The 114,131-nt window shown below is 64.9% G+C and carries 98 protein-coding genes, 1 tRNA gene and 5 pseudogenes (1 of these 104 running past the window's edge); 47 read left to right on the forward strand and 57 right to left on the reverse strand.

The annotated features are described in order from the left end of the window. Positions 1-252: transposase (locus tag GGD61_RS32650; protein WP_183231075.1), on the forward strand; the 252-nt coding region annotated here is incomplete at its 5' end. 297 nt (positions 253-549) lie between these two features. Here the strand turns inward: GGD61_RS32650 and GGD61_RS32655 are convergent. The 3 genes from GGD61_RS32655 to GGD61_RS32665 form a co-directional block, all read right to left on the reverse strand. Next, positions 550-1,737: an alanine--glyoxylate aminotransferase family protein gene (locus GGD61_RS32655; protein ID WP_092261391.1), complete on the reverse strand. Its 1,188-nt coding sequence runs from the start codon at positions 1,735-1,737 to the stop codon at positions 550-552. Between the two features lie 106 nt (positions 1,738-1,843). Beyond that, a complete protein-coding gene (locus tag GGD61_RS32660; protein WP_092261390.1) occupies positions 1,844-2,569 on the reverse strand; it encodes a thermonuclease family protein in 726 nt (241 codons plus the stop codon). Between the two features lie 236 nt (positions 2,570-2,805). Further along, the gene (locus GGD61_RS32665; RefSeq protein WP_183231892.1) at positions 2,806-4,536 is read right to left on the reverse strand and encodes a hypothetical protein; all 1,731 of its coding nucleotides are present in this window, start codon (positions 4,534-4,536) and stop codon (positions 2,806-2,808) included. Between the two features lie 422 nt (positions 4,537-4,958). Here GGD61_RS32665 and GGD61_RS32670 point away from each other — a divergent pair, with 422 nt between their 5' ends. Continuing rightward, positions 4,959-5,807, forward strand: coding sequence for a caspase family protein (locus GGD61_RS32670; RefSeq protein WP_018321598.1), 849 nt, complete (start codon positions 4,959-4,961; stop codon positions 5,805-5,807). A 129-nt stretch (positions 5,808-5,936) separates the two neighbouring features. Here the strand turns inward: GGD61_RS32670 and GGD61_RS32675 are convergent, their stop codons facing one another. The 5 genes from GGD61_RS32675 to GGD61_RS32690 form a co-directional block, all read right to left on the reverse strand. After that, positions 5,937-6,827, reverse strand: a complete 891-nt coding sequence (locus GGD61_RS32675) for an efflux RND transporter periplasmic adaptor subunit (protein ID WP_177237382.1) — start codon at positions 6,825-6,827, stop codon at positions 5,937-5,939. A gap of 253 nt (positions 6,828-7,080) precedes the next feature. Beyond that, a complete protein-coding gene (locus tag GGD61_RS32680; RefSeq protein WP_018321596.1) occupies positions 7,081-7,251 on the reverse strand; it encodes a hypothetical protein in 171 nt (56 codons plus the stop codon). Between the two features lie 71 nt (positions 7,252-7,322). After that, positions 7,323-8,465, reverse strand: a complete 1,143-nt coding sequence (locus GGD61_RS32685; protein WP_177237381.1) for a lactonase family protein — start codon at positions 8,463-8,465, stop codon at positions 7,323-7,325. A 127-nt stretch (positions 8,466-8,592) separates the two neighbouring features. Beyond that, positions 8,593-8,724, reverse strand: a complete 132-nt coding sequence (locus tag GGD61_RS41310) for a hypothetical protein (RefSeq protein WP_256375113.1) — start codon at positions 8,722-8,724, stop codon at positions 8,593-8,595. An 81-nt stretch (positions 8,725-8,805) separates the two neighbouring features. Next, entirely contained in the window at positions 8,806-9,015 is a 210-nt protein-coding gene (locus GGD61_RS32690; protein WP_177237380.1) for a hypothetical protein, read from the reverse strand. Positions 9,016-9,146: 131 nt separating this feature from the next. Here GGD61_RS32690 and GGD61_RS41315 point away from each other — a divergent pair, with 131 nt between their 5' ends. After that, positions 9,147-9,269: a hypothetical protein gene (locus tag GGD61_RS41315; protein ID WP_283806130.1), complete on the forward strand. Its 123-nt coding sequence runs from the start codon at positions 9,147-9,149 to the stop codon at positions 9,267-9,269. 136 nt (positions 9,270-9,405) lie between these two features. Then, positions 9,406-9,978, forward strand: coding sequence for a hypothetical protein (locus GGD61_RS32695; RefSeq protein ID WP_092261386.1), 573 nt, complete (start codon positions 9,406-9,408; stop codon positions 9,976-9,978). A 64-nt stretch (positions 9,979-10,042) separates the two neighbouring features. On the opposite strand, the gene GGD61_RS32700 is transcribed toward GGD61_RS32695, so the two are convergent. Beyond that, positions 10,043-12,706 (reverse strand): EAL domain-containing protein, encoded by a 2,664-nt coding sequence (locus GGD61_RS32700; protein WP_092261385.1) that lies wholly within the window; start codon positions 12,704-12,706, stop codon positions 10,043-10,045. A gap of 231 nt (positions 12,707-12,937) precedes the next feature. Beyond that, positions 12,938-13,663, reverse strand: a complete 726-nt coding sequence (locus GGD61_RS32705; protein WP_409362480.1) for a hypothetical protein — start codon at positions 13,661-13,663, stop codon at positions 12,938-12,940. A 179-nt stretch (positions 13,664-13,842) separates the two neighbouring features. Here GGD61_RS32705 and GGD61_RS32710 point away from each other — a divergent pair, with 179 nt between their 5' ends. Together GGD61_RS32710 and GGD61_RS32715 are read left to right on the forward strand one after the other, a co-directional pair. Beyond that, positions 13,843-14,907, forward strand: a complete 1,065-nt coding sequence (locus GGD61_RS32710) for a LysM peptidoglycan-binding domain-containing protein (protein WP_092261384.1) — start codon at positions 13,843-13,845, stop codon at positions 14,905-14,907. A gap of 188 nt (positions 14,908-15,095) precedes the next feature. Next, positions 15,096-16,406 (forward strand): Spy/CpxP family protein refolding chaperone, encoded by a 1,311-nt coding sequence (locus GGD61_RS32715; RefSeq protein WP_092261383.1) that lies wholly within the window; start codon positions 15,096-15,098, stop codon positions 16,404-16,406. Here GGD61_RS32715 and GGD61_RS32720 read toward each other — a convergent pair whose 3' ends face one another. From GGD61_RS32720 to GGD61_RS32730, 3 genes are all read right to left on the reverse strand, one after another. Then, positions 16,407-17,234 carry a hypothetical protein gene (locus GGD61_RS32720; protein WP_210311273.1) on the reverse strand — a complete coding sequence of 276 codons (828 nt, stop codon included), beginning with the start codon at positions 17,232-17,234 and terminating at the stop codon, positions 16,407-16,409. It lies immediately after the preceding gene. Positions 17,235-18,317: 1,083 nt separating this feature from the next. Continuing rightward, positions 18,318-20,765 carry an adenylate/guanylate cyclase domain-containing protein gene (locus GGD61_RS32725; RefSeq protein ID WP_092261381.1) on the reverse strand — a complete coding sequence of 816 codons (2,448 nt, stop codon included), beginning with the start codon at positions 20,763-20,765 and terminating at the stop codon, positions 18,318-18,320. 251 nt (positions 20,766-21,016) lie between these two features. Beyond that, positions 21,017-23,083, reverse strand: a complete 2,067-nt coding sequence (locus GGD61_RS32730; protein ID WP_092261380.1) for an AsmA family protein — start codon at positions 23,081-23,083, stop codon at positions 21,017-21,019. Between the two features lie 245 nt (positions 23,084-23,328). Here GGD61_RS32730 and GGD61_RS32735 point away from each other — a divergent pair, with 245 nt between their 5' ends. Then, entirely contained in the window at positions 23,329-24,003 is a 675-nt protein-coding gene (locus tag GGD61_RS32735) for a Crp/Fnr family transcriptional regulator (RefSeq protein ID WP_018321583.1), read from the forward strand. 142 nt (positions 24,004-24,145) lie between these two features. On the opposite strand, the gene GGD61_RS32740 is transcribed toward GGD61_RS32735, so the two are convergent. From GGD61_RS32740 to GGD61_RS32760, 5 genes are all read right to left on the reverse strand, one after another. Beyond that, positions 24,146-27,280 (reverse strand): efflux RND transporter permease subunit, encoded by a 3,135-nt coding sequence (locus GGD61_RS32740; RefSeq protein ID WP_092261379.1) that lies wholly within the window; start codon positions 27,278-27,280, stop codon positions 24,146-24,148. Beyond that, complete coding sequence (locus GGD61_RS32745; RefSeq protein ID WP_018321581.1) at positions 27,280-28,209, reverse strand: efflux RND transporter periplasmic adaptor subunit; 930 nt, start codon at positions 28,207-28,209, stop codon at positions 27,280-27,282. The genes GGD61_RS32740 and GGD61_RS32745 overlap by 1 nt, the downstream gene beginning before the upstream one ends. A gap of 158 nt (positions 28,210-28,367) precedes the next feature. Further along, positions 28,368-29,039 carry an OmpA family protein gene (locus tag GGD61_RS32750; protein WP_177237379.1) on the reverse strand — a complete coding sequence of 224 codons (672 nt, stop codon included), beginning with the start codon at positions 29,037-29,039 and terminating at the stop codon, positions 28,368-28,370. Between the two features lie 158 nt (positions 29,040-29,197). Then, a complete protein-coding gene (locus GGD61_RS32755) occupies positions 29,198-30,739 on the reverse strand; it encodes a caspase family protein (protein WP_183231893.1) in 1,542 nt (513 codons plus the stop codon). 97 nt (positions 30,740-30,836) lie between these two features. Continuing rightward, on the reverse strand, positions 30,837-31,106 hold the full coding sequence (locus GGD61_RS32760) for a hypothetical protein (protein ID WP_183231894.1): 270 nt from the start codon (positions 31,104-31,106) through the stop codon (positions 30,837-30,839). Between the two features lie 11 nt (positions 31,107-31,117). Here GGD61_RS32760 and GGD61_RS32765 point away from each other — a divergent pair, with 11 nt between their 5' ends. Further along, the gene (locus GGD61_RS32765) at positions 31,118-31,924 is read left to right on the forward strand and encodes an N-acyl homoserine lactonase family protein (RefSeq protein ID WP_177237378.1); all 807 of its coding nucleotides are present in this window, start codon (positions 31,118-31,120) and stop codon (positions 31,922-31,924) included. A gap of 130 nt (positions 31,925-32,054) precedes the next feature. Here GGD61_RS32765 and GGD61_RS41505 read toward each other — a convergent pair. From GGD61_RS41505 to GGD61_RS32775, 3 genes and pseudogenes are all read right to left on the reverse strand, one after another. Continuing rightward, positions 32,055-32,138, reverse strand: a pseudogene (locus GGD61_RS41505) (MarR family transcriptional regulator); the annotation flags it as partial. Between the two features lie 86 nt (positions 32,139-32,224). Continuing rightward, positions 32,225-32,945 (reverse strand): annotated as a pseudogene (locus tag GGD61_RS32770) (class I SAM-dependent methyltransferase). 90 nt (positions 32,946-33,035) lie between these two features. Continuing rightward, positions 33,036-33,578: a MarR family winged helix-turn-helix transcriptional regulator gene (locus GGD61_RS32775; protein ID WP_018321574.1), complete on the reverse strand. Its 543-nt coding sequence runs from the start codon at positions 33,576-33,578 to the stop codon at positions 33,036-33,038. Between the two features lie 110 nt (positions 33,579-33,688). Here GGD61_RS32775 and GGD61_RS32780 point away from each other — a divergent pair, with 110 nt between their 5' ends. The 5 genes from GGD61_RS32780 to fahA all read left to right on the forward strand — a co-directional run bounded on the left by GGD61_RS32780 (position 33,689) and on the right by fahA (position 39,354). Further along, entirely contained in the window at positions 33,689-35,305 is a 1,617-nt protein-coding gene (locus GGD61_RS32780) for an FAD-dependent oxidoreductase (RefSeq protein WP_092261375.1), read from the forward strand. Positions 35,306-35,313: 8 nt separating this feature from the next. After that, entirely contained in the window at positions 35,314-35,544 is a 231-nt protein-coding gene (locus GGD61_RS32785) for a DUF2783 domain-containing protein (protein WP_092261374.1), read from the forward strand. Positions 35,545-35,569: 25 nt separating this feature from the next. Next, positions 35,570-36,526, forward strand: coding sequence for an MBL fold metallo-hydrolase (locus GGD61_RS32790; RefSeq protein ID WP_092261373.1), 957 nt, complete (start codon positions 35,570-35,572; stop codon positions 36,524-36,526). Between the two features lie 2 nt (positions 36,527-36,528). Further along, complete coding sequence (gene hmgA, locus GGD61_RS32795; RefSeq protein ID WP_177237377.1) at positions 36,529-37,875, forward strand: homogentisate 1,2-dioxygenase; 1,347 nt, start codon at positions 36,529-36,531, stop codon at positions 37,873-37,875. A 207-nt stretch (positions 37,876-38,082) separates the two neighbouring features. Next, positions 38,083-39,354, forward strand: a complete 1,272-nt coding sequence (gene fahA, locus GGD61_RS32800; protein ID WP_092261371.1) for a fumarylacetoacetase — start codon at positions 38,083-38,085, stop codon at positions 39,352-39,354. 102 nt (positions 39,355-39,456) lie between these two features. Here the strand turns inward: fahA and GGD61_RS32805 are convergent, their stop codons facing one another. Continuing rightward, positions 39,457-39,768, reverse strand: coding sequence for a DUF1272 domain-containing protein (locus tag GGD61_RS32805; RefSeq protein ID WP_018321568.1), 312 nt, complete (start codon positions 39,766-39,768; stop codon positions 39,457-39,459). Between the two features lie 72 nt (positions 39,769-39,840). Beyond that, on the reverse strand, positions 39,841-40,320 hold the full coding sequence (locus GGD61_RS32810; RefSeq protein WP_026202578.1) for an Lrp/AsnC family transcriptional regulator: 480 nt from the start codon (positions 40,318-40,320) through the stop codon (positions 39,841-39,843). A 123-nt stretch (positions 40,321-40,443) separates the two neighbouring features. Between GGD61_RS32810 and hppD the strand changes: the two genes are divergently transcribed. Beyond that, complete coding sequence (gene hppD / locus GGD61_RS32815; protein WP_092261370.1) at positions 40,444-41,559, forward strand: 4-hydroxyphenylpyruvate dioxygenase; 1,116 nt, start codon at positions 40,444-40,446, stop codon at positions 41,557-41,559. 133 nt (positions 41,560-41,692) lie between these two features. Here the strand turns inward: hppD and GGD61_RS32820 are convergent, their stop codons facing one another. From GGD61_RS32820 to GGD61_RS32835, 4 genes are all read right to left on the reverse strand, one after another. Next, a complete protein-coding gene (locus GGD61_RS32820) occupies positions 41,693-42,799 on the reverse strand; it encodes a CaiB/BaiF CoA-transferase family protein (RefSeq protein WP_183231895.1) in 1,107 nt (368 codons plus the stop codon). A gap of 196 nt (positions 42,800-42,995) precedes the next feature. Next, positions 42,996-43,796, reverse strand: a complete 801-nt coding sequence (locus tag GGD61_RS32825; RefSeq protein WP_092261368.1) for a xanthine dehydrogenase family protein subunit M — start codon at positions 43,794-43,796, stop codon at positions 42,996-42,998. Positions 43,797-43,811: 15 nt separating this feature from the next. Continuing rightward, positions 43,812-46,154 carry a xanthine dehydrogenase family protein molybdopterin-binding subunit gene (locus tag GGD61_RS32830; RefSeq protein ID WP_092261367.1) on the reverse strand — a complete coding sequence of 781 codons (2,343 nt, stop codon included), beginning with the start codon at positions 46,152-46,154 and terminating at the stop codon, positions 43,812-43,814. Between the two features lie 83 nt (positions 46,155-46,237). Continuing rightward, entirely contained in the window at positions 46,238-46,723 is a 486-nt protein-coding gene (locus tag GGD61_RS32835; protein WP_018321562.1) for a (2Fe-2S)-binding protein, read from the reverse strand. A gap of 927 nt (positions 46,724-47,650) precedes the next feature. Here GGD61_RS32835 and GGD61_RS32840 point away from each other — a divergent pair. From GGD61_RS32840 to GGD61_RS32855, 4 genes are all read left to right on the forward strand, one after another. Next, on the forward strand, positions 47,651-49,366 hold the full coding sequence (locus GGD61_RS32840) for a PQQ-dependent methanol/ethanol family dehydrogenase (RefSeq protein ID WP_246786101.1): 1,716 nt from the start codon (positions 47,651-47,653) through the stop codon (positions 49,364-49,366). 130 nt (positions 49,367-49,496) lie between these two features. Then, entirely contained in the window at positions 49,497-50,678 is a 1,182-nt protein-coding gene (locus GGD61_RS32845; RefSeq protein WP_210311275.1) for a c-type cytochrome, read from the forward strand. 108 nt (positions 50,679-50,786) lie between these two features. Further along, positions 50,787-51,473, forward strand: coding sequence for a response regulator transcription factor (locus tag GGD61_RS32850; RefSeq protein ID WP_092261400.1), 687 nt, complete (start codon positions 50,787-50,789; stop codon positions 51,471-51,473). 106 nt (positions 51,474-51,579) lie between these two features. Next, positions 51,580-52,278, forward strand: a complete 699-nt coding sequence (locus GGD61_RS32855; RefSeq protein ID WP_018321558.1) for a response regulator transcription factor — start codon at positions 51,580-51,582, stop codon at positions 52,276-52,278. A gap of 41 nt (positions 52,279-52,319) precedes the next feature. On the opposite strand, the gene GGD61_RS32860 is transcribed toward GGD61_RS32855, so the two are convergent. Both GGD61_RS32860 and GGD61_RS32865 read right to left on the reverse strand, forming a co-directional pair. Next, positions 52,320-53,678, reverse strand: a complete 1,359-nt coding sequence (locus GGD61_RS32860) for a hybrid sensor histidine kinase/response regulator (protein ID WP_092261365.1) — start codon at positions 53,676-53,678, stop codon at positions 52,320-52,322. 10 nt (positions 53,679-53,688) lie between these two features. Then, a complete protein-coding gene (locus tag GGD61_RS32865) occupies positions 53,689-54,855 on the reverse strand; it encodes an FIST N-terminal domain-containing protein (protein WP_092261364.1) in 1,167 nt (388 codons plus the stop codon). A 268-nt stretch (positions 54,856-55,123) separates the two neighbouring features. Between GGD61_RS32865 and GGD61_RS32870 the strand changes: the two genes are divergently transcribed. Both GGD61_RS32870 and GGD61_RS32875 read left to right on the forward strand, forming a co-directional pair. Continuing rightward, the gene (locus tag GGD61_RS32870; RefSeq protein WP_179739699.1) at positions 55,124-57,163 is read left to right on the forward strand and encodes a methyl-accepting chemotaxis protein; all 2,040 of its coding nucleotides are present in this window, start codon (positions 55,124-55,126) and stop codon (positions 57,161-57,163) included. A 359-nt stretch (positions 57,164-57,522) separates the two neighbouring features. Further along, positions 57,523-59,562 carry a methyl-accepting chemotaxis protein gene (locus GGD61_RS32875; protein ID WP_183231896.1) on the forward strand — a complete coding sequence of 680 codons (2,040 nt, stop codon included), beginning with the start codon at positions 57,523-57,525 and terminating at the stop codon, positions 59,560-59,562. A 113-nt stretch (positions 59,563-59,675) separates the two neighbouring features. Here GGD61_RS32875 and GGD61_RS32880 read toward each other — a convergent pair whose 3' ends face one another. Beyond that, positions 59,676-60,047, reverse strand: coding sequence for a DUF3175 domain-containing protein (locus GGD61_RS32880; protein WP_092261362.1), 372 nt, complete (start codon positions 60,045-60,047; stop codon positions 59,676-59,678). A gap of 182 nt (positions 60,048-60,229) precedes the next feature. On the opposite strand from GGD61_RS32880, the pseudogene GGD61_RS32885 reads away from it, so the two are divergent. The 3 genes and pseudogenes from GGD61_RS32885 to GGD61_RS32895 all read left to right on the forward strand — a co-directional run bounded on the left by GGD61_RS32885 (position 60,230) and on the right by GGD61_RS32895 (position 64,242). After that, positions 60,230-61,714: pseudogene (locus GGD61_RS32885) on the forward strand (MFS transporter). A gap of 4 nt (positions 61,715-61,718) precedes the next feature. Continuing rightward, complete coding sequence (gene otsB / locus GGD61_RS32890; RefSeq protein ID WP_092261360.1) at positions 61,719-62,537, forward strand: trehalose-phosphatase; 819 nt, start codon at positions 61,719-61,721, stop codon at positions 62,535-62,537. 241 nt (positions 62,538-62,778) lie between these two features. After that, on the forward strand, positions 62,779-64,242 hold the full coding sequence (locus tag GGD61_RS32895) for a trehalose-6-phosphate synthase (RefSeq protein ID WP_092261359.1): 1,464 nt from the start codon (positions 62,779-62,781) through the stop codon (positions 64,240-64,242). A gap of 190 nt (positions 64,243-64,432) precedes the next feature. On the opposite strand, the gene GGD61_RS32900 is transcribed toward GGD61_RS32895, so the two are convergent. Then, positions 64,433-64,774, reverse strand: a complete 342-nt coding sequence (locus GGD61_RS32900; RefSeq protein WP_092261358.1) for a hypothetical protein — start codon at positions 64,772-64,774, stop codon at positions 64,433-64,435. A gap of 194 nt (positions 64,775-64,968) precedes the next feature. Here GGD61_RS32900 and GGD61_RS32905 point away from each other — a divergent pair. Further along, a tRNA-Ser gene (locus GGD61_RS32905) sits at positions 64,969-65,058 on the forward strand. Between the two features lie 198 nt (positions 65,059-65,256). Here the strand turns inward: GGD61_RS32905 and GGD61_RS32910 are convergent. The 3 genes and pseudogenes from GGD61_RS32910 to GGD61_RS32920 form a co-directional block, all read right to left on the reverse strand. After that, the gene (locus tag GGD61_RS32910; RefSeq protein ID WP_092261357.1) at positions 65,257-66,360 is read right to left on the reverse strand and encodes a murein L,D-transpeptidase family protein; all 1,104 of its coding nucleotides are present in this window, start codon (positions 66,358-66,360) and stop codon (positions 65,257-65,259) included. A gap of 45 nt (positions 66,361-66,405) precedes the next feature. After that, positions 66,406-67,083, reverse strand: a complete 678-nt coding sequence (locus tag GGD61_RS32915; protein WP_092261356.1) for a nitroreductase — start codon at positions 67,081-67,083, stop codon at positions 66,406-66,408. A 156-nt stretch (positions 67,084-67,239) separates the two neighbouring features. After that, a pseudogene (locus GGD61_RS32920) lies at positions 67,240-68,192 on the reverse strand (LysR family transcriptional regulator). Between the two features lie 99 nt (positions 68,193-68,291). Between GGD61_RS32920 and GGD61_RS32925 the strand changes: the two are divergent. From GGD61_RS32925 to recQ, 6 genes are all read left to right on the forward strand, one after another. After that, complete coding sequence (locus tag GGD61_RS32925) at positions 68,292-69,473, forward strand: MFS transporter (RefSeq protein WP_092261354.1); 1,182 nt, start codon at positions 68,292-68,294, stop codon at positions 69,471-69,473. 120 nt (positions 69,474-69,593) lie between these two features. Then, entirely contained in the window at positions 69,594-71,156 is a 1,563-nt protein-coding gene (locus GGD61_RS32930) for an amidase family protein (RefSeq protein ID WP_092261353.1), read from the forward strand. A gap of 389 nt (positions 71,157-71,545) precedes the next feature. After that, the gene (locus GGD61_RS32935) at positions 71,546-72,847 is read left to right on the forward strand and encodes an O-acetylhomoserine aminocarboxypropyltransferase/cysteine synthase family protein (RefSeq protein ID WP_179740315.1); all 1,302 of its coding nucleotides are present in this window, start codon (positions 71,546-71,548) and stop codon (positions 72,845-72,847) included. A 12-nt stretch (positions 72,848-72,859) separates the two neighbouring features. Next, complete coding sequence (locus tag GGD61_RS32940; protein ID WP_092261351.1) at positions 72,860-73,858, forward strand: homoserine O-succinyltransferase; 999 nt, start codon at positions 72,860-72,862, stop codon at positions 73,856-73,858. 102 nt (positions 73,859-73,960) lie between these two features. Then, on the forward strand, positions 73,961-74,704 hold the full coding sequence (locus GGD61_RS32945) for a polysaccharide deacetylase family protein (protein WP_092261350.1): 744 nt from the start codon (positions 73,961-73,963) through the stop codon (positions 74,702-74,704). 118 nt (positions 74,705-74,822) lie between these two features. Continuing rightward, positions 74,823-76,688 carry a DNA helicase RecQ gene (recQ, locus tag GGD61_RS32950; RefSeq protein WP_092261349.1) on the forward strand — a complete coding sequence of 622 codons (1,866 nt, stop codon included), beginning with the start codon at positions 74,823-74,825 and terminating at the stop codon, positions 76,686-76,688. Positions 76,689-76,814: 126 nt separating this feature from the next. Here recQ and GGD61_RS32955 read toward each other — a convergent pair whose 3' ends face one another. After that, the gene (locus tag GGD61_RS32955; RefSeq protein WP_092261348.1) at positions 76,815-77,831 is read right to left on the reverse strand and encodes a 1-aminocyclopropane-1-carboxylate deaminase; all 1,017 of its coding nucleotides are present in this window, start codon (positions 77,829-77,831) and stop codon (positions 76,815-76,817) included. A 159-nt stretch (positions 77,832-77,990) separates the two neighbouring features. Between GGD61_RS32955 and GGD61_RS32960 the strand changes: the two genes are divergently transcribed. The 3 genes from GGD61_RS32960 (at position 77,991) to GGD61_RS32970 (ending at position 80,331) form a co-directional block, all read left to right on the forward strand. Next, the gene (locus tag GGD61_RS32960; protein ID WP_092261347.1) at positions 77,991-78,455 is read left to right on the forward strand and encodes an Lrp/AsnC family transcriptional regulator; all 465 of its coding nucleotides are present in this window, start codon (positions 77,991-77,993) and stop codon (positions 78,453-78,455) included. Between the two features lie 43 nt (positions 78,456-78,498). Continuing rightward, a complete protein-coding gene (locus GGD61_RS32965; RefSeq protein WP_092261346.1) occupies positions 78,499-79,662 on the forward strand; it encodes a PLP-dependent cysteine synthase family protein in 1,164 nt (387 codons plus the stop codon). A 108-nt stretch (positions 79,663-79,770) separates the two neighbouring features. Further along, complete coding sequence (locus GGD61_RS32970; protein WP_092261345.1) at positions 79,771-80,331, forward strand: carboxymuconolactone decarboxylase family protein; 561 nt, start codon at positions 79,771-79,773, stop codon at positions 80,329-80,331. A 16-nt stretch (positions 80,332-80,347) separates the two neighbouring features. Here the strand turns inward: GGD61_RS32970 and GGD61_RS40825 are convergent, their stop codons facing one another. From GGD61_RS40825 to GGD61_RS32980, 3 genes and pseudogenes are all read right to left on the reverse strand, one after another. After that, positions 80,348-81,340 (reverse strand): sensor domain-containing diguanylate cyclase, encoded by a 993-nt coding sequence (locus tag GGD61_RS40825; RefSeq protein WP_244550769.1) that lies wholly within the window; start codon positions 81,338-81,340, stop codon positions 80,348-80,350. A gap of 73 nt (positions 81,341-81,413) precedes the next feature. Then, positions 81,414-82,028 (reverse strand): annotated as a pseudogene (locus GGD61_RS41510) (PAS-domain containing protein); the annotation flags it as partial. Positions 82,029-82,163: 135 nt separating this feature from the next. Further along, positions 82,164-83,036: a hypothetical protein gene (locus tag GGD61_RS32980; protein ID WP_092261344.1), complete on the reverse strand. Its 873-nt coding sequence runs from the start codon at positions 83,034-83,036 to the stop codon at positions 82,164-82,166. A 213-nt stretch (positions 83,037-83,249) separates the two neighbouring features. On the opposite strand from GGD61_RS32980, the gene GGD61_RS32985 reads away from it, so the two are divergent. Further along, entirely contained in the window at positions 83,250-83,495 is a 246-nt protein-coding gene (locus tag GGD61_RS32985) for a hypothetical protein (RefSeq protein ID WP_092261343.1), read from the forward strand. A 9-nt stretch (positions 83,496-83,504) separates the two neighbouring features. Here GGD61_RS32985 and GGD61_RS32990 read toward each other — a convergent pair whose 3' ends face one another. Beyond that, positions 83,505-84,440, reverse strand: coding sequence for an alpha/beta hydrolase (locus tag GGD61_RS32990; protein WP_092261342.1), 936 nt, complete (start codon positions 84,438-84,440; stop codon positions 83,505-83,507). Between the two features lie 219 nt (positions 84,441-84,659). On the opposite strand from GGD61_RS32990, the gene GGD61_RS32995 reads away from it, so the two are divergent. Continuing rightward, entirely contained in the window at positions 84,660-85,547 is an 888-nt protein-coding gene (locus GGD61_RS32995; protein WP_092261341.1) for a branched-chain amino acid aminotransferase, read from the forward strand. 127 nt (positions 85,548-85,674) lie between these two features. Here the strand turns inward: GGD61_RS32995 and GGD61_RS33000 are convergent, their stop codons facing one another. After that, the gene (locus GGD61_RS33000; RefSeq protein ID WP_092261340.1) at positions 85,675-86,292 is read right to left on the reverse strand and encodes a trans-aconitate 2-methyltransferase; all 618 of its coding nucleotides are present in this window, start codon (positions 86,290-86,292) and stop codon (positions 85,675-85,677) included. Between the two features lie 189 nt (positions 86,293-86,481). Next, entirely contained in the window at positions 86,482-87,078 is a 597-nt protein-coding gene (gene phaR / locus GGD61_RS33005) for a polyhydroxyalkanoate synthesis repressor PhaR (RefSeq protein ID WP_092261339.1), read from the reverse strand. Positions 87,079-87,398: 320 nt separating this feature from the next. Between phaR and GGD61_RS33010 the strand changes: the two genes are divergently transcribed. The 3 genes from GGD61_RS33010 (at position 87,399) to GGD61_RS33020 (ending at position 90,540) form a co-directional block, all read left to right on the forward strand. Further along, positions 87,399-88,577, forward strand: coding sequence for an acetyl-CoA C-acetyltransferase (locus GGD61_RS33010; RefSeq protein ID WP_026202376.1), 1,179 nt, complete (start codon positions 87,399-87,401; stop codon positions 88,575-88,577). A 253-nt stretch (positions 88,578-88,830) separates the two neighbouring features. After that, positions 88,831-89,556: an acetoacetyl-CoA reductase gene (gene phbB / locus GGD61_RS33015; protein WP_018320526.1), complete on the forward strand. Its 726-nt coding sequence runs from the start codon at positions 88,831-88,833 to the stop codon at positions 89,554-89,556. Between the two features lie 114 nt (positions 89,557-89,670). Next, positions 89,671-90,540 (forward strand): DMT family transporter, encoded by an 870-nt coding sequence (locus GGD61_RS33020; RefSeq protein WP_092261338.1) that lies wholly within the window; start codon positions 89,671-89,673, stop codon positions 90,538-90,540. 49 nt (positions 90,541-90,589) lie between these two features. On the opposite strand, the gene GGD61_RS33025 is transcribed toward GGD61_RS33020, so the two are convergent. Both GGD61_RS33025 and gloB read right to left on the reverse strand, forming a co-directional pair. Continuing rightward, positions 90,590-91,012 carry a cupin domain-containing protein gene (locus GGD61_RS33025; protein ID WP_092261337.1) on the reverse strand — a complete coding sequence of 141 codons (423 nt, stop codon included), beginning with the start codon at positions 91,010-91,012 and terminating at the stop codon, positions 90,590-90,592. A 23-nt stretch (positions 91,013-91,035) separates the two neighbouring features. Then, a complete protein-coding gene (gene gloB / locus GGD61_RS33030) occupies positions 91,036-91,803 on the reverse strand; it encodes a hydroxyacylglutathione hydrolase (RefSeq protein WP_092261336.1) in 768 nt (255 codons plus the stop codon). A 108-nt stretch (positions 91,804-91,911) separates the two neighbouring features. Between gloB and GGD61_RS33035 the strand changes: the two genes are divergently transcribed. After that, positions 91,912-92,658 carry a methyltransferase domain-containing protein gene (locus GGD61_RS33035; protein WP_092261335.1) on the forward strand — a complete coding sequence of 249 codons (747 nt, stop codon included), beginning with the start codon at positions 91,912-91,914 and terminating at the stop codon, positions 92,656-92,658. A gap of 90 nt (positions 92,659-92,748) precedes the next feature. On the opposite strand, the gene GGD61_RS33040 is transcribed toward GGD61_RS33035, so the two are convergent. Together GGD61_RS33040 and prmC are read right to left on the reverse strand one after the other, a co-directional pair. Next, positions 92,749-93,537, reverse strand: a complete 789-nt coding sequence (locus tag GGD61_RS33040; RefSeq protein WP_018320531.1) for a DUF4167 domain-containing protein — start codon at positions 93,535-93,537, stop codon at positions 92,749-92,751. A 377-nt stretch (positions 93,538-93,914) separates the two neighbouring features. Beyond that, positions 93,915-94,895 (reverse strand): peptide chain release factor N(5)-glutamine methyltransferase, encoded by a 981-nt coding sequence (gene prmC / locus GGD61_RS33045; RefSeq protein ID WP_183231897.1) that lies wholly within the window; start codon positions 94,893-94,895, stop codon positions 93,915-93,917. A 90-nt stretch (positions 94,896-94,985) separates the two neighbouring features. Between prmC and GGD61_RS33050 the strand changes: the two genes are divergently transcribed. Continuing rightward, positions 94,986-95,411, forward strand: a complete 426-nt coding sequence (locus tag GGD61_RS33050; protein WP_018320533.1) for an HIT domain-containing protein — start codon at positions 94,986-94,988, stop codon at positions 95,409-95,411. 26 nt (positions 95,412-95,437) lie between these two features. Here the strand turns inward: GGD61_RS33050 and GGD61_RS33055 are convergent, their stop codons facing one another. The 4 genes from GGD61_RS33055 to GGD61_RS33070 all read right to left on the reverse strand — a co-directional run bounded on the left by GGD61_RS33055 (position 95,438) and on the right by GGD61_RS33070 (position 100,297). Further along, the gene (locus tag GGD61_RS33055; protein WP_183231898.1) at positions 95,438-96,136 is read right to left on the reverse strand and encodes an ABC transporter ATP-binding protein; all 699 of its coding nucleotides are present in this window, start codon (positions 96,134-96,136) and stop codon (positions 95,438-95,440) included. Continuing rightward, entirely contained in the window at positions 96,133-97,971 is a 1,839-nt protein-coding gene (locus tag GGD61_RS33060) for an ABC transporter permease subunit (protein ID WP_183231899.1), read from the reverse strand. Before GGD61_RS33060 ends, GGD61_RS33055 begins: the two co-directional genes overlap by 4 nt. Before the next feature lie 11 nt (positions 97,972-97,982). Continuing rightward, positions 97,983-98,858 (reverse strand): branched-chain amino acid ABC transporter permease, encoded by an 876-nt coding sequence (locus GGD61_RS33065; RefSeq protein WP_026202378.1) that lies wholly within the window; start codon positions 98,856-98,858, stop codon positions 97,983-97,985. 104 nt (positions 98,859-98,962) lie between these two features. Continuing rightward, positions 98,963-100,297, reverse strand: coding sequence for a substrate-binding protein (locus GGD61_RS33070; RefSeq protein ID WP_092261331.1), 1,335 nt, complete (start codon positions 100,295-100,297; stop codon positions 98,963-98,965). A 252-nt stretch (positions 100,298-100,549) separates the two neighbouring features. On the opposite strand from GGD61_RS33070, the gene GGD61_RS33075 reads away from it, so the two are divergent. Beyond that, a complete protein-coding gene (locus tag GGD61_RS33075; RefSeq protein ID WP_183231900.1) occupies positions 100,550-101,167 on the forward strand; it encodes a hypothetical protein in 618 nt (205 codons plus the stop codon). Positions 101,168-101,288: 121 nt separating this feature from the next. Then, positions 101,289-101,759, forward strand: a complete 471-nt coding sequence (locus tag GGD61_RS33080; RefSeq protein ID WP_183231901.1) for a MarR family winged helix-turn-helix transcriptional regulator — start codon at positions 101,289-101,291, stop codon at positions 101,757-101,759. A gap of 8 nt (positions 101,760-101,767) precedes the next feature. Here the strand turns inward: GGD61_RS33080 and prfA are convergent, their stop codons facing one another. The 3 genes from prfA to GGD61_RS33095 all read right to left on the reverse strand — a co-directional run bounded on the left by prfA (position 101,768) and on the right by GGD61_RS33095 (position 106,809). Continuing rightward, a complete protein-coding gene (prfA, locus tag GGD61_RS33085) occupies positions 101,768-102,853 on the reverse strand; it encodes a peptide chain release factor 1 (protein ID WP_018320540.1) in 1,086 nt (361 codons plus the stop codon). A gap of 57 nt (positions 102,854-102,910) precedes the next feature. Beyond that, positions 102,911-105,178 carry a phosphoenolpyruvate--protein phosphotransferase gene (gene ptsP, locus GGD61_RS33090; protein WP_018320541.1) on the reverse strand — a complete coding sequence of 756 codons (2,268 nt, stop codon included), beginning with the start codon at positions 105,176-105,178 and terminating at the stop codon, positions 102,911-102,913. A gap of 374 nt (positions 105,179-105,552) precedes the next feature. Then, positions 105,553-106,809 carry an aspartate kinase gene (locus GGD61_RS33095; protein ID WP_018320542.1) on the reverse strand — a complete coding sequence of 419 codons (1,257 nt, stop codon included), beginning with the start codon at positions 106,807-106,809 and terminating at the stop codon, positions 105,553-105,555. Between the two features lie 149 nt (positions 106,810-106,958). Here GGD61_RS33095 and GGD61_RS33100 point away from each other — a divergent pair, with 149 nt between their 5' ends. The 3 genes from GGD61_RS33100 (at position 106,959) to GGD61_RS33110 (ending at position 109,251) form a co-directional block, all read left to right on the forward strand. After that, positions 106,959-107,426 carry a PH domain-containing protein gene (locus tag GGD61_RS33100; protein ID WP_018320543.1) on the forward strand — a complete coding sequence of 156 codons (468 nt, stop codon included), beginning with the start codon at positions 106,959-106,961 and terminating at the stop codon, positions 107,424-107,426. Between the two features lie 14 nt (positions 107,427-107,440). Beyond that, the gene (gene ubiG, locus GGD61_RS33105) at positions 107,441-108,214 is read left to right on the forward strand and encodes a bifunctional 2-polyprenyl-6-hydroxyphenol methylase/3-demethylubiquinol 3-O-methyltransferase UbiG (RefSeq protein WP_018320544.1); all 774 of its coding nucleotides are present in this window, start codon (positions 107,441-107,443) and stop codon (positions 108,212-108,214) included. A gap of 137 nt (positions 108,215-108,351) precedes the next feature. Then, positions 108,352-109,251 (forward strand): EamA family transporter, encoded by a 900-nt coding sequence (locus GGD61_RS33110; RefSeq protein ID WP_018320546.1) that lies wholly within the window; start codon positions 108,352-108,354, stop codon positions 109,249-109,251. Here GGD61_RS33110 and GGD61_RS33115 read toward each other — a convergent pair. From GGD61_RS33115 to GGD61_RS33130, 4 genes are read right to left on the reverse strand one after another with little or no spacing between them, the layout of a single operon-like run. Next, positions 109,248-109,730, reverse strand: coding sequence for a DUF1178 family protein (locus GGD61_RS33115; RefSeq protein ID WP_018320547.1), 483 nt, complete (start codon positions 109,728-109,730; stop codon positions 109,248-109,250). The genes GGD61_RS33110 and GGD61_RS33115 overlap by 4 nt on opposite strands. Then, complete coding sequence (locus tag GGD61_RS33120) at positions 109,727-110,605, reverse strand: carbon-nitrogen hydrolase family protein (protein ID WP_092261328.1); 879 nt, start codon at positions 110,603-110,605, stop codon at positions 109,727-109,729. The genes GGD61_RS33115 and GGD61_RS33120 overlap by 4 nt, the downstream gene beginning before the upstream one ends. Next, the gene (gene grxC / locus GGD61_RS33125; RefSeq protein ID WP_018320549.1) at positions 110,602-110,877 is read right to left on the reverse strand and encodes a glutaredoxin 3; all 276 of its coding nucleotides are present in this window, start codon (positions 110,875-110,877) and stop codon (positions 110,602-110,604) included. The genes GGD61_RS33120 and grxC overlap by 4 nt, the downstream gene beginning before the upstream one ends. Before the next feature lie 35 nt (positions 110,878-110,912). Further along, positions 110,913-111,722 (reverse strand): ComF family protein, encoded by an 810-nt coding sequence (locus tag GGD61_RS33130; RefSeq protein ID WP_092261327.1) that lies wholly within the window; start codon positions 111,720-111,722, stop codon positions 110,913-110,915. 145 nt (positions 111,723-111,867) lie between these two features. Between GGD61_RS33130 and GGD61_RS33135 the strand changes: the two genes are divergently transcribed. Continuing rightward, complete coding sequence (locus GGD61_RS33135; RefSeq protein ID WP_183231911.1) at positions 111,868-112,737, forward strand: methyltransferase domain-containing protein; 870 nt, start codon at positions 111,868-111,870, stop codon at positions 112,735-112,737. Positions 112,738-112,834: 97 nt separating this feature from the next. Here the strand turns inward: GGD61_RS33135 and mutT are convergent, their stop codons facing one another. After that, the gene (gene mutT / locus GGD61_RS33140; protein WP_018320552.1) at positions 112,835-113,245 is read right to left on the reverse strand and encodes an 8-oxo-dGTP diphosphatase MutT; all 411 of its coding nucleotides are present in this window, start codon (positions 113,243-113,245) and stop codon (positions 112,835-112,837) included. A 137-nt stretch (positions 113,246-113,382) separates the two neighbouring features. On the opposite strand from mutT, the gene GGD61_RS33145 reads away from it, so the two are divergent. Beyond that, positions 113,383-114,131, forward strand: the 5' portion of a protein-coding gene (locus GGD61_RS33145) for a TadE/TadG family type IV pilus assembly protein (RefSeq protein ID WP_018320553.1). Its footprint extends 577 nt past the window's final position; only the first 749 of its 1,326 coding nucleotides appear in the window; it begins with the start codon at positions 113,383-113,385; its stop codon lies off the right edge, out of view.

Here is a 114,131-nt window from a genome sequence, read left to right on the forward strand (position 1 = left end):
AAAGCGGAAGGCAAAAAGCCCCGCATCGCGTTCCGTCCCAACAGACATCATCCGGAACTGCCGCCAAGGCTCAAACGCTACAACCGCCTCATCGCGCGCCGGCGAGCCCAGGTCGAGACCACCTTCGCCACTCTCAAACGCCGCATGCGACTGACCTGCATCCGCTACGTTGGTCTGATGAAGGCAAGCGGGCAGGTCCTGCTCGCCTCGATCGCCTTCAACATGAGGCGGTGGGCCACGATCGCGGCCTGAGCCGCCCGCCGAGGGCGACCACTACAGACTTGGCTGGCAATTGCCGTAACCACGGCCCTCTCTCCTCATGTCCTCAGCCTCCAAGACCGATAACGCAACAGGCCCCCTGTGGGAGAGGGTGGCTCGCCGCGGAGCGGCGAGACGGGTGAGGGGTATCTCTCCGCGAATCGATCTCGAAATTGAGTTTGCGGAGACAACCCCTCATCCGGCGCTTAGCGCCACCTTCTCCCACAAGGGGAGAAGGAAGAAAGGAGCGCTGCGTTCGCAGGGACGACAGTGGCGTTTGTGGCTGGCGCCCTACACCGCCACCTCTTCGCCGAGATACGACACCGCCGCTTCCAGTCCGCCCTTGCCGTGCGGAATCTTCAGGGCGTTCAGGCCAATCTCGATCACCCCTAACGTGCCGAGCAACATCGGCGCGTTGACGTGGCCCATATGGGCGATGCGGAAGGCTTGGCCCGAGAGGTCGCCGATGCCGGTGCCGAGCACGACGCCGCACTTGTCCTTGCAATAGCGTTGCAGCACCGCGGGATCGTGGCCGTTGCTCATGGTCACCGTGGTCACGGTGTTGGAGCGCTCGTTGGCCTCCGCCACGTTGAAGCCGAGCACCTGGCCTTCCGACCATGCGCCAACCGCGCGGCGTGCGGCTTCGCCGAGCAGGCTGTGGCGGCGGAAGGCGTTCTCGAGGCCTTCCTCGTGCAGCATGTCGATCGCCTTGCGCAGCGCGAACAACAGGTGCACCGGCGCGGTGCCGGCGTATTTGCGGTAATTCTCGGTGCCCTCGCGCTCGCTCCAGCTCCAATAGGGCGTCGACATGTCGGCCTTCTTGTGCACCTCGAGCGCACGCGCATTGGCGGCGACGAAGCCGAGGCCGGGCGGCGTCATCAGGCCCTTCTGCGAGCCCGACATCGCAACATCGATGCCCCATTTGTCCATCTCGAACGGCATGCAGCCGAGCGAGGCGACAGTGTCGACCATGTACAGCGCCGGATGGCCGCTCGCCTTGATCGCCTTGCCGATCGCCTCGATGTCGTTCTGCACACCCGAGGCCGTATCGACCTGGACCACGACGACGGCCTTGATGGTGTGCTCCTTGTCGCGGCGCAGGCGCTCCTCGACCTCGTGCGGCCGCACTGCGCGGCGCCAGTCGCCCTTGAGCACCTCGACCTCGGCGCCCATCAGCGCTGCCGCATTGCCCCAGCCGATCGCGAAGCGCCCGCTCTCCAGCACCAGCACCTTGTCGCCGCGCGACAGCACGTTGCTCAGCGCTGCTTCCCAGGCGCCGTGGCCGTTGGCGATGTAGATGTAGGACTTGCCCTTGGTCGCAAACAGTTTCGAGATGTCACTGAGCAGGCTCTCGGTCAGGTCGAGCATCTCCTTGGAGTAGATGTCGATCGCCGGACGGTGCATTGCCCGCAGCACCTCGTCGGGCATCGTGGTGGGCCCGGGGATGGCCAGAAATTCCCGGCCCGCGCGAACGGTCATTGCTGTTGGTCCTTGTTGCTTGAGAACGGACTGGTGGGTTTGCTGATTCACGTTTTACGCGCCGTGAACCCCCAAGAAAAGCACGCAAAACGCAGGTCTGGGGCTCTCATCTCTTGGTCTCGCGGCAGCCGGCGGCTTCCGCCTCCTCGACCGAGCAGAACCAGCGAGTGCCCTTGCTGATCTTCATCTTGATCTGGGTGTACCAGCGGCTGGTCGGCTGGTGAAAGATGCACTCGCCGGCGCTGTTGACGTTGCCCTTGATGGTGCAGTCCGGGGAAGGCGCGACCGGTCCCGAGGCCGAGGCGAGCAGCACCGCATGCGCCCCGTCGGGCGGCTTGGTGGCGCCGAGGATGGCGGTCTTCTTGTTGCGGACGCGCCAGTCCCAGGGCGCGATGAAGGCACCCTGCCACATCCCGGCTTTTGCCTCGCGCGCAGCGGCCTCGTCGGGCTCGTAGTCCTTGGAGATGCGGGTGTAGGCAAGCGCCCAGCCGCTGCGCACCAGCCATTTCTGGATGTCCTCGCCGCCGACCTCGCAGCGCGCCACAGTGCGGCCGCGCCGGTCGATTGAACGGGTGTGGCAGACCCAGCTCTTGCCCTCGGCATATTTGGCGAGCTCGTCGCGCGCCGCGACGCCGCAGGTCCAGCGCTCGCTTTTGGTGTTGAGGCAGAGCTGGTCGACCGCAGGCGCGTCGATGCCGCCGAGCCGGATCCGCATGTTGCCGATCACGACAGCATCGCCGGCGCGGACCTTGGCCATGCCGGTGATGTCGGTGGCCTCAGCCAGCGAGGGCAGGGCGAGCAAGGACAGCGCAATCAGGATTTTTCGCAGCATGCCGGTCCGCGTGTGATGAAAATCTCGATAGATCGCGCAATTGTGGTCGGCTTTTGGCCGTCGGGCCAGCGTATGCCTAACAGATAGGCTTTCAACTTCCCGTCATTGGTCGAAGGTCCCGTAGGGTGGGCAAAGCGAAAGCGTGCCCACGATGTCTTTCGTGGCGAGAGATCGTGGGCACGGCGCGAAGAGCGCGCCTTTGCCCACCCTACGAGATCTGCGTCCGGGCACGAAACCTACCCCCGCCCCGTCATCGCCCGCTTCGCCACCGCCAGCCCCATCAGCACGAACGCCGACGTCACCTCCGGGCCGCCCACCAAAATCCGCGTCGGCGTCTTCATCTTGTTCCACTCATAGGCGCGGAACGGGCCGCGGCGGCCGCCTTCGCCGAGACCGGCGACGATCACGTTCAGCGCCGGCGCGAAGGCGCGCGGGTCGGCGCCGAGATGGCCGAGCGCGATCAGCGCCAGCGCCGCGTCGAACACGTTCATCTCAGCGGCCATCAGCTCGCCCTTGACGTAGGACAGCACGCGATGGCGGATGAAGTCGAAATCGCCGGCGGGATCGATCGCGGCCTGCGCGGCCAGCGGCAGTGCCAGGAACGCCGCATAGCAGCGGCCGAAATACGCGCTGTAGAGCTCGGGCAGATAATAGATGTGCGAGCGCGGATTGGCGAAGGCGCCGCTCGCCGCCAGCCTCTTCTGGAAGCCGATGATGCGATGCACCGTGGCGAGCCGCGACGGCGTCTCCAGGACTTTCCAGCGCGCGAGGTTGCGAAAGCTCACCTCGAGAATGTCGAGATTGAGCGTCGGATCGAGATCGTTGCCATAGGGACGCTCGCCCTTGAGGTTGTCGATCCAGGTCGCGACGCCGCCCTCATAGTCGATATTGTCGTTGAGCGGCACGGTCACGCGCGGTTCGTTGACGCCGGCGCGCACCTGGTAGCCGGCGTAGAAATCCAGCAGCGGCTGGTCGATGATCTCATCAAGGCAGCCGGCCTGCGTCGCGGCCGAGATCGAGCACGCCGTGGTGTCGCAATCCGGCACGTAGACGCCGAAGCCGAGATCCTGCTTGATCTGCGCGAAGTAACGCGAAAAGCGCGGATGCGGCGGAGGCGCCAAGGCGGTGACGACGTTGAAGCGCGCGCCGTCGATGCCCTCGACCTCCTCGCGGCTGATGTTGACGCAAAAATTCACCATGTCGGCGATGGCGCGTTCGGCCGCAATCTTGTCGGCCTGGGAGGCGAGCCCGGTCTCGCCATAGCTGAGCAGCGCCTCGATGAAGAACGCATCGTAATAGGCCGAGCGGTGGCGGATCTGAACCGGTTCCCACATCGGCTCGGCGACCCCTCGCCAGGGAGGATTGACGACGGCCCGGGCTGGCGAGCGCGCGATGAAGACGCGGGCGAGGTTGAACAGCAGCGAGGAATTCTTGTAGCCGCGCGCGTTGAGGCCCGTGAGCGCCATGGTCAGCTCGCGGCCGCGAAAGTCAGGATCGCCGATCAGGTTGAAGGCGGCGTAGGTCGGCAGGAAACCGTTCTTGCGGTAGGAGCCGAGCAGATGCTGCGCGCAGTCGCGGATCACGCCTTCGATCTGCGACTCTGGCGGCGCGGAGCCGGTGAACATGGCCGGCGGCGGCTTGGGGTGGTCGAGCGCGATGCTGTCGACGAGATCGGCGACCGGCTGGCCGACCGCCGCCCAATCGGGCTCGGCCTCGTCGCGGGCGCGAACCAGCGCCTCGCGCAGCGCCGTCAGCCTGGCCTCGTCACGCAGCTCGGGCAGTCCAGCCCGCCGCAGCAGCACCCGCAACGCGGGATTGCCGAGCGCGGTCTTGTAGAATTTGGCCAGATGCGGATCGCCGCTGGCCGTAACAGACAATACGGGGTCGCAGACGTCGTAAAGCGAGGGGCCGTCCTTCCGGGCGGTCAGCGCCCGGCAGGCGGCGCCGGCAAAATAATGAAGGCTCATGAAATACCTGGTCGCGGGGCCTTGGTCGGGGGCCGGCACACTCCCATCTGCGCGCCGCCCCCTTGCCAAGTCGTTGAAAAGGCTACCCGGATTCGCAGGAAATACAAATGTGATGGAGGTCACGGAAAAAGCCGGCACGAAGGCTGCATGATCGAGGCTCGAAATGGGGTGCCAGGGGCAAAAACGCACAAATCTAGCTTGGAGAATTAACGAACATCTTCAGTCGCTTAGCTCAATTTTTGGGCAATCTATTGCCGGGGAGGCGATATCCGGTTAAGGGTTTGTTTGGTGCGGCGCCGCAAATTGCGCGCAATTCGGGGGCACATCCCCGGCCAATCCCTCAAACCTAAAGACGCTATCGCGCTACTCAAACAGTGTGCGCGCGCTTGGCTGGTCTTTGGCACTGACAGGAATGAAGCGAGATGAATGTTAGGCAGCTCGACATTTCCCGACGCACGATCGCGTTGGCCGCGGCCCTCATCGGCACGGTGTCGCTCGTGATCGGCGCCCATGCTGCTCTGAACATGCGCGCGATCGACGCCGCCAAGGCCGTCTCGACCGACCAGATCACGGGCTCGATCGCCCAGACCTCGCGCCTCGCCCTCGTCATCGGCAATGGACATTATCCCGACGCCAGCGCGCCGCTGACGCAGTCTATCAACGACGCCCGCGCGCTCTCCTCGTCCCTGCGCAAGAACGGTTTTGACGTCGACATGGTGGAAGACGCGACCAAGGACGACATGGTCCGCGCCGTCAATCGCCTGAAGTCCCGGATCAAGCGCGACACCGTCGTCATGCTGTTCTTCGGCGGCTACGGCGTGCAGGCGGGACGCGAGAGCTACATGCTGCCGGTCGATGCCGTGATCTGGAAGGAAAGCGACGTCCGCCGCCAGGGCGTCTCGATCGACGGCGTGATCGACATGATGAAGGAGCAGGGCGCCAAGGCCAAGCTCGTCGTCGTCGATGCCTCTCGCCGTAACCCTTACGAGCGTCGCTTCCGCTCCTACAGCCACGGCCTCGCGCCGATCAACGCGTCCGACAATGCGCTGATCCTGTCCTCGGCTTCGCCCGGCAAGGTCGTCGACGACGGCAAGGGCGAGCACAGCGTGCTGGTCAGCGAGTTCCTGAACAACCTCAGTGCAAAGGGCAGCGCCGAAAGCGTCTTCAACAAGACCCGCGTCGCCATCTCCCGCGCCAGCGAAGGCGACCAGGTCCCGACCGTCTCCTCCTCGCTGCTCGAAGACGTCCATTTCGGCGAAGCCGGCGGCTAGTTTTTTCGAGGGCGCGCGAGCTCTCGTAGGGTGGGCAAAGGCGCAAAGCGCCGTGCCCACCATTTTTCTCCGTCATTTCGATAGAAGACGTGGGCACGCTTCGCTTTGCCCACCCTACGAGACCGCCGGCTACTTCGCTGCTTCCGCGGCCATCACCGGCCGTACCGGATCGCCTTCGCGCAGCAGCGCGCCGGCGCGGGCGACGACGACATCGCCGTCGTTGAGGCCGTCGCGGACCTCGATATTGCCGCCCGACATCAATCCGACCTCGACACGCTTGGTCTCGACCCGGTTGCGGCGGATCACCTGCACCACGGTGCCGGCGGATGAATATTGCACGGCGGTCAGCGGCACCGCGACATTGCAGCTCTGCCCGGTCTTGATCAGCGCGCGTCCGCTCGCCTTCAGCAGCAGACGCTTCTGCGAGGAGATGCCGATATAGACCATGCCCTGCTGGATGTTCGGCTCCACGGTCGGGCCGATGCGGCGCACCTTGCCGTCGATGTCGCCGGCGCCGCCGATCCGCACGGTCGCCGGCTGATTGACCGCGAGCTTGCGCATATCGGTGGTCGCCACCAGACCGACGAGATCGTATTCGCTGCGCGCCACGATCGTGAACAGCGCCTCGCCCTTGGCCGAGGCGAAGTTGCCGATCTGGGCGGTCGACGTCGCGATCACGCCCGCCACCGGCGCGGTGACCTGCAGGGTGCCGCCCTCGGGGAGCGCCAGCCGCGCCAGCACCTGGCCGGCGGTGGTGGTGTCGCCGGCTTCCGCCAGCACGTCGGTGACCTTCAGGCCCGGACGCTCGGGCCGCACCGACGTTTCCTCCCGCGCGATGATCGTGCCGGTGGCCTCGACGATGTCGGAGAAGCAGGACTTTGCGACTTTCAGCACCGTGACCGCCGGCCCCTTGGGCGCGTCGTCATCGGCGGCTCGGGCCGGATATGGACCGAGGATGAGCATGCCGGCGACGGCTGCGGGACACAGGCTTCGAACGACGGCACGGGGCAAATGACGCATCGGAAATTCCACGGGTTCTATGCCTCCAATCGATAGCAGATGGCAGGGCTGCGGACTACGGCAGCGTTGTCCCAAAAAGAAGGCCACGCCACCGCGGGCCGACGCAGCAAGCCTTTGATTAGTCGCGGGATTGGAGAACAGGTTCGCATTTCCCGGGCGGCGCGCCGCGGGTCGGCACTACTCCAAAGTGCCGTCGATCACGGTCCTCTCATCGGTCAACGGCACAGGTCGCGGCGCGGGCGTAAACGGCCCGTCAGCCGCGGCGCTCACCCAGCAGCTTGCCGTTGGCCCGGTCGATCAAATGCAGGCGCGTGCAGGCCGGACAGGACACCGACACATGCGTGCGGTCGGCCGGCTCGTCGCCGAGCCGATGCTGCACGTTCATGCCGGTCTGCGGGCATTTGAAGACGATCTGACGGTCCATGACCGATGATATGACGACAAGGCGCGCTTTCCGAAATTACGGATGATTACGTAGGTCGGCGGCGGCGCCCCTCACGGCAGGTTCAGGAACTCCACCCAGTTCGGCTTCTTGCCGGTGGGGTAGGATTTCAGCTTGGCCAGCGCGCCGCTGCCCTGGTCGATCGCATAGACCGTCATGCTATCGGAGAGCTCGCCGACCGCGGCGAGGTAGCGCCCCGTCGGATCGATGTGGAAGCCGCGCGGCTGCTTCTCGGTCGGCACGCTGCCGATCGTGGTCAGCTTGCCGCTGGCCGCATCGACCTTGTAGGCGGTGAGCGTGTTGGTGGTGCGCTCGGAGGCGTAGAGGAAGCGGCCGTCCGGAGTGATGTGGATGTCGGCGGCCCAAGGCTTCTTATCAGACTCTTTTCCGTTAAAGCCCTCCGGCAGTGCGGTGGTGCGCTGGATCTCGTCCCAGGCGCCGCTCCTGGCCTCGTAGGTGAACGCGGCGACGTCGCCGTTCAACTCGTGGATCAGATAGACGAACTTGCCATTGGGATGGAATACGAAGTGCCGCGGGCCCGATTTCTCCGGCACCTTGTGGGCTGGCGGATCGCTCGGCGTCAGCGTACCGGCCGTGGCATCGAACGCGAAGGCCAGCACCTGGTCGGAGCCGAGATTGGTCGCGAACGCGAAGCGATTGTCGGGCGAGGGCAGGAAGGCGTGCGCGTTCAGCCCGGTCGGGATCACCTGTTTCGGCTCGCCGGCGACACCGTTGGCGGAAAGCGGATTCAGCGCGACCTTGTTGCCGCCATAGGAGGCGCTGAACAGGAACTTGCCGCTGCGGTCGATCGCGATATTGGCCATGCTGTCGGCGAGCGGCCCGTTGCCGATATGGCTGAGCTGGCCCGTTTTGGGATCAATCGCAAAGCTCACCGCGAGGTACGGCTGCGAGCGGACACCGGCGATCAGCACGCGGTGGTCGGGCGTGATCGCGAGCGGCGTCGAGGAGCCGGGCTTGTCGACGCCCTTGAAGGCGGCCGTCTGCACCGGAATCATCTCGCCGCTCTCGGTCATCTTGAACACGCTGATGTCGTTGCTGTCGGCGTTGCCGACATAGGCGAAGGTCTCGGCCATGCCGGCGTGGACTCCAGAAATGAGAGTGAGGACTGCGAACAGGGTGGTGGCGATTGCAGCGCGTGGCGCTTTGGATGCGATGCGTCGGGTCGGTCTCAACATGGGCTCCTCCTGAGGGCCGGTCGCGGCCTTGTCGTTTTGCCGGCGAGGATAGCGGGCGGCGCGCCGCCGCACCAAATTCCAGTTGGGATTGATCGATGCCGAAATTGTATCGGTCGCCGGGGAGGGACTACCGCATCGCCGCGGTTCGGGAGGGCAGATGCGGGCTGGACGGATGCGCGGGTGGTCCGAGCACGGCCCAGACCGCGACCGCAACCAGAGCGGACGTCAGGATGGTCCAGGCGATGAGCCGTTTCCGCATCTGGTCGAATCCGTCGCTGTCATGAAGTCGCGGGGCACCCGGAATCGTGCACTGCAAACCGCGGCAATCCTATGAACTCGTTCACAGGCGAAAACGGCGGGCGCAAGGCGAACCAATGCCGCGCGAGCGCATTGAACCGACATGCCCCGTGAAAACGATCTCGAAGGTAAGCCCGACATGGGCGGCAAGCATGGCGGTCAAGCCGGCCAGCCCAAGTCGCCGCCGCGCCCACACCAAGGCGAACACGATGAGGACGTCGTGGCAAAGCGCCACACCGGCCAAACCGATCACGCCTCGCCGCCGACCAAATCAAAATAGCGCCTCGCCGCGCGGCCGTGCCGCGCCGCGAGTCGGGAACGGCGGCATCGCTGTGCCGTTACCCCGGTCCCGCGGGCGTGACAGATCAAAACGGAGGCTGGCTCGTGTTTTGGATTTATTGGAACACCGCCTGGTCGCTGATTATCAGCGGCATCATGGTCGCCACCATCGTCAGCCACCCCGACGCGGAGCTCGTCGAGATCACCGCGGCAAAACAGAAGCTCTGAGCCCGCGCCAGGCGTCGTCGGCGACGACCGCCTGTGACCCTTTGCGGACGCCTTGAAGCCTTGTCTCGATTGGCTTGTTCAGCTTCAATCGCCGGCGCCGGCTTTGGTCCGGCTTGGATGTGCCAGGGGAAATTGAATGAGCCCATCCGCACCCATCAGCGCCGCCGACGCGATCAGCACGTACGTCTTTGCAAAGGATGGCAATCGACCGCAGATGATGAGGGACGCCTTTGCCTCAGACTGCGAATTGGAGATGGTCGTAAAGACCGACGCCATCTCATTCCCAAGCTCCGCAAAAGGGCTGGAGCAAGTTACCGAAGTACTGGTGACGAGCTTCGGCGATCAATACCAGAACGTCCGGACTTTTTGCCTCTCCCGTCCGACCTCACAGCAGCTACCGCGTTTCCGTTGCGATTGGCTCGTCGGGATGTCGGCAAGGCAAGGTGGTGCGGTTCGCGTCGGCTGCGGACGCTATGACTGGCGCTTCGGTTCCGGCCATGGCGGCCGCGTCGAGAAGCTCGCGATCGAAATCGAAGTCATGAGTGTACTTCCAGCCGAGATGTCGAAGCCGATCATGCAATGGCTCGCGGCCTTGCCGTATCCCTGGTGTTCAAGCGCCCAGGCCTGCGAGAGTATTCCAGCCATTGACGCCTTAGAGTCGATCAAGCACTTCCTCACGGTAACGAGCGAGGCAAGCCAGCAACCATGAGTTTGTTGAGCAGGGGTGCGGCTCATCAAGTCCGGATTTGACCCTAAAGCCAGACGTGGCGCCGCTAAGCCGCAACCGCCTGCGTCGCCAGCAGCTGCTTCAATTTCGACGCCGGCACCGCCGGACTGAACAGCCAGCCCTGCATCTGGCTGCAGCCGAGCTGGCGCAGCACCTCGCGCTGGGCTTCGGTCTCGACGCCTTCGGCGGTCGTCGCCATGTGGCGCGCGGCGGCCATGTGCACCACGGCCTGCACGATCGGCGAGGAATCTTCGGACTGACCGATGTCGCTGATGAAGCTGCGGTCGATCTTGATCTTGTCGAACGGGAAGCGGTGCAGATAGCTCAGCGACGAATAGCCGGTGCCGAAATCGTCGAGCGCGATACGCACGCCGAGCTCGCGCAGCTGCTGCAGGATCGTCAGCGCCTCCTCGTCGTCGCGGATCAGCACGGTCTCGGTGATCTCGAGCTCGAGCCGTCCGGGCGCAAGTCCGGACTCTGCGAGCGCGGCCGCGACCTTCAGCGCCAGCGTCCGCGTGCGGAACTGCACCGGCGAGACGTTGACGGCGATGTGGATCTGGCCGGGCCAGGAGGCGGCCTCACGGCAGGCCTGCTTCAGCACCCACTCGCCGATCTCCCCGATCAGCCCGGTGTCTTCCGCCACGGGAATAAAGTCCGCGGGCGAGACCATGCCGCGCTCGGGATGACGCCAGCGCAGCAGCGCTTCGCAGCCGGTCACGACATTGGCCGCGAGATCGACCAGCGGCTGGTAGTGCACCTCGAACTCGCCGCGAGCCAGCGCCTGACGCAGATCGAGCTCCAGCTGACGGCGCAGCCTCGCCTTGGCGTCGTATTCCGGCGTGAAGATGCGGTAGGTGCGGCGCCCCTCCGACTTCGCCGCATACATCGCAAGATCGGCGCGCTTGAGCAGGTCGTCGAGATTGTCGCCGTGGTCGGGCGCGATCGCGATGCCGATGCTGGCATCGGTCGGGATGTCCTGGCCCTTGCAGTCCACCGGCGCGCGCAGCGCCTTGAGGATATCTTCCGCCAGCGCCGACAGCTCGGCCGGATCGCGAGTGCCGGCCTTGACGATGGCAAACTCGTCGCCGCCGAGCCGCGCGACGAGGTCGTTGCCGGAAACGCAGGCGCGCAGCCGGTTCGCCACCTGCCGCAGCAACTCGTCGCCGACCTCGTGTCCGAGCGAATCGTTGACGCCCTTGAACTCGTCGACGTCGATATAGAGGATGGCGAACGGCTTGCCCTGGCTGAGCTCGGCGACGCGCCGCTCCAGATGGCCTCGCAGCAGCACGCGGTTGGGCAGGTCGGTCAGCGCGTCGTAATGCGCCATATGCGCGATGCGCTCGTCGGCGCGGATGCGCGCGGTGACGTCGTCGTGGGTCGCGAGCCAGCCGCCGGCGGCGCCGGGCTGGTTCTTGATCTCGACCAGGCGGCCATCCGCGGTCTCCACGATGGCGCTCTGGGTGCGCCCGATATGGCTCAGAATGTCGTCGCAATAGGTCTCGACGTCGCCGTGGAACGAGCCGGTGTCGTGGCGGTGCCGGATCACGTCACGGAAAGTGGCGCCGGGCTTCACCACCTCGGGGGACAAGCCGTACATCTCGATGTAGCGCCGGTTGCAGACGATCAGCCGCTCGTCCTGATCGAACATCAGGAGTCCTTGCGTCATCGTGTTCATCGCGGTGTCGAGCCGCTGTTTCTCCAGCGAGAGCCGGTGCGTCACCTGGCGGAAGATCAGGAACAGCGTGAGCACCAGCAGGCTGATCGACAGCACGGCGATGGTGACGAAGAATTTCGTTTGCGTGCGCCAGGTCGCAAGCGTCGCATCCAGCGACTTGGTCGCGACCACGACCAGCGGCTCGCCGGCGAGCAGGCGCGAGGCGACGATGCGGTCCTTGCCGTCGATCGGGCTGGCGATCTGCATCGAGACGAAGGTGCGGTCGAACACCGCCATCTGCTCCGGCGTGCCCTTGCGAAAGTTATGCCCGATCATCGCATCGACGCGCGGAACGCGCGCCAGCAATTGGCCGTTCTGGTGGTGCATCGCGATCGAGGATTCCTCGCCGAGCCCGGTCGAGGCGAAGAAGGATTCGAGCTGCTCGGGCGCGATCGCGCGCGAGACCACCCCAAGGAATTCGCCATGCGGGCCGGACACGCGCCGCGCGAACACGATCGCCGGTCCGTTGCCGATCCGGCCGTGCACCACCTCCACGTCCTCCTGCGCGGTCGGATCGTTCTTGAGGCGGTTGAAATAGCCGCGGTCCGCGACCGAGACGTTGGCGACCGGCCAGCGCCGCGACGAGTTGATCAGCAAGCCCCTGGCATCGAACACATTGGCGCCGGCAACGTCGGCCCAGCCGCTGGCTTTCGCACGCAGCACCTCGTGCATGGCGAGCGTGCCCATCTCGCTGCGGAAGACGTCGGCGGATTCGATGCCGCGGCTCTCGAGCTCGGTGATGATGCTCTTCTGCAGCACCGCGAAATCCTCGAACTCGCGGTCGAAATGCCGGGCCAGCAGGCGCACGGTGTTTTCAAGGCTGTCGCGGCCGCTCTCGATCGCATTCTGCCGGAAGCGGTCGACGGTGAGCGCGGTGCCGATTGCGGTCGCGGCCATCAGCACGAAGCCGCCGACGATCAGCCATGTCAGTGGCGCTCCCCGCCAGCGACGGAGCAGCGCGCGCATGCGCGCGGTCCATCGGATCGATGTGCCCATGCAGCCCTCCCGTGGGATGCAAGGTGCAGCAAAACCGACAAGACCCCGTTACCAGCGAAGGTTAGGGAACTATGAATCGGAACGGAATCAGTGGGTTGGTTCCATCGATCGCGGAAGCTGCCGTAGGGTGGGCAAAGGCGCGCTCTTCGCGCCGTGCCCACGACCCCTATCCGCATCATCCAACGTGATCGGTGGGCACGCTACGCTTTGCCCACCCTACGAGACCACCATTCACCGCTTGATCTCCCAGTTCAGCGCTTCCGCGTTGCCCTTGGCGAACATCTTGGGGACATCGAACTGGCCGGTCTTGAGGTCATAGCGGCATTTCCAGTCCGCGAGCCCTTTCACGGCGACGTTCTTCGGATGCTTGTCCATTTCGCCCGACAGCGAGATCAGGAGGTAGCGGTTGTTGGGCCAGTCAACGCCGAGCCAGCGATAGGCAGTTTCGGTGCCCTTCATCAGATTGGCCGAGATATGGTAGTCGAGCTTCATCTTCTTCGTGTCGGCACGGCTGTGGAAATAGGCCCAAGCGAGATCGCTGAGTGATTGTTTCGTCGCGCTGACGAAGGCGCCGTTCTCGACATGATAGAGAAACAGATCCTGCGAGCCTGAGCCGGTCTTCTGCATCCGCACCAGCCATTGCGAGTCGCTGGTGAAGCGGAAGCCCGCGCCGTAGCCCTGCTCCGGTTTCAGCTCCGTCATCTGGTCGCCGCGTCGCGCCCAGACCTGCCATTTGACCTCGAACAGGTCTTCACTGTCCTTCATGTATTGCTCGAGCCTGGTGGCACCGTCGGGCGAGGTGAAGGCGAGGTCGGCATTGTCGGTGAGGACGAAGCCCGGCGGCGGGCCGGAGGCTGCGAGCGCTGGGGAAGCTGTGAGCGTCAGGGCAAGCGCCAGCCCGAGGGCCAGGGTCAGACCGAGCGCCAGATTTGGGGCGGAACGGCAAAATGCGGTCACGGGAAAATTCCTCAAAAAATGCCGCGATTCAGTCTCGCGTGATTTGACGCCGGCGGGGTGGCACCGGTTCATCCCTGAGTGCGGGGACGGCGGTCTCATCCCATCGACCGTCTTGCTGCCGCAGCCAATTCGGCGCACCTTGCCCCCTCGGCTGATTTGCCATCCAAGGTTCTTTTCCGATGATGACCGCATCCAAGGCCTTCATTGCTCTTTGCCTGCTCGCCCTGGTCGGCACCGTGCTGGTGATCGGCCCGACCGAGCTGCGCCGCCTGCTGCCGGACGGGACCAAGACCGTCGTCGCAGCCACGCCCGAGGCCAAGGTCGAACCCAAGGTCGAACCCAAGGTCGAGGCCAAGGCCGAACTCAAGCCGGCCCCGAAACCGGAAGAATCCAAACCGGAACAGCCAAAGCTTGCCGCCGCCACGCCGCCTGCGCCCGCACCAGCCCCCGAGCCGAAGGCGGGGGCGCTGGCCGAGACCCAGAAGCAGGTCACGGCCGCGCTCGCCGATCTTGCACCGGTCAAGCCATCGCCGGCGGTCGCCGACACCGGCCCCCGTTTCGACGTCGCCCGCGTCGACGATCACGGCGAGGCCGCGGTGATCGCGGGCCAGGCCGCGCCGGGGGCAACGGTCGAGCTGCTGCGCGACGGCAAGCCGCTCGATACGGTGACTGCCGACGCCTCGGGCCAGTTCGTGATGACCCCGCCGCAGCTTCCCGCCGGCTCCTATGAATTGACGCTCCGCGCCAGGGCGCCGGATGGCACGGTCACGCAGTCCAGCCGGACCATGCCGGTGACCATCGCCGAGGTGGCGCCGCCGCCCGCGCGTCCGGCGCCGGTCGCGAGGCAAGACGTGAGGCAAGATACGAAGCAGGCCGAGAAGCCGGACGACAAATCGGATGTCGTGGCATCCCTGCAGTCGGCCTCGCCGCACCCCGCCTCGGCATCCGACAGGCCCGCGGTCCGGCCGAGGCTGGGCGGCGCGCCGAAGCCCCGGGTCATGGCGAGGGCGCCGGCGGCGACGACCGTTGCATCTGCCTCGCCGGCGGACGCCCTCAGCGTTGCGCCGGCAGAGACAGGCAGCCGGGTGATCTCCCGCGGCGACAGCCTGTGGGCACTCAGCCGGCTCGCCTATGGCGACGGCGCCCGCTACGCCGTGATCTTCAAGGCCAACCGCGACAAGATCCACAATCCCAATCTGATCTATCCCGGCCAGACGTTTGTGATGCCGCAAAAGGCGGAGTGAGGGGGCGGTCTTGCTCTTCCTCTCCCGCTTGCGGGTGAGGAAGCCGAGCGCCGATCCTGCACCACAGGCAATTGCCCAGCCTGGGAGATCAACCGCGACGCTTTGCCCTGTATCCCCAAGGAACATTTGGTTCCCCGGCGCGTCATCTCAATGCGACGCAGTGCGCGCTTGGCTGGGAGGAGGCCGAATTGGTCAGGTCAGCGGTCGTGTCAGGACGCGTGGGACTGGCGCTGGCGGGCGCGACCATCCTGATTGCGGCCCTGCTGCTGCCCGGTAAGGCTGAAGCGCAGTTCGGATTGCGTGGCGGCCCGTTTGGTGTCGCCCGTTTCGCCGTCGGCCACATGATCGGCATGTCGCGGCTGCGCCATTCCCGCATGGCAGTTCGGGGCGGCCGATACCGCTCCGCCGCGTTGAGATCACAAGATCCGCGCGGGGCCGAGCGCGGCCAGCCAGCCAACCCTTACGTCCTGCGCGCGGCGCTCACCGCGCAAGCGGCGCTGTCGGGCTGGCAGGGCGGTCGCCGCCCGCAGGGCTGGTGGCGCCATCCCGACGGCAGCTACGGCTGGGTCGGGCCGGTGTTCTGGCCGTTCGCGCATGACGACCTCACCAATGCCGTGGTGTTCGGCGATGCGACCAGCCTCTCGCTCTACGGCTATGGCGACATCTACGCCGCGCTCTTCGCGCCCTATGCGGCGACCGAGCTAGCCGCCTACACCGCACCGCAAGGCAAACGCGCGCGCCGAATTCCGTCGGCGCAGAACGTTTGCGATGCCAGCGATCCCCCCGGCTTTCCGGTGGATCGCATCGCCGCCACCGTGCAGCCCAACGAATTGCAACGCACCACGCTCGACGAGCTCGTAAATGCCTGGAGCGAAGCCCGCGACAGCATCCGTGCCGCCTGCCCATCGCAAGTGCCCGCGACCGCGGCGGAGCGCCTCGGCCTGATGCGCGAGCGGCTCGAGGCCATGATCAAGGCAACCGACGCCATCGAGGCGCCGCTGGCGAAGTTTACCAGGTCGCTCGATGACGATCAGAAGGCCCGGCTCAACGCTCTCGGCAATGAGCGCCGCGCCGCGCTCGCGGCCATGCAGCGCAAAGATACGAGCAAGGATACGAGCAAGGATGCGCAGGCCTCAAACGCCTGCGACCCCGACAGCGATCCGCGCTATGACGAGAAGCTGCAGCGGCAGTACGAGCAGCTCGTGCAGCAGCAATGGCCCGCGGGCGACATTGCCACCACGCTCCGCCTCGACGAGACCGCCCGCGCCCGCTTCGAGGTGCTGCAGGACACCACGCTGCGCACGATGCAGACGCTGAGCGCCTGCCCGGCGGAAGCCGCTGCGACTCCGCAGGCGCGCCTCACCGCCGCAAAGGCGCGGCTGGAGACGATGCTGCAAGCCGTGAACGGCGTCACCGATGCGCTCGACGATTTCGAGGCCGACTTGAGCGACGAGCAGAAGGCCGGCTTCGAGGCGATCGGGCCGAAGCGGGGGGCGTGATCAGTCGCACGCCCAGTCGAACTTCATGTCTTTGAAGTCGAGCTGCGCGTTGCCACTGCCGAAATTGTAGCCGCCGAAATATTCCTCGAACTCGATGTAGAACGGGCTCATCTCCGGCACCGCCTGGCACGGCCGCATGGTGCCGCCGAGATGGTTGCGGGCGTGGTCCTTGCACCAATCGTGCAGGCGGTAATTGTCGGCGGTCGGGACGCCGCCCTCAAAGTAGTAGTAGGACTGATAGCCGGTCGGCGGGTCGCGCGGAATGTGCGGGTCCTGCGGAGCCTTGCCGGCGTTGGGATCGGTTGCGCGCGGTGTCAGCGCGATCGCGAGGTTCGCGGCCAGCTCGGCACGCGGCGGGCCGGCGAACATCTTCTGCGCGAACGGCGCGGCGGTCTCGAAGAAGGCACTGGCGCCGCCGATATCGAGCCAGCGCGGCCGGTCGGCCGTCGCCAGCGCAAGCGGCGCCGGCGGTGTCGCGAACGGGCCGTCATATTCGGCCCTGGTCAGCAGCAGCGCAGCATATTCGTAGTCGAGGATATCGGTCATGCGCGACAGCCGCGGATGCGAGGTGCGCGCCTGCACGGCCTCGCGGATTTCAGGGTCATCGGGCGCGCCGCCGTCATTGTGATCGGGCGCGGTGGCAAAGAATGACAATGCGACGATGTCCTCGCCATGGACGCGGTAATCCTCCGGCAGCAGCAAGGTGAAGCCGTGCATCAGCGGATAGCCGGTGACGGGATCGAGCGGCCATTGCTCGCTGCTGATGCCCGGCGGCAGGCCAAAGACCCAGCCGTGGTCACGCGCGCGATCGGCGGGACGGTCCAGCATCTGCAAGTCATAAGCGCGCGAAGGCAAGGCAAGCGCCACAGGTGGTCTCCATTGGAATTGCTCGCCATTGAGGCGAGGGTTAGTCGCGGGGAGAAGGGATATGGTTCGGGGGAAGGGGATTGTCGGCACCGCCGTCGCCTCAAGCTCCGCTGTCGTGCCGGCGAACGCCGGGACGACCCCGGAGTCCACTGTCCCCACAGCGCCCGTCATCGAGCGGATCGACGTCGCTCGATGAGGATCGCCGACCGTGGCCGGCTTGCGCTTCGTCGTCAGCATGGGTCACCTGTAGCTGTGGTCGTCCAGATAGAGGTCGGTCGCCTCGACTGTCTCTCATAACCCATTGATCCGACAACCCCCGTCTACTGTGCATGGGGTTGTTTGCTCGATATCCGAATTTGTCATTCGAATAATCCAAAATTCGCTTTACTGGAAAAACGAAACACCCTATGCTCCTCCCAACTCATCCCATGGTAAGGGACGGATCGCGATCGTCAGGGTTCGTGGGATGAGGGGCGGTGGACGCGGGTGGCGTTGGCGCCAGATGCGGTCGCAGGGCGGGGTATCCCCGTGAGCGATCAGCGGGCGCGTGTACGACGGTGCTTGCCTCGCGTACGGCAAAATCGTGTGGTCGTGACGCCCGAATATCCGGCGTCAAGTCTTGCAGCGGTGCGCTGGTCCGACCGGACCTGCGCATCCCTCGAAAGCTGCAAGACGACGGTGGCAAAGGGATCGACTCACCGGCGAGAGCGCGACATAAGCCGTTTCAACCACTGCGCAGGGAAGGCCGGGCATTCGGCCGCACCTGTTTCTCCCCTGTGAGCGAATACCACGCACTCATGCACAGGGGTCTTGCGGGTGCCAGCCGGTGCCCGGTCTTCCCTGCGCCCTTCCATTTTGAAGGGTGCCGTGACCCAAGCAAAACCCGGGCGCAATGTGCCGCGGGATCGTGAAATACTGTCGGTGAGCGATACAAGGGCCTGTAGCCCGGATGGAGCGAAGCGCAATCCGGGACTGCCGTCGCTTGTGGCACGACCCCGGATTTCGCTTCGCTCCATCCGGGCTACACCAGCGCCAACGCCAGCTTTACCCCCTTCGTCGCACCGCCGAGGCATCCACCACGTTCTCGACTTCCTCGCGCCAGTTCAAGATCTCCATGGCGAGCACAGGGTGATTGAAACCCTTGAGCTGGAGATCGTCGAGGGCGCGCGCCTCCACCCAGGGCTCGACGATGCCGTAGACGCGGCGGCTCACCACGATCTGGTTGGGCTTGGCCTCGCCGCACAGGCGCGAGGCGAGGTTGGTGACGCTGCCAATCGCGGCATATTCCAGCCGCTGCTCGAAGCCGACCTGGCCGAGCGTGGCATAGCCGACCGCGATGCCGATGCCGAAGCCGAGGCTGTGCCCGCGGTTGCGCCAGCGCTCGGTCAGCGGGCCGATGGTGTCGCGCATCTCCACCGCCATCTTCACGGCGCGCTTGGTGTGGTCCTCGAACTGGATCGGCGCGTTGAACAGGATCATCACGCCGTCGCCGGCATATTTGTCGAGCGTGCCCTCATATTTGAAGATCAGCTTGCCGAGCGCGGCGTGATATTCGCGCAGCACGTTCATCGCCTCTTCCGGCTCGGTCGCTTCCGTGAACGCGGTGAAGCCGCGCAGATCGCAGAACACCACGGTCACTTCGCGGCGCTGGCTGGTGAGCAGTCCTTCCGGGCTGTCGGAGGAGGCGATCAGCTGCGCCACCTGCGGCGCCAGGAAACGCTCGAGCTTGCGGATGCGCTCGATCTCGCCGAGCTGGGTCTTGACGCGCTCCTCCAGCGACTTGTTCCAGTTCTTCAATTGCTCGGTCTGCTCGCGCAGCTTGTCGGCCTGGGCGCGCACGGTCTCGTTCGCCGTCTCCAGGGCGTGGCTCTTGTGGTCGACCTCGGTGAACAGCCGCGCATTGCGCATCGCCAGCACGGCCTGGTTGGCGAAGGTGCGCATCAGGCCGATGATGCTGGCGGCGAACTCGCCGTTCGCGCGGCGCAGCACCACCAGCGAGCCGAGCGTGCCCTGCTGGTCGACCAGCGGCACCACCAGCACCGAGTGGAAGCCGGCCGCGATGGCGACCTCGCGCAGCGGCTGCTCGGCGGCGGCGCCGAGTTCGGCAATCGCGATCGGCTCGCCGCTTTCGGCGGCATCGCTCAGGATGTTCTCGCCTTCGTCGATGGTGACATGGGCGCCGTCGGCGGATTTGTCGATGCCGTTGGCCTCGACCAGGTTGAAGCGGCGCGTCTCGGCATCGAAGCCGTAGATCAGCACCGCATCGGCATGGGTGATCTCGATCGCGCGCGCGGCGATCGTCGGCAGCACGGCGTTGAGATCGAGCGAGGAGGCGACGGCGCGGCCGACCTCCTCCAGCACCTTCAGCTCGTTGATCGACTGCGCCAGATCGCGCGTGCGCTCCTCGACCTTGGTCTCCAGGTCCGAATAGGTCTCCTGGATCTGGCCGGCCATGCGGTTGAACTGACCGGCGAGGTCTTCCAGCTCGTCCGAGGTGCGTACTTCGATGCGGTGATTGAAATCGCCCTCGCCGAGCCTGTAGGCGCCGTCGCGCAGCGCCGTGATCGGGATGATCATGCGGCGCGCGAGCAGCGTGCCGGCGAGGATCGCGACCATGAGGCCCATGCCGATCAAGAGCGCGATGCGCACCAGCTGGTCGCGGATCGGCGTCAGCGCCTGCGTGGTCGGCTGCTCGAACAGCACGCTCCAGCCGAGTTTCGGCACCGTGCTCGCGGCGCTCATCACCGCATGGCCGTTGAAGTCGGTGCCCGAACTGTCGCCCTCATGGCCAGGCGCGATCGCGGCCGCCACCTGCGGCAGCTTCGACAAATCCTTGCCGACATCCGGCCCTTTCGACGACGTCGCCAGCACGCGGCCGCGGGGATCGACGACATAGGCAAAGGCGGCCTTGCCGACCTGCGCGTCGGACAGGAAGTCGGAGAGAAAGCTGAGGTCGATCTCGGCCACGGTGACGCCGGCATTGAAGCCGGAATGCGCCACCGAGATCGACATGAATGGCGTCCGGTCGGCGAACCAGGCCGGCGCATAGCTGACGCCGCGGGCGACGGTGTCGGTGAAGCGCATGTCGCGGGAGAGGTCGGCATTGCTGCCGGTGGTGGTCGACTGGCGCGAGACGCGCAGCACCTCGCGGCCCTCGCCGTTGAGCTGGAACAGCTGGTTGACGACCGAGACCTGGTGCAGCAGCGATGCGTAGTCGGCACGGCGCTTTTCGAGGGTGTCCTGGCTCGCCCGCGTCACCCAGCTGATCTGGCGATCGAGCTCCGAGATCGACTGCTCGATCCGCCGGGCGGCGGCTTGCGCCTTGTCCTCCAGCCCGTCAGTCAGCTGGGTCTTGGTGGCGCGGTAGGAGATCCAGGTCTCCATCGCGCCGTTGACGGCGAGCACGAACACGACGAGGCCGACGAGGGAGACGACGTATTTGGCGAACAGGCCCTCGCGCAGAAACCGTGTCTTGTCGTTCGCTCCTGCCATCCCGATCCTCTCGCGCCGCCATCGACGCCGGCGCTCACGGGCCATGCAGGCCCTTCCCGGCCGTTCTATCACAATTTGGGGCAAAGGACCGCCGCGCGGGCCGGGGACCGGCCGGCGTGGTTACTCCCTGTGGACGCGGGGGCCGGCGAAAGGCCGGTGAGTTGCCGCAGCCTCATCCGTTCGGAGGAAGCCGATGACGGGGAAGCTGATGTAAGGGGATTGCCGTGGAGCTAAGCCCGCCCGTCCGCCAATCACCGGTTAAAGAGTTGCCGCAGCACGTCGTTCATTGGCTGACTGTCCTGCTGCGCGACCGGCGGGTCGTCCAGGGCCGGAGCCGCGGGCGAGGCCTGCGGTGTCGGCGTGGACGGCGTTGCCGGCAGGCTCCGGCTGCGGCCACTGCCCGGCGCGGCGCCAGTGCTGCTTGCCGCGCCGCTGGACAGCCCCTGCTGAATCAAATTGCCGATCGCCTCCCCCAGCGGACCGCCGAGCAGATTGTTCTGGCCCGGCTGCTGGGCTTGCGGATTGGCGTTGCCGGCCGCATTGCCGCCGGGCGCAGTCGTGCCGCCGAGACCAAGGCTGCCCAGAATGTTGCCGAGCCCGGCGCCGTCAGGGCCGAACAGGCCCTTGCCCATCTCGCGCAGCTTGGCATAAGCGGCGTCGGGATTGTCCAGCATGCCGGCCATGTCGGGGTAGATCTTGGGCTGCGACCAGCTGCCCTGGATCATCACGGGAATGCCGAAGCCAACAGGCTCATTGGCGCGGCCCTGACCTTCGGTCGTCATCACCAGCTTCGGCTCGACGCGAAAACCCATCATCTTGGTGTCGAGGGCGATGGTGCCCGCCCCGGTGACGCGCACCAGCGGCCCGATCAGGTTGAGATCGGTCGTCACCGCCTGGCCCTTGTCGATGCGGAACGAGGCCGAAAGCTGCGACAGGTCGGTGCTTTGCTCCTGGCCGGCATTCTGGTTGTCCTGCCAGCCGGACAGCGTGCCCGATGTCAGCGAACGGATCATCTGCGCGACATTGATGCCGCGGATGGCGCCGTCCTGGAAATTGACGAAGGCCGTGCCCTGCATGTTCGCCATCAGCGCGCGCTGGCTGGCGCCCGCGCTGCGCAAGGCGAGCTTGGCCTGCAGCTTGCCGTCGATGCGGTCGAATTCGGCGAGGCCCTGAAGCAGCGGCAGCGCGCGCACGCCGACGAGATCGGAATGCATGGCAAAGCTCGGCGCGCCGGTGGTTGCATCGAGGATCACCTCGCCGGAGACCTGGCCGCCATAGGCGCCGAGATTGGCGGTCCCCGCCTTCAGCACCCCGCCGGCGAGCTTCGCATCGAGTGCCAGAGGCGCGATGCGGGCATCACCGATCACGGCTTCGTTCGCGGAGATCCGCACTTGCGCATCGACATAATTGAGCCCGGAGACGTCGATCGGCGCATTGCTCCAGGGCTGCCCGGCGGCGCCCTCCGGCGATTTCGCCAGCGGAATCGCCAGCCGCTGGAAGTCGAGGTCGAGCTTGACCAGCGGCTTGCTGGCAATGTCGACCGAAGCCCAGCCGTTGAATGTGCCATCGCCGAGCCGGCCATTCACGCCGTTGATCATCACGACGTCGCCGTTCATTCGCATTTCGGCATGACCGCTGAGCTGAGACTTCAATACGTCGGGCATGTCGATGGCGAAATCCACCGGGATCGTCGGCCGGTCGGCCGGCGGCGCTGGCGTGGTCGCCTTGATGTCGAACTTGGTCGGGTGGTCGCCGACGCGCGCGGTGCCAGTGACATTGACCTTGCGGTCGCGGCCGATGGTCGCGTCGGCGTTGATGGCACTGATGCGGCCCTCGACGCGGTCGCGCACGCGCGAGAATGCGACTTCGCCGTCGGTGATCTTGACGCGGTCGATGGTCGCGCCATCCGCGTCGAGCGCGAGTGGCGGCCTCGACGAGCCTCCCGCATTCGGCAGGCGCTCCCGCAGCAGCGGCTGGTAAAGCACCGGATGGGTGACGATCAGCTCGCGGATCTCAGGGCGGCCCGACCACACGCTGGAGAGCGACATGTCGGCCTGCACGCTGTCGATCGTCAGGCGCGTGATGCCGCTGCGATCCCGGGGATCGGCAAGCGAGAGGTCGTTCAGGGTGACGTTCAGCGTCGGCCACAGGCTGATCTTGGTGGTGCCGTCGATCGACAGACGATAGCCGGTCGCGCTCTCGACGCGCGAGGCGATCGTCGACGTCAGGAAGCCCGAGGGGATTCCGACCACCAGCAGGAGTGCGATCACGATGATGACGGCGGCCAATGCCGCGCTGGCGAATTTTACTGCTCTCATCTCGACTTTCCACTGACGGACAATCGGCGTCGAATCCCGCCGGTTATCCATCCTTCGCGGCCGAGTTTATCCCCGGACGGGAAGCGGCTCCAAGCGCGTAAAAATAGTCTGGGGGTGCTGCAAAGTTATGTGACTTATGACACACTTCCCCGGCGCGGTTTTACGCGATCCTGATGGTGATGGTTTCAAGCGATTTGCCAAGCGTCTGACAAGATGACTGACCAGGACTTCACAAGGACATTGAAATGAGCAAGCAGGCCGAATTTGCGGTCATTTTGAAGATGAACGCGATGTTCGCGGATCTCGGTGCAGACGAGCTCCAGCGGCTGTCCAATCTCTGTCACACCCAGCATCTGGGGAATGGCGAGGTGCTGTTCCAGAAGGGCGATCCCGGCAACGCGCTGTTCGGCGTGCGCCGCGGACAGGTCCGCATCGAGACAGGTGCCTCCGACGGCAGCCGGCTGACGCTCAATTTCATGGGCCCCGGCGACCTGTTCGGCGAAGTCGCGGTGCTGGACGGCCAGAATCGGACCGCGGATGCGACCGCGGGCGAGGCCAGCGAATTGTTCGTGCTGCGGCGCGAAGATTTCCTCAGTTTCCTCGAGCGCGAGCCGAAGGTCGCGATCAAGATCATCGCATTGCTGTGCCAGCGCATTCGCTGGCAGAGCGAGCGCATGGAGGAATCGATGCTGCAGCCGCTGCCGGTGCGCCTCGCACGGCGGCTCTGCGCGCTGGCCGCCGATTTCGGTTCCGAGGTCCACATCTCGCAGGAGCAGCTCGGCGTCTTCGTCGGCGCCGCCCGCGAGAGCGTCAACCGCCAGCTCCAGGCCTGGCGCAAGGAAGCGATCCTCGATCTTCAGCGTGGCCGCATCCTGCTCAGGAACATGACCAAGCTGACCGCGATCGCGCGGAACGAGTAGGGCTCAGCCGCACAGCCCGCGAATGCAGGGCTTGCCGGTGCAGACCCAGGGCCGAGCGTGATCCGCGTGAAGGCTATTGGGGTAACATAGCGCCTTGAGGCGCCCTGCGTTAACGCGCCCCTCCGGCCACTCGCCTGAAATCTTACTCCGCAGCACGGTGGGCAACGTCTTTCGATGCCGGCGCCGCGCCGTGATGACTGTCCGTCTCGGCGTCCTCGCTGTGCACGATCAGCCGCTTGGCGAAGCGCCAGATCAGGGCGCCAAAATCGTCCATCACCATGAACATCGCGGGCACGAACACCAGCGACAGGATGGTGGAGAAGATCAGGCCGCCGATCACCGCGAGCGCCATCGGCGAGCGGAACTCGCCGCCGGCGCCGACCGCGAGCGCGCTCGGCATCATGCCCGCGGCCATCGCGATCGTGGTCATCACGATCGGCCGGGCGCGCTTCATGCCGGCGTCGATCATCGCCTCTTCGCGCGGCTTGCCGGCGTGAATGGCTTCGATCGCGAATTCCACCAGCATGATCGCGTTCTTGGTGACGATGCCCATCAGCATCAGAATGCCGATCCACACCGGCGTGGTCAGCTGCTTGCCGGTGAGGAGCAGGGCCGCGATCGCGCCGCCGATCGAGAGCGGCAGCGAGAACAGGATGGTGATCGGCTGCAGGAAGGTGCCGAACAGCAGCACCAGCACGGCGTAGACCATCATCAGGCCCGCCGTGATCGCGGTGGCGAAGCCGTCGGACAGTTCGTTGAGGCTTTCGGCGTCGCCGGAGGGAGAGACCTTCACGCCCTTCGGCCGGCTCTTCATCACCGGCAGATCGTAGATCTTCTTGGTGGCGTCGCCGAGTGCGGCGGAGCCGACGAGGTCGGCGGCGACCGTCGCCTGCCGCTCGCGATCGTAGCGGTTGATGCTGGTCGGACCCTGGTCGAGCTTGACGTCGGCGATGACCGAGAGCGGCACGCCGCCCTTCTCGCCGTGCTCGCCGAGCGGCACGCGCAACTGTTCCAGCGTCTTCAGATTGCCGCGCGCGGCATCCTCGAGCTGCACGCGGATCGGCACCAGACGGTCGCCGACGTCGAACTTGGCGAGCGCGGGTCCGACGTCGCCGATGGTGGCGACGCGGATGGTCTGCGACAGGCTTTCGGTCGAGACGCCGAGCCGCGCCGCGAGATCGGCGCGCGGTTCGACGCGCAGCTCGGGCCGCTCCAGCGTGGTTTCCGAGATCACGTTGGAGATGGTCGGAATCCGCTTCATTTGCGTCGCGAGCTCGCTCGCGAAATTGTTGACGATGTTGGCGTCGACGCCGGTCACGACCAGCGAGATGGCGCGCAGACCGTTCTCGTCGAGGAACCAGAAGCGGATGTCCGGGATGTTCTCCAGCTCCTGGCTGATCGAGAATTCGAGCTCGCGCTGGGTGATGTCGCGGGCATCCTTGGGCGTGTAGTTGATGATCAGTGCGGCGCGCCGGACTTCCTGGGTGCCCGGCGGGACGCGCCCGCCGTCGACGAAGATGCTCTTCACCTCGGGCCGCTTGCGCAGCCGCGCGACGATGTCCTCGGTGACCTTTTCGGTATAGGCAAGCTGGGTGCCCGGCGGAAGCTCGAGGGCCAGCAGTGAGCGCGAACTGTCCTGCGCCGGCAGAAAACCCTGCGGCAACAGCGTAATGCTCCAGATCGAGGCGGCGAAGATGCCGAAGCCGACCAGCACCGTGATGAAATAGTGTTTTACCGACCAGGCCACGATCCGATGATAGGCCCGCAGCACGCGGCCGGGCGGCGGTTCTTCGTGAGTGCCGGGCTTGAGGAAGTAGGCGGCGAGCACCGGCGTGACGAAGCGCGCGGCGAGCAGCGAGAAGAACACCTGCACCGAGACGGTGATGCCGAACTGCTTGAAGAACTGTCCGGCGATGCCCGACATGAAGCTCGCCGGTGCGAAGATCGCGATGATGGTGAGCGAGATCGCGATCACCGCGAGGCCGATCTCGTCGGCGGCTTCCAGGGCGGCACGATAGGGCGACTTGCCCATGTTCATGTGCCTGACGATGTTCTCGATCTCGACGATGGCGTCGTCGACCAGAATACCCGTCGACAGCGTGATGGCGAGGAAGCTGACGAGGTTCAGCGAGAAGCCGAGCAGGTCCATCGCCCAGAAGGCCGGGAAGATCGACAAGGGCAGCGAGATCGCGGCGATGATGGTGGCGCGCAGGTCGCGCAGGAACAAGAGCACGATGACGACGGCGAGGATGGCGCCTTCGAACAGGGTCGAGATCGCCGCGTGGTAATTGCCGTTGGTATATTCGACCGAGGTGTCGATCACCTTCAGGTCGACGTCGGGATAGGCGGCCTTGAGTACGTCGATGCGCTTCTGCACGGCCTCGGCCACCTTGACGTCGCTGGCGCCCTTGGAGCGCTTGATGCCGAGCGCGACGATCGGCTCGCCGTTGAAGCGGGCGAAGGTGCGGCGGTCGGCGATGGTGTCAGTGACGGTACCGAGATCGTCGAGCCGGACCTCGCCGCCGCCGAACAGCGGGATCATGGTGCCGGCAAGGTCGCTCAGCGTCTTGGCGCCGGCGAGCGTGCGGATGGCCTGGTCGTTCTTGCCGATCTCGGCGCGGCCGCCGGCGACGTCGACATTGGTGCCGCGCAGGCTCTGGCTGACATTGACCGCGGTCAGACCCATTGCCTGCAAACGGTCCGGGTCGAGCGAAACCAGGATTTCGCGCTCGACACCGCCGATGCGCTCGACCTGGGCGACGCCGCGCACGCCTTGCAGCGCGCGCTTGACCACGTCGTCGACGAAGTAAGAGAGTTGCTCCGGCGTCTTGCCGGGCGAGATCGCGGCATAGGTGACGATCGGCAGGCCGATCACGTCGACGCGCTGGATCAGCGGCTCGGTGACGTTCTGCGGCAGGTTCGACCGCACACGCGTCACCGCGTCCTTGACGTCGTTGAGCGCGCGGTCGGTGTTGGTCTCCAGCGCGAACTGGATGGTGGTGACCGACACACCGTCGGTGATCTGTGAGGTAATGTGCCGCACGCCCTCGACGCCGGAGACGGCGTCTTCGACCGTCTTGGTCACCTGCGATTCGAGTTCGGCGGGCGCCGCGCCGAACTGCGAGACCACGACCGAGATCACGGGAATGTCGGCCGAAGGCAGCCGCGTCACCGCGAGCTTGGTGAAAGACACCCAGCCGAGAATCAAGAGGATGATCGAGAAGACGACCGACGGCAGCGGATTACGGATCGACCATGCCGAGATATTGAGAGCCATCAGCGTACCCGCGTGCGATCGAGTTCATCGGCGAACATGGTCTTGATCTGGTCGCCGTCATGGAGCGAAGAGCCGGCGTCGGCCACGACGATTTCGCCGACGTCGAGGCCCTCCAGAATTTCCGTCGCGTTGTCGGACGAGAGCCCGACCCGCACCTTGCGCGTCTCGATGATGTTGCCCTTGACGACCTGAATGGTGAGATGGTCGATCGCGGTCTTGGGGATCGAGACGCCGCAGCTTCGCTTGGCGTCGATCGAGGCGCGGGCGAACACGCCGACCTTCAGCGACGGATTGTTGGTGACGCTGATGCGGACGCGGCCGAGCTGCGTGGCGCGGTCGATCTCGGGCGCAACCAGCCGGACCCGGCCGATCAGATCGGGCGCGTCATCGCGGCTGATGCGCACGGTGGCGCCGGAGTTGAGCTTGGGCATGTGCACCGCCGGGACCTGAGCATCGAGCTCGATCTCGTTGTTCACGGCGATGCGGAACATCGGGCCGGCCTGCGGGGAAGCGGGCGCGCCGACGATGGTGCGGACCTCGGTGATGAGGCCCGGCGCAGGTGATTTCAGCGAGATCGGACCTTGCGGACCGGGTCTCTGCGGCTGGCCCGGGATCTGCGGCGGCGCCGTCAGGCGCGCCAGCTCCTGGTTGTCGGCAACGACGGTGCCCTCGGTGACGAAGAGATCGGTGACCTTGGATCCCTCCTGGTCGGCGATGACCACGGCCTCGCGGCGCGGCACGAAGAAGCCGGTCACCCGTACAAGGTCGGAGAAGCAGGCATTGGTCGACTTCGTCACGATGACGAGCGCCTCGCTCTGCGTCTCCTTCGGCTCAGCGCGCTTGCGATGCTCGAACAGGTAATAGCCGACGCCGAGCGCGACGACGAACATCACGGTTCCGGCAGGCTTGAGATATTCGGAGAGGTTCATCGCCGGATCATCCTGGCCTGGCTCACGGCCATCCGCGCGAGGCCCATCGAGAGCATTTCCCTGAAACAAAGCGGCGTCCCGCAAGGCTGCGGGACGCGCTCTGGAAGCGAGACTTTACACCACATCACGACTTGTCACTTCAGAGGATTTTGTCGTGCTCACTTCGATGCGGTGGTCTTGTTTTCCATGTTGACGACCTGCACGCGGCGGTTGGCCTCGGCCATCGGCTGGCTCGGATTCTTCAGCTTGCTCTTGCCGTAGCCGACGGTGACGAGGTCGGTGGCGGAGATGCTGTACTTGTCGACGAGGTAGCGCTTGATCGCATCCGCGCGGCGTTCCGACAGGTCCTGGTTGTAGGTTTCGCCGCCGGCGGCATCGGTGTGGCCGGCCACCACGAAGGTGGAGCCCTTTAGGTCCGGACTGGTCAGCGCGCGACCGAGCGCCTGCACGGATGGCATCGACTTGGCGCTGATATTGGCGGAGTTGTAGTCGAACGTGATTTCGAGATCGATGTTCGGCTTGTCCTTGGCGACCGATGCGATTTCCTCGCGCTCGGTCGAGGACAGCGAACGCGTCGAGCGGCCGCGCACCGACTGGATCAGCTTGCTCTCGGCGGCGTTCGGCGCGGGATCGGCCTGCGGGGCGATCGAGAGGCCGCGGGTCAGGGGCTTCTTGGCCGGCGGCGCCAGCGCGCGGACGATGTCGTCCTCGGTAACGTTCTTGCTGTTGCCGTCATCGCCGGCGAAGGCCGGCGAGGCCGGCAGCGACAGCGCAGCGCCAAGAGTGATGATGGACAGGATCGCGGTAAGTCCCTTTGCAGCCGATTTCATAGCCAGTCCCTCCTGCGCAGCGAGCTCGCGCGGTTCGAAAATTCCTGCCAAAGTTCCTGCAATGAGCCCCCCGGGGAAGGCCGCCTGCGGCATCCGTTCGTTAGTCTTCCCTGGGCCCCCAAGGTTCGAGGCGCCGCCTGCCTCAATTCAAAAAAATACTAGCGCACTCCGTAGCTTGCGAACTCCTGAACGATGTTCGGATCCATCGCTTTGGCATTGGCGATATCAAGCGCGCCTTCCTGGGCGGAGCCATTGCGCTGCTTGGCGAGGCCGCGCCCATAAAGCGAGGAGGTCAGACGCGGGTTGATCCTCAGGGCCGCATCGAAATCGGCGATGGCATTCTTGACCGCGCCCGATTTGAGGTTGACGAGCCCGCGGCTGTCCAGCGCGTCGACGAAGTTGGGCCGCAGCCGCAACGCCTCGTTGCAATCCTTCAGCGCGCCCTGGAGGTCGCCGACCACGGTGCGGGTCCAGCAGCGGTTGTTCAGCGCCTCGACATCCTTGGTGTTGATCCGGAGCGTGTCGTCGAAATCCTTGATGGCGAGGTTGTAGGCGCCCTTGCTGGCATAGACCTGGCCGCGCCGGTACAGCGCGTTCACGTCGTCCGGATTGGCGGCAATCTTGGAGGTCAGGCTCTTGATCGTGGGATCGTCGGCCAGCGCGGCGGCGCTCGGCCCGCTGTCCGTGCTCGGTGCCGGAGCGGGATCAATCGGCTTGACCGGCGGTGGCGGCGGTGGCGGCGGGGGCAGGGCGGCCTCGACCTGCGGCTTCGGCGTGGGGGCCGGCGCAGGCGCAGGAGGTGGAGAAGCAGGCGCGGGTGCCGCCGCGGTGTCGGCCGGCTTCGGCGGCGGAGGCGGTGTCGGCGCCGCGGGCGGTGACGGCGGCGGGTTGTTGGCGACCACCGGCGGCGGCGCGGGAGGCGTCGACGGTGCCGGACGCGATCCGCCGGCTCCCGGGCTAAACGAGAAATCTTCGGCCAATGAAGAGGATATCCAAGGCACCTGCTCGCCGCGCGAAGCCCGGGTGACGCCCATCTTGGTCCGGTTCAGCGTCTCCTCGGCCATCAGGTCGGGGACCCGGATTTCCTTCAGGAGCTCCTGGACGAACAGGCTGTGCTCGCCGCCGGCGTCGGAGACCACCGAGGCCAGCGCCGCCGAATACATCACCAGCGTTCCGTTCGGCGCGATCACCGGGGTCAGGCCGGCCGAGAAGCTGCGGAACCGGCGCTCGAACGGATTGCGCCTGCTAGCGTCGACCAGCGCGATCTTGACGCCGGCGCCGCGGGTGTTGAGCTCGCCGAGGACGGTCTCGAGGCTGAAACCGTCGCGGCGCACGTCGGATTCGGTCCAGATCTGCGCATCGATCGGCAGCATGTAGCTCTGGCGCGCCGACTGGATGCCGAAGCCGCTGAAGAACACCAGCGCCACCGATCCCGGCTTGATCTTGCCGTAGAGCTTGTCGAAGGCGCGGCGCATGCCGTCGCCGGTCAGATTCTCGCCGATCTCGACCGAAAAGCCGTCGCGCTTGAGCTCGTCGGCGACGTCACGGGCATCGTTGATCGGTTCCTTCAGCGGGGCATCCGCATCCGGATATTTGGCGTTGCCGATGACCAGCGCAAAGCGGTCACCGGCCGCAAGCGATGGGGCAGTCGGGACGAGCGAGACGAGCAAGGGCAGAAGAAGAAAGAAGCGAATTTTCATAATCAGCGCGGTCCAGCCAAAAAGGCGCCGTTCCCAGCTTGCGCCGCGGCGACCTTAACTTACGCTTCCTGCATTATCAAACCGGGGACGGGGGGCGTCAACTGCTTGGAGATTCGGCGTTATCGCGACGATTGACCGCAACGCCTGGGTGCGCCGCAGAACGGATAAACAGGCTGTCATGTTTGTGCTCGACGCGATCCGGCTCGATCTTACCGGCGGACGTTAGGACCTCCATGGCGCCGAAAATGTGATTGGTCTCACATTGAAAGGCCTGCCGCCGTGATGCGGCGCGGCGTTTGACCTTTGCAGCGGAGAATGGCTTGGTGCGCAGGATCGTGCCGAAGATCCACTCAGAAAAGCAAAGCAAAAGCAAAAACCATGGGAAACGCCTACGAGATTTACGCCCTGCGCTATGCGACGATGTCGCCGCGCACCCCCAGCATGAACTTCCTTCAGCCCGATCCGCATGACAGCGCGGCGCAGGACCTCGACTATTTCGTCTGGCTGATCCGCGGGGGCGGCCGCGACATCCTGGTCGACACCGGCTTCAATGCCGAGGAGGCGAGCGCGCGGGCGCGCAAGCTGACGCTCAATCCGGTCGATGCGCTGGAGCGCTTTGGCGTCGCGGCGTCAAGCATTCGCGACGTCATCGTGACGCATCTGCATTACGACCACGCCGGCAATCTCGATCGCTTCCAGAATGCGCGCTTCCACCTCCAGGAGCGCGAGATGGCCTACGCGACCGGGCGCTGCATGTGCAACGGACTGCTGCGACATCCGTTCTCGGTCGAGCACGTCACGCAGATGGTGCGCCACGTCTATGGCGAGCGCGTCAATTTCTATTCGGGCGACGGCGAAGTCGCGCCCGGCGTCACCGTGCATCGCGTTGGCGGCCATTCGGACGGCTTGCAGGTGGTCAAGGTGGAGACCGCGCGCGGGCCGGTGGTGCTGGCATCCGATGCTGCGCATTACTACGCCAATCTGCAGCGCAAGAGCCCGTTCCCGATCGTCTACAATGTCGGCGACATGGCGGTGGGTTGGGAGACGATCGAGCGTCTCGCCGGCCATCCTGACAGGTTCATTCCCGGCCATGATCCGATCGTGACGGAAATTTATCCGCGCGCCAGCGACAAGGTCGACGCCTGGGCGCTGCATCTGCCGCCGTCGCGGTCGTTTGCGAAGTGAGGGCGAAGCCGTCATTCCGGGGCGCGCGAAGCGCGAACTATGGTGCGCAGTTGCGCACCTGAGAATCGCGCGCCACAATCTCTGGATTCCAGGTTCGCCGCTTTGCGGCGCCCCGGAATGACAGCGTCGGCTAATACGCCTGCTTGGCGTCGGCCTCTTTGCTGGTCTGGATCAGATCGAGACTCGCTTCGATCTCGCCGAGCCGGATCGAGAGCGCCGGGTTTGAGTCTCGATCGGCAATTCCGGTCTGACCTTTTCTTCGGACGTGTGCGGTCTCCGAGACGGGCGGCAGATATGGTTTCAGCGAGTGCCGGCAGGATCCACACAAGCAACGATATCGCGGGGAGATTTTCGAGCCGCTAGCTCCGGGGGAGAGAATATCGCCAGGTATCCTCCGTCCCCTGCGAGCTTATATGTGGCGACCTCGGCGATAGCCGACGGCAGTTAATTCGCAGCGCAAGAGCGCAATTGGCATGCCATGCTTCGACGTCGGAAGCTCAAGATCGACAATTCCGACCCGCGCACCCTGCTTCAAGGCGGGCGCGAGATTGTAGAGGAAGGCATAGGGTTGGGCTATCTCGTGATACATATGCGCAAGGATTACTGCATCCAGTGAAGAAGCGGGCAGACGCGGGTCGTGGGGTTCGCCGAGCGCGAATTGCACGTTCGTCAACTTCAGAAGTTTTGTTCGCCTAGCGAGTTCGACGAGGTAATCCCGCGTGACGTCCTGGGCAACGACAGAGCCGGCGGGTCCGACGAGGTGTGAGAGCCTGACCGTGTAGTAGCCACTGCCTGCTCCAATGTCACCGACTGTCACACCTGGTTTCAGTTCAAGAACGCGTGCGATTTGACCGGCCTCATTGAGGGCGTCGCGGCGCTCCTCGGAGGAGCGGCGCGGGCTGACGATTCGTGCGACAGGGCGCTGCGGTGAGGGAAACTCGTTTGCAGCGACTCCGGGGGGAGCCAGATAACCCATGTCAACGGCGTATGCGCGAGTTGCAGCAAAGGCCACAAGTAGCATCGCTATATTCGCCACTGCCGTCACGGGCCTACCAAGCTTTCTCAACCGGACTCCCAAAAGCCGACGTCTGCGCCTCCATGAGTACGCGTCCTAATACGCCTCTTTCGCGTCGGCCTCTTCGCTGGTCTGGATCAGATCGAGATTCGCTTCGATTTTGCCGAGCAGCACCGAGAGCTGCTTGCGCTCCTGCGCGGAGAGGCAGGCGAGGATTTCGTCTTCCCGCCGCAGCAGCTGCGGGAACAGCTCTTCGTAGAGCGCGCGGCCCTTCTTCGTCAGTTGCAGGCGGAATTCGCGGCGGTCGGCTTCGTTCTCGACCCGCTCGATCAGATCCTCGTTGAGCAGCGCAGTCACCGCGCGGCTGATGGTGGATTTGTGCGTGCGGGTGCATTGCGCGATGTACTGCGCGCTACACGCATCGTTGCGGAACCCGAGCGTGGCGATCACGCGCCAGGCCGGAATGTCGAGACCATGCCGTTCCTGGTATTCGACCGCGAGCGCGGAACTGACTTCCGCTGCGAGCCGGTTGAGGCGGAACGGCACGAACTTGAACAGGTCGAGCCGTGCCTTTGGCCGCACGGAGGCCTCGTCGGCTTCGCGTGCCTTCAGTGCGATGTCGCTGGATGTCCTCGCCAAGGCGCGCGCTCCGAATTCCAGTTGACGGCCGGCCGGCTCCGGTCCAAAATAGTTGCACGTGAGACTATCTAGCAGATCAGGCCTCTCCTGACCAGAGCCGAGGTTCGAGTATGGCGCAGGCCACGACCTATCAGGCCAAAGCCCAGTTCGGCTATCGCCGCCATGCCGATCAGGACCGCGCCGGCCAAGGCCCGGCCGAGCATCCGGTCGTGGTTGTCGGCGCCGGCCCGGTCGGGCTGTCGCTCGCGATCGACCTTGCCCAGCGCGGCCAGCGCGTCGTCCTTCTGGACGATGCCGACCGCATCGGTGAAGGCTCGCGCGCGATCTGCTTCTCGAAGCGGTCGCTGGAATATTGGGACCGGCTCGGCGTCGGCGACCGCATGGTCGCCAAGGGTGTGGTGTGGAGCGTCGGCCGGATCTTCCACGGGGAGTCCCTGCTCTACCAGTTCAACCTCCTGCCCGAGGACGGCCACAAGCGGCCCGCCTTCATCAATCTCCAGCAATACTACGCCGAAGCCTATCTGGTCGATCGTATCAGCGATCTACCCGAGATCGACTTGCGCTGGCGCAACAAGGTGACGGCGCTGGAGCAGCGCAACGATTCCGTCGCATTGACGATCGAAACCCCGGAGGGCGCCTACCATTTGCATGCGCAATATGTGATCGCCTGCGACGGCGCGCGCTCTTCGCTGCGGCAGATGGTCGGCGCCGAGTTCGCGGGGCAGGTGTTCGAGGACCAGTTCCTGATCGCCGACGTCAAAATGACCGCGGAATTCCCGACCGAGCGCTGGTTCTGGTTCGATCCGCCGTTCCATGCGGGACGTTCCGCCTTGCTGCACCGGCAGCCCGACGATGTCTGGCGCATCGACCTCCAGCTCAATCGCTACGCCGATCCCGTGGTCGAGAAGAAGCCGGAGAACGTGCGGCCGCGGATCGCGCGCATGCTCGGCCACGACAAGTTCGAGTTCGAGTGGATCTCGCTCTACAAATTCCAGTGTCGGCGGATGGACCGGTTCATCCATGGCCGTGTGATTTTTGCCGGCGATTCCGCGCATCAGGTTTCGCCATTCGGTGCCCGCGGCGCCAATTCCGGGCTCGAGGACGCGGAAAATCTGTCCTGGAAGCTCGATCGCGTGCTGCGGGGCACCTCGCCCGCAAGCCTGCTCGAGAGCTATCACGCCGAGCGCAGCCTGGCGGCCGACGAGAACATCCGCGAGTCGACGCGCTCGACCGATTTCATGGCGCCGAACTCGCATCAGGAAGCGCGGCTGCGCAAGGCGGTGCTGTCGCTGGCCAAGGAGACCGAGTTTGGCAAGCGCATGGTCAATGGCGGACGGCTGTCGGTGCCGTGCAGCTACGACACGCCGTTGTCGTCGCCGGATGCAGATGTGTGGGGCGGCGGACCCTCTCCCGGCTGCTCCATGCTCGATGCGCCAATTGCCGAGCAGGCCTATCTGACGGACGCCTTCCGCAAGGGTGGAACGGACTTCACCCTGCTCTCGTTCAGCAATGGCGCGGCGATTGATGTGCCCGATGGCCTCAAGAATGTTCGCATCGGTGGCGAGGGCGGACTTGCCGATCCCTCGGGCCTCGTCGCAAAGCGCTACGACGCCGCGCCGGGCGTTGCCTATCTGCTCAGGCCCGATGGCTATGTCGCCGCGCGCTTCCGCCATCCGACGCGCGCCGCGATCGCGGCGGCGTTGTCGCAGGCTCAAGGTCTCAATTGAGGTTTCGCATGCCGTTGTCTACCAGCTCCAACTTTGCGCGGCCGGACGATGCCTTTCGCGCCATCGTCGAAGCGCATCGCGGGTTCACCGAGGAACAAAGCGCTGATTTCGACGCGGCACTGGTGCTGATCCTCGCCAACCATATCGGCGACATCGGTGTGCTGCGTGAGGCGATCGAGCTTGCCAAGCGCCGTATGATCGACGGCCAGCAGCAACAACAACAGCAGCAACAACAATAACCCAAAAGACTCAAAGGACGAATTGATGGCGAAGAACTTCGCATCCACCGGTGACCTCTCGGAAAAGAAAATCACCTTCTCCGAGATCGGCACCGATCTCTATGCCTTTACCGCCGAGGGCGATCCGAACACCGCCGTCATCGTCGGCGACGACGGCTGCCTGGTATTCGACGCGCAGGCGACGCCGGCGATGGCGAACAAGGTGATCGAGCGCGTCCGCACCGTGACCGACAAGCCGATCAAGTACGTCGTGCTGTCGCACTATCACGCCGTGCGCGTGCTAGGGGCCTCCGCCTACAAGGCGCAAGGCATCGTCGCCTCGCAGGAGACCTATCGGCTGATCGAGGAGCGCGGCAAGCAGGATTGGGATTCCGAGTACGGCCGCTTCCCGCGGCTGTTCCAGGACGCCCAAAGCATCCCCGGCCTGACCTGGCCGACGCTGACCTTCGAAGGCGAGATGTCGATCTATCTCGGCAAGCGCGAGGTGCGGCTGATGCAGCTCGGGGCCGGCCACACCTCCGGCGATATCGTCGCCTGGGTGCCCGATGCCGAAGTGATGTTCTCCGGCGATCTCATCGAATATCACTCGGCCTGCTATTGCGGCGACGCGCATTTGCGCGAATGGCCGCTGACGCTGAACGAGATCCGCAACTTCAATCCCAAGGCGATCGCGCCGGGCCGCGGCGATGCGCTCAACGGCACCGCCACGGTGCGCGAAGCCATCGCGATGACCCGCGATTTCGTCACCTCGCTCTATGGCGCAGCCGAAATCTCGGTGGCCAAGGGGCGCACGCTGAAGGAATCGATGGCGGCGACCCGCGAGGTGATGGATCCGAAATTCCACAGCTTCGCCATCTACGAGCACTGCCTGCCGTTCAACGTGTCGCGTGCCTATGACGAGGCGTCCGGGATCGACGATCCCGTGATCTGGACCGACAAGCGCGACCAGGACATGTGGGCAGCCCTGCAAGGAGGAGGATAGTGATGAACATCAACACCTCGCCCGATCAGATCATCCGAAGCTCGGCGCAGGTGACGCCGGGCTACATGTCCGGCTTCGGCAACAGCTTCGAGACCGAAGCGCTGCCGGGCGCGCTGCCGATCGGGCGCAACTCGCCGCAGCGCTGCGCCTACGGGCTCTACGCCGAGCAATTGTCCGGCTCGCCCTTCACCGCGCCGCGCGGCACCAATGAGCGCTCCTGGCTCTATCGCATCCGCCCCTCGGTGAAGCATTCCGGCCGCTTCGAGAAAGCAGATGCCGGCCTGTGGCGTTCGGCGCCGTGCCATGAATACGATCTGCCGATCGCGCAGATGCGCTGGGACCCGACGCCGCTTCCGAAGGAAGAGGTCACCTTCGTGCAGGGCGTGCAAACCATGACGACGGCGGGCGATGTTAATACGCAGGCCGGCATGGCCGCGCATGTCTATCTCATCACCAAATCGATGGTGGACCAGCATTTCTACAATGCCGACGGCGAGCTGATGTTCGTGCTGCAGCAGGGCAATCTTCGTCTCGTCACCGAGTTCGGCCGCATCGATGCCGAGCCCGGCGAGATCGTCGTGATCCCGCGCGGCGTCAAATTCCGCGTCGAGATTCCGAACGGGCCGGCGCGCGGCTATCTCTGCGAGAACTACGGTGGTGCGTTCACGCTGCCGGAGCGCGGGCCGATCGGCGCCAATTGCCTCGCCAACGCCCGCGACTTCCTCACCCCCGTCGCGCATTACGAGGACAAGGACACGCCGACCGAGCTCTACGTGAAATGGGGCGGGGCGCTGTTCAAGACGACCTTGCCGCATTCGCCGATCGATGTCGTCGCCTGGCACGGCAATTACGCGCCCTACAAATACGATCTGCGCACCTTCTCGCCGGTCGGCGCGATCGGCTTCGATCATCCCGATCCCTCGATCTTCACGGTTCTCACTTCGCCGTCGGAGACGGCGGGCACCGCGAATATCGACTTCGTGATCTTCCCCGAGCGCTGGATGGTCGCCGACAACACCTTCCGGCCGCCCTGGTACCACATGAACATCATGAGCGAGTTCATGGGCCTGATCTACGGCGTCTACGATGCCAAGCCGCAAGGCTTCGTCCCCGGCGGCATCTCCTTGCACAATTGCATGCTGCCGCACGGCCCCGATCGCGACGCCTTCGAGCACGCCAGCAACGGTGAATTGAAGCCGGTGAAGCTGACGGGGACGATGGCCTTCATGTTCGAGACCCGCTATCCGCAGCGCGTCACCGCGCATGCGGCGAACTCCTCCACGCTGCAGGATGATTACGCGGATTGCTGGAAGGGACTCGAGAAGCGGTTCGATCCAAGCAAGCCGTAGCTTTCTACCCTCCCCTGGAGGGGAGGGTCGCTACGCATGCAGCGAAGCGGAATGCGTAGCGGGGTGGGGTGACAGTCTCTCCGCAAGGAACACTGCCCGCGTTGAGAGATCACCCCACCCCGTCTCATATTTCGCTGCGCTCAATATGAGCCGTCCCTCCCCCTCCAGGGGAGGGTGACACCCTCACCGCTGCGCCACGGGAAACCCATGCCCCACCCCAACGACCCCAGCCTCCGCTCCTTCATCGAGATCGATTCCGCCTCCGACTTCCCGATCCAGAACCTGCCCTACGGCGTGTTCTCGACGGCGGCCAATCCGACGCCGCGCGTCGGTGTCGCGATCGGCGATTACGTGCTCGATCTCTGGGAGCTCGAGCAGGAATCCCGCCTCGATGTCGGCCCGCTCGGGGTGTTCTCCGGGCCCTCGCTCAATCCCTTCATGACGCTGGGGCCAAAGGTCTGGGCCAAGACCCGGGCGCGGATCAGTGAGCTTCTGCGGGCCGATCATCCTGAGCTGCGTGACAATGGGGAACTGCGTAGCCGCGCGCTCGTGCCGATGCGCGATGCCAGGCTGCATCTGCCGTTCGCCGTCTCCGGCTATACCGATTTCTATTCGTCGAAGGAGCACGCCACCAATGTCGGCGTGATGTTCCGCGGCAAGGACAATGCGCTGCAGCCAAACTGGCTGCATATGCCGATCGCCTATAACGGCCGCGCCTCGACTGTGGTGGTTTCAGGCACCAAGGTGAAGCGGCCGCGCGGGCAGCTGAAGCCGCCGAATGTCGAGGTGCCGAGCTTCGGGCCCTGCAAGCGGCTCGATTTCGAGCTGGAGATGGGCGTCGTGATCGGCCAATCCTCGCCGATGGGCGGCATGCTGAGCGAGCAACAGGCGGAAGAGATGATCTTCGGCTTCGTGCTGCTCAACGACTGGAGCGCGCGCGATATCCAGCAATGGGAATATGTGCCGCTCGGTCCGTTCCTGGCCAAAGCGTTCGCGACCTCGATCAGCCCGTGGGTGGTGACGCGCGAGGCGCTGGAGCCGTTCCGCCTGATTGGACCGGAGCAGCAGCCGGTGCCGCTCGATTATCTCAGGCAGGACAGGCCGCAGAATTACGATGTCGAGCTCGACGTCTCCTTGCGCGCCGCCGGCGCCAACGCGCCCGCCAGCATCAGCCGCACCAATTTCAAGTACATGTATTGGTCCTCGGTGCAGCAGCTCATGCACCACGCTTCCTCCGGCTGCGCCATGAATGTCGGCGACCTCTTAGGGTCCGGCACCATCTCCGGTCCCGAGAAGAACCAGCGCGGCAGCTTGCTCGAGATCAGCTGGAACGGCACCGAGCCGGTTGAATTGCCCGGCGGCGCCAAGCGCTCCTTCCTGGAAGACGGCGACAGCCTCGTGATGCGCGGCTGGTGCCAGGGGAATGGCTATCGCGTCGGCTTCGGCGAGGTGGAAGGGACGATTTTGGCGGCGGAGTGATTGCGGCGCGCTCCGGTCTCGTAGGGTGGGCAAAGCGAAGCGTGCCCACCATATCGATGACGTGGGCACGGCGCTAACGCGCCTTTGCCCACCCTACGAGATCTACCGCTTCTCCGGCGGCACGTCCCGTATCCGCGCGCAATGTGCCGCGACGTCCTCGACGCTGTATTTCAAATGCACCCGCTTGTCCGACGGCACCTGCTTGCTCGTGCACACGCCCGGCCGCCATTCCTGCGTCGGCCTGATCGGGCGTGGCGCAAAACCGCCGCCGCAGTTCGGGCAGACGTTGGAGAGTTTCGTCTCGACGCAATCCGCACAGAACGTGCATTCGTAGGAGCAGATCCGCGCATCAATTGCATCGGGCGGCAGGTCGCGGTCGCAATATTCGCAGTTCGGTCGAAGCTGGAGGGCCATGGCTGAATCTCCGGATTGGCTGGGATCATCGCAGATCGCGCGGGAAGCGCGAATGACGTAGTTCCCTCGATTTCAGCCGGCCTTGATCTCCCTGAGCGGCAATCGCGAGCTCTCCTTCAGCCTGTCGAGCACGATGGAAGAGCGCACATGCGCCACGCTCTGATGCGGCATCAAGACGTCGTTGACGAGGTTGGAGAGCCCCTTGAGATCGCGCAGCACCGCCTTCAGCACGTAGTCGGCGTCACCGGTGAGCGAATAGGCCTCCTGAATCTCGTCGATACGGCCAACCAATGCGCGAAACCGCTTCGAGTTATCCGGCGAGTGAGTCGCGAGCGTCACCTGGATGAAGGCGACCACGCCGAAGCCGAGTGCCTCGCTGGAGAGATCGGCGTGATAGCCCGCGATCACCTTCTCCTCCTCCAGCCGCATCCGCCGGCGCGAGCATTGCGAGGCCGAAAGCCCCGCGAGGTCGGCGAGCTCCTGGTTGGTGAGGCGGCCATCGTCCTGGAGCGCGCCCAGGATCCTGAGGTCGAAGGCGTCAACCGAAATCATGCGTTGTTTGTCCATTTCATGCACGGATCGTGCATATGATACTCAAAGGCCGTTCCGTTTGCACGCTCATTGCGGGCTCCATGAAGGATAGTTCCTCCCAGCAGCAATTTGGGAGAGCCGTCTATGGGACCGTTTCCGCACGATGCACCGCCGGCCACTGTTAGCGCCGACAATCCGATGGGCACCGACGGGTTCGAATTCGTCGAATATGCGCATCCCAATCCAGAAGAGCTGCATGCGCTGTTCAAGCTGATGGGCTATGCGCCCGTCGCGCGCCACAAGACCAAGAAGATCACGGTCTACCGCCAGGGCGACATCAACTATCTCCTCAACGAGGAGCCCGGCAGCCACGGTTACGAGTTCGTTGCCACGCACGGGCCCTGCGCCCCCTCGATGGCGTTCCGCGTCGTCGATGCGAAGGCGGCCTATGACCGCGCGATTTCGCTCGGTGCGGAGCCTGCCGATGTGTCATCGGCGCAGAAGACGCTCGACGTGCCCGCGATCAAGGGCATCGGCGGCAGCCTGCTCTATCTGGTCGACCGCTACGGTGCCAAAGGTTCGGCCTATGATGCCGAGTTCGAATGGCTCGGCGCACGCGATCCGCGGCCTGCCGGCGCTGGCCTGTTCTATCTCGACCATCTCACCCACAACGTCCACCGCGGCCGCATGGATGTCTGGGCCGGCTTCTACGAGAAGCTATTCAACTTCCGCCAGATCCGCTTCTTCGACATCGAGGGCCGCGCCTCCGGACTGTTCTCCCGCGCGCTGACCAGCCCGGATGGCAAGATCCGGATTCCGATCAACGAGGATGCCGGCGATTCCGGCCAGATCGAGGAATATCTGAAGACCTATCGCGGCGAGGGCATCCAGCACATCGCCTGCGGCTGCCGCGATATCTACCGCACCATCGAAGACCTGCGTGACGCCGGTCTGCCGTTCATGCCGCCGCCGCCCGAGACTTATTTCGAGCGGATCGACGCGCGTCTGCCCAAGCATGGCGAGGACCTCGCGCGTCTCCAGAAGAACGGCATCCTGATCGACGGCGAAGGCGTGGTCGAGGGCGGCCAGACCAAGGTGCTGCTCCAAATCTTCTCGGCCAACGCGATCGGCCCGATCTTCTTCGAGTTCATCCAGCGCAAGGGCGACGACGGGTTCGGCGAGGGCAATTTCAAGGCCCTGTTCGAATCGATCGAGGAGGATCAGATCCGGCGCGGGGTTTTGAAGGTGGATGCGGCGTAGGTTCTAGCCTCACGCACACTGCCGTAGGGTGGGCAAAGCGAAGCGTGCCCACGTCCTGCCCAGTTGATGCGAAGACGTGGGCACGGCGCTGCGCGCCCTTGCCCACCCTACGCGACCTTTGTCCGGGTGAGACTTACCTCTTCCACGCCTGCATCACCGCGCCGATTTCCGCCGGCTCCGGCTCACGCACCGCCGACGGTGTCCGCGAGAAGCGCGGCGCCGGGGCGGGCTGCTTCACGCCGTGGCGCTCGACGAACACGTTGCGGGCGACCATGTGCGGATGCTGGGTTGCTTCCGACATGGTCAGCACCGGCGCGAAGCAGATGTCGGTGCCTTCCATGATCTTGCACCAGTCCTCGCGCGTCTTGCTCTTGAACACGGACTTCAGCTTCTCCTTCAGCGCCGGCCAGGCCTTGGGGTTCATCTGCGCGTCGAAATCGGCATCCGTCAGGCCCGCATGCTCGCGCAGCAGCGCGTAGAACTGCGGCTCGATCGAGCCGATCGAGACGAAATGGCCGCAGGCGCATTCATAGACGCCGTAAAAATGCGCGCCGCCGTCGAGGAAGTTCTGGTTGCGCCCCTCGGTCCAGCGGCCCAGCGTCGTCATGTCGAAGAAGAACGACATCAGCGAGGCCGCCCCGTCGCACATCGCGGCATCGACGACCTGGCCCTTGCCGGATCGCTGCGCTTCCAGCAGGGCTGCGAGCACGCCGACGACGAGATAAAGCGCGCCGCCGCCGAAATCGCCGACCAGATTGAGCGGCGGCACCGGCGCTTCCTTCGTGCCGATGGCCGCGAGCGCGCCGGTGATGGAGATGTAATTGATGTCGTGGCCGGCCGCGTTGGCGAGCGGGCCTTCCTGGCCCCAGCCGGTCATGCGGCCATAGACCAGTTTGGGATTGCGAGCGAGCACGACGTCCGGCCCGAGCCCGAGCCGCTCCATCACGCCGGGACGAAAGCCCTCGACCAGCGCATCGGCGCTGGCAAGCAGTTCGAGCACCTCTGCGATCGCCGCCTTGTCCTTCAGGTCGAGCTCGATCACCTTGCGGCCGCGTCCCGCCACCGACTTCATGCTCTTCTTCGCGCCGACCCGGTCGAGCGTGACGACGTCGGCGCCCATGTCCGCCAGCATCATGCAGGCGAACGGGCCAGGGCCGATGCCAGCGAATTCGACGATGCGGAAGCCCGAGAGCGGGCCGGAGGCGCGGACGGTCGAGGTGGGCGCTGATTTATCGAGCACGTTGTTGTTTCCTCGGGTCGCGGGCGGATGCCGATGGTTCGGTATCGCCGCTGACATTATTCTTGGAGCGAGTTAATCGGCTGATTAACTTTTCTCGCCTTCATGCCAGCGAGGCAAGCGCTTTTGATGCCGCACCGCCAAAATAAAACGGCGCGCACCGAAGTGCGCGCCGCGGAAAATTTGTGTCGAGGCGCTATCAGCGCGCCGCGGCCACCGCGCGCTGCGCCATTACCTTGATGAGGTTGGCGCGGTACTCGGCAGTGCCGTGGATGTCAGCCAGCAATCCGCTCGCCGAAATGCTGACGCCATCGATCGCCGACGGCGACCAGTTCGCTTTCAGCGCGGCTTCAATCGCGGGCACCCGCATCACACCGGATTGCGAGGCACCAGTCGCGGCGACGCGAACCTCGCCCGATTTGGTCTGCGCGACGAACACGCCGGTCAGCGCAAAGCGCGAGGCCGGATGCCGCATCTTCTCGTAGCCTGCTTTCGCCGGCACCGGGAACGACACGGCGGTGATGATCTCGCCGTCTTCGAGCGCCGTGGTGAACAGGCCCTGGAAGAAGTCCTCGGCCGAGATCGACCGCTTGTTGGTCTTCACGGTGGCGCCGAGTGCGAGCAATGCAGCGGGGAAATCCGCGGCGGGATCGTTGTTGGCGATCGAGCCGCCGATCGTACCGCGGTAACGCACGGCAGGGTCGCCGAGCACCGAGGTGAGATAGGCGATCGCAGGAATCGCCTTCTTCACATCGGCATTGGTCATGATGTCGTAATAGATCGTGGCGGCCTTGATGGTCAGCGTGTCGCCCGACAATTCGACGCCCTGCAGCTCCTTGATCTTGCCGAGGTCGATCACGTCGGACGGGCTTGCGAGGCGCTGCTTCATCACAGGCAGCAGCGTCTGGCCGCCGGCAAGGAACTTGGACTCGCTGCCCTTGGCGAACAGGCTTGCAGCCTCGTCGACCGAGGAAGCGCGATGATAGGTGGTCTGGTACATCTTCGTTCCTCCCTCTTAAGCCGCGTTGATCGTGCGCCACACCCGATCAGGGGTTGCGGGCATTTCCAGATTGTTCTTGCCGATCGCATCCGTGATCGCGTTGATCACGGCCGCAGAGGCGCCGATCGCGCCGGCCTCACCGCAGCCCTTGATTCCCAGGGGATTGCCCGGGCAAAGGGTCGTGGTGTGGGAGAGGTTGAAGGAGGGCACGTCGTCGGCGCGCGGCATGGCGTAGTCCATGAACGAGGCCGTGACCGGCTGGCCGTTGGCGTCGTAAATCGCGTGCTCGAGCAGCGCCTGCCCGATGCCTTGAACAAGGCCGCCATGGACCTGGCCCTCGACGATCATCGGGTTGATCAGCCGGCCGAAATCGTCGGCCGCGACGAAGTCGACGAAGGACGTCTTGCCGGTGCCGGGATCGACCTCGAGCTCGCAGATATAGGTGCCGGCCGGGAAGGTGAAGTTGGTCGGATCGTAGAAGGCGCTCTCCTTCAGACCCGGTTCCATCCCGTCAGGCAGGTTGTGCGCGGTATAGGCCGCGAGCGCGACCATCGGCAGGGCAATCGCCTTGTCGGTGCCGGTCACCTTGAACTCGCCGTTCTCGATGACGATGTCGGCCTCGGAAGCTTCCAGCGCATGGGCCGCAATCTTCTTGGCCTTCGATTCCATCTTCTCCATGGCCTTCAGGATCGCGGTGAGGCCGACGGCCGCCGAGCGCGAGCCGTAGGTGCCCATGCCGAACTGCACCTTGTCGGTGTCGCCATGGACGATCGAGACCTGGCTGATGGGAACGCCGAGGCGATCGGCGACGAGCTGGCAGAACGTGGTCTCGTGGCCCTGGCCGTGGCTGTGCGATCCCGTCAGGATCTCGATGGTGCCGACCGGGTTGACGCGCACCTCGGCCGATTCCCACAGGCCGACGCCGGCGCCGAGGCTGCCGACCGCCTTCGACGGCGCGATGCCGCAGGCCTCGATGTAGCAGGACACGCCGATGCCGCGCAGCTTGCCTTGCGACTTGGCTTGCGCCTTGCGCGCGGCGAAGCCGGCATAGTCGATCGCCTTCATCGCGGCATCGAGCGAGGCGTTAAAGTCGCCGGTGTCATAGGCCATGATCACAGGCGTCTGATGCGGGAACTGGGTGATGAAATTGGTCCGGCGCAGTTCGGCCGGATCGACCTTGAGCTGCCGCGCCGCCGTTTCCATCAGCCGCTCGATCAGATAGCTCGCCTCGGGGCGGCCCGCGCCGCGATAGGCGTCGACCGGCGTGGTGTTGGTGTAGACCCCGATCACCTCGGCATGGATCGCCGGGATGTTGTACTGGCCCGACAGCAGCGTCGCGTAGAGATAGGTCGGCACCGAGGACGAGAACAGCGACATGTAGGCGCCGAAATTGGCGTAGGTCTTCACCTTGAAGCCGGTGATCTTGTTGTTGGCGTCGAACGCCATCTCGGCATGGGTCACATGGTCGCGGCCGTGCGCGTCGGTGAGGAAGGCCTCGGTGCGGTCGCCGGTCCATTTCACGGGACGGCCGACCTTCTTGGAGGCCCACAGCGCCACCATCTCTTCGGGATAGATGAAGATCTTGGAGCCGAAGCCGCCGCCGACGTCAGGGGCGATCACGCGCAGCTTGTGCTCGGGGGCGATGTTGTAGAACGCCGAGAGCACGAGGCGGGCGACGTGCGGGTTCTGCGAGGTCGTATAGAGCGTGAAATGCTCTTCCGCCGCGTCGTAATCGGCGATCGCCGCGCGCGGCTCCATCGCGTTCGGGGCGAGGCGGTTGTTGGTGACGTCGAGCTTGACCACATTGGCGGCCTTGGCGAAGGCGGCATCGGTGGCGCCCTCGTCGCCGATCACCCAGTCATAGACCTGGTTGCCGGGAGCTTCGGGGTGAAGCTGCGGCGCGCCAGACTTGATCGCGGCCTGGACGTCGGCGACTGCGGGAAGTTCCTCGTAATCGACGGCGACGGCCTCGGCCGCATCGCGCGCGAGATTCTTGCTTTCGGCGATCACGACCGCGACGGCCTGCCCGACGAAGCGCACCGTCTCCGGCGCCATCGCCGGCCATGCGCCCATCTTCATCGGGCTGCCGTCCTTGGAGGTGATGGCCCAGCCGCAAATGAGATTGCCGACCTTGTCGTCGACAATCTCTCGGCCCGTGAGCACGGCGACCACGCCCGGCATCTTCAGCGCGGCGGAGGAATCGATCCCCTTCACCTTGGCGTGGGCGTGCGGGCTGCGGATGAAATGGGCATGGGTCATGCCCACCAATTTGATGTCGTCCACGTACCGGCCCTTGCCGGTGATGAAACGCTTGTCTTCCTTGCGCACGACTCGCGCGCCGATGCCTTCAACACCCATGTCTGGTCCTCCCGACCGGAAATTTCTTTGACCGCGCTTTCCCTCGAAAGCTGCAGCCGTGGTTCTTTTCGAGGCGCGCCGCTTTACTCGGCCGCCTGCGAGACCTTCATGCGCCCGGCTGCATCCAGCACGGCTTTGACGATGTTGTGGTAGCCGGTGCAGCGGCAGATATTGCCTTCGAGCTCGGTGCGGACGGTGGCTTCGTCGAGCTGGCCACCATGGCGGTGCACGATGTCGATCGCCGACATGATCATTCCCGGCGTGCAATAGCCGCATTGCAGGCCGTGATTGTCGCGGAAGGCGGCCTGCATCGGGTGCAGCTCGTCGCCCTTGGCGATGCCTTCGATGGTGGTGATGCTGGCGCCGTCGGCCTGGCCCGCCAGCATGGTGCAGGATTTCACCGCTCGGCCGTCCATGTGCACGACACAGGCGCCGCACTGGCTGGTGTCGCAGCCGACATGGGTCCCCGTGAGATTGAGATGATCGCGCAGCAGTTGGACCAGCAGCGTGCGGTCCTCGACGTCGACAGCAACGGCCTTGCCGTTCACTGTCAGTTTGACTGTAGACACGGTGTCGTCCTCCCAGAATGTTTGTAGTTATTCCAATTAGAAACAGCGCGATGAAACTTTGCAACTGGGATTTTGGGTCGCCGGGTGTCACGAAACGGTCGTCGAGGCGCTGCGATCAGACAACACCGATCCGTGTCGCCGCCAGTGCATGGCGCGACCCGTCTGAAACTTGCAAGGAGATGGTCTCTCGCGTCTTCCGCGGCGTCCTGCTCTGCCATCGCGCGAAGGCTGCTCGCCCCGTGGATGTCGGTCTTGGCGCCGCCGATTGTCTCTCCCTTGGGACGACTCCTGTCGTCGCTCCGCAAATAGGAGCACGGCCGGGCAACTTTGTAATCGCGATCTTGGTAGTAGGGTTTTGCACGATAAGTCATTGATTTTATTGGAATGTTGATCCGACATGACGAGCTGGACCGGCTTGGCCGGCCTGTCGGGAGGCGGCCTGCCCAAGTCCGCCCTGATCCCTGGCGATCGATGGACGCGAAGAAGACAACCAATCTCTCGAGATGGTTTCGCCGCCGAGCATCACCCTCGTGCCTGAATGCGGGCCGGTCAAAGCGAGCTGCAACGATACAGCGACATTGACGGATATTGTAACCGCTCAGCAGCCCTCGCCGCGGTTGAGCCGTCGTCGTGATTTGCGGTCGTCGCTGATGCCGACTTTCGACGGAACGCGCGGATGGCCACACGATGTTGCCGCAATCCGATCGCTGGTTTGGAGCTGCCAACAAGCGACAAGAAACGAGTGCCGACAACGAGATGAGCGGCCAAGCCTGACAACGATTTGCACTACTACCTTCCGCCTATACTAAGCGCGAAAAGGCGATGCTGTAATTTCCGTGATGGTTCGCAGTCGAACTGCGTATCGAAAAGCGCAAAAGCGCATCGGCGCTCAACGTGGCGCGCAAAGCAACATCACGGAGGGAATAAATGACCTTTGGAACGAGGGGCTTCTTGGCCGGCATTTCGATGATCGCGATGCTGGGCGCCGGCACAGTTGGCGTTCGCGCCAACGATTCACTGCTCAAAGCGCAATCCGATTCCAATCAATGGGCGGTCGCGGGCCACGACTACGCCAACACGCGTTTCAGCCCGCTCAACCAGATCAACGCCGAGAACGCCGGCAAGCTGTCGCTTGCCTATTCGTTCTCGCTTGCATCGCTGCGCTCGAACGAATCCTCGCCGATCGTCATCGGCAACACGTTGTACGTCTCGACCTCATGGGGGCCGAAATACGTCTATGCGCTCGACGCTGCGACCGGCGCGCGAAAGTGGACCTATGAGCCGGAGATTCCGGACGACGTGCTGCAATACGCCTGCTGCGACGTGAACAATCGCGGCGTCTCCTACGCCGACGGCAAGATCTTCGTCGGCCGGCTCGACGGCAAGTTGACCGCGCTCGACGCCGCGACGGGCAAGGCGCTGTGGACGGCGAAGGTGGTCGATTACAAGCAGGGCTCGGTCATCACCTCGCCGCCGCTGGTCGTGCGCGACAAGGTCATCACCGGCTTCGGCGGTGGCGAGTACGGCGTGCGCGGCGCGCTTCAGGCCTTCGACATCAACACCGGCAAGCTCGCCTGGCAGACCTACACCGTTCCGACGCCGGAGGAGCCCGGCGGCGATACCTGGAAGGGCGATTCCGCGCAGCATGGCGGCGGCGCGGCCTGGCTGGTCGGCTCTTATGATCCCAAGACCGATACCGTGTATTGGGGCACCAGCAATCCCGGGCCGTGGAACACTGCCGTGCGCTCGACCGGCAACGGCGATTTCGGCAAGCTGACCAATCTCTACACAGCCTCGACGCTCGCGCTCGACCCGAACACCGGCAAGATCAAATGGCATATCCAGACCACACCCGCCGACGCCTGGGATTATGACGGCGTGAATGAGGCCGTGCTCGCCGATCTCAACATCGGCGGCAGCAACGTTCCGGCGCTGATGAAGGCGGATCGCAACGGGTTCTTCTTCGTCGCCAACCGCGAGACCGGCAAGGTTCTTTCGGCGGAGAAGTATGTCTTCTCGAACTGGGCGCAGAAATTCGATCTCGCCACCATGCGCGCGGTCGAGGATCCCGACAAGCGTCCGGGCCCCGGCCATCCCGCCAAGGACATCTGCCCCAATTTGATCGGCGGCAAGAACTGGCAGCCGATGTCGTTCAACCCGCAGACCGGCCTCGTCTACATTCCCTCCAACAATGTCTGCATGGATTGGTCGGTCAGCGACGTCGCCTACAAGCGCGGCGTGTTCTATCTCGGAGCCGAATTCCCGACCAAGGAAGGCCCCGGTGGCTTGCTCGGCGAGCTCGTGGCCTGGGATCCCGTCAACCAGAAGAAGGTCTGGTCCATCAAGGAAGACCTGCCCTTCAATGGCGGGACGCTGACCACTGGCGGCGGCCTGGTGTTCGCCGGCAACATCCATGGCGATTTCCGTGCCATCGATGCGAAATCCGGCAAAATGCTCTGGAGCAAGAATCTCGGCTCCGGCATCGGCGCGGGCCCTGTGACCTACATGGTCGACGGCAAGCAATACGTCGCCATCGTCGTCGGCCGCACGGCAGCGCTGCCCGCGTTCCTGGGCGAGGTTGGCAAGAAGATGACGGCTGCAGCTCCCGAGGGCGGCTCGCTCTTCGTGTTCTCCGTCCAGTGACCACTGGCGCGTGTATCCCCGAGTGACGGGATACACGCGCTCTTTTCCCAAAATGTGATCGCGTCGTTGCGGCCGAGGCCAGGCCTTGTCCCAACGTCACGCCAACGATGCCCAACCACGGGAGGTGAGGATGCGTCCAAATCGTTCTGGCCTTGGCCACAGCAGACGTCGCGCCATCGCAGCTTTGCTCGCATGTGTTGCCGGCTCCGCGCTCATCGTGCCAGCCGCCCCGAGCCGCGCGAACGAAGTGCAGCCGTTCCGGCTCTGTGCCGATCCGACCAATCTTCCGTTCTCGAGCAACAGCCCCTCGCAACCCGGCCTCTATGTCGAGATCGGGCAGGCGCTGGCGCGGGCGCTCGGGCGGCCGATCGCCTACGACTGGTACAAATCGTATTTCGGCAAGCGCACTGTCCGCGTCACACTGCTCGGCAAGCAATGCGACGCCATGATCGGCCTGCCGCGCTCCGAGGATTTCATGGGGCCGGCCGTGATCTTCTCGAGCACGGTTGCGCGTGAAGGCTATGCCCTCGTGACCGCAAAGGACCGGACGATCTCAGGGGTCGACGATCTCCGGGGCAAACGGGTCGCCGTGCAGTTCGCCAGCACGCCGCAAAACCTCCTGGCGATGCGTGACGACATCCAGAAGGTGACGGTGCTGTCGCCCGAGGAAGGCATGCAGGCGCTGGATCGGGGCAAGGCCGACGTCGCCTTTATCTGGGGACCCGTGGCCGGCTGGCTGAACAAGACCGTCTACCAGGATCGCTATCGCGTTCAGCTCACCGAAGGCGAAGGTTTGTCGTGGGACGCGGCGATCGGCTTCGCGAAGGCCTCGACAGAGCTGCGCGACCAGATCGATGCGGTCTTGCCGGACCTCGAGCGGACCATCGCCGATCTCAAGGCGAAGTATGGCCTGCCGACCGGTCAGCCTCTCCGCCTCAGCGCCGTGCAGACACCGGCGGGAACCACGACCGGCGCCGGGACCGGCGTGGCGCAAGTGGCCAACGTCGTCGCGACCGAGACCAAGGGCGACGCGCTGGCGTCAAATGCCGAAGCTGTCGGTCAGGGCAAGGAGATCTTCAACGGTACCTGTGCGCATTGCCATGGTCCCGACGCGATCCAGAGTGAGCGGAAGATCGATCTGAGGCTGCTGCGTCACCGCTACGGCGACGAGATGCGAGAGAAATTCTTGACCACGGTGCATGAGGGGCGTCCGGCCAAGGGCATGCCGTCCTGGAAAGAGGTCTTCACCGACAGCCAGTTCGACAACATCTACGCCTTTCTGCTGACGGTTCAGGTCGAATCGAACGACTGAATGGTCTTGACCGGACGGCATCGGGGAGATGTTCTAGGGTCCGTTTCGCATCCATCGGCACCAACGTCCGATGGATGCGCCCGCGCGATGGACCCCGGGGAAGGTGCCATGACCAGCTTCCTGATCATCGATGATCATCCGCTGTTTCGCGAGGCGCTCGGCAATGCCGTGCGGCTGGCGCTGCCGGAGGCCCGCATTCTGGAAGCGATGTCGATCGAGGACGCCTTGCGGGTGCTTTCGGTCGAACGCGGGATCGACCTGGCGCTGCTCGATCTCTCGCTTCCCGACGCAACCGGCTTCTCCGGCTTTCTCAGGCTGCGCGAGACCTATCCGCGCCTGCCGGTCGCCATCGTCTCGAGCGAGGAGGATCAGCATGTGGTCCGCGAGGCGCTGGCGCTGGGTGCTGCCGGCTATCTGCCAAAATCCACGTCCAAGCGCGAGCTCGCGCAATCGATCGAAGGCGTGCTCGGCGGATCGGTGTCCGTGCCGAAGGATTTCGTGGCGGAGCCGCAGCGGAAGCGGGCCGACAGCAGCAAGGCACTCAAGGTCAAGCTCCGCGAACTGACGCCGCAGCAGCTTCGCGTGCTCGATCTGCTTCGTCGCGGCTATCCGAATCGGCAGATCGCGCAGGAGCTTCAACTCGCCGAATCGACCGTGAAGGCGCACATCACCGAGATCCTGCGCAAGCTCGGACTGTTCAGCCGCAACAAGGCGATCGTCGAGATCGGCAAGGTCGATCTGCCGGATCCGCGGCAGCGGCCCCAGCTAAGGACCGATCGCGGGAGGCCGCAATGAGCTGCTGGTCCGACTTGATCTGGATCAAGCCGGATTGCTCCGGCAACGGCATGCTCGCCGCTCTGATCGCTGACTTCGGTGACGAGCTGGGAACGGCCCAAATCTGATGCGGTTTCTGATTGTCGAGGATCATCCGCTGTTTCGCGAGGCGCTCGAGGGGGCGCTGCAAATGGCGACGCCGGATGCCGATATGCTTCAGGCCACCTCGATCGACGGTGCGCTCGAATTGTTGGCGTCGAGACCCGATGTCGACCTCATTCTCCTCGACCTGTCGATACCCGGGACGACCGGCCTGTCTGGCATCATCCGCATCCGCAAGGCGTTTCCGCGCATTCCCGTCGTCATCGTGTCGGGGCACCAGGACGCGCAGATCATCTCGGGCGCATTGTCGCTCGGCGTATCCGGCTACATCCTCAAATCCTCGTCCAAGCAGGAGCTGGCGCATTCGATCAGCGAAGTCGTGCGCGGCGCGGTGTGTCTGCCGGCCGCTTTTCGCGCGCTGGCCCGCCCGCAGCGCTCGCCGATCGCGGCCCAGGATCTCCTGAAGCGGCTTCACGATCTGACGCCGCAGCAATTGCGCGTCCTTGAAATGCTCAAGCGCGGCCTGCAGAACAAGCAGATCGCCTTTGAGCTGAAGATTTCCGAGACCACCGTGAAGGTTCACGTCTCGGATATCCTGCGCAAGCTGAACGTGCTGAGCCGCACCAAGGCGATCGTCGAAATGTCGAAGATCGATTTTGCCACCCTGGCGGGCTCCGGAGCTGCCGCGAAGCGCGACCGCGCCCGGACCGATCCGCCCGCATGATGCAGCCCTTGCTCGCCGCCGATGCGGCGCGAGGGGATGAACTAGCTCAGCAGGAACGACAACAGCGCGCGCATTTCCGCCGGCCTGATCGGCTTCTTCAGCACTTCCAGCCCATAGCGGCTGGCTTCCGCCGCGGCCTTTTCGGAATAATCCGCGGTGATGATCATCGCCGGCACGTCCGTGTTCAACTGGCGCCGGATTTCCTCGACGGCCGACAATCCGCTTTCGCCGTGATCGAGATGGAGATCGGCGACGATGGCGTCCGGCGAGCCGCCTAGCTCACTCAAACGCTGGGCGGCGTCGGCGGCGGATCTCGTGGTCGCGACATCGCAGCCCCATCCTTCCAGCAAGGCGGCCAGCGCCTCCGCGCCCGAGGCGTCGTTCTCGATCAGCAGGATCTTGGCCCCTCCCAGACCGCCATAGTGCAGATCGGCGGGCTTCATTTCCTGGAGGTCGTCGCTGACATCGGCGCGATCGGCCGGCTCCAGGTCGAGCACAAAGGTCGATCCCCGGCCGAGATGCGACGACAGCCGCACCTCGTGCCCGAGCGCCGTCGCGAAGCGGCGCACGATCGAAAGACCGAGACCGAAGCCGGCCTGGTCGGTCGCGCTCGCATCGCCGCGCTGGAACTCCCGGAAGATCGCCTCCTGCTGCGCTTGCGCAATCCCGGGTCCGGTATCGGAGACCTGGATCGCGATGCGATCGCCACGCCGCCTGCATCCCAGGATGACGCCGCCGCTGCGGGTATAGCGGATCGCATTCGCGAGAAGGTTTTGCAGGATCCTCCGGAGCATCAGCGGGTCGGACAGGACCGCAAGCGGCGAGGTGCGGATGCGCAGGGACAGTCCCTGCCTCCAGGCGATCGGCTCGAACTCGTCGCGGAGCTGGTCGAGCAGCGGCCCAAGCGCGATCGGCCGCACGTCGGGCCGGAGCGCGCCCGCATCGAGCTTCGCGATCTCCAGAAGCGAGCGCAGCAGGTCTTCCAGCGTAACCAGGGACCGGTCGACCTGGTCGATGAGCAGGCCCGCTTCCTGCGACTCCATCATCTCGGTGAGTGCCGACAGGGTCAGGCGCGCCGCGTTCAGCGGCTGGAGGAGATCGTGGGTGACCGAGATCAGCACGGACGATTTCAGCGAGCTTGCAGCCTCCGCCTGCTGCTTGGCGCGGTACAGGCCTTCATTGGCCCGTTCGACCGAACGCAGAGCATCCCGCAACTGATGGGTCCGGTCGCGAATCTGATGGTCGAGCGCAATTGCGGTTTCGAACAGCGAGAACGCATTGAGCTGCTGATCCATCGACCGCTCGACGCGGGACATCAGCGCCGCATTGATCTTCTTCAGCTTGACGGACTCCCGCCGGAGCTGCTCGATCGTTTCGGCATCCTGCCAGGTCTCTGCCACATCGGCTCCGTTACGTCGGCCGCCTGCCGATGGCGACGCCGGTGAAGGTCTGGTTCACGTGCATCGAGCCGAACTGTTCGCCGTAGGTATGGAATCCGACGACGCGGTTCTGCCGGTACAGCTCGGACATTTCGCGTGAGAGCTGGTGCTGCTCGGCATCCAGCCGGCGTAGCAGGCATTCGAAGCCAATATAGAGAGAGACGTCACCGATCTGGTCACGGGTTTCCGCGAAGGCGTCGCGGGTGGCTCCGACCAGGCTGCACGAGGTTGCCGTCGTCAGAACCATGCCCTCATCGATCGCGCAGAAGAAGCGCAGCGAGCCGTCGGGATCGACGCGCTGGATCGACCGCGCATAATAGGACCCGCCGACCCGGACCAGCACCGGATGGGAGGCGAAGGAGAACGGGTCGAGCTTGGCGTCGATGATTCCGACGGCGCGGGAATATTCCGCGGCGGCAGGCTCGGCGTTCAATTCCTTGACGACGCGCTGCTCGATATCGGCCTCGGTGACCACCATCTTCTGTGTGGTGGGCTCGAAATTGTCGCATTTGAACACGCGGAACGGCAGCGACGTGTTGAGGAGAATGAGGAGAGCCGCGTCGGTGTGGGCCCTGCCGTCGAAGAACACCCAGGTCCTTTCGAAGCGCAGGCCGTCGCCGGCCGACCCGCCGACGATCGGGATATTGTCGAGCGAGGCATAGAGGGCGGACATCACAGCCTCTTCGCGGCGGCACATGCCGTCGATCAGCACCAGGCCGAACGGGTTGCCGCCACTGACCTCCGAGGTCGTCCGCAGCAACTCGTGGCGAAGCTCGCTGCCGATCCGGCGGCCGTCCTCGACGTGGAAATTGGCGAGATTCAGGATCGGCCGGACCACGGCGTTGAAGTCGGCCTGGCTGAACGTCATCGCGACAACGCTGTTCTCGTCCCAGCCGTCCGGCGCCAGCTCGCCGGCCGTGGTGCAGCCGCAGACCGGCGTGTCCGCAAAGTGTCGCGTGATCTCGGCGATGAACCGATGAGGATCGTAGCAGGGGGAGAGGAAGACCAGGACCAGGGCCAGCTCGTCCGACGGAAGCTGGGCGACCAGCTCGGCAACGGCCTCGTCGACGGTCGGAGCTTTCGATTTCGCGACCGCAACGCCGGACGAACCGCCAAACCGAAGATCGGCCTGCCCCACTTCGTTTCTCTCCTCAAGGACCGGCTTGGTCTGTCGCCAAGATCTGCCGCCAAGTGCCGAAAACACTAGGGCTTTTCCAGTCTACCCGCAACATCGCGCGGTCTCCGGCCCGGACTGGAAATTGCCGGCCTGGTGCTTGCGCAGCCCGGGATAGCGGGCCGGAGGAATTTACCGCCCCTTGACGATTCTGCCTTAGTTTTGCGCATGCGGTCGGGGAGGCGGGGCGCCTTCGGATCGCGGCTGTTTGGAATAAATAATGGGGGTGGGAATGTCCGGGCGTATCGCGTCGCCGTCAAAGCGCACAATATTTCCTACCCTGAGGTTCCGCGCCAAGATCATCCTGGGCTTTGCGGTCGTGCTGGCGATCTCCGCCGGCAGCATGGCCTTCTCCTATTTCGGCTTCGAGCGAGTCTCCGCCGGGGTCGGGTCCTACCGTAGCAGCGTGTCGGAGGCGGACCTCGCCCGCAACATCGACCGCGAGCTGCTCGGCTACCGTTCGGCCGTCAAATATTTCGTCGTGACCGGCAAGGAAGATGACGCCAAGGCGGCGCTCGAGGCCGAGGCCAGCCTGAAGAATGCCATCGACCAGGCCGTCAAGAGCGCCAAGACCCCGGCACGGAAGGAGAGTCTCGACAAGCTCGCCAAGGAGTTCGCGAATTTCTCCGCAACCTTCGGCAAGGTTCTGCAGGCCAAGCGTGACAGCACGTTGCTGGTGCAGAACCAGCTGCAGCGCCAAGCCAATCTCCTGAAGTACAAGCTCGACGACGTCGGCAATAACGCTTCCGATTCCGAGGCGCAGGCGATCGAGTTCGGCACCAAGCAGGTCAACGCTCAGTTCCAAACCGCGAGTGCTGCAGCCACCAATTTCGTGCTGACGTCCGATCAGGCCATCGCGACCAGCGCGCTGGCGCGGCTGAAATTCGTCGAGAACTCGCTCGGCGCGGTCTATTCCATGGACGACAAGATCGTCGCCGGCCTGAAGGAGGCCAAGACCATCCTCGGCGCCTATCGCGAGGCGTTGGAGAAGCTGATCGCCAACGCCAAGATGGTCGACGAACTCGTCACCGAGATGAGCGGCTCGGCTGGTGCGATCCAGCAAGGCGCGACCGCCATGAAGGCGGACCTCGTCGCCGAACAGCAGCGGCTGGACACGGAGTCGGAGGCGACCATCGGGCAGACCGAGCAACTGGTGCTGATGCTGGCCATTGGCGGTACGCTGCTTGGGGCGGTCCTCGCCTTCCTGCTCGGCACCGGCATCTCGCGTCCGATGATCGCGATGTGCAAGGCGATGCGCGAGCTGGCCTCGGGCAATTTCGACGTGGTGCTGCCCGGTCTCGGCCGCAAGGACGAGATCGGCGAGATGGCGGGCGCGGTCGAGGAGTTCAAGGTCCAGGCCGTGGCAAAAGCCGAGCGCGATGCCGCCGCCAGCGAAGCCCAGAACAGGGAGGCGAGCGCTGCCCGCCGCTCCGAGCTGATCCGCTTCGCCGATGATTTCGAAAGCGCGGTCGGCGCCATCGTCTCCAACGTGTCGGCCTCGGCCGTGCAGCTGGAATCGGCGGCGTCCACGCTGACCCGCACTGCCGAGACCACCCAGAGCCTGTCGAGCCAGGTCGCCGGCGTGTCCGAGCAGGCGTCCTCCAACATGCAGTCGGTCGCCACCGCGACGGAAGAGCTCTCGGCCTCGGTCGAGGAGATCGGCCGTCAGGTCCGCGACTCCAGCCGGATTGCGGAAGCTGCCGTGGTGCAGGCCAAGGAGACTGACGGTCGCATCGGCAAGCTGTCGCATGCCGCCCAGCAGATCGGCGAAGTCGTCAAGCTGATCACCGCGATTGCCGAGCAGACCAACCTTCTGGCACTCAATGCCACCATCGAGGCGGCACGGGCCGGTGAAGCCGGCCGCGGCTTTGCCGTGGTCGCCAGCGAAGTGAAGTCATTGGCGAGCCAGACCGCGAAGGCGACGGACGAGATCTCCTCGCACATCACGGGCATGCAGGGCGCCACGGCCGAATCGGTTGCCGCGATCAAGGAGATCGGTGCGACCATCGGCCAGATCTCGTCGATCTCGACCTCGATCGCCAGCGCCGTCGAGCAGCAGGGCGCGGCGACGCAGGAAATCGCGCGCAGCGTCCAGACCGTCGCGCAGGGCACCCAGACCGCAGCCACCGACATCGGCGAGGTCAACCGCGGCGCCGCCGAGACCGGCTCGGCTTCCGAGGAGGTGCTGCACTCGGCCAAGACGCTGTCATCCGAAAGCACCCGCCTGCGCGCCGAGCTCGATCGCTTCATGGCCAATATTCGGGCGGCGTAAGGCTCGCTGAGCGTTAGACGCTCCGCTATCGTCAGCTGTCCGCTGTCGTCCCTGCGAACGCAGGGACCCATAACCCCAGGGAGAAGTTGGGACGCAAGACCCGTAACTCCGAGTCTTCGCCAAACCACTCCCTGTGGCTATGGCGATGAGCGCAAGCGCTCGCGCGGAGGTCCCCGATCTGCGCTTCACTTGTCGGGGACGACAGCGGAGTACGCATCTTCCCCGCGTCACCTAACCGCGAGTTGCGGCGCCACAAATTTACCACAGCTTATCCTTTGCCGATTACCGTGCGGGCGAGTCAGGAAGCGGGCTGCTTCCGGGCTGCGCCTGGTTTTCCGCGAATGGAATGGGGTGGGGGAATGTCGGTCAAGTCCAAGTCGAAGTCGAACCAATCGAAGCTGCCTACCTTGCGTTTTCGCGCAAAAATCATCCTCGGCTTCGTGGCGGTGCTAGCCATCCTCGCCGTCAGCATGGCTTTCGCCTATTTCGGCTTCGAGCGGATCCAGGCCGCCGTGGCTTCCTACCGCACCAGCGTATCGGAAGCCGACCTCGCGCGGACGGTCGATCGTGAGCTGATCGCCTATCAGGGACTGGCCCGGGCCTATACCCTGACGGGCGCGGTGGACGACGAGACCGCAGCCAAGGCTGCCGAAGACAATCTGAAGAGCGCGATCGCCAAGTCGATGTCCGCCACGACAGGCGCCGCCCGCCGTGAGCAGGTCGGCAAGCTGGAAGCCGAGTTTCAGCGCTTCACGAAGGTGTTCGGAGAGATCATCGTCCTGACGCGCGAGAACAACAAGATCGCGGCCGATGAGCTCAACAGCGTCGGCAACAAGATCCGCTTCAAGTTCGACGACCTCGCCGATACTGCCGCGCTGGCGGGGCTGGCATCGGTCCAGACCACGGCCAAGGACATCACCTCGCAATATCTGGCGGTCTCCACCTCGGTCGGCGCCTTCGTGGCCAAGCCGGAGCCGAAGACCGCCGACGGCGTGATCGCCCGCATCAAATTCCTGGAGACCCTGCTGGTCTCGATCTATGCCAGCGACCAGAAGATCACCGACCGCGTCACCGAGATCGGAAATCTGCTGAAGCAGTACCGCACCTCGTTCGCGAAGCTGACCGAGAATGTGAAGATCATCGTCAAGTCGAACGGTGAGATGACCAAGACGGCGGCGACCATCCTCAAGCTCTCGGCCGAGCTGCGTTCGGATTTGACTGCTGACCAGCAGCGCATCGAGGCGAGCGCCAACGCGACGATCGGAGAGACCGAGCAACTGATGCTGATGATGGCGCTCGGCGGCCTTGCCATCGGTGCCGTGTTGGCCCTGTGGCTCGGCAACGGTATCTCGCGTCCGATGATCGCGATGTGCAAGGCGATGCGTGAGCTCGCCTCTGGCAATTTCGACGTGGTGCTGCCCGGTCTCGGCCGCAAGGACGAGATCGGCGAGATGGCGGGCGCGGTCGAGGAGTTCAAGGTCCAGGCCGTGGCAAAAGCCGAGCGCGATGCCGCCGCCAGCGAAGCCCAGAACAGGGAGGCGAGCGCTGCCCGCCGCTCCGAGCTGATCCGCTTTGCCGATGATTTCGAGAGCGCGGTCGGCGCCATCGTCTCCAACGTGTCGGCCTCGGCCGTGCAGCTGGAATCGGCGGCGTCCACGCTGACCCGCACTGCCGAGACCACCCAGAGCCTGTCGAGCCAGGTCGCCGGCGTGTCCGAGCAGGCATCCTCCAACATGCAGTCGGTCGCCACCGCGACGGAAGAGCTCTCGGCCTCGGTCGAGGAGATCGGCCGTCAGGTCCGCGACTCCAGCCGGATTGCGGAAGCTGCCGTGGTGCAGGCCAAGGAGACTGACGGTCGCATCGGCAAGCTGTCGCACGCCGCCCAGCAGATCGGCGAAGTCGTCAAGCTGATCACCGCGATTGCCGAGCAGACCAACCTTCTCGCACTCAATGCCACCATCGAGGCGGCACGCGCCGGTGAAGCCGGCCGCGGCTTTGCCGTGGTCGCCAGCGAAGTGAAGTCATTGGCGAGCCAGACCGCGAAGGCGACGGACGAGATTTCCTCGCACATCACGGGCATGCAGGGCGCCACGGCCGAATCGGTCGCCGCGATCAAGGAGATCGGTGCGACCATCGGCCAGATCTCGTCGATCTCGACCTCGATCGCGAGCGCCGTCGAGCAGCAGGGCGCGGCGACGCAGGAAATCGCGCGCAGCGTCCAGACCGTCGCGCAGGGCACCCAGACCGCAGCCACCGACATCGGCGAGGTCAACCGCGGCGCCGCCGAGACCGGCTCGGCTTCCGAGGAGGTGCTGCATTCGGCCAAGACGCTGTCATCCGAAAGCACCCGCCTGCGCGCCGAGCTCGATCGCTTCATGGGCAATATCAGGGCGGCGTAGCGGACCGCGGAAAGAACGCGTAGGTGGATTAGCGAAGCGTAATCCACCACCTTGATGTCACGGCTGGGAGTCGACTGGTGGGTTACGGCTTCGCCTAACCCACCCTACAAATCTCACTCCCTCCCGAACGCCCGCTTCAGCTCCAGCTTCGCCTTCTCCAATCGCGTGCGCTGCGTCTTTGGCAAGGTCTTGCCGGCGCGGTTGATGTAGAAGGTCAGCATCGACAGCGCCGAGCGATAGGCGCCGGCCTTGCGGCGTGAGCTGTGCTCGGCCGATCGCTTCAGCGATGTCGCGATTCTCTTTGGGCTGGTCAGCTTGAACACGCCGCGCTTCAGGTCGAGCGCGTCGCTCTGCTTCGTCACGCGCTGCGACCAGCGCTTCGGCGCAGCACGCCTCGCACTCTTCCGCACGGCGCCGCGCTTGGCGCTCGTGGTCCTGCGCGCGGCTGTTTTGCGGGATTGTGTCGTCTTTCTGACATGAGCCATGCGTCAACTCCTTGCGGCTCCATCGGAAACGAGCGGTATGAAGGGCCGTTCCCCTGGGAACCCGGCCTCGCCGCAGACGTTGTCGCAGGTGGCAGGCGGAATGCCGCACCCCGATGATCGGATCGACCCCGTCCACATCATGTGAACCGGGGGCGCTTCCATTGATCAGACACAACAACCCGATGGAATTGCAGCAAAGCCCAGCGCCGAACTATGCTCCTGTGGTCGCGGCAGCCCCGGCCGATCGCATCGTCGAGACCAGTATCCCCGCGCGGCTCGACGCGCTGCCCTGGAGCGGCTTTCACACCCGCGTCGTGCTGGCCCTCGGCATCACCTGGATCCTCGACGGGCTCGAGGTGACGCTGGCCGGCGCGCTCTCCGGTGCGCTGAAGCAGAGCCCGTCGCTGCAATTCTCCAATCTCGATCTCGGTATTGCCAATTCCGCCTATCTCGCCGGCGCCGTGCTCGGTGCTCTCGGCTTCGGCTGGCTGACTGACCGCATCGGCCGCAAGAAGCTGTTCTTCATCACGCTGGCGCTCTATCTCTCGGCGACGGCCGCGACCGCGCTGTCATGGGATGTCGCCAGCTACGCGCTGTTTCGCTTCCTCACCGGCGCCGGCATCGGCGGCGAATACACCGCGATCAACTCGACCATCCAGGAGCTGGTGCCGGCGCGCTATCGCGGCTGGACCGATCTCGTCATCAACGGCAGCTTCTGGATCGGGGCCGCAATGGGCGCAGTGGCGTCCATCGTGCTGCTGGATCCTGCTGTGATCAGCCCCGATCTCGGCTGGCGCCTGGCTTATCTCATCGGCGCGACCGTCGGCCTCGTCGTGCTCCTGATGCGGATGTGGATTCCGGAGAGTCCGCGCTGGCTGATGATCCATGGCCGTCCCGATCAGGCCCATGCGATCGTCGACGAGATCGAACGCTCGGTGATCGGACGTGATAAGGATACGAGCGACGGGCGCTTCATGAAAATCCGGCTGAAGATGCGCGATCACACGCCGATCCGCTAGGTCGTGCACACGCTGTTCTCGGCATACCGCCAGCGCGCGCTGGTCGGCCTCGTGCTGATGAGCGCGCAGGCGTTCTTCTACAATGCCATCTTCTTCACCTTCGCGCTGGTGCTGACCGATTTCTACGGCATCAGTGCCGATCATGTCGGCTGGTACCTGCTCCCGTTCGCCGCCGGCAATTTCCTCGGGCCGCTGCTGCTCGGCCGGCTGTTCGATACGCTCGGCCGCCGTGTCATGATCATGTTCACCTATGGCGTATCGGGCCTGTTGCTGGCGATCTCCGGCTATCTGTTCTCCATCGGTGTGCTTACCGCGCAGGGGCAGACCATCGCCTGGATGGTGATCTTCTTCTTCGCCTCGCCGGCCGCGAGCGCGGCCTATCTCACCGTCAGCGAGACCTTTCCGCTCGAAGTTCGCGCGCTGGCGATCGCGGTGTTCTACGCGGTCGGCACCGGCATCGGCGGCGTGATTGGGCCGGCGCTGTTCGGCGTATTGATCGACACGGGATCACGCACCAGCGTGTTCGCCGGCTATCTGCTGGGGTCATTCCTGATGATCGCAGCCGCGATCGTGGCTTGGCGCTATGCCGTCCCTGCGGAGCGCAAATCGCTCGAACAAATCGCGCGGCCGCTTGCCTTTATGGAGTAGACTGATGAAATCAGAACTTGCAGAAATGGCGTTGGACCAGAAGCGCACCATGCATGACGACGAAGCACCGGATGCGGTGCCGGTTCCGCATGCGCTGGTGCCGCATCTCGACGAGACCGCAATCCTGCTCGACATCGACGGCACGCTGCTCGACCTGATGCCGACGCCGCGCGAAGTATGGGTGCCGCCGGGCCTGTCGGACACGCTGAATCGGCTGACCGAGCGTACCTCCGGCGCGCTGGCGCTGGTCAGCGGTCGTTCGCTCAACGACATCGACCTGATCTTCGCGCCCGATGTGTTCCGCGCCGTCGCCGGCCACGGCGCGGAGATGCGGCTGTCGATCGACAATGAGGCCGATGACGTGCACGCGCCGCCGCTGGACAAGGAGCTGAAGCGGCGGCTGGCCGCCATCGCCAAGCTTTCACCCGGCATTCTGCTCGAGGACAAGGGTTATTCGCTCGCGCTGCATTACCGCCTCGCGCCGCACGCGGAGAAAGCGATCTACGAATCGGTCTCGGTGATCCGCGCCGACCTGCCCAATGCGCCGATCGAAGTGCTGCCCGGCAAGTTCGTCTGCGAGATCAAGCATTCCGGATTCACCAAGGCGACCGGCGTGCGCGAATTGATGAAGCGGGAACCGTTCAAGGGACGGCGTCCGATCTTCATCGGTGATGACGTCACCGATGAAACCGTGTTCGCGATCATGCCCGACATGAACGGGCTTGCCTTCTCGGTCGGCCGCCGTGCCATGGGCGTGAATGGCCATTTCGACGCGCCGAACGATGTGCGTGCATTCCTCGCCCGCCTGCTCGACCCGAGGTGAAACAAAGGCAGCGCCATGTCGCAGACATGATGCTCTGGGAACGGCGCCGCCGCGCGCTGCAATGCGTGCTGCGCAACATGCCCGCATGAGCTGTCTTTGCAACGAAATCTAGGGTTCCCGAAGCGAAACCAGTTCCAACGCGCGTGCCCGATTTTGGTTTCAATTGGTTGAAACGATGATCAGGAACCATATTGATGAACGGCAGTTAAACGGGGTGGAATGAAACAGGAGGGGACGACCTGTGAACTTAGTCGTCGTTTCGAATCGCGTCGCCCGCGGCAAGCCTAACGAGCCCATGACGGGCGGCCTCGCGGCGGCCTTGTTGCCGGTTGTGGAACATTCGGGCGCGATCTGGGTGGGTTCTTCAGGCCGTGTGCGTGACGGCCATCAGAAGGAACCGTTCGCTGAGATCGAAGCGCTCGGATCGGGCGCGATTGCGACGTTGGATCTGCCGGCGGCGCATTACGGCGGCTATTACGAAGGCTTCGCCAATTCGGCGCTGTGGCCCGCGCTGCATTCGCGCAGCGATTTGATCCGCGTCTCGCGCGACGATTACCTCAGCTATCGCGAGGTCAACGCCTTCATGGCGCGCGCCTTGATGCGCTTCCGAAAAGCCAAGACTGCGTTCTGGGTGCAGGACTATCATTTCCTCGCGCTCGGCGCCGAACTGCGTGATCTCGGCCTCGACGATCCGATCGGCTTCTTCCTGCATACGCCGTGGCCGGTCGCCGCGGTGATGCAGGGCGTGCCCAATCATCGCGAGCTGATCACGGCAATGCTGGCCTACGATCTCTTGGGCTTCCAGACCGAGGAGGATTGTCAGAATTTTCTCGGCTATGTCGCGAGCGAGCTTGGCCTCGCCGTCGAGGACGGCGTTGCGATTTCGCAGCATGGCCGCACCCGCTGCGAGGTCTTCCCGATCGGCATCGATGCGGAGAAGTTCGCCCAATACGCGGCGAAATCAGCCTCGCATCCCGACGTGTCGCGGCTGCGGCGCAGCCTCAATGGCGAGCGCCTCGCGATCGGCGTCGACCGGCTCGACTATTCGAAGGGCCTCGTCAACCGCATCAGCGCGTTCGACCGGCTCTGGACCGAACAGCCGCAATTCTCGCGCAGCATCTCGCTGCTCCAGATCGCCAACCCCTCGCGCGGCGGCATCGAGGCCTATGGCAATCTGCAGAACGACGTCGCGCGCCTCGTCACCGACGTCAACGGCCGCCACGGCGAGGTCGACTGGACGCCGATCCGCTATTTGAACAAGGGCTTCAGCCAGGCGGTGCTCGCAGGGCTCTACCGGACCGCGCAGATCGGCGTGGTGACGCCGCTGCATGACGGCATGAACCTCGTCGCCAAGGAATATGTCGCCGCGCAAAACCCGGCCGATCCCGGCGTGCTGGTGCTGTCGAAATTCGCAGGCGCGGCCAACGAGCTCGACGCCGCGCTGGTTGTCAATCCGCATGACATCGACGGCATGGCCCGCGCGATCGCGATCGCTGCCGCGATGCCGCTCACAGAGCGCAAGATGCGCTGGGACGCGATGATGAAGAAGCTGCGCGGCCACACCATCCAGCAATGGTCGGCCGATTTCGTCGCCGAGCTCGAGAAGTGCCGGACCGAGAAGGCCGCGGTCGCCCCGCTCGCCGCGCAGCCGCCGCAGGCATTGCGCTGGCTGAAGTCGGCGATATCAGGCGTGAGGCTGATTTAGCTCTCACGAGCTTGCTCGATGCTCTTCCCCTCTCCCTTGCGGGAGAGGGTGGCTCGCCGCATATGCGGCGAGACGGGTGAGGGGTTTCTCTCTCGCGTAAATCTTCCGAAGCATATTTCGTTGATGCACACCCCTCATCCGGCGCTTCGCGCCACCTTCACCCGCAACAAGGGGAGAAGGAAAGAGGACATCAATAACAATACGACACCCCATCCAGGATCGCGCATTGCCGCTTGTTCGGCGCGTTCGGATCGTCCATTGGCACCATGCCCTTGCCCTGGCCGACGAACACGCCGGGCCCGACATGCACCGAGCTCTTGTTGCCGATGATCACGCTCGGATGCGGCGAGGCGCTCGAGCGCGTGCCGTCCGGCCAGATGATGGCATCGCCCGACAGCACCCCGCGCCGGCCGTCATTGCAGCTGACATCGACCCCTTGCCGGGTGCAGACCTGCGCGGCGGCGGGCACGGCGAAGGCGGAGCCAAGGGTCGAAATCAGGCCGACGGCGGCGATGGTACTTCGGATGGTCATGGCGTCCCCGGTCGTGTTTGCTGTTCTTACGTGAATCGTCGCGCCAAACCCGTCACCGGTTCAGCCGGCAGGCGGGTCATGGCATCTGCCGTGTCAGATATTATCCCGTAAATACAACAGCTTACGGAAAATTCACCCGATTTCCCCGCGGTCTCTTGCAAAATCATCGGCGCCCCTTCAAGAGAGGGCGCTCCGGAGAGATGGCCGAGTGGCTTAAGGCGCACGCTTGGAAAGCGTGTGTGCGGGAAACCGTACCGTGGGTTCGAATCCCACTCTCTCCGCCAGCCTTCAAACAAAGTTTGCGCAAGGCTGTCGCGCCGAAGCCCGCGGGGCGGAGGCGGACTCGTTGCCGCTTGCTTTGGTTCAGCAAGCCGGGACGAACTTTTTTCAAGGTCTCCGCTCCGACGCCGCCAGCATTTCCTGGACGGAATGCCGGTGCCAGCCATTGTCTACCGATGATCCATCGGGCGCCGCGCGAGCGTTCAGCACCGACCTGACGGGAAGCCGACACGCGTCGGATTACACTCCGGCGGCTTGTCCAACGAGCTGCCAAACCATCTACTCGTCAACGAGCCGTCATTGTCGATCCAGGGGATCGGCGGCAATTGCGGCAGGTAGGATGCATACGGCATGACTTTCGCAAGCGTCACTCTGCCCGGAAATTGTGTGAGAAATGCCTTGTTCATTCCGCCGTCCAGTCCGCTGTATATCGGGGCAGCCGGAAAATTGTCTTCGAGAAAGCGCGCGTATTCGAGCTCGTCGGAGCGCCTCTTCTCCAGCGCCCGCCGCGCGATTTGCGGGTTGACGACGAAGGGGGGACATTTTTCGGCAGGGTTGAACACTGGAGGCGACGGCGAATTCGGGGAAGGTTGCGCATCGAACACATAGCGGCGGTCGCACACATCCACCCTTGGTTCGAGTCGCGTCGTCTCGAAATGATCGTTGCCGATCTTGAGCATTTTCCAGAAGGCCAGGTTGGGACTATTTCGATGCCGCGCCAGGTTTGCCGGCGTCAGGCGGAACGGATAGGCCTGGACCTGGAACGAGGGCCGGCCGCCGAGGAATGAGTCGCGTGCCAGCGAATAGATTTCGCTGATCTGTTCGTCGGTCATGGCATAGCAACCGCTCGACCAGCAGTCGCCGTGGATCATGAGGAAGCTGCCGTTGCGCTTGTTCGCCCTGTCGAACGTGTTGGGGAAGCCGAGGTTGATCGAAAGATGGAAGTTGGAGTTCGGATTCATCAGCTCGGGCGTAATCGTATAGAACCCTTCCGGAGCCTGTCGGTCGCCCTCGTACAATTTCGGCCCGAGATCGCCCGACCACCGACAGATCGGATAGGTCTTGAGGATCTGGAAAAGGCCGGTCGCGTCCTGCTTCCAGACCTCGAGCTCGGCCTCCTCTTTGAACAGGCGCACGACGATAGGTGAATATTTCGGCATCTTCTTCTGTTCGAGCAGCGAGAGCAGCTCGGCAGGTAGTTCCCTCGTTGCCTTGGCCGGCAACGGCTTGCTGCTTTCGCCGAGACAAATGACCGGCGTCAAGGCAGTGGCAAAAGCCGCCGCCAGCACGAATACACGTCGGACCATGGCGCGGATCACTGCTGTGCCTCCAGCCCTTCCGACCGCGCGCCGCTACGTCTCGAACCCGACGAACACCGTCGCTTCCTCGATGGACTTCCGCTCCGACACCACCGCATTCGCCGGAAAAGATTCATCCGGCCAGCCCAGCGCGATGCTTTTCATGATGACTTGATCGTCGGCTATGCCTGCGTGCTCGCGCACCACGGGGGATTGCATGATGCCCTGGCTGTTGATCACGGCGCCGAGCCCGCGGGACCACGCGGCATTGACCAGGGCGGTCGCCACGGCGCCGCAGTCGAAGGGCGTATCGTCGCTGCCGTCAAGCACGCGGTCATAGGTGATGATCACGCAGACGGGCGCGTCGAACTGGCGGAAGCCGCGCAGTACCCAGTCCTGGCGTTTTTCCATGTTGTCGCGCTCGATTCCCATTGCGGAGAATAATTGCTTGGCGACGCCGACCTGCCTGTCGCGGTGCTTGCCTGCAAAGGCCTGGCCCGTGCGGAACTCGCGCGACTGCGGGATGCCCGCCACCATCCGTTCGGTGTTGCCGGCGCGGATCCGATCGAGCGGTTCGCCGGTGATGACATAGAAATTCCAGGGCTGGGTGTTCATCGACGACGGAGCGCGCATCGCCAAGCCAATGATTTCCGCAATCAGCTCCTTGGGGACCGGATCGGGTTTGTAGCCTCGGATACTCCGGCGACCGAGGATGACGTCATCGAACTGCATGTGTGTGGAATTCCCCTGACAAGTTCTGAAACAGTTGGGACTTTCGCGGTTTCGGCACCCTCGCGCAAGCGCCGGCGGCGTGTCCTCAATGGTCCAGCCACGCGAAACACGATCGCATCAGTCTGGATTGACTGACGCTCTCTCTGCCATCACGCCTCACCCCACCAATTTCCACCTCCCATCCGCCGCCCGCTTCAGCGCGGGATCGCTCACCCGCACGTGCTCGGCGAGAAAGTCGATGAACGCGCGGACGCGCGCGGGCAGGGGGGCGGTATGGCCGACATAGACGGCGTGGATGTCTTCGCGGTCGCCGGGATTGTAGCCTTGCAGCACCGGCACGAGCCTGCCGGATTCGATGTCGGCGCCGATATGGAAGAGGGCGAGGCGCGCGAGGCCGACGCCGCCGAGGCAGAGGCGTCGGGCGGCTTCGCCGTCGCTGGCGCGCGCGACCGGCGGCGGCACGGCTTCCTCGGTGCGATCGCCGCGCTTGAACGGCCAGCCGCCGCGGATGCGCGGAAAGGTCCAGCCGATGCCGCGGTGATCGGCGAGATCCGCCGGCGTCTGGGTGTGCCAAAGCGCGCCAGATAGTTGGGGGGGCCGACGACCACCATGCGGCTGCTGCCGAGCTTGCGGGCGATCAGGCGGGACGCTTTCAGAGGTCCTACCCGGATCGCAACGTCGGCGCGCTCCTGCATCAGGTCGATCGTCGTGTCCGTCAGCACGAGATCGAGCGTCACGTCGGGATGCTCTTTCAGAAAGCGCGGGATCAGCGGCATCAGATGCAGCATGCCGAACGGGATGTTGCTGTTCACGGTGAGGCGGCCGCGCGGCGCCGCGCCTGAGGCCGCCTCGCGTTCGGCTTCCTCCATCTCTGCGAGGATTCGCACGGCGCGCTGGTAGAACGCCTGGCCTTCCTCGGTCAGGGTCAGCTTGCGCGTGGTGCGGTTGACGAGCCGCGAGCCGAGCCGGGCCTCCAGCCGCGACATCAGCTTGCTCACGCCCGACGGCGTCAGGCGCAGCTTTCGCGCGGCCTGGGTGAACCCGCCGAGATCGACGACGCGGACGAAGACCTCCATCTCGGCGGAACGGTTGGTGTCGAAGCGGGCCATGTTGAATTCACGTCACAAATGATTGGATTGCGGACATTCTAATGATTTTGCGCGGGCACGGCTATCTGCGTGGCTCGTAATCATCCATCGGAGCTACGCATGCCTCCCGCCGTTCTCGCGCTCACCGCCGGTGCCTTCGGCATTGGCACCACTGAATTCATCATCATGGGCCTCTTGCTGCAGGTCGCGGCCGACATGCATGTCACGGTACCGGTCGCGGGCCTGCTCATCTCCGGTTATGCGCTCGGCGTGTTCGTCGGTGCGCCCGTCCTGACGCTGGCGACGCGGCGGATGCCGCGCAAAACCGTGCTGCTCGCGCTGATGGCGATCTTCACGCTCGGCAATGCGGCCTGTGCGCTGGCGCCGAATTACGAATTGCTGATGACGGCGCGCGTGCTGACCTCGCTCGCCCACGGCACTTTCTTCGGCGTCGGGTCGGTGGTGGCGACGAGCCTCGTCGCCGAGGACAAGCGGGCCTCCGCGATTTCCACCATGTTCATCGGTCTCACCGTCGCGACGCTGCTGGGCGTGCCCTTCGGTGCCTGGTTCGGCCTGATGCTCGGCTGGCGCGCGGCGTTCTGGGCCGTGACGGTCATCGGCGTGATCGCCTTTGCCGTGGTCGCAGCCCTCGTGCCCGGCCATGTCGGCAACGGCGACAAGCGGGTCTCGCTTGCCGAGGAAGTATCGGTGCTCGGCCGCCCGCAAGTGTTGCTCGGCCTTGCCATGACCGTGTTCGGCTTTGCCGGCCTGTTCGTCGTCTTCACCTACATCCAGCCGATCCTGACGCGCTTCACCGGGTTTTCGGAAGCAGCGGTCTCGCCGATCCTGCTGGTGTTCGGCGTCGGGCTCGCGATCGGCAACGTTGCCGGCGGTAAGCTCGCCGACCGTGGCCTCGCCGGCGCGTTGATCGGAACGCTCGCCGCGCTCGCCATCGTGTTGCTTGGCCTCGCCGCCGTGCTGTCGGTCAAGATCCCGGCGATCGTGCTGATCCTGCTGCTGGGCATCGCGGCCTTTGCGACTGTCGCCCCGCTCCAGCTTCGCGTGCTGGAAGCGGCCGGTCCCAGCGGCCGCACGCTAGCCTCGAGCCTCAACATCGCCGCGTTCAATCTCGGTAACGCGCTCGGCGCCTGGGCCGGCGGCGTCACCATCGACCGCGGGCTCGGCCTCTCGGCGCTGCCTCTGGTCGCAGCCGGCATCACCGCTATCGGTCTGGTGCTGGCGCTGTGGAGCCTGCGGCTCGACCGCGCTCCGGCGGCCGTCGCGGCCTGCCCCGCGGAATAACGCAAGCGGCGCGACCGCGGACAATTCGCCGCGTCGCGCCGTTGGCCCATGCATAAAACGCACCTGTACACATCCTTTCGCCATCCGTAACTTCCTCGGCGCAATTTCAGGAGATGCGACGTGGCGAAGAAGACAGCCAAGAAGACTGCCAAGAAGAAGACTGCTTCGAAGAAACCGGCGAAAACCTTGAGCAAGACCAGCGCAAGCCGCAAGGCCGTCGTTGCGAAGAAGGCCGCGGGGCTCAAGCTGGCTTCATCGCGCCGCCCCAAGGGACCGGCCTGGCAATGGTCGGCGGTGGAGACCGCGGCTGCAATCCGCTCCGGCGCAATCTCCGCCGTCGAGACCGTCGAAGCGCATCTCGAACGGATGCGCGCCGTCAATCCGAAGCTGAACGCGGTCGTCGTCGATCTCTCGGAAGAGGCGTTGAAGGCTGCGCATGCCGCGGACAAGCAGCGCGCCAAGGGCGGCGAGCTCGGCCTTCTGCACGGCGTGCCGATCACCATCAAGGAAAACGTCGACTACGAGGGCCGGCCGAACTTCAACGGCGTGCCCGCCAATGAGGACCTGGTCGCGCCGTCGGATGCGCCCGTGGTGCGCAACCTGAAGAAGGCCGGTGCGATCGTCATCGGGCTCACCAACACGCCGGAATTCTCCTTTCGCGGTTTTACCGACAATCCCCTGCACGGGCTGACGCTCAATCCCTGGGATCCCGACATCACCTGCGGCGGGTCGTCGGGCGGTGCGGGTTCGGCGGTCGCCGCCGGCATTGGCACCATCGCCCATGGCAATGACATCGGCGGCTCGCTGCGCTGGCCCGCGCATTGCAATGGGGTCGCCACCATCAAGCCGACGCAAGGACGCATCCCCGCGTTCAACGCAAGCGCAACCGCCGAGCGGCCGATGCTGGCGCATCTGATGTCGGCGCAGGGGCCGCTCGCCCGCCATGTCGGCGACGTTCGCCTTGCGCTCGAGGTGATGAGCCGGCGCGATCCGCGCGATCCCTGGTGGGTGCCGGCGCCGCTGGTCGGCGAGAGGCCGAAGGGGCCGATCAAGGTGGCGCTGGCCAAGATCCCCGAGGACATGGAGGTCGATCCCTCCGTAGGCGCTGCGCTGCGCCAGGCCGCGGACCATCTCGAACGTTCCGGCTATCGCGTCAGCGAGGTCGAGGTGCCCGACATCAACGGCGTCTGGCAGACCTGGTGCGACATCATCACCAACGAGACCGTGGTGATGCAGGAGGCCGGCATGCTGAAGGTCACCTCCGAGGATTTCCACAAGGCGTGGGGCGGCATGAAGGCCAAGGCCAACGTGCTCGATCTCAATGCCTGGATGCAGGCGACCGCCGCGCGCAACGGCCACATTCGCGCCTGGCAATTGTTCTTCGAGGAGTATCCGGTCGTTCTGGCGCCGACCACGGTGAAGCCGACGCCGGGCCCGCGCGAGGATACCGTCAGCCCCGAGCGCGTGCGCGAGATCTTCTGGGGCGAGATCCGCTTCATCTCCGCGATCAACGTGCTGGGCCTGCCCGGCGCCGTGGTGCCGGTGGCCCTCCACGACGGCAAGCCGATCGGCGTGCAGCTCATTGCCGGGCGCTATCGCGAGGACCTCGCGCTCGACGCAGCGGCCGCGATCGAGAAGCGCGCCGGCGTGCTCGCGCATCGGCTGTGGGAGAGCATGGCCTAGTCCAAGCCGGTTATCGCCGCATTGACAGTCTCACCCTCTCCTCTTGTGGGAGAGGGTGGCTCGCCGCATAGCGGCGAGACGGGTGAGGGGTCTCTCTCCGCGAACTCTATGGAAATTACTTCGCGGAGAGAGACCCCTCATCCGGCACTTCGCGCCACCTTCACAAGGGGAGAAGGAAGGGACCTCGCGAGGCGCACCAAAGCAGCACTTCGTTAATCGGCTTTAACCCGGATTCCGGCCAATTCGCCGACAAGCATTAGGGTTACTTCCTCGATCTCTAGGCGAATTATTGTCCGCTTTACCACCCGCCTCTAACACGGGGGCGGCGGACAACGCACATGCCTCATACAGGCCAATAAGTGCGGCCCGCCCCACGCGGAGGTGGCACGATGCGCAACGAGACGATCGCTATTCACGCCGGCTACGAACCCGAAGCGACCACGCACGCGGTCGCAGTGCCGATCTATCAGACCGCGGCCTACGCTTTCGACAGCGCCGATCACGGCGCGGCGCTCTTCAATCTCGAGGCCGAGGGTTTTCGCTACAGCCGCATCGCCAACCCCACCAGCGCGGTGCTGGAGAAGCGCATCGCGCAGCTCGAAGGCGGCGTCGGTGCACTCGCGGTCGCGACCGGCCAGGCGGCGCTGCATTTCGCCTTCGTCAACGTCGCCGATCACGGCGGCAACATCGTTTCCATGCCGCAGCTTTACGGCACCACGCATACGCTGCTCTCACACATCCTGCCGCGGCAGGGCATCACCGGCCGCTTCGCCGAGAGCGACAAGCCGGAGGCGGTCGAGAAGCTGATCGACGAGAATACCCGCGCGGTGTTCGCCGAGACCATCGGCAATCCCGCCGGCAATGTCTGCGACATCGAGGCGCTGGCCAAGGTCGCGCATGCGCATGGCGTGCCGCTGATCGTCGACAACACCGTCGCAACCCCGATCCTGCTGAGGCCGTTCGACTACGGCGCCGACATCGCCGTGCACTCGTTGACCAAGTTCCTCGGCGGTCACGGCACCACGCTCGGCGGCGCGATCGTCGATTCCGGGAACTTCCCGTGGGCGAAATACGCCGACCGTTTCCCGGCCTACAACAAGCCGGATGCCTCCTATCACGGCCTCGTCTATGCCGAGCGCTTCGGTCGCACCGCCTATATCGAGCGGGCGCGCAGCGTCTATCAGCGCACCATGGGCTCGGTGCTGTCGCCGTTCAACGCCTTCCTGCTGCTGCAGGGCATCGAGACCGTGGCGCTGCGCATGGAGCGCCATGTCGAGAACGCGCGCAAGGTCGCCGAATTCCTCCGCCAGGATCCGCGCGTCGCCTGGGTCAATTACACCGGCTTTCCCGACAGCCCGTATTATCCGCTGGTGCAGAAATATCTCGATGGCAACGCCTCCTCGCTGTTCACCTTCGGCATCAAAGGCGGGATGGAGGCGGGCAAGTCCTTCTATGATGCGCTGAAGCTGATCACGCGCCTCGTCAATATCGGCGATGCCAAGTCGCTGGCCTGCCATCCGGCCTCGACCACCCATCGGCAGATGTCGGCAGAGCAGCAGCGCGTCGCCGGCGTGCTGCCGGAGACGATCCGTCTGTCGATCGGCATCGAGCATGTCTCTGACATCATCGAGGACATCGACCAGGCGCTGGACAAGGCCTGCCGGTCAGCGCGCCTCGAGGCCGCGGAGTAGGCGACGGCGCCAATGACGATCTTGATCGACAGGGATCAAGTCATCTCGAGCCCGGCGCTGGTGCCGGCCGAGCGCGATCTTGCGCGCGATCACGGCGGCGAGCTCACGATCGGGCTCGTCAACAACATGCCGGATCCGGCGCTGAAGGCGACCGAGCGTCAATTCTTGAAGCTGCTTCAGGCTGCGGCCGGTCCGCGCCGCATTCGCTTCCACTGCTTCTCGCTGCCCAGCGTGAAGCGCTCGCCGGAAGCGAAGTGGCATGTCGAGAGCGAATATTCAGACTTGTCCGATCTCAAGCGCCAGAAATTCGACGGGCTGATCGTGACGGGCGCCGAGCCGGTCGCGCCCGAACTCGACCAGGAGCCGTATTGGCGCGACCTCGCCGACCTCATTGACTGGGCCAAGGCCAACACGCGCTCGACGATCTGGTCGTGTCTTGCCGCGCATGCGGCGGTGCTGCATCTCGACGGCATCGAGCGGCGGCGCCTGCCAGCCAAATGTCACGGTATCTTCGATTGCGACGCCGTGACGAGCGATGCGCTGACGCGCGCCGCGCCGGCGCCTTTGAAGGTGTCGCATTCGCGCCTGAACGAGATCGCGGAGAGCGATCTAGTGCAGGCCGGTTATCAGGTGCTGACACGCTCGGCTGAGGCCGGCGTCGACGTTTTCGTGCGCCAATATGCCAGCCGGTTCGTGTTCTTCCAGGGGCATCCGGAATATGACGCGCTGTCGCTCCAGCGCGAATATCTGCGCGACATCGGTCGCTATCTTGCGCGGGAGCGCGAGAACTATCCGCGGCTGCCCGTGAGCTATTTTGACGCAGCGACGGAAGAGAAATTGGTCCGCTTCGAGAAGAAGGCGGCCCACCAGCGCCATCCGGCGCTCACCAACGAGTTACCCGGGCTGAGTTTGCGCGCCGACATCGGCGCCGGCAGCGCCGCCGAGGTGCTTTTTCGCAATTGGCTGCAATATCTCAGTATGAAAGCCGAAGCGCCGGTCCTTGCGCGTTAGCCGATATTGGTGCCGCGTTAGGATTACCCAAGCGTTAGGCTTGCCTCGACCAGCGCGCGAATGTTTCAGTACAGACATACGTCAATCACGGGAAACGCAGTCGTGTGGTCGGCACTCCAGGGACGCGTGAGCAATCGGCTGGCCCGGCATTTCCGCGCCGCGCCGCATCGGCTGCCCGCGCATGCGCCGATCGTGAGCTTCACCTTCGATGATGCCCCGGATAGCGCTGCAGGCGAAGGCGCCGCGCTCCTGGAAGAGCATGGCGGCCGCGGTACGTTCTATCTCGCCGGCAGCCTGATCGGCCAGCCGTCAGATCATTGGCACGGCCTGTCGGATGACGCGATCGTGCGGCTTCACCGCGCCGGTCACGAGATTGCCTGCCACACCTTCTCGCACCAGAGCTCGGCCAAGCTCGACGAGGCCGCGATGGCTCGCGAGATCGAGCGGAACCGCACTTATTTTCGTAGTATCGATTCCTCGATCAATCTGGAGAACTTCGCCTATCCCTATGGGATTGCCTCTGTCTGGCGCAAGCCGCAGCTCGCCAGGGCGTTCCGTTCGGCGCGCGGCATCCTTCCCGGCGTCAACAGCGACGTCATCGATCTCCAGTTCCTGCGTGCGTCGCCTTTGGTCGATTGCGAGATCGACACGGCAGGCGTCGATCGCTATTTCGACGAGGCGGTCGCGAGCGGTGGATGGCTGATCTTCTACGGCCATGACGTCGCGGACGCGCCGAGCCCCTATGGCTGCACCCCGGGCCTGATGCGCCACGCGCTGGAGGCGGCCGGACAGCGCAACATGCCGATCGTGACGGTCGCGGAAGCGCTGCGCAGGATCGGGGCGTAGCTTTTTTTCACCTCTCCCCGCTTGCGGGGAGAGGTCGGTAGAAGATGGGCTTGCCACGCCCGCGCCGCCATGCGACTGGCCTTGTGACGAATCTCACGGCCTTGGTTCCAGCCCTCTCATGTCAGCCCCTTCCACCGCTCCGCGACCTGCGCCGGCCAACGGCCGTGACGCGCTGTCGGTGCTGCATTCGGTATTCGGCCTGCCGGGTTTTCGTGGCGCGCAGGGCGAGATCATCCGGCACGTCACCGACGGCGGCAATTGCCTGGTGCTGATGCCGACCGGCGGCGGCAAGTCGCTGTGCTATCAGCTGCCGTCGCTGCTGCGCGAAGGCTGCGGCATCGTGGTGTCGCCGTTGATCGCCTTGATGCGCGACCAGGTCGCGGGCCTGATCGAGGCCGGCGTCAACGCCGCTGCGTTGAACTCGTCGCTGAGCTTCCAGGAAGCCTCCGACATCGAGCGGCGCCTGCTCGCGGGCGATCTCGATCTGCTCTATGTTGCGCCGGAACGCCTGGTGACGCCGCGCTGCCTCTCGCTGCTGGCGCAGGCCAAGGTGGCGCTGTTCGCGATCGACGAGGCGCATTGCGTCTCGCAATGGGGCCATGACTTCCGCCCCGAATATGTCGGCCTCTCCATCATCGCCGAGCGCTTCCCGGACGTGCCGCGCATCGCGCTGACCGCGACCGCCGACGAGTTGACGCGCAAGGAGATCGTGGCGCGGCTTCAGCTAACGGACTCGCCGCAATTCGTCTCCAGCTTCGACCGGCCCAACATCCGCTACGAGATCGTCGACAAGCGCAGTGCGGTGTCGCAGCTGAAGGAGTTCATCCGGGAGCGCCATGCCGGCGACGCCGGCGTGGTCTATTGCCTGTCCCGCAACCGTGTCGAGGAGGTCGCCGCCGCGCTCGACGAGGCCGGCATTGCCGCGCTGCCCTATCACGCCGGGCTCGACAGCAGCGTGCGCTCGCGCAACCAGGACCGCTTCCTCAACGAGGACGGCATCGTCATCGTCGCGACCGTCGCGTTCGGCATGGGCATCGACAAGCCCGATGTACGCTTCGTCGCCCATCTCGACCTGCCCAAGAGCATCGAGGCCTATTACCAGGAGACCGGCCGCGCCGGCCGCGACGGCAAACCGTCGGCGGCCTGGATGGCCTACGGGCTCTCCGACATCGTGCAGCAGCGCCGCATGATCGACGAATCCAGCGCCTCCGACGAATTCAAGCGAGTCTCGATCGGCAAGCTTGATGCGCTGGTCGGCCTTGCCGAAACGCCGCACTGCCGGCGCCGGCGGCTGCTCGCCTATTTCGGCGAGATCGTGATGGGCGAGAGCTGCGGCAATTGCGACAACTGCCTGACGCCGCCGAAGATGCGCGACGGCAAGGTGCTGGCGCAGAAGCTGTTGTCCTGCGTCTATCGCACCGGGCAACGTTTCGGCGCGATGCACCTGATCGACGTGCTGGTGGGGCGCCTGACCGAGAAGGTGACGCAGTTCGGCCATGACAAATTGTCCGTGTTCGGCATCGGGCGCGAGCTCAACGAAAAGCAGTGGCGCACCGTGCTGCGGCAGCTGGTGGCGATGGGCCATTTGCAGAGCGACAGCGAAGCCTTTGGCGCGCTGAAGCTGACCGAGACCGCGCGCGGCGTGCTGCGCGGTGAGACCGAAGTGTGGCTGCGCGAGGAAGCGCCCGGCACCCGCATTCGCGCAAGCCGCGGCAAATCCCGCCGCGGCGACCTTGCGCCTGCGACCGGCGCGCCGGAAGGCGATGTCGATCCCGAGCTGCGCGCGCGGCTGCGCTCATGGCGCTCGGAGGTCGCGCGCGAGCGCGGCGTGCCGGCCTATGTGGTGCTGCACGATGCCACCATCGACGGCATCGTCCGGGCCTGGCCGACGACACTCGACGAGCTCCGCAACGTGCCCGGCATCGGCGACAAGAAGCTCGAGCATTACGGCGACGAGCTGCTGCAGATCGTCAGGACAAGGTAGGAATAGATGACGTAGCCCGGATGGAGCGTAGCGCAATCCGGGGCAGTCTTTCCGCATTCGCGAGTCCCGGATTACGCTGCGCTCCATCCGGGCTACGAAGATAGCGGGCGAGAGCTATGTCCTCACTCACCCGTTCCGGAACGCATACGCGTACCCGTTCAGCGCCGGCGCGCCGCCGAGATGGGCGTACAGAATCTTCGCGCCCTTCTCGAAATAGCCCTTCTGCGCGAGGTCGATCAGGCCCTGCATCGACTTGCCCTCGTAAACGGGGTCGGTGATCATGCCTTCGAGACGCGCGGTCAGGCGGATCGCGTCCTTGGTCTCTTCCGACGGCACGCCGTAGGCGGGGTAGGCGTAGTCCTCGATCAGCACGACGTCGTCAGCGACGAGCTCCTTGCCGAGCTCGACGAGTTTTGCCGTGTTCTGCGCGATCTCGAGCACCTGCGCCTTGGTCTGCGCGGGCGTGAAGGACGCATCGATGCCGATCACCTTGCGGGCGCGGCCATCGGCCGCGAAGCCGACCAGCATGCCGGCATGGGTGGAGCCAGTCACCGTGCAGACGACGATGTAGTCGAACGTGAAGCCGAGCTCTTTCTCCTGCTTGCGCACCTCTTCGGCGAAGCCGACATAGCCAAGGCCGCCGAACTTGTGCACGGAGGCGCCGGCCGGAATCGCGTAAGGCTTGCCGCCCGCTGCTTTCACTTCCTCGATCGCCTGTTCCCAGCTCTTGCGGATGCCGATGTCGAAGCCGTCGTCGACCAGGCGCACGTCGGCGCCCATGATGCGCGAGAGCATGATGTTGCCGACGCGGTCATAGACGGCGTCCTCGTGCGGCACCCAGGCTTCCTGCACCAGGCGGCACTTCATGCCGATCTTGGCGGCGACGGCGGCGATCATGCGGGTGTGGTTCGACTGCACGCCGCCGATCGAGACCAGCGTGTCGGCGTTGGAGGCGATCGCATCGGGGATGATGTATTCGAGCTTGCGCAGCTTGTTGCCACCATAGGCGAGGCCGGAATTGCAGTCCTCGCGCTTGGCATAGACCTCGACATTGCCGCCGAGATGTTTGGACAGCCGCTCCAGCTTCTCGATGGGCGTCGGGCCGAAGGTCAAAGGATAGCGCGGAAATTTGTCCAGCTTCATGGGTCATCCCGATTGGCGTTGGCGTCGGGCAGCTCCCTAGCATCGCGCCGGAAAAATGTGCTCTCGAATATTGCGCCAATATTGCGCAAATTCTTGCGGAAGCGGCGGCAATAGCTAATAATCCTTCCAGAATTCCGCCTATTTATGAAAGCTTCTCTCATGACAGCGCGGCTCGACCGCACCGACCTTAAGATATTGAGATTACTGCAGAATAACGGTCGGCTCAGCAACGCGGAGCTGGCGGAAACCGTCGCGATCAGCCCTGCCACATGCCATCGCCGCACCCAGCGCCTGTTCGAGGACGGCTTCATTGCCACGGTGCGCGCCATGGTCGCGCCGAAGAAGGTGGCGAAGGGCACCCTGGTGATGGTCGGCGTCGTGCTCGACCGCTCGACGCCGGAGAGCTTTGCCATCTTCGAGCAGGCGATCGCCAGGCTGAAATTCGTGCTCGACTGCCACCTCGTCGCCGGCGACTTCGACTACTTCCTCAAAATCCGCGTCGGCGACATGGAGGATTTCAACCGCATCCACGGCGAGCAGCTGATCGCGCTGCCCGGCGTGCGCCAGACCCGCACCTTCTTCGTGATGAAGGAAGTGGTCGACAACGCGCCGCTGGAATTTTGAGCGCGCCCTTGATGCGCAATGCGTGTCGTGAGAGATTCGCTCGATGCAGACATTTCCCTTCCGCCAGCACAATCCGGCCGGGCCGGCCTATCGGCGCGGCTGGGTCGATGAGGCCGTAGCCGCGATCGAGGCCGACCAGTGCCGCACCGCCGACACGCATCTGATCCGGCTGATCGTGCCGGCGCTATCGGGCATCGACATCTATCTCAAGGATGAATCCACCCATCCGACCGGCAGCCTGAAGCACCGGCTGGCGCGCTCGCTGTTCCTCTACGCGCTCTGCAATGGCCACATCCGCGAAGGCACGCCGGTCGTCGAGGCGTCGTCGGGATCGACCGCGGTCTCGGAGGCCTATTTCGCGCAGATGATCGGCGTGCCTTTCTACGCCGTGATGCCGCGCACGACCTCGGCCGAGAAGATCGCCGCGATCGAGCATTATGGCGGCAATTGCCATCTGATCGACGACGGCCGCGCGCTCTATGCGGAGGCCGCCGCGCTCGCCGCGCGCCTGAACGGCCACTACATGGACCAGTTTACCTTCGCCGAGCGTGCAACGGACTGGCGGGGCAACAACAACATTGCCGAATCGATCTTCACGCAATTGCAGGGCGAACCGCGTCCGCTGCCGGACTGGATCGTGATGGGCGCGGGCACCGGCGGCACCTCGGCTACCATCGGACGCTATCTGCGCTATCGCCAGTATCCGACGCGGCTGTGCGTCGCCGACGTCGAGCATTCCGCCTTTTTCGATTGCTTCCGCTCGCAGGACCGCTCCCGTATTTGCGACCGCCCGTCGCTGATCGAGGGCGTCGGCCGTCCGCGTTGCGAGCCCTCCTTCGTGCCGGGTGTGGTCGACCGCATGATGAAGATCCCGGATGCGGCCACGATTGCGGCGATGAACGTGCTGTCGCGCCGGCTGCGCCGCCCGGTGGGCGGGTCCACCGGCACCAATTTCCTGGCGCTGTGCCGGCTCGCTTCGGAGATGCGGCAGGCGAACGCGACAGGGTCGCTGGTGACGCTGATCTGCGATTCCGGCGAGCGCTATCGCCAGACCTATTACGAGCCCGAATGGCTGAAGATGCGCGGGCTCGATCCGGCGCCGTTCGAGGCCAGTTTGTCGTCGTTTCTCGAGACAGGTGAGCCGCTGACGCTCGCCGTCGACGATTTCGCAAATCCCCAGAGCGCACGAAGCCCCGAGGCGACATAGTCGAATTTGTCGGAACGCCCGCTCGGCGTGCGATGTCACGGCAACTTCACTTGCGTTGCGCGCACCTGCGGGCAAGCCTCACCCCTTCTCAACGAGGAGATCTCCGCCGTGCGTCTTCCCATTCTCGATCCCAAGGATCTGACCGACGAGCAGAAGCCGCTCTATGACGACATGCGAGCGGGCATCAAGGACCACTTCAAGGGTTTTGTGAACATGCGCGACGACGGCGCGCTGCTCGGGCCCTGGAATCCCTGGATCCGCGAGCCGCGCTTCGGCAAGCCGGTGTGGGAGCTGGTCAAGGCGATCGCGTCGAACCCGCTGCTGCCGGCACCGGTGCGCGAGGTCGCCATCCTCGTCACCGGCTCTCATTTCCGCTCCGGCTACGAGCTCTATGCCCATGTGCTGGTCGCCGAGCAACGCGGCCTGTCCGACGAAAAGCTCGCGACCATCGTCGCCGGCCAGCGGCCGGTCGATCTCACCAGGCAGGAGGCCGTCGCCTACGACGTGGCGTCTGCGCTGGTCGGTGGTGGCGTGCTGCCGGAATTGACTTGGCGCGCCGCGGTGAAGGAGTTCGGCGAGCACGGCGCGGCCGAGCTGTCCTATCTCGTCGGCGTCTATTGCATGGTCTCGGTCACGCTCAACACCTTCGACGTGCCGGTACCGGACTAAAAGCTGCGTCCTTCGATCACTCCGCCGCCTTGCTTGCGGGCGGCGGGGGCGCGAAGGCGATGCAGCGGTTGCGGCCTTCGGCCTTGGCCTGGTAGAGCGCATGATCGGCCGCGCCCATCAGCGCGTCGATCCCGGACATGCTGACGGTGGCCTCGGCGATGCCGATGCTCACGGTGAGGCCGAACTGAATCTCACCGGCGATGATTTGCGCGCTCATCACGCGCTTGCGGATGCGATCCGCCACGGTCCTTGCACGAGACAGGCTGGTCTCGGGCAGCAGCACCGCGAACTCCTCGCCACCGATGCGGCCGACGATGTCCGACTTGCGCTTGCCGTCGAGGCACGCCGCCGCAACAGCCCTGATCGCGGCGTCGCCCACGGCATGGCCGTAGCGGTCGTTGACCGACTTGAAGTGGTCGATGTCGAGCATCAGCACCGAGACGGAGCGATAATAGCGCTGAAACCGGCTCCATTCCGCATCGAGGTTCTCGAGGAAATGGCGGCGGTTGTAGAGGCCGGTGAGCGGGTCGGTGGTCGCGAGCGTCTCCAGCATCGCGGCCTTTTCCGTCAGGTCGGTGATGTCGACATAGGTCAGCATGCGGCCGCCGTTCGACATCGTGGTGCAATGGGCCCTGATGCGCCTTCCGTCCGGCGTCTGCAAATCGCGCACATGGTCGCCGGCCATGACCTCTGCGACGCGCCGCGCCGGAAATCTCGCGAGCTCGTTCGTCGGAAGATTGGGCGCGCTGGCGCGGTGCAGGCGTCGCACGAGCGACGAATAGGCCGGCCGGTCCGCGGCCTCGGCTTCACTGACCTCCCAGAAGCGCCGCATGCGCCGGTTCATGAAGGTGGCGTGCAGGTCGGGGTCGAGAAGCAGCACCCCGTCCTGAACATTCTCCAGCGCATCCCGCAGCAGCTTCAGCTCGTCCGAGGCGCGCACGATGTCGGTGACGGGGGTATAGGTCAGCATGCGTCCGCCATCGGGCAGGGGCGTGACCTGGACGCGCACGACATCGCCATTGCCGGCGCAGATCGATCGGCGTTGGATCGCCCGCCTCGATCACCCGGACGCGTTCCGCCACCAGGGCATCGAGCTCGGGGTCGGGCACCTCATAGGCGCCGGTGTCACGACCGTGATGGAGCAGCGTGAGGATGGATGGATTGCTGTCGGCGACCTCGTCAGGCAGGCGCCACATCTGGCGAAACGACCGGTTGATGAGGCGCGCCCTGAGGCTGGAATCCAGCAACACGATGCCGGTCGGCACATGATCGAGCGCGGCACGCAGCGCCAGCATCTGGCTGCGCATCAGCGCATTGGACGAGCGCCCGCGCTCCTCGCCGGCGATGCGCTCGACGCTGCCCGATTGCTCGAAGGCGACGCCGACCTGACGGTCCGATCGCCAGATCACGCGGCAGGTCAGGATCTCGCGCCCCGCGAGCCTGAGCTGGAAGCGCTCGGGCACCCCGAGGCCGCTCTCCATTTCGAGCGTCGCCGCCTCCTCGGTCAGCCGGCGCACGACGCAATCGATCGACGACTGGCCGAAATTGAAGAAGATCTCTCCAGCAAGCAACGTCCGTTCCGGGACCAAATGGGACACTCGCAGCCTCCCGCGTGACTCCGGCCCAGTCTGTCGCAAGCATATTGCCGAGAGGTAACTGGATGGGCACTCTGACGAGAGGACCGACGTGTAGCCCATGGCCCGGGAGGACCGCGGGCGGCCGCGCGGCGAATGCGAAAGTCCTTCATCGTCAATGCCGGGGCTATTGCGACCGCTGTACCGATGCCAGGAAAATGGGAGATTCGGTTTACCTGCTATCCACCATGATCCCAGTCAGTTCCGGACCGCATAGAGCGGCGTCCGCAAGGTCACCTGGTAGGACGGCTTCGGCATCCACGCGATCTGCGCGGTGATGCCGAACAGGCGGTTGTCGTTGTCGTCCATGCGATCGAGGTCGAGCCGCAGGAACGGTTGCGTGAAGGGCTCCGCCAGCGTCCGGCCCGCGAGCTGCGCGCCTCCGAACGATTGCATGCCGAGGCGTCCGGTGAACTTCCAATTGCTCGGCCATTGGTAATAGCCGCCGGCATAGACGATCGTGTTCGGCCGAATGCTGGCGAACGGGCTGGCGACGGCGGTGTAAGTGTATTGCATGCCGGCGAGCCAGCCCCGCGTCTCGTCCTCGTCGAGCGCGTAGTCGAATTCCAGGATGTTGTTCAATGAATTCGTCATGCCCTGATCGTTCGGCACCGACTGCGTCAGGGTCGATTGCAGCGTGATGGTCGGGATCGTTCCGCCATTCTGCTGATAGAGGTCGGCCTGCACGCCGATGTTCCAGCTCGTGATGTCGAACGCCGACCAGCCGCCGCCGATGTCGGTCGTCGAGCCCGACACGCCGCCATAAAGCGAGACGCGGTCGTTGACGTCGACGGTCAGCGGCAGGTCGACGGCAATCGATTTCGCGGCCGGCAAGCCGTTCGGCAGCGTTGCGCCGCTGCGCACCGCCAGGGCTTCGAGCGCAGCCGACAATGACGTGGTGCCGAAGCCGAGCCCGAGCGTGCCTGCCGGGATCGACGCATAGGTCGTGCGCAGATCCAGATAAAGGTTCGGGACCGCTGGCTTCGCCGGCCCGTCCTCTTCATCTTCGGCGGCGAAGACGGCGCTGGCCGAAACCATCAGGCAGGCCAGTCCCATCGCGACAGCGCGCAAGGTCGGGCGATACGATGGGCTGCGATGGGACACGTGACAATCCGGCGCGCGGGGACTGTATGGCGAAATCGTGTGCTAGATGGAACGTGATCGTTCCAATGGTCAAGCGCTATCCGCAAACCATGGACTGCATCGATAGGCGCGGCTACCTTGTCGCGATTGCACCGACTCGCTCGGCGGCCGGAGGAGGCCGGACAATGGAGGACGACAGCCATGACCACGTCACGCCGCATCCTGCTCGCCGGAATGGCGGGGCTCGCCGTCGCTCCGACCGCTGCCGTGGCCGCATCTGCGCCAGTGCCCGATGACACGACGGTTGCCGAAGAGCGCTTCGCGCGCATGATCGCCGCGGCGCATGCGCCCGACGTCACCTGCGCCCGGCAGGCCGAACGTTATGCGGACGCCCATTGGCCTGACTATGTTGTGGCAGCCAGGGCCGTTATCGATGCGCGCGCCTGATCCGCGCTCTTACCTCGCAACCGCTCGTCGCACCTGCTCGCCGATCTGCGACAGCACCAGCTGCGCCTGCGGCAGGATCGCGCCCATGGCGTGGAAATTGTGAACCATGCCGTCGTGGCAGACATGCTCGACAGCGACGCCTGCGGCGAGCAGCTTGCGGGCATAGGCATTGCCTTCATCGCGCATCGGGTCGTACTCGGCCGTGTGGATGATCGCGGTCGGCAGACCCGTGAGCCGTGTTGCCCGCAAGGGAGACACGCGGGGATCGGCGGTGTCGATGCCGTCAGGCAGATAGTCGGCAAGATCTGCCTCGATCGTGACGCGGTCGATCAGATGGCCCTCGGCAAAGGCCTCGCGTGAGGGCGAGGTTTCCTCGAAATCCAGCACCGGGCAGATCAGGCATTGCGCGGCGATGGCGAGGCCGGCGGTCTGCGCCGCCTCCTGACACACGATGGCAGCGAGCGTTGCACCGGCGGAATCGCCGCCCACCACCAGACGGTCCGCATCGATGCCGAGCGATGCGGCCTCGCGCGCAACCCATTCGGTGGCGGCAATCGCGTCGTCGACGGCGGCTGGGAATTTGTGCTCCGGCGCGAGCCGGTAGTCGACCGAGACGAGGCGGCAGCCGGTGGCATGCGCCAGCGCCGCCGCGATGCGATCATGCGTGGCAATGCCGCCGGCGACGAGGCCGCCGCCATGGAAGAATACGAAGCCCGGCGCGCGCTCATCGGCATTTGCAGGCGTGTAGAGCCGATAGGGCAGTTCGCTGGCGCGACCGGGCAGCATACCGTCGCGCGCCGTCACATCCGGCGCATCGGTGCGTGCGAACTGCATCAGCTTCGCCAGCGATTGCCGCCGCGCCTCCACGCTCGGCCGGCCCCCCGCCCGCGGCGAAGCCGCAGCCATCATGGTCAACAAGCGCTTTGCGAGCGGATCGAGCGACATGGATCTTCCCTTCTCCCCTTGTGGGAGAAGGTGGCGCGTAGCGCCGGATGAGGGGTTTTCTCCGCAGATGAGATCGCGGATATTTACCCCTCACCCGTCTCGCCGCTACGCGGCGAGCCACCCTCTCCCACAAGGGGAGAGGGTAACTCACCTCATCCCCGCAGCAAATCGTTTAGGAATTGGGACAATAGTGCGGGGATATGCAAGGGGAGGCCTGATATGGCCGAGATCAGGAAGCCGATCGAATATTCGCCGAGCTGGACCTTCTTCGAGGGCAAATGGCACGACGGCAATGTGCCGATCATGGGCCCGCGCACGCATGCAGCCTGGCTCGGCTCGATCGTGTTCGACGGTGCACGCGCGTTCGAGGGTGTTGCGCCCGATCTCGACCGTCATGTCGCCCGTGCCAATCAATCCGCGATCAATTTTGGCCTGAAGCCGGTGGTCGACACCGGCACCTGGCTCACGCTTGCGAATGAGGGCATTGCGCGCTTTGCGGCCAATGCCGAGCTCTACGTCCGTCCGATGTATTGGGCGGAGAACGGCTCGGGCGGCGGCGTGCTGTTCGACCCCGAGACCACCAATTGGTGCCTCTGCATCTACGAGGCGCCGATGCCCAAACCCGTCGGCAACGCCATCACCCTGTCGCCGTTCCGCAGGCCCACCGCCGAATGTGCGCCGGTCGAGGCGAAGGCGGCCTGCCTCTACCCCAACAATTCGCGCGCGCTCGCGGAAGCTGCGTCCCGCGGCTTCCAGAACGCGCTGATGCTCGACATGCTCGGCAACGTCGCCGAGTTCGGCAATTCCAACGTGTTCATGGCCAAGGACGGCGTGGTCTATACGCCGGTGCCGAACGGCACGTTCCTAAACGGCATCACGCGCCAGCGCGTCATCACCCTGCTTCGCGGCGACGGCGTCACCGTGGTCGAGAAGACGCTGCGCTATGCCGACTTCCTGGCTGCCGACGAGATCTTCTCGACCGGCAATTTCGCCAAGGTCGCCCCGGTGATCCGCATCGACGAGCGCGAGCTGAAGCCGGGCCCGTTCTACACCAAAGCGCGGAAACTCTATTGGGACTTCGCGCATGCGGTGAAGCTGGCGGCGTAGCTGCCATTGACTCCGCTGTCATCGCCCGACTTGATCGGGCGATCCAGTATTCCAGAGCCAGTTGTGATTTCTCGATAAGCCGCGGCGTACTGGATGCCCCGGTCAAGCCGGGGCATGACACCCGTTTCTAAAGGCTTCGCTTAAACCGGCTGAACTGAAACGCCTGCATCGAATTCCACGGCGTGTGATGCGTCTCGCGTCGCGTCTCGACCAGCTCGAACTCCGGCCCGAGCTCTGCAGCAAGGCTGGCGCTGTCATGGCGTTGCACCGGCAAGCCGCTGCATCTCTCCGGACCATCGGGTGCAAAGGTCGCAATGATGATCTGGCCGCCGGGCGCAATCGCGGATCGCAGCCGCTCGACATAAGCCGCCCTGTCGCGGGGCTCGGTCAGGAAGTGAAAGGCCGCGCGGTCGTGCCACACATCGTAAATCCTGGCCGGCCGCCAAGCCGTGGCATCGGCGATGATCCAGTCGACCGCGGAAGAGGCCTGACCGATTCGTGTCTTCGCCACGTCGAGCGCGTTGGCGGAGAGGTCCAGCACGGTGAGATCGCGATATCCGTCTTGAAGAAGAGCGTCGACCAGTCGCGAAGCGCCCCCGCCGATATCGATGATCGCCGCGTCATGATCCGGATTGGCCGCGCGGATCATGTCGTGCGAGATCGTCGGGCTGTCCTGAAACCAGCTGACCTCGGTCTCGCCCTTGGTGGCGTAGACGTTGTCCCAATGCATGGTGCGATCGGACATGGCGCGCTCCGTGCGTGTCAAGCCGTCATCCTGAGGCGCCGGAGCGGAGCGGCGGCCTCCAGCGACAACGGCTTCGCCGTTGCGCGGGGATGACTGGGCTAAAGCCGGTGAGGAAGAAATGGTAGGCGCGCGCGAAATTGCCAATCGCGCGCCCGCCGCGGGCGGACGCGCTGGTCGGCGCGAAAGGTCCTACTCGTCCTTCTTCGACATGCGCTCGAGGCGCTCCTGCATGTCCTTCATCTGCTGGCGCAAATCGTCGATGTTGCTGTCCTTCGGCGCCTCGGCGTTCGCGTCGGGCTCCGGCTCCGTGCTGGTCGCCGGACGGCCCGCATTCGGAGCAAACGGCTTGAACATCGAGAAGGTCTGCTGGAACAGCTCCATGTTACGGCGGACTTGTTCTTCCAGAGGAGCAAAAGGAGTGCCGGACAGGGTGTTGGCGATCTGCTTGCGGAACTTCTCTTGCTCCTGGGTCAGGGTCGCGATCGACTGCTCCAGATATTTCGGCACCACCATCTGCATGCTGTCGCCGTAGAAGCGGATGAGCTGGCGCAGGAAGGTGGTCGGGAGCAGGTTCTGGCCGGCCTTGTTCTCCTGCTCGAAGATGATCTGGGCGAGCACGGAGCGGGTGATGTCGTCGCCGGTCTTGGCGTCATAGACCAGGAAATCTTCGCCATCCTTGACCATCGCGGCAAGGTCTTCCAGCGTGACGTAGGTACTCGTCCCGGTATTATAGAGCCGGCGGTTCGCGTATTTCTTGATGGTTGTGGGTTGGTCTGATTTCGCCATGGGCTCTCACTTGCAAGGAACGCGGAGAACGGGAACCCGGCGGGCTATGCCGCAGGGCGGGAAGAGTACGCAACGCAACAAAATAAGCATTTTCAAAGGGCTCACGCTACCGTTTTGTGCGGCACGGTTAATCGCAGAGCAAAATCTTGCTTGCGAAAGCGCCAAGAACGCTATTTTGAATGCGCTGCGGCATGAATTCGGTCGCCGGCCGATTGACATGCCTCAACGACGTTAACAGGATGGCTGACGAGACTGGCGAGCCGTTTTCTCAAAGCCCCGCCTGCCCCCTTTCAAGAAACCTCAAGCCTCAGGAGATGCCCATGTCAGACGATGTCGTCATCGTCAGCGCCGCCCGCACCCCGGTCGGAAGCTTCAACGGAGCGTTCGCGACCCTTCCCGCCCACGATCTCGGCGCCGTCGCCATCAAGGCCGCGCTGGAGCGCGGTGGCATCGAGCCCGGCCGGGTCTCGGAAGTCATCATGGGACAGATCCTGACCGCCGCCCAAGGCCAGAACCCGGCCCGCCAGGCCTCGATCGCCGCCGGTATTCCGGTGGAGAGCCCGGCCTGGGGCGTCAACCAGCTTTGCGGCTCGGGCCTGCGCACGGTCGCGCTCGGTTACCAGGCGCTGCTCAACGGCGATTCCGAAATCGTCGTCGCCGGTGGCCAGGAATCCATGAGCATGGCCCCGCACGCCCAGTATCTGCGTGGCGGCGTCAAGATGGGTGCCGTCGAGTTCGTCGACACCATGATCAAGGATGGCCTGTGGGACGCCTTCAACGGCTACCACATGGGCAACACCGCCGAGAACGTCGCACGGCAGTGGCAGATCACCCGCGCCCAGCAGGACGAGTTCGCGGTCGCCTCGCAGCAGAAGGCCGAAGCGGCGCAGAAGGCCGGCAAGTTCAACGACGAGATCGTCCCCGTCACCATCAAGACCCGCAAGGGCGACATCGTCGTCAGCGCCGACGAATATCCGCGTCATGGCGCCACGCTCGACGGCATGGCCAAGCTCAAGCCGGCCTTCGAGAAGGACGGCACGGTCACCGCGGGCTCGGCATCCGGCATCAATGACGGCGCCGCCGCCGTGGTGCTGATGACCGCCAAACAGGCCGCCAAGGAAGGCAAGAAGCCGCTCGCGCGGATCGTGTCCTGGGCGCAGGCCGGCGTCGATCCGAAGATCATGGGCTCCGGCCCGATCCCGGCCTCGCGCGCCGCGCTGAAGAAGGCCGGCTGGAATGTCGGCGATCTCGACCTGATCGAGGCCAACGAGGCCTTCGCGGCCCAAGCCTGCGCCGTCAACAAGGATCTCGGCTGGGACACCTCCAAGGTCAACGTCAACGGCGGCGCGATCGCGATCGGTCATCCGGTCGGCGCGTCCGGCGCACGCGTGCTGGTGACGCTGCTGCACGAGATGCAAAAGCGCGATTCGAAGAAGGGCCTCGCCACGCTGTGCATCGGCGGCGGCATGGGCATCGCAATGTGCATCGCGCGCGACTGAAGATAGCTGACGCGTAGCTTACGCGCGGTTTGCGCGTGCGCTGCACACGTCAGTGAGTGCGTTGCACGCGACTAAAAAGGCAGCGGTTGCAAATCAAATATTCTTCGCAATCTTGCATGCCTCGACTAAATCCAAACGCCCGGCTCAACGCCGGGCGTTTTGTTCTTGATGTCCGTCAAACCAACCGCATAATCCAACGTTAAAAAACAATCGCTTCAGAAACGTCCGAAGAGTCCAAGGGAAGGAATACGACATGGCACGTGTTGCATTGGTCACGGGTGGTACGCGGGGCATCGGTGCTGCGATCAGCAAGGCACTGAAGGCGGCGGGATACAAGGTTGCGGCGAGCTATGCCGGCAACGATACGGCGGCGGAGAAGTTCAAGGCCGATACCGGCATCGCCGTCTACAAATGGGACGTCAGTAGTTTCGATGCCTGCGCCGAGGGCGTGAAGAAGGTCGAGGCCGATCTCGGGCCGATCGAGGTGCTCGTCAACAATGCCGGCATCACCCGCGACACCGCCTTCCACAAGATGACGCTGGAGCAGTGGAACGCGGTCATCAACACCAATCTTGGCTCGCTCTTCAACATGACGCGCCAGGTCATCGAGGGCATGCGTTCGCGCAAGTTCGGCCGCATCATCTCGATCTCGTCGATCAACGGCCAGAAGGGGCAGTTCGGTCAGGTCAATTATTCCGCGGCGAAGGCCGGCGACATCGGCTTCACCAAGGCGCTCGCGCTGGAGAATGCCAAGGGCGGCATCACCGTCAATGCGATCTGCCCCGGCTACATCAACACCGAAATGGTGCAGGCGGTGCCGAAGGACGTCCTGGAGAAGAACGTGATCCCGCAGATCCCGGTCAGCCGGCTCGGCGAGCCCGAAGAGATTGCCCGCGCGGTCGTGTTCCTGGCGGCTGACGAGGCCGGTTTCATCACGGGCTCGACGATGACCATCAATGGCGGCCAATATCAGGCCTGATAGGGCGCCAGGTCTTCAGGTCAAAAGCCTGTAGCTTCAGGCGCGACAAGGCGATAGTGAAGACGACAATGCCCGGCCTCGTGCCGGGCATCGTTGTCCTCAGAGCCTTCGTCAATGACCCCGCGCACAGCCACGCTGATCGGATTGACCGCGATCCTGATGTGGTCGCTGCTGTCGGTAATGACGGTGGCGACTGGAAGGATCCCGGCGTTCCAGCTCGCCGCGATGACCTTCGCGATCGGCGGCCTGGTCGGCCTGTTCACCTGGATCGGCCGCGGCGAGGCGGCGAAGAGCCTGCGTCAGCCGCTGGCCGTCTGGGCCGTCGGCGTCGGCGGCCTGTTCGGCTATCACGCACTGTATTTTCTCGCGCTGCGCTTTGCGCCGCCGGCCGAAGCCGGCCTGCTGAATTATCTGTGGCCGCTGCTGATCGTGCTGTTCTCGTCCTTCCTGCCGGGCGAGCGGCTCGCGCCTCATCACATCATCGGCGCGGTGCTCGGCCTCGTCGGCACCGTGCTGCTGTTCGCCGGCAACACCTCCGGCTTCGCGGCCGGGCAGGTGCCGGGATTGGCCGCGGCCTTCATCGCTGCGTTCGTCTGGGCGGCCTATTCGGTGCTGTCGCGCCGGCTCAAGGCCGTTCCGACCGATGCGGTCGCTGGATTCTGCCTGGCCACCGCCGTGCTTGCCGCGCTGATGCACGGCCTGCTCGAGACCACCGTCTGGCCGGAGACCACGCTGCAATGGCTCTCGGTGATCGCGCTGGGCATCGGTCCCGTCGGTGCCGCGTTCTACGCCTGGGACATCGGCATGAAGCGCGGTGACATCCGCGTGCTCGGCGCCGCCTCCTACGCGACGCCGCTGCTCTCGACCGGCTTCCTCATCGCCGCCGGATTTGCCAAGGCCAGCGCCAACATCGCCATTGCCGCAATCCTGATTGCCGGCGGCGGCCTGATTGCGGCGAAGGATATGGTGCTGCGGAAGCGATGATCATTCCGGGCTCGATGCTGCATGCGATGCCCCGAAATGTCAGTTGGCCCTACGGCTCCCAGCCCTGCGGCGCGAGCTCGAAGCCTGCGAACTCGAACGCCGGGGCCACGGTGCAGCCGACCAGCGTCCACTCGCCCGTCGTCTCCGCCGATTGCCAGGCCTGTGCCGGCACGATCGCCTGCGGCCGGTCTCCATTCGCAAGGTCAGTGCCGAGCCGCACATGGTGCTGCGAGCAGCCGTCATGGGCGATGCGCAGCATCAAGGGACTGCCGGCGTAATAGTGCCACGTCTCGACCGCATCGACGCGATGCCAGTGCGAACGCTCGCCGCGTGCCAGCAGGAAGTAGATCAGGGTCGAGCGCGAACGCCCGTTGGCATCAGTGGTCTGGTCGCGAAATGTCTCGCGATAATGGCCGCCCTCGGGATGCGGACGGAGTTCGAGGCGCGCGATGATCTCGGCTGCAGTCGGCATCGATTCCAGTCAGGATTTGTTCTTCAGGACTTGTTCTTGCGCTCGCGCAGCTCGCCGAACACCGCGGCGGCATCCGCGCCCTTCATGTGCAGCCTCGCCGCGACCTGCGGCTCATCGGCGCGCAGGAACACGTTGGCCCGCTTCTCGTCGCCAAGCAGCGTGGGAATGGTCGGCTTGTTCTCGGCCCGGAGCCTCGTCACCTCCGCTGCGCGCGCCTGGAGCGCCGCATTGTCGGGATCGACGGTGAGCGCAAACTTGACGTTGGAGGCCGTGTATTCGTGGCCGCAATAGAGCTTGAAGTCGTCGGGCAGGGCACGCAGCTTCAGAAGCGAATCCCACATCATCGGATAGGTGCCCTCGAACACGCGGCCGCAGCCGATCGAGAACAGCGTGTCGGCGGCGAACACCGTCTTCTCGGTGTCGAACACGTAGGAGATGTGGTCGAGCGTGTGACCCGGCGTCTCCAGCACGCGCGCCAGCAAATTGCCGATCTTGACGACGTCGGCATTGGCGACACGCAGATCGACGTCCGCAATCTTCGTGGTCTTGTCGTGCGGCGCGACGACGCGGCATTTGTATTTCTGCTTGAGTTCGGCGACCCCGCCGACATGATCGCCGTGATGATGGGTGATCAGGATGTCGGTGAGCTGCCAGCCCTCGCGCTCCAGCGCCGCCAGGATGGGGCCGGCCTCAGGCGCGTCGATCGACGCCGTCGCCTTGGTTTCCACATCGTGGATCAGATAGCCGAAATTGTCGTTTAAACAGGTGAAAGTACGAATTTCGGCGGCCATGTCATCTCCATCGGGCTCAGCCCCGCCAGACAAATATGGCGTTAACGTTGCGCAGGCAATGCAATATTCCGCGCGCGGCGGCGGTCTCGTGCATGTTACATTGCCGTCATGACCATCGACGTCGTCGACCTCCGCGAGTTCTATTCCCGCCGCCTCGGGATCGTGGCGCGGCAAATGATCAATCGCGGCATCAGGGAACGCTGGCCGAGGGCGGCAGGCCAGCGCGTGCTCGGCCTCGGCTATCCCACGCCCTATCTGGGGTTGTTCCGCGAAGACGCCGAGCGCTGCCTCGCCTTCATGCCGGCGGCCCAGGGCGTCCTGAAATGGCCCACGGGACGGCCGGCGCTGGCCTCGCTGGTCGACGAATTCTCGCTGCCGCTCCCCGACGCCGCGGTCGACCGCATCCTGCTGGTCCACGCGCTGGAGATGTCGGACGATCCGGCCGCGCTGCTGCGCGAGGTATGGCGCGTGCTGTCGCCGTCCGGGCGCGTGATCGCGGTGATCCCGAACCGGCGCGGGGTGTGGACCCGTACCGACAGCACGCCGTTCGGTCACGGCCGGCCCTATTCGCGCTCGCAGATCACCGACCTGCTGCGCCAAACCTGGTTCACGCCGACCGCCTGGGGCGAGGCGCTGTTCATGCCGCCCTATGCCGGCGGCTGGGTGCTGAAATCGGCGCAGATGTGGGAGCGCGCCGGTGCGGCATTGTCGCTGCCCTTTGCCGGCGTCCATATCGTGGAGGCGACCAAGCAGGTCTACCGCGCGATCCCTGCCAAGCGCGAGCGGGCACGGCTGATTCCGTCGCTCGCGAAGCCCGTGCTGGTCCCGTCCTCGACGACGGCGACGCGCAGCTAGGTCACAAGCGTTGTCGCGACCGGTGGTCGTCAAAAACAAAATCGTCCCGGCGAGGCCGGGACGATTCCAGATCAGTCGATCAGAAGAGACTTACTCGCTGGGCGCAAGATCATCGCCGGATGCGGCTGGAGCTGCTTCGCGCTCGGGGCGCGGGCCATGCGGCCGGCGCCGCCGGCGCGGATAGCGTTCGCCACCGCCGGCTCCGCCCTCGAAACCGGCCTGGCCGCCATTCGCGCCGCCATTCACCTGCGGCTGCGCGCCGGTGATGAAGGAGGGCAGGCGATCGACGCTGCCGGCGTCGGTGACGACGGGCTGCGGCTGATTCTGCGGTTGCGGCTGGGGCTGATATTGCGGCTGCGGGCGATGGTCGCGCTCGCGGTGCTCGCGCGGCTGCTGCTGATCGCGCTGATAGGGCTGGTTGTCGCGCTGCTGATGATCACGCTGATGATGATCGCGCTGGCCGTCGCGGTCGCGCGCGAAGGGCTGCTGCTGTTGCGGCTGCGGGACGAAGCCCGGCTCCTGGCCGAAATTCGAGAAATTCTCGCCGTCGTCGTCGCCGTCGTCGCTATTGCTGCTGATCGGCTCGTCACCGCGCGGCTGCTGGTTCTGGCGGAACTGTTCCTGGGCCGCGGCGATCAGGCGGAAATAATGCTCGGCGTGCTGGTAGTAGTTCTCGGCTGCAACGGGGTCGCCGGAGGAGCGCGCGTCGCGTGCGAGCTGGAGATACTTTTCAGCGATGTGCGAGGCGGTGCCGCGGATCTTGATGTCGGGTCCGTTGGACTCGTAGACCCGGGTCATCGGGTTCTGGCTGCGCCGGTTGTTGTTGTTATTGTTATTGTTGCGGTTGCGCATCCGCTGCTTGTTCTGACCGTTTCTCATGTCCTGCCTTTAATTCCAGCCCTAAACGTTGCACGCATTACTGATTGCCAGGAGTGACCTGGTGACAGCGGTTCACATCGCTCGCGCGCACCGCGCGCAAGAGCGGATCGAACCCTGCCGATGTTCGTCGACCGTCGCGTTCAACAAGGACGCGTTCCCCACCCGCCAGCACTGATCGCCAGCGAACCCATTCATTTTGCCTGCCGAAACAAGCCCAGCTGTGTTGCGTAAGTCTTCAAGCGCAATATCAGGCTTTCGTTCACTTTTGCGGTCGGAGAGCAGCGCAGCTCCACTGGCTATCGCGCTTCACAGGACCTGCGGCTTGGAACCTTTATCAGTAAAGCTCTCGCCCGAGAGCCCGGCTTTCGCCCGTAGGTCTACGGGGCCGGCACCGATGTGTTGATCGGAACGTAGTCGTTCCCAAGGGATATTCCAAGAGCTTTTTGCAAGCCAATCCGGCTTTTATGGGGCATTTTTCGGGCCGAAACGGCCCGCGGAATGCCCGCCAGGTCGGCCTTGGGTGGCCTGTCCACCGTTAACGCGCCAGCTATCATCAAGGTTTCAATATTTCTGGCCTGCCCCTGTCCGGCCTCGACGATCAGCGCTCCGCCAGGGGCGAGACGCTCGGCCGCCTGCGGGATGAGAGCGCGATAGGCGTCATATCCGTCATTGCCGCCGTCGAGCGCCAGATGCGGATCGTGGTCGCGCACCTCGATGCTCAGTCTCGGGATTTCGGCGGAGGGAATGTAGGGCGGGTTCGAGACGATGAGGTCAAACGGGCCGCGCAGCGCCGTCAGATAGGAGCAGGCGACGAAGCCGGCGCGGCCGGCGAGGCCGAGGGCGGCCGCATTGTCGCGCGCCGTATCGAGCGCCGTCGGGCTGACATCGGTACCGACGCCGAACGCGTCGGGAATCTCCCACAGCAATGCGAGCAGGATGGCGCCCGATCCGACGCCGATATCGGCGATTCGCGGGCGCCGGCCCGATATCGCCAGCTCGCGGAAGATCTCGAGCGCCAGTTCGACGACGGTCTCGGTATCCGGCCGCGGTACCAGCGTCGCCTCGGACAACCGCAACGGCATGCCCCAGAAGTCTCGCACGCCGAGAATGCGGGCGACCGGCTCATGCGCGAGCCGGCGTTGCGCGTATCGTTCGAGCTGCGTGGTCTCCTCAGGCGTGAGTTGTCGCGATGCCTGCGTCACCATGCCGGTCAGATCGAGCTCCAGCGCGGCGCCGACGAGCAGGCGCGCATCGAGGGCCGCCTCCTCGATGCCGGCCGCTTGCAGCCGTGCCGCAAGCGCGCGCCGGGCACTCTCGACATTATGTCCGGGATAGATATTTGTCGCCAATGGAGCCATCCTGCCTGGCATCGTGGATAGATCGGCCGGCTCGCTTGCGTCAACGGAAAGGAGCGCGTTTGATCGCGCCTCGCAAGCGTGGAGGGGTCCATGACGGCCTATGACGATCAGAACGTCTTCGCAAAGGTCCTGCGCGGCGAGATTCCCTGCTTCGAGGTTTTCAGGGACGAACGCAGCCTGGCCTTCCTCGACATCATGCCGCGCGCGCCCGGGCACACGCTGGTGATTCCGCGGGCGCCGGCGCGCGGCATCCTGGATATTGCGGAGGACGATCTTGCCGCCGTCGCCCGGACGGCCAAGCGAATCGCGATTGCGGCGATGAAGGCGTTTGACGCGGAGGGTATCATCCTCCAGCAGTTCAGCGAGCCGGCCAGCGGGCAGGTGGTGCTTCACCTGCACATGCACGTCATGCCTGTCAGGGCCGGCGTCGACCTCTTGCCGGCGCAGACGCGCAAGGAAGATATGGCTGTGCTCGCCGATCATGCCAAACGGATGATCGCAGCGCTCGGCGGCTGAACCTGACAGCCGAGCTCGGCGGCCGACTAAACGCCGAGGTAGCGCTGCAGCAGCTCCGGCTGGGCCTTGAGCTCCTGCGCCGGACCCTCGTGCACGATGTGGCCGTTGTTGATGATGTAGATCCGGCTCGCCAGCGCCAGCGTCGCAGCCAAATTCTGCTCGACCAGCACGATGGTCTGGCCGGCCGCCGCCAGCTCCCGGCAGGCCTTGACGAGATCGTGGACGATGACGGGCGCGAGCCCCTCGAACGGCTCGTCCAGCAGCACGATCTTGGGATCGCGCACCAGCGCCCGCGCAATCGCGAGCATCTGCTGCTCGCCGCCGGAGAGCTCGGTGCCGCGGTTGTTGCGTCGCTCCTTCAGCCGCGGAAACATCTCGTAGATGCGGTCGAGCGGCCAGCGTTTCGGCGCGGTGAACCCGGCAAGGACGATGTTTTCCTCCACCGACAGGCTGCCGAAGATGCGCCGCTCCTCGTGCACGAGCTGCATGCCGGCCTGCGCGATTCTGTGGCTCCTGCGTCCGGCGATTTCGATGCCGTCGAATTTCACGCTGCCGCTGTGCGGCGTCACGACGCCCATCAGGCTCTTCAGAGTCGTGCTCTTGCCGGCGCCGTTGCGGCCGAGCAGCGCCACCACCTCGTGACGTTCGACGTGCATGGCGACGTCGAACAGGATGTGGGAATCCCCATAATAGCTGTTCAGGCCGTTGACCTCGATCAGGCTCATGCGGCGATCTCCCCGTGCACGCCGCCGAGATAGGCTTCCTGCACCGCGGCGTTGGTCCGGATTTCCTCCGGCGTGCCGTCGAGCAGCACCTTGCCCTCCTGAAGCACCGTGACGCGCTCGACCAGCTCGAACAGCGAATCCATGTCGTGGTCGATGATGATCATGGTGCGGCCGCGCGCGATCGATTTGAGCAGCTTGACGGTCTCGACCCGCTCGCGCGGGCTCATGCCCGCGAGCGGCTCGTCGAGCAGCAGCAGGCGCGGCGAGGTCGCGAGCGCGAGCCCGATCTCGAGCCGGCGCTTCTCGCCATAGGCGAGTTCGGCGACCGGCGTGTCGGCGCGGCGGGTCAGGTTGACCAGCGCCAGCGTATGCTCCACCTGCTCGGTCAGGCCTTTGACGCTGGAGAGCTTGCGGAAGAGATCGAGGCGGAACTTGCCGCGCAGCTCGGCGAGCGCGGCGATCGTCAGGTTCTGCCGTACCGTCAGCCCGGTGAAAAGCTGGTTGACCTGGTAGCTCTTGGTGAGCCCGAGCTGGCAAACCTCGGCGACCTTCAACCCCGTGATGTCGCGTCCCTCGAACACGATCTGGCCGGAGGTCGGCGCGATCTCGCAGGTCAGCATCTTGAAGAAGGTCGATTTGCCGGCGCCGTTGGGGCCGATGATGCCGCGCAGCTCGCCCTGATTGACACTGAAATCGATGTCGCTGTTGGCGACGAGGCCGCCATAGCGCTTGGTGAGGCCGGTGGCTTTCAGGATCGGCCCGGAATAAGCGGGGTGCGCGACCTCCTTGGCCTGCATCGGCGCGGGCGCTAGGTGCAGTGTCGTCTCAGTGTCCGGCTCGGCCTCCGTATCGCTCCGCTTACGCCTGCCGGAGAGGAGGCGATAAAGGTCCGCAAGACCGCCGATGATGCCGCCGCGCAGGAAGCAGACCAGCAGCACGAACACGACGCCAAGCACCAGCTTCCAGGCGGCACCCAAGCCCAGCGCGGATTGCAGGAAATCCTGGAGGAAGAGCCAAACGGTCGCGCCGACCAGAGGCCCGAACAGCGTGCCGCGGCCGCCAATGGCGGTCTGCATCACGAGCTGGCCGGACGTGTCGAAGGTGAACGCGTCGGGTGGCATGAAGGCCTGGAGCACGCCGAGCAGGCCGCCGGCAAACCCCGCATAGGCCGCTGCGATCACGAAAGCAGTCAGCTTGTAGCCATGGATGTTGTGGCCGACCGCGGTGGCGCGCAGCGGATTGTCGCGGATCGCGCTGAAAATGGCGCCGACCGGCGAGCGCACGATCCTCAGCCCGATGATGACGCCGATGAAGTAGCACAGCGCGATGAATTGATAGAGCGACCAGCCATTGGTGAAGTGGAGGGTGGTGAAGCCGAGATTGAAGCTCGGCGTTGGCACGCCCGGCAGGCCGTTTTCGCCGCCGGTGAAGTCGGAGAGCGGATTGAACTCGACGAAGAAAAACACTTCCGCGATCGCGACCGTGATCATGGCGAAGTAGATGCCGGTGCGGCGGAGCGCGATCAGGCCGATCAGATAGCCGGTCGCGGCCGCCGCGATCATGCCGATGATCAGCGCGCCCAGCACGTTGCCGAAGCCGGCGCGGGTCAGGAGGTAGGCCGCGACGAAGCCGCCGGTGCCGTAGAAAGCGGACTGGCCGAACGACAGCAGGCCGGTGAATCCGAACAGGATGTCGAAGCCGAGGCCGAACAGGCCCCAGACCAGGATCCGGTTCACGGTGTTGGGCGCGAAGCCGAGATGGGGCAGCACGAAGGGGGCCACGATCAGGCCGATCGCCGTCAGTGTCTCGATCAGGAAGGGGCGTTGCTTGAGCATCAGGAGATCACTTACTCGCGGCCCTGGACGCCGAGCAGGCCATGCGGTCGCACCACGAGCACGAGCGTCATTGCCGCAAACAGCATCACATAGGCGTAGCCGGGGTTGAACATGGAGGTGACGCTGATGATCTCGCCGGCGATCAGGCCGCCCAGGATGGCGCCTGGGAACGAGCCGACGCCGCCGATCACCACCACCACGAAGGTCTGGACCAGGATGTCGTCACCGATGCCCGGTGTCAGCGACACCACCGGCGCGTTGACGATGCCGGCAAAACCGGCGGCCATCGCGCCGATGCCGAACACCACCATGAAGACCCGGTAGACATTGATGCCGAGCGAATCCACCATCACGGAGTCCTCGATGCCGGCCCGCACGATCATGCCGAGCCTTGTCCGGTAGAGGATGATGAACAGCGCGCCGAGCGCGATCGCGACGATGCCGACCACCGCGAGGCGGTAGGTCGGATAGAACATGAAGCCGAGATTGGTGATGCCCTGGAATATCGCCGGCGGCGGGACCAGCTGCGACTGGCTGGAGAAGATCAGCCGGATGATCTCGACGAAGCAGATGCCGAGCCCGAAAGTCACGAGCAACTGATCCTCGTGCGGCCGATGATAGAAATGGCGGATGATGACGCGTTCCATCGCAACGCCGAGCAGCATCACGAACAGCGAGCCGGCGATCACGGCGAGGATGAACGATTCCGTGTACTGGTAGGCGACGAATCCGGCATAGCCGCCGATCATGAACATCGCGCCATGCGCGAGGTTGAGCACGCCGAGCGTGCCGTAGATAATGGTCAGGCCGGAGCTGATCAGCGCGAGCAGCGCGCCGAGCGCGAGCCCGTTAAAGAGCTGCGAGACGAGGTTGGGCCAACTAATCATGCAGGGATCACGGTTGTGGCGGCGCGTTCCGGCGATGCGCAAAAAATGGGTGACGCCGCAGGAACCGGAAGCGACCTACGGCGTCACAGGGGGTTAGCGCGAGCTCAGCTGTAGTCGCCTGGATGGCAGCCGAAGGCGTCCGGCTTCTGCATCAAGCCTTCGCCCGGGACGACCTCGACCACATCGTACCAGTCTTCCTTGGTCTTCATGTCCTTCTGCTGCTTGCCCTTGACGATGATCACCGGGCGGACGCACTGATGGTCCTCGGGGCGGTAATGCACGTCGCCGACCAGGGACGGCAGCGTCTCGCCCTTCTCATAGGCCTTGATCACCTCGGGCGGGCTGAAGCTGCCGGCCTGCTCGCACATGCGGGCCCAGTGCGCGAAGCTGACATAGGCGTTCTCCGCGCCCCATTCCGGCTTGTAGCCGTACTTCTTCTCGAAGGCTTCGTTGAACATCTTGGCGAGCGGGAATTTGTCCTCGAGCGTCCACCAATAGTCGGTGGCGGCGTAGACGCCCTGCATCAGCCCGCCGGTCTCGCGCGCGATGAAGGGCACCTGGTAGGGGACGACCAGCTTCATCTTGTCGAGCACGCCGAACTGCTTGGCCTGCTGGGTAGACAGCACCGCGTCGTGGCCCCAGTTGACGTTGATCAGCACGTCGGCGCCGGAATTCGCGACGTTCAGCAGATAGGAGGAATAATCGGGCGCGCCGAGCGGCGCGACCTGGTTGGTGACGGTGGTCCAGCCGGCGGTCGCAAGAAAGTCCTGCATCGACTTGGTGACGGTGTGACCGTAGGTGTAATCAGGCGTGAGATACGCAGCCTTCTTGCCCTTGCCGAACTCCTTGACCATGACGGGGCCGATCGCCGCCGCCGCGGTCTGGCCGAAGAAGTTCTGGCGGAAGCCGTAGCGGACGCAGTCCTTGCCGGTGGTGTCGTTCGAGCCGGAGATGCCGCAGACGAAGATCACCTTCTCGCGCTGGGCGAGCTTGTTCAGCGCGACCGCAACGGCGCTCGAGGTGCCGCCGGTGATCATGATCGCCTTGTTCTCGCTGATGAAGCGTTGCTGCGCCTGCACCGCCTCGTTCGGCTTGGCCGCGGAATCCGCGACGCCGAATTTCAGCTCCTTGCCGAGCACGCCCTTGCTGGTCTTTGGCGAGATCTTCTTGATCAGGTCGTGACCGCTGTTGATGTGCTCGATCGCGAGTTGATAGCCCTTGAGCTCGTCCTCGCCCTGCACGGCATAGGTGCCGGTGCGCGGCACCGAGATGCCGATGAAGGCGGTGGAACCCGAAACGCCCGCGGGATAGGAGCCGATCGCCGGCTTGTCCTCGGCGAAGGCCGGCATCGCAGGCAGCACCGAGCCGCCGATGAGGCCTGCCGTGGTCTGGAGCAGGCCGCGGCGCGAGAGGCCACGGCGAATGAGATGGTCCGTCATGATCGTTTCCTCCGGATATCGTTCTTGTTTGCAGGCAAAAGACGACCTGTCCGGCGGCAACCGGCCTCGAAGGGCCTGCCTGCACCGGGCACGTCACATCCGCGTGTAGCTCCTGGACGTAAACATTGCTGGTGAACACCTTCTGTCAATTTCGCCTTTGGTCGAACGATGAAAATTATCGCGTGAAAACATATCGGATCACGATATATATTAGTCTTTGTGAGTACGAGATTGGCGGGTTCGGCGAGAGAGATGCCGCGGCAGACGACAGTAGCGGGTACCCGGAAGCGACGGTCCTGGCCGCAAGAAGCGGAGCGGCAGGAGGCGGCGTGGCCTGCCGGGGAGGGGAGCGACCAGCGCGCATCGCCGCAGTCCGGCGATGCCTCGCGCATCCCCGAGCCGCGTGGCCGGTCCGCCGGTCAGCGAGGGCCGGCCGTCGGCTCCGTTCAGGCCAAGCGCACGCCGGTGCCGATGCAGAGACTGAGCGTGCGTGCCCAGAATGTCCTGAAGGAGCTCGCGGTCGAGCTCACCGGCGAGCAGCCGCCGAAGGGGACCTGGTCGCCCTCGCGCGAGCTGCTGCTCGCGCTGACGGCGGAGCGGCTTGCGACGACGCGCAATTGCGGTCCTCACACCATGCGGGAGATCGTCGACTGGGCGCAGGGTTGCGGCGTGACCATCAAGCCGGTGATCCCGCCCGGCGGCTCGCTGTCGCAGATGTGGGGCGAGTTGATCACGAATGCATCCGAAGGCGCCTTGACCAGCGCCGAGATCGCCAGTGCACTCCAGCGCTCGATCAGGCGGAAGAGCGTTCGTATTCCGATCGCATTTCAGGTCATCCTGGTGAAGATCCTGCTCTCGAACTTCGAATAGCAGGGCTGCAAGACCCCCTATATTTGTGCATCTGCCAGGCCCGTCGGTGGTTCCGCCCGGCCTTCCTTGCTAGTCTCGACAGCGCCCGCTCCGCCGGCGGGCGGCGGTCGAAAGGCACGGAATGGCTGACGCGAAGCGGAAGACCGGACGCACGGCGCGCGCTGCGCCCTCGAGGGGCGGCGCGATGCGCGAGGCTGACTACGCGGCGCTCGCCCAATTCCGCTACCAGCTGCGCACCTTCCTCGCCTTCAGCGAGGCCGCGGCCCATAACGCCGGGCTGACGCCGCAGCAGCACCAGGCCCTGCTGGCGATCAAGGGGCTGGCCGACCCCAACGGCGCCAGCGTCGGCGACATCGCCGGCTTCCTCCTGATCCGGCACCATACGGCGGTGGAGCTGGTGGACCGCATGGCGAAGTTGAAGCTGATCGCTCGGGAGGCCGATCCCGAGGATGCAAGGCGCGTCCTGGTCAAGCTAACGGCCAAGGGTGAGCAGAAGCTGCGCTCGCTTTCGCGCATTCACCTGGACGAGCTGAGCGCCGCTGCACCCGCGTTGGGCAAGATCCTGCGATCGTTCCTGGCAAAGGTGCGCTGAGGCAGGGATCAGGCCGCCGCGCCCTGTGCGGCGAGCTGCGCGGCCTGGTGCTCGGTGGTCAGCGCGTCGGTCAACTCGCCGAGCGCTTCGCCTGCGATCACCTGCGGCAGCTTGTAGAGCGTCAGGTTGATGCGATGGTCGGTGACGCGCCCTTGCGGAAAATTGTAGGTGCGGATGCGCTCGGAGCGGTCGCCTGAGCCGACCTTCTCCTTGCGCTCGGCCGACCGTGCCGCATCGACGCGCTGGCGTTCGGCGTCGTAGATGCGCGAGCGCAGGATGTTCATGGCCGAGGCGCGATTCTTGTGCTGCGAGCGGCTGTCCTGCATCATCACCACGATGCCGGTCGGAATGTGGGTGATGCGGATCGCCGATTCGGTCTTGTTGACGTGCTGACCGCCGGCTCCTTGCGCGCGCATGGTCTCGATGCGCAAATCGTCGTTCTTGATGTCGACGTCGACGTCCTCGACCTCCGGCAGCACGGCCACCGTCGCGGCCGAAGTGTGGATGCGCCCCTGCGTCTCGGTGTCCGGCACGCGCTGCACGCGATGCACGCCGGATTCGAACTTCAGCTTCGAGAACGCGCCGCGGCCCTGCACCTCCGCGATGATTTCCTTGTAGCCGCCGACGGTGCCTTCGCTGGCCGAGATCACCTCGACCTTCCAGCCCTGCAAGGCAGCGAAGCGCTCGTACATCCGGAACAGGTCGCCAGCAAACAGCGAGGCCTCGTCGCCGCCGGTGCCGGCGCGGATTTCCAGCACCACGTTGCGGTCGTCCATGGCGTCCTTGGGCAGCAGCGCGACCCGGATCTTCTGGACCAGCTCCTCGATTTTCGGCGTCAGCTCGTCGCGTTCGGCTTCCGCCATGCTGCGCATCTCGGCGTCGGTCGCGGGATCGGCGATCAGCGCCTCGGTGTCGGCGAGCTCCTTGACCGCGGCACGATAGGCCTTCACCGCCTCGATCAGCGGGGTGATCTCGGCGAGCTCGCGCGTGATCTGCACATAGCGCTCGGAGGCGAGCTGCCCCAGCGATTCGGCCTCGAGAGAGGCATGATGTGCAAGGAGCACGTCCAGTTTGGCTTCGGGGAGTGACGACATCGGTTCAGTCTCAAATGGCGGAAGGAGGCGAGGCGGCAGGGAGCGGCGATAGGTCCGCTACAATGCCAGGCCTTCGGCCTCGGCAAATTCCGTCAGTTTCTGCCGGATCGAGACGCTGCCCGCCGGCGCGTCCAGGAGCGGGCCGAGCACGGCTTCGGCCTTCTTGGCATCGAGGTCGATGACCATGGCCTTGACGGGGCCGAGTGCGGTTGCCGACAGCGACAGCGAGCGGTAGCCCAGCGCAATCAGTGCCAGTGCGCCAAGCGGCTTGGACGCCATCTCGCCGCAGAGCGAGAGCGACTTCTTCGCCGCCTGTGACTTGCGTGCGATCTCGCGCAGCGCGCGCAGGATCGGCGCCGACATGGTGTCGAAGCGCTCGGAGACTTTTGCATTGCCGCGGTCGACCGCGAACAGGAACTGGAACAGATCGTTGGAGCCGACCGAGATAAAGTCGACCTTCTTCAGGAGCTCGTCGAGCTGATAGAGCAAAGCGGGCACCTCGACCATGGTGCCGATGTCGATACGCTCCGGCAGCGTATGGCCGTGCTGGCGCAGATAGGTGAGCTCGCGTTCGACCAGCGCCTTCGCCGAATCGAATTCGGCGACCTCCGAGATCATCGGGAACATGATGCGCAGCGCGCGGCCGCCACCGGCGCGCAGCAGCGCACGGATCTGGCCGCGCAGCAGGCCGGGACGATCGAGCCCGAGCCGGATCGCGCGCCAGCCGAGCGCGGGATTTTCCTCGATCACCGCTTCCATATAGGGCAGCGCCTTGTCGCCACCGATGTCGAGGGTGCGGAAGGTGACGGGCTTGGTGCCGGCCGCATCGAGCACGGTACGATACAGCGCCAGCTGGTCGCTGGTGCGCGGCAGGCTCTGGCCGACCATGAATTGCAGCTCTGTGCGGAACAGGCCGATGCCGGCGCTGCCGGTGTCCTCAATATGCGGCAGGTCGATGGCAAGACCTGCGTTGATCATCAGCTCGACCTTCTGGCCGTCCCTGGTGACGCAGGGCAGGTCGCGCAGCGCCAGATATTGCGCCTGGCGGCGGGCGCGGAAGCGCACGCGCTCGGCGAAGGCCGCCTCGACTTCCTGCGAGGGACGCACATAGATCGAACCGGAGGTGCCGTCGACGATGATGGCGTCGCCGGGATCGGCGATGCCGGGCGCGTTCGGCACCTCGCCAACGGCAGGAATGCCGAGCGCGCGCGCCACGATCGAGACGTGGGAGTTGGCGGTGCCTTCCTCCAGCACGATGCCGCGCAGGCGCTTGCGGTCATAGTCGAGCAGCGCCGCCGGGCCCATCGCGCGCGCGATGACGATCGCGTTGTCGGGCAGCTGCTCGCGCGAGGGCGCGTGGTCCTGGCCGACCAGCTGCCGCATCAGGCGGTAGCCGAGATCCTCGAGGTCGTGCAGCCGGTCGCGCAAGTAGGGGTCGGTCGAGCGCAGCATGCGCGCGCGGGTGTCGGACTGCACGCGCTCGACGGCGGCTTCCGCGGTAAGGCCGGTGGCGACCGCCTCATGCAGCTTGTGCGACCAGCCCTGGTCGTTGGCGAACATGCGATAGGCTTCCAGCACCTCGCGATGCTCGCCGCCCTCGGCGACGTCGCCGCGCTCCAGCATGCGGTCGAGATCGGCGCGGAGCTTGGCCAGCGCGGTGTCGAGCCGCTTGATTTCCTTGGGCAGGTCCTCGGCGATGTAGTCCTTGATGACGACGCGCGGCTCATGCAGCACGACATGGCCGAGCGCGATGCCCTCCGACAGGATGGCGCCGACCTTCTGCGCGGAATGGCGCGCCGCAGGCTCCTGGCCCGGCTGGGCCAGCGCGGAGAGCTCGCCGGAGGCGATCAGCTCGGCCAGCACCATGGCGGTGGTCTGCAACGCCTCGAGCTCTTCCTCGACATAATTGCGCTTGGCGCGGTTCTGCACCACCAGCACGCCGAGCGTGTTGCCGGCCCGCAGGATCGGCACGCCGAGGAAGGAGTGGTAGATTTCTTCGCCGGTCTCCGGGCGGAACGAGAAGGCCGGGTGGCTCTGCGCATCGCTCAAATTGAGCGGCGTCGCCTCGCTGGCGACGAGGCCGACCAGGCCCTCATGGGCGCTCAGCACGGTGTGGTGCACCGCCTCGCGGTTGAGACCTTCGGTGGCGTAGAGCTCCAGCGTGTTGTCGATGCGCAGCACGTAGACCGAGCACACCTCGGCCACCATGTTGGCGGCGATCAGCACCACGATCTTGTCCAGCCGCTCCTGGGCCGAGACCTGCTCCGCCATGGTTTCGCGGAGCCGTCTCAACAAGACGCGGGGACCTCCCGACGCGCTCCGCATGTCCCGTCAATCTCCTCCGTCTGCCCGGCCCGGCGGTATCGGCCGGCGGCTGGCCTAAAATTCCAGAAAAACAATCAAATTGTTTGTCCGGCGCCGGCACAAGCCCAAAATCCCCTTGAGATTTAGCGCCTGCACCGAATCAGCGCCGCCCCGAACTGGGACACAGTCTGCGGCAGCCCACCCTGTTCGCCGTATAGCGAATTGAGGCTTGTTTTGCCAAGCAAAACGCCTGCCAAACGCGAAGGTGTGTACACCTTCGCGTTTGCTGCGACCGCTAAGAGAAAATTAGTCCGGGCATGGTCCGGAAAGTGCGAAGCTGTTTTCCGGAAAGACCATGCTCAAACAACAGCCTGAAGCGCGACGATGGTCGCGTTTCAGGCCTGATCGAGACCGTAGAGCGTGTGCAGGGTGCGCACCGCAAGCTCGGTATAAGCGGTGTCGATCAAAACCGAGAATTTGATCTCGGAGGTTGTAATGGCCCGGATGTTGATATTCCGTCCGGCGAGGGCCGAGAACGCCTGGGCAGCGACGCCGGCATGGCTGCGCATGCCGCTGCCGATCACCGAGATCTTGGCGACGTCGGTGGCGGTATCGAGCCGCGCATAGCCGATCTTGCCCTTGGCGGCGGTAATCGTGTCCTTGGCGCGGGTATAGTCGGCCGCCGGCACCGTGAAGGTGAGGTCGGTGGTCTTGCCGTCCTCGGAGACGTTCTGCACGATCATGTCGACATTGATGTTGGCATCCGCCAGCGGGCCGAAGATCGACGCCGCAACGCCCGGCTTGTCCTCGATCTGGCGCACCGAGATCTGGGCCTCGTCCTTGGAGAAGGCGATACCAGTGACGACGTGGCTTTCCATGATCTCCTCCTCGCTGCAGATCAGCGTGCCGGGCGGCTGGTTGGCATGCGGGTCGATATCCTCGGGCTTGTCGAAGCTCGAGCGGACGAAGATCGGCATGTTGTGGACCATGCCGAGTTCCACCGATCGGACCTGGAGCACTTTTGCGCCCTGGGAGGCCAGTTCCAGCATGTCTTCGAATGCGATCTTGTCGAGCCTCTTGGCCTTCGGCACGATTCGCGGGTCGGTTGTGTAGACGCCATCGACATCGGTGTAGATGTCGCAGCGGTCGGCCTTGACGGCGGCGGCGATCGCCACGGCCGAGGTGTCCGAGCCGCCGCGGCCGAGCGTGGTGATGCGACCCGTCTCCGGATTGATGCCCTGGAAGCCGGCGATGACCGCGACTTCCTTGCGATCCTTGAAACGGCTGATGATCTCGCTGCCGTCGATGTCCTCGATCCGGGCCGAGGCGTGGGCGTCGCTGGTCTTGATCGGGATCTGCCAGCCCTGCCAGGAGCGGGCCTGGATGCCCATGCCCTGGAGCGCGATGGCAAGCAGGCCGGATGTCACCTGTTCGCCGGAGGCGACGACGGCGTCGTATTCGCGCGCGTCGTGCATCGGCGAGGCCTCGGTGCACCAGGCCACCAGCTCGTTGGTTTTTCCGGACATCGCCGAGACGACCACGGCCACTTCGTGGCCGGCGTCGACCTCACGCTTCACATGGCGTGCGACGTTGCGGATACGTTCGATGTTGGCGACGGATGTGCCGCCGAATTTCATCACGAGGCGGCTCATGACGACGCGTGCATTCCTTCAAAGGGATCAGTATGGTGGCCCGCGCGAGACGATGCTGCGGGCACCCGACCGCGCGTATACAGAGGGGCGGGGCCGGGGGCAAGCGGGTTCCTGCTGCGGCCAATCCGGGCAATGGGTTATCAGAGGTTATGGCGCGCTATATTGACGAAATCCTGCAGCCCGGCGAGCGGGTGCTGTATTCGACCAATGCGCACTGGATTTTCTATTTTCCGGCCATCCTGGCCTGGATCGCGGCTTTCGCCCTGTTCGTCCTGTCGGGGCAGACCACGGTCAACGGGCTCCTGATTCTCTGTCTCATCGCCTCGGGCGTGGTGGCTCTGGCGGCCCTGTTCTGGACCGTGAAGGGCTGGTTCCATCGCTTCACCACCGAGACCGACGTCACCAATCTCAGGATTGTGCACAAGACCGGCTTCATCAAGCGCCGCACCTTCGAGATGGCGCTGGACAAGGTCGAGAGCGTCGATGTCAATCAGACGATTCTTGGACGTATTCTCAACTACGGCGACGTGACCATCAACGGCGTCGGCGAAGGTCGCGAAACCATCCGGACCATCGCCTCGCCGCTCGCCTTCCGTAGTTCGATCACCACGCGGTAGGACCGCGCGTAACCATGAGCATGCAGCAAAATACTTCCCTCTCCGTCAGCCCGCAGCCGGGCTCGACCGTCGACGCCGCCGAGATCGCAAAGTTCTCGAAACTCTCGGCGGAGTGGTGGGACCCCAACGGCAAGATGGCGCCGCTGCACCGGATTAACCCGCTGCGGCTCGGCTACATCCGCGACGCCGCCTGCCGCAAGTTCGAGCGCAACGTGCGCAGCCTCAACTGCCTCGGCGGGCTTCGCGTGCTCGACATCGGCTGCGGCGCCGGCCTGTTGTGCGAGCCGCTGTCGCGGCTCGGAGCGCAGGTCATCGGCGTCGACCCTTCCCAGAGCAACATCGCCGCGGCCAAGCTGCACGCCGACAAGGGCCATCTTGCGATCGACTACCGCTGCACCACGGTGGAGGAGATCGACCCGCGCGAGCGCTTCGACATCGTGCTGGCGATGGAAGTGGTCGAGCACGTCGTCGATGTCGGCGTCTTCCTGAAGCGTTGCGCCGCGATGCTGAAGCCGAACGGCCTCATGGTGGTCTCGACGCTGAACCGCAACTGGAAGAGCTTCGCGCTCGCCATCGTCGGCGCCGAATACGTCCTGCGCTGGCTGCCGCGCGGCACCCACGAATGGAATAAGTTCGTCACCCCCGACGAGCTGACAAAATACCTGCTCGACAACCGCCTCGTCATCACCGAGCAGACCGGCGTGGTCTACTCACCCTTCGCCGACAAATGGACGCTCTCGTCGGACATGGACGTGAACTACATGGTGGTGGCGGAAGGGATGGTGTGAGGCTGGAGCTGGATGCGAGCTGCTTCTCCACAAACGGTGGCGAGAGCATCGCTCCCATGACGTCCGTGCGGTTGACCGCGCTGGCCTTAACTTGCAGGTTGGCCGCAGTTATTTCCCGCTAATGCCCGCCCCACCCCATGCTCACCATCGCCAGCCTCTGGATTCCCTTCACCCTCGTTGCTGCGCTCGGCCAAGTCGCGCGCAATGCGATGCAGCGGTCGTTGACGAAGCCGCTGGGGACCTGGGGCGCGACCAATATCCGCTTCCTGTTCGGCTTCCCGTTTTCGGTGCTGTTCCTCGGCGTGGTGCTGGTCGCCACCGGCGATCATCTGGGCATGCCGCCGACCGTGTTCTGGCCGTGGCTCCTGCTCGGCGCGCTCAGCCAGATCGTCGCCACCGGCCTGATGCTGCTCGCCATGAACGACCGCTCCTTCGTGGTGACGACGGCGTATCTGAAGACCGAGGCGATCCAGACCGCGATCTTCGGTTTCGTCTTCCTCGGCGATCACCTGACCTGGCTGAAGGTGCTGGCGATCGTGATCGCGACCGTCGGCGTCGTCATCACCGCGCTCAGGCCCGGCGGCGAGAAGAGTTTTGCCGAATTGAAGCCGACCATCACCGGCCTCGTTGCGGCTGCCGCGTTTGCGCTGTCTGCGGTTGGCTTTCGCGGCGCGATCATCAACGTGCCCGGCGTCTCCTTCGTGACCTCGGCCTCGTTCACGCTGGTGCTCGGCCTGTTCGTGCAGACGCTTGTGCTGACGATCTATCTGCTCTGGCGCGCGCCAAAGGTGCTGCAGGCGATCCTCGGCCTGTGGAAGCCGTCGATGCTGGCCGGCTTCATGGGCGCCTTCGCCTCACAATTCTGGTTCCTGGCGTTCGCGCTGACGGCCGCCGCCAATGTCCGCACGCTCGCTCTGATCGAGGTGCTGTTCGCGCAAGCGGTGGCGTATTATTCGTTCAAGCAGCCGATCGCACCACGCGAGCTTGCAGGTATCGCGCTGATCATCATCGGTGTGGCGGTGCTGGTGGGGGCCTAATTCCGGTCTTCCGGCAATGTCGGCAGCGGCGACACCTCGATGCCCTCGTCGATCAGCGACTTCGCCTCCTCCGGCGAGGCCTCGCCGTAGATCGGACGGTGCTCCTTGTCGCCGTAATGCATCGCGCGGGCTTCGTTGGCGAATCGCTCGCCGACATTGTCGGCGTTCTTCACGATGTGATCGCGCAGCTCCTTCAACTTGGTGCGCAGCTCTTTCTCCTGCGCCATCAACAGCGAGGTCGGACCTGATGGCGCGGCCTCGGGCGTGGGAGTAGTGGTCGCTTCCGGCGGCGGCGTCGCGCGCCCGCGGCCCTTCTTGCCGACGATGCGCGGGGCCATGATCGCCTTGTCGACCTTGGCGGATCCGCAGATCGGGCAGGTCACGAGCTTGCGCTTCACTTGCGAATCATAGGCCGACGAGCTCTGGAACCAGCTCTCGAACGCGTGGTTTCGATCGCAATGGAGCGCGTAGCGGATCATGCCGAACCCCGCACGAGGTGCAAATGATCCGGCCCGGCCTTGGGATCGGACACGCCGAAGCGGCGGCCGTGCTGGAGCGAGGGAATCGCGCGGCGTGCGGTCTCGACCTTGGTGGGGTCGATCCTGGCCATGATGATGCCGGGCTCGACGTCGCCTTCGGCGAGGATCTCGCCCCAGGGATCGATGATCAGCGAATGGCCATAGGTCTCGCGCTTGTTCTCGTGGGTGCCTGCCTGGGCAGCTGCGAAGATGAAGCAGCCGGTCTCGATCGCGCGCGAGCGCAGCAGCACATGCCAGTGCGCTTCGCCGGTCTTGCGGGTGAAGGCGGACGGGACGGTGATGAAGTAAGCGCCGCTCTCGGCGAGGGCGCGGTAGAGCGCGGGGAAGCGCACGTCGTAGCAGATCGTCAAGCCCACGCGGCCCCAGGGCAGATCGGAGATCACCGCGGTTTCGCCCGGCTGGTAGTTGGCGGATTCGCGATAGCTCTCGCCGTCCGGCAGCTCGATGTCGAACATGTGGATCTTGTCATAGCTCGCGAGCACGTTGCCCTCGGGCCCGATCAGGAAGGAGCGGTTGACCGCCTTTTCGGCCGAGAAGCGCAGCGCCAGCGAGCCGACATGGAGATGGATCTTCAGTTCCGCCGCGAGCGCCCGGTAGGCCTTCAGCGAAGTGTCGTCCTCTTCGCTCTGCAGATGCTCGAACAGGGCCTTGCGGTTCAGCTGCATCATGTTGCTGACTTCAGGCGTTTGCACGTAGTCGGCGCCATTGGCCGCCGCCTGCCGGATCAGCTTCGTGGCCTGTTCGAGGCTCGGCCCGGGCATCAGACCCGTGCGCATCTGCACCATGGCGGCCGTAAATGTGCGGTTCTCGCTCATGAGTTGGCCTTCACACCTTCCAGCATGCCGTCAAGCTTGCCTTCGCGGTCGAGTGCGTAGAGATCGTCGCAGCCGCCGACATGAGTTCCACCGATCCAGATCTGCGGGAAGGTCGAGCCCTCGCCGGCGCGGTCGTACATCTCCTCCCGCCAGGAGGGGTTCTTGGCGACGTCAAATTCGGTAAAGATTGCCTTCTTGCGGGTCAGCAGGGACCTCGCCGCGGAACAATAGCCGCAGCCCGGCCTGGTGTAGATCTCGACAGCAGAAGTCATGGCGTCCGACGCTCTCATGTCATGAAGTCATTGAATTATATGGGACGGGGCCCGCTCTCGACAACCCGGGCGAAGACCAGCACGTCGACCTGGGCGGCCTTGGCCCGGAGCAGGACCCGCGCGCAGGCATCCAGCGTCGCCCCCGACGTCAGGACGTCGTCGATCAGGACAACGCGGCGGCCCTGGATTTCGGCCTGACGGTCGGGGGATACCTGGAACGCGCCCTGCACATTGGTGGCGCGCTGGGCCCGCGACAGGCCGATCTGCTGCTCGGTGGCGCGTACCCGGCGCAGCACCTCAGCCCTCGCCTTGACCCCGCTCTGCCGCTCGATGATCTGCGCCAGGGCCCCGGACTGGTTGTAGCGGCGGCGCCAGGCCCGCCGCCAATGCAGGGGCACCGGCACCAGCATGTCGGCCCCCGCCAGCAGCTCGCCGCCCGCGCGCGCCATCCACCGGCCCATGGCGGGCGCCAGATCGGTGCGGTCCTGGTATTTCAGCGCATGCACCAGCGTGCGCGCGACGTCGTCATAGCGCACCGCTGCGCGGGCGCGCTGGTAGGCCGGCGGGCTCGCGATCGCCTCCATCGACAGCATGTCGGGGCCGGGATCATAGACGAAGGGAATGCCGAGCCGCGGGCAATAGGGCCGCTCGATGAATGACAGCCGGGCCCAGCACGAAGCGCAAACGCCCTCGCCCTCGACCGGTTCGCGGCAGGATACGCACTGCGTCGGCAGCGCGATGTCGAGCGCGAGCCGTGCCGCGCGCGACAGCGCGTGGCGGCCGGCCGTCCATGCCGCCCGGAAGGGGGCGGCGAGGGAACGGGTGGGGGCGGCGTTGGCGTCCATGCGGGAAGGCTAGCGTTCCGCTTGGCGGCGCTCAAGCGACTCATTCTCGTGCCCCGAATCTGCAGCGCCACGCCGGCGATGCGAAGCATCGCCAGGGGCGCTGCGGCGCGTCCGGGACACGAGAGGGGAGATTGCAATGACCTGCATGATCGGCGTAACCAGCGGCATGGCCCAGACCCCGCAAACCCCGCCCGCGTTGTTCGATCGCGCCTTGCTGCACGCGCGGCAGCGGCGTGCGCAGGCGCAAGATGCCGTGAGCTTTCTGCTTGATCGTGTCGCCGAGGACATGTCCGACCGGTTGGCTGCGGTGATGCGGGAGTTTCACGCCCCGGCCGATCTCTGGACACCCGGTGAAGGGCTGGCGGAATTGCGTGCGCGGCTGCCTTCCCTCCAGCGGATCGCGCTTGATGCTGCGGGTTCAGAGGTGCTGCCCTTCGCGCCCGAAAGCCTTGATCTCGTCGTCTCCGCGCTGGCGCTGCAATTCGTCAACGATCTGCCGGGCGTGTTCGCGCAAATCCGCCGCGCGCTCAAGCCGGATGGGCTGCTGCTCGCCGCGATGATCGGCGGCGACAGCCTGACCGAGCTGCGCCAGGCCTTTGCCGCCGCGGAAGCCGAATGCGAGGGCGGCGTGTCGCCGCGCGTCGCGCCGTTCGCGGATCTGCGCGACATCGGCGCGCTGCTGCAGCGGGCGGGCTTTGCGCTGCCGGTGACCGATGTCGACCGCGTCGTGGTGCGCTATTCCAACGCATTCGCGCTGATGCAGGATCTCCGGCGCATGGGTGCTGCCAATGTGCTGATCGAGCGGCGGCGAACACCGAGCCGGCGCGCGACGCTGCTGCGGATGGCCGAGATCTACACTGAGCGCTTTGCCGATGCCGACGGCCGCATCCGCGCCACCTTCGACATCATCTGGCTCTCCGGCTGGGCCCCGCATGCGAGCCAGCAGCAGCCGCTGAAGCCGGGATCGGCGAAAGCGAGCCTGGCGGAGGCGGTGAAGAAGGTGGGGAAGACTTAGGCCACTAGCACCGTCATTCCGGGGCTCGCGCAGCGAGAACCCGGAATCTCGAGATTCCGGGTTCGGTCCTGCGGACCGCCCCGGAATGACAGGAGTCTCACATCAGCAGATCAATCAAATGCGGGATCAGCGGAATGTCCGCCGGGGGCATCGGGTAGTCGCGCAGCTTGTTGGCACGGACCCAGGCCAGGGTCTGGCCTTCGCGCGGCGTCACCTGTCCCTCCCAGCGCCGGCAGATGTAGAGCGGCATCAGGAGGTGGAAGGTCTCGTAGCCGTAGCTCGCGAAGGTCAGCGGGGCCAGGCACGGCTCGGCGACGGTGATGCCGAGCTCCTCGTGCAGCTCGCGGATCAGGCTCTGCTCCGGCCGCTCGCCCACCTCGAGCTTGCCGCCGGGAAACTCCCAGAGTCCGGCCAGCGTCTTGCCCGCGGGGCGCTGCGCGATCAGGACGCGCTTGTCGGCGTCGATCAGCGCGCAGGCCACAACCAGGGTCAGTTTCAGATCGGCCATACGTGATGTCGCTCGCTGAAGATCATCCGCAACGGTTTATTAACCCTATTGCGGCCCGTGTTTCCGAGGTTCCCATAAGTCATATTTAATCGACGGTTCCTAGAGTGGGAACGCTTAAACCACTCCGGGCCCCAATCATGCGCGCTGCGCTTTCCACCATCATCCGCCGGTTCGTCAACGACCGGCGCGGCAATATCGCGGTGATCTTCGCGCTCGCCTGCGTCCCCCTGATCACTGCGGTCGGCTGCGCGGTCGACTACTCGCGCGCGACGCAGACCCGGGCCAAGCTTCAGGCTGCGGCCGATGCCGCCAGCGTCGGCTCGATCGCCAAGGCCTCACCGGCCTTCAAGGCCGCCGGTACCATGACGTCGGATGGGTCGATTTCCGTCGGCGTCACCGACGCCCAGAACATCTTCGACGCCAATCGCGCCAATCAGACCGGCTACACTCTCAACAGCGTCACGCCGACCGTGGTCAAAACCGGATCGACCGTCACCTCGACCGTTGCGTTCAACGCCACCATGAACACCATGTTTCTCGGCCTGATCGGCAAGTCCGCGCTGACGCTGTCCGGTACGTCGAAGGCGACGGCCAGCATGCCGCTCTATATCGATTTCTACCTGCTGCTGGACAATTCGCCGTCGATGGGTGTCGGCGCGACGCCGACCGACGTGCAGACGATGGTCAACAACACATCGGACAAGTGCGCTTTCGCCTGCCACGACCTCAAGGACAAGAACAATTACTACGACCTTGCCAAGAAGCTTGGCGTGACCACCCGGATCGACGTGCTTCGGACCGCAACGCAGTCGTTGATGGATACGGCGAGTGTGACCCAGACCTATTCAAACCAGTTCAGAATGGCGATCTATGATTTCGGCGGCTC

The sequence above is a fragment of the Bradyrhizobium sp. SBR1B genome (assembly GCF_014198205.1).
Classification (GTDB): domain Bacteria; phylum Pseudomonadota; class Alphaproteobacteria; order Rhizobiales; family Xanthobacteraceae; genus Bradyrhizobium.

Bases quoted from the DNA above. Each gene is read 5' to 3' on its own strand.
- GGD61_RS32655 (WP_092261391.1), bottom strand. From the start codon at position 1,737: ATGACCGTTCGCGCGGGCCGGGAATTTCTGGCCATCCCCGGGCCCACC.
- GGD61_RS32660 (WP_092261390.1), bottom strand. From the start codon at position 2,569: ATGCTGCGAAAAATCCTGATTGCGCTGTCCTTGCTCGCCCTGCCCTCG.
- GGD61_RS32665 (WP_183231892.1), bottom strand. From the start codon at position 4,536: ATGAGCCTTCATTATTTTGCCGGCGCCGCCTGCCGGGCGCTGACCGCC.
- GGD61_RS32670 (WP_018321598.1), top strand. From the start codon at position 4,959: ATGAATGTTAGGCAGCTCGACATTTCCCGACGCACGATCGCGTTGGCC.
- GGD61_RS32675 (WP_177237382.1), bottom strand. From the start codon at position 6,827: ATGCGTCATTTGCCCCGTGCCGTCGTTCGAAGCCTGTGTCCCGCAGCC.
- GGD61_RS32680 (WP_018321596.1), bottom strand. From the start codon at position 7,251: ATGGACCGTCAGATCGTCTTCAAATGCCCGCAGACCGGCATGAACGTG.
- GGD61_RS32685 (WP_177237381.1), bottom strand. From the start codon at position 8,465: ATGTTGAGACCGACCCGACGCATCGCATCCAAAGCGCCACGCGCTGCA.
- GGD61_RS41310 (WP_256375113.1), bottom strand. From the start codon at position 8,724: ATGCGGAAACGGCTCATCGCCTGGACCATCCTGACGTCCGCTCTGGTT.
- GGD61_RS32695 (WP_092261386.1), top strand. From the start codon at position 9,406: ATGAGCCCATCCGCACCCATCAGCGCCGCCGACGCGATCAGCACGTAC.
- GGD61_RS32700 (WP_092261385.1), bottom strand. From the start codon at position 12,706: ATGGGCACATCGATCCGATGGACCGCGCGCATGCGCGCGCTGCTCCGT.
- GGD61_RS32710 (WP_092261384.1), top strand. From the start codon at position 13,843: ATGATGACCGCATCCAAGGCCTTCATTGCTCTTTGCCTGCTCGCCCTG.
- GGD61_RS32720 (WP_210311273.1), bottom strand. From the start codon at position 17,234: ATGCTGGACCGTCCCGCCGATCGCGCGCGTGACCACGGCTGGGTCTTT.
- GGD61_RS32725 (WP_092261381.1), bottom strand. From the start codon at position 20,765: ATGGCAGGAGCGAACGACAAGACACGGTTTCTGCGCGAGGGCCTGTTC.
- GGD61_RS32730 (WP_092261380.1), bottom strand. From the start codon at position 23,083: ATGAGAGCAGTAAAATTCGCCAGCGCGGCATTGGCCGCCGTCATCATC.
- GGD61_RS32735 (WP_018321583.1), top strand. From the start codon at position 23,329: ATGAGCAAGCAGGCCGAATTTGCGGTCATTTTGAAGATGAACGCGATG.
- GGD61_RS32740 (WP_092261379.1), bottom strand. From the start codon at position 27,280: ATGGCTCTCAATATCTCGGCATGGTCGATCCGTAATCCGCTGCCGTCG.
- GGD61_RS32745 (WP_018321581.1), bottom strand. From the start codon at position 28,209: ATGAACCTCTCCGAATATCTCAAGCCTGCCGGAACCGTGATGTTCGTC.
- GGD61_RS32750 (WP_177237379.1), bottom strand. From the start codon at position 29,039: ATGAAATCGGCTGCAAAGGGACTTACCGCGATCCTGTCCATCATCACT.
- GGD61_RS32755 (WP_183231893.1), bottom strand. From the start codon at position 30,739: ATGAAAATTCGCTTCTTTCTTCTTCTGCCCTTGCTCGTCTCGCTCGTC.
- GGD61_RS32765 (WP_177237378.1), top strand. From the start codon at position 31,118: ATGGGAAACGCCTACGAGATTTACGCCCTGCGCTATGCGACGATGTCG.
- GGD61_RS32780 (WP_092261375.1), top strand. From the start codon at position 33,689: ATGGCGCAGGCCACGACCTATCAGGCCAAAGCCCAGTTCGGCTATCGC.
- GGD61_RS32785 (WP_092261374.1), top strand. From the start codon at position 35,314: ATGCCGTTGTCTACCAGCTCCAACTTTGCGCGGCCGGACGATGCCTTT.
- GGD61_RS32790 (WP_092261373.1), top strand. From the start codon at position 35,570: ATGGCGAAGAACTTCGCATCCACCGGTGACCTCTCGGAAAAGAAAATC.
- hmgA (WP_177237377.1), top strand. From the start codon at position 36,529: ATGAACATCAACACCTCGCCCGATCAGATCATCCGAAGCTCGGCGCAG.
- fahA (WP_092261371.1), top strand. From the start codon at position 38,083: ATGCCCCACCCCAACGACCCCAGCCTCCGCTCCTTCATCGAGATCGAT.
- GGD61_RS32805 (WP_018321568.1), bottom strand. From the start codon at position 39,768: ATGGCCCTCCAGCTTCGACCGAACTGCGAATATTGCGACCGCGACCTG.
- GGD61_RS32810 (WP_026202578.1), bottom strand. From the start codon at position 40,320: ATGATTTCGGTTGACGCCTTCGACCTCAGGATCCTGGGCGCGCTCCAG.
- hppD (WP_092261370.1), top strand. From the start codon at position 40,444: ATGGGACCGTTTCCGCACGATGCACCGCCGGCCACTGTTAGCGCCGAC.
- GGD61_RS32825 (WP_092261368.1), bottom strand. From the start codon at position 43,796: ATGTACCAGACCACCTATCATCGCGCTTCCTCGGTCGACGAGGCTGCA.
- GGD61_RS32830 (WP_092261367.1), bottom strand. From the start codon at position 46,154: ATGGGTGTTGAAGGCATCGGCGCGCGAGTCGTGCGCAAGGAAGACAAG.
- GGD61_RS32840 (WP_246786101.1), top strand. From the start codon at position 47,651: ATGACCTTTGGAACGAGGGGCTTCTTGGCCGGCATTTCGATGATCGCG.
- GGD61_RS32845 (WP_210311275.1), top strand. From the start codon at position 49,497: ATGCGTCCAAATCGTTCTGGCCTTGGCCACAGCAGACGTCGCGCCATC.
- GGD61_RS32850 (WP_092261400.1), top strand. From the start codon at position 50,787: ATGACCAGCTTCCTGATCATCGATGATCATCCGCTGTTTCGCGAGGCG.
- GGD61_RS32855 (WP_018321558.1), top strand. From the start codon at position 51,580: ATGCGGTTTCTGATTGTCGAGGATCATCCGCTGTTTCGCGAGGCGCTC.
- GGD61_RS32870 (WP_179739699.1), top strand. From the start codon at position 55,124: ATGTCCGGGCGTATCGCGTCGCCGTCAAAGCGCACAATATTTCCTACC.
- GGD61_RS32875 (WP_183231896.1), top strand. From the start codon at position 57,523: ATGTCGGTCAAGTCCAAGTCGAAGTCGAACCAATCGAAGCTGCCTACC.
- GGD61_RS32880 (WP_092261362.1), bottom strand. From the start codon at position 60,047: ATGGCTCATGTCAGAAAGACGACACAATCCCGCAAAACAGCCGCGCGC.
- otsB (WP_092261360.1), top strand. From the start codon at position 61,719: ATGAAATCAGAACTTGCAGAAATGGCGTTGGACCAGAAGCGCACCATG.
- GGD61_RS32900 (WP_092261358.1), bottom strand. From the start codon at position 64,774: ATGACCATCCGAAGTACCATCGCCGCCGTCGGCCTGATTTCGACCCTT.
- GGD61_RS32910 (WP_092261357.1), bottom strand. From the start codon at position 66,360: ATGGTCCGACGTGTATTCGTGCTGGCGGCGGCTTTTGCCACTGCCTTG.
- GGD61_RS32915 (WP_092261356.1), bottom strand. From the start codon at position 67,083: ATGCAGTTCGATGACGTCATCCTCGGTCGCCGGAGTATCCGAGGCTAC.
- GGD61_RS32925 (WP_092261354.1), top strand. From the start codon at position 68,292: ATGCCTCCCGCCGTTCTCGCGCTCACCGCCGGTGCCTTCGGCATTGGC.
- GGD61_RS32935 (WP_179740315.1), top strand. From the start codon at position 71,546: ATGCGCAACGAGACGATCGCTATTCACGCCGGCTACGAACCCGAAGCG.
- GGD61_RS32940 (WP_092261351.1), top strand. From the start codon at position 72,860: ATGACGATCTTGATCGACAGGGATCAAGTCATCTCGAGCCCGGCGCTG.
- recQ (WP_092261349.1), top strand. From the start codon at position 74,823: ATGTCAGCCCCTTCCACCGCTCCGCGACCTGCGCCGGCCAACGGCCGT.
- GGD61_RS32955 (WP_092261348.1), bottom strand. From the start codon at position 77,831: ATGAAGCTGGACAAATTTCCGCGCTATCCTTTGACCTTCGGCCCGACG.
- GGD61_RS32960 (WP_092261347.1), top strand. From the start codon at position 77,991: ATGACAGCGCGGCTCGACCGCACCGACCTTAAGATATTGAGATTACTG.
- GGD61_RS32965 (WP_092261346.1), top strand. From the start codon at position 78,499: ATGCAGACATTTCCCTTCCGCCAGCACAATCCGGCCGGGCCGGCCTAT.
- GGD61_RS32985 (WP_092261343.1), top strand. From the start codon at position 83,250: ATGACCACGTCACGCCGCATCCTGCTCGCCGGAATGGCGGGGCTCGCC.
- GGD61_RS32990 (WP_092261342.1), bottom strand. From the start codon at position 84,440: ATGTCGCTCGATCCGCTCGCAAAGCGCTTGTTGACCATGATGGCTGCG.
- GGD61_RS32995 (WP_092261341.1), top strand. From the start codon at position 84,660: ATGGCCGAGATCAGGAAGCCGATCGAATATTCGCCGAGCTGGACCTTC.
- GGD61_RS33000 (WP_092261340.1), bottom strand. From the start codon at position 86,292: ATGTCCGATCGCACCATGCATTGGGACAACGTCTACGCCACCAAGGGC.
- phaR (WP_092261339.1), bottom strand. From the start codon at position 87,078: ATGGCGAAATCAGACCAACCCACAACCATCAAGAAATACGCGAACCGC.
- GGD61_RS33010 (WP_026202376.1), top strand. From the start codon at position 87,399: ATGTCAGACGATGTCGTCATCGTCAGCGCCGCCCGCACCCCGGTCGGA.
- phbB (WP_018320526.1), top strand. From the start codon at position 88,831: ATGGCACGTGTTGCATTGGTCACGGGTGGTACGCGGGGCATCGGTGCT.
- GGD61_RS33020 (WP_092261338.1), top strand. From the start codon at position 89,671: ATGACCCCGCGCACAGCCACGCTGATCGGATTGACCGCGATCCTGATG.
- GGD61_RS33025 (WP_092261337.1), bottom strand. From the start codon at position 91,012: ATGCCGACTGCAGCCGAGATCATCGCGCGCCTCGAACTCCGTCCGCAT.
- gloB (WP_092261336.1), bottom strand. From the start codon at position 91,803: ATGGCCGCCGAAATTCGTACTTTCACCTGTTTAAACGACAATTTCGGC.
- GGD61_RS33035 (WP_092261335.1), top strand. From the start codon at position 91,912: ATGACCATCGACGTCGTCGACCTCCGCGAGTTCTATTCCCGCCGCCTC.
- GGD61_RS33040 (WP_018320531.1), bottom strand. From the start codon at position 93,537: ATGAGAAACGGTCAGAACAAGCAGCGGATGCGCAACCGCAACAATAAC.
- prmC (WP_183231897.1), bottom strand. From the start codon at position 94,895: ATGGCTCCATTGGCGACAAATATCTATCCCGGACATAATGTCGAGAGT.
- GGD61_RS33050 (WP_018320533.1), top strand. From the start codon at position 94,986: ATGACGGCCTATGACGATCAGAACGTCTTCGCAAAGGTCCTGCGCGGC.
- GGD61_RS33055 (WP_183231898.1), bottom strand. From the start codon at position 96,136: ATGAGCCTGATCGAGGTCAACGGCCTGAACAGCTATTATGGGGATTCC.
- GGD61_RS33060 (WP_183231899.1), bottom strand. From the start codon at position 97,971: ATGCTCAAGCAACGCCCCTTCCTGATCGAGACACTGACGGCGATCGGC.
- GGD61_RS33065 (WP_026202378.1), bottom strand. From the start codon at position 98,858: ATGATTAGTTGGCCCAACCTCGTCTCGCAGCTCTTTAACGGGCTCGCG.
- GGD61_RS33070 (WP_092261331.1), bottom strand. From the start codon at position 100,297: ATGACGGACCATCTCATTCGCCGTGGCCTCTCGCGCCGCGGCCTGCTC.
- GGD61_RS33075 (WP_183231900.1), top strand. From the start codon at position 100,550: ATGCCGCGGCAGACGACAGTAGCGGGTACCCGGAAGCGACGGTCCTGG.
- GGD61_RS33080 (WP_183231901.1), top strand. From the start codon at position 101,289: ATGGCTGACGCGAAGCGGAAGACCGGACGCACGGCGCGCGCTGCGCCC.
- prfA (WP_018320540.1), bottom strand. From the start codon at position 102,853: ATGTCGTCACTCCCCGAAGCCAAACTGGACGTGCTCCTTGCACATCAT.
- ptsP (WP_018320541.1), bottom strand. From the start codon at position 105,178: ATGCGGAGCGCGTCGGGAGGTCCCCGCGTCTTGTTGAGACGGCTCCGC.
- GGD61_RS33095 (WP_018320542.1), bottom strand. From the start codon at position 106,809: ATGAGCCGCCTCGTGATGAAATTCGGCGGCACATCCGTCGCCAACATC.
- GGD61_RS33100 (WP_018320543.1), top strand. From the start codon at position 106,959: ATGGCGCGCTATATTGACGAAATCCTGCAGCCCGGCGAGCGGGTGCTG.
- ubiG (WP_018320544.1), top strand. From the start codon at position 107,441: ATGAGCATGCAGCAAAATACTTCCCTCTCCGTCAGCCCGCAGCCGGGC.
- GGD61_RS33110 (WP_018320546.1), top strand. From the start codon at position 108,352: ATGCTCACCATCGCCAGCCTCTGGATTCCCTTCACCCTCGTTGCTGCG.
- GGD61_RS33115 (WP_018320547.1), bottom strand. From the start codon at position 109,730: ATGATCCGCTACGCGCTCCATTGCGATCGAAACCACGCGTTCGAGAGC.
- GGD61_RS33120 (WP_092261328.1), bottom strand. From the start codon at position 110,605: ATGAGCGAGAACCGCACATTTACGGCCGCCATGGTGCAGATGCGCACG.
- grxC (WP_018320549.1), bottom strand. From the start codon at position 110,877: ATGACTTCTGCTGTCGAGATCTACACCAGGCCGGGCTGCGGCTATTGT.
- GGD61_RS33130 (WP_092261327.1), bottom strand. From the start codon at position 111,722: ATGGACGCCAACGCCGCCCCCACCCGTTCCCTCGCCGCCCCCTTCCGG.
- GGD61_RS33135 (WP_183231911.1), top strand. From the start codon at position 111,868: ATGATCGGCGTAACCAGCGGCATGGCCCAGACCCCGCAAACCCCGCCC.
- mutT (WP_018320552.1), bottom strand. From the start codon at position 113,245: ATGGCCGATCTGAAACTGACCCTGGTTGTGGCCTGCGCGCTGATCGAC.